Raw genomic sequence first — 114,850 nt, 5'->3', positions numbered from 1 at the left:
GCCGGGCAAGCCTTCCGTGGTCAGCGGTCCGCTGGAGATCAATGTTGTCACTCGGGAAGTGCGACTCAACAAAGAGCTTATCGAGCTGACCCGAAAGGAGTTCGACCTGTTGTACTATCTGGCCAGTCGGCCCAGTGCCGTCATCTCGCGGCGGCAGCTGATGGCCGAGATATGGGGTGACCCGATTGGCGAATCGGCGGGGACGAGGATCAGTCGCACCATCGACACGCACGTGAGTACCCTCCGAGCCAAACTGGGATCCAATGATTGGATCCGCACCGTGCGCGGAGTTGGCTTCCGCTTCGATACGAAACAAACTTCACAACGCGAAGTGGTGTGAGTAATTTGGGGAAGACGGTGTCGCATTAGCACTGCCGCGTCGGGACCGGGCGGGCGAATGTTCCAGCTGCCGTAGTTATTGGCGATATCATGGGGGTAGATGCTCAATTGGATTCGTCCCGTGTCGCGGTCGAAGCGATACCAGACGTCCGGATCCGTTCGGTATCAGTGTCGACGTTGTATTGAGAGTCCTAATCCGCGCGAAGTGGTCCACGTGCCGGCAATGGCGACGACTACCACTCTTCGATTCGTCGTGTTTGTATTTTGATTGTGCCGAACACGTGGATCCGGGGTAGACATGTGAAATATTTTGGAGTTGCCTTTGTGAAGATTTGGCAATATATTTGTTGAATTGATCGACACTTGGGGGTATGAATTAAATGATATCATCGATTCTGTTTTTCTGCTATTTTCCTGCTTGTGTCGACCTCTGTTCGTTCGTCGTATCCGACAGTCTTCGTCCGTACTGCTGTTCATCATCTTGGTCGGTGTTCTAGGCGCTCCGCCACGGGCACCGGATCCGATCCGTTCGGGGAAACACGACAAGAAAGGACTCGACACGATGGCCTTATCAGCCTCACACGTTCACGACGCTCTTGAACTCGATCTGGAGACGCTGCGCACCCTCAGTATCGACGAGCGTATCGACAGCATCGAGGATTTCCTCTGTCATGAGTTGGTTCGGGCCCTGGACATGCCCCCCGATTATCGTTGCGACCCTCGTAGACCGTTGCATGCCCAGGGGGTGGGTTCCATGACCGCACTGCGACTGAAAAAGCTACTCGAGTCGGTTCTGGGTATCGAGATCGAAACCGTAAAGATCCTGTGCGCACAGAGTTTGGCCGAGCTGGCAGCGCTGTGCGCGTTGCGGATCGAGGACCCCACACTCTCCGGCAAGGGCTGTCTTCCAGACGGTGAGTCGATCCCACCGTTTTTCGGTGTCCAGCGATGAGCGGCCCTAGACTGAGGGACGGTCAGCTGGATCTGTGGTTATTTCGACAGCCGTGGACCGAACAGTCCGAAGCTCGGTCGAATCTCGCCGAACTCGACGAGTACGAACGGGAGCGGGCCGCACCGTTCTATCGGACGTATGACCGGCTGTTGCACTTGGCAGCTCATATCGGCCTGCGCCGCCCTCTGGGGGCCTATCCGGAGGTCGCGCCTCGAGGAGGTGCGCTTCACCAGGGAAACCTCTCCGGATCGCGGTGTACCCCATGGGCGTCCGGTTGTCGTCGGCGTTCCGGTGCGCTATTCGTTGTCACATACCAGTGGCCTCGCACTCTTCAAAGTGCCAACGGAGCCGGTCGGAGTGGACGTGGAGATGGTGCCGTCCCTGGAGAGCGGGGATTTGTGCACTTCCGCGTCGCACCCTGCCGAACAAGCGGAGTTGGAGGCCCTGACGGAACCGCAGCGCCGATTGCCGTTCGGGCGTGTGTGGACGCGTTAGGGGCATATCTCAAAGGGATCGGTACTGGAATCGGCCGTGATCCGCCAGCCGAGTACCTCGGTGAGAACACCGATGACACGGTGTCCGCCGGGTTGAGAGGATGGACCGTGCGCAACTTTGACTGCGGTTCCAAACACGTCAATCACGTTGCCGCGGCCGCGGTGGGGGATCGGACGACATGGCCCACCACCATTCGCCGGCTGCCCGCCGACCGTCTGTAATCCGAATATACGAGCGACTTCGTCGTCGCTGGTGCTCGTCTCGGACCGGAGCTCAAATGACGCCTGGAGAGTGGTGGTTGTCGGTCTGAGGCACTACCCCGCGAACACCGCGGTGTGGTCACCGGTCGATTGAATTGCCGAATACAATTCTTTGTCAAACTTGTTGTTGTGGGGTTCGGTTGGTGGGCATACTTGAACTTGTCCTCGTGAACTGTGTCTTTCGGAACATGCTGGCGGACACTTCTCATCCCTTCAGGAGATTTCCATGTCGGGTGGCACCATCAATCTCGCTGTCATAATCGGTAGCGTACGAAAAGGCCGTTTCGGTCCGACCGTCGCAAACTGGTTCTTCGACCAGGCCCAACGCCACGGGAGTGTGCTTCCCGAACTTGTCGAGCTTGCGGACTACCCCTTGCCATTGACCATGCCCGCTTCGGACAACTTGGACGAGACGACGGAAGGCTGCGGCAGCGGCTGCAGGCCAAAATCGCTGCCGCTGATGCCTACGCGGTCGTTACCCCTGCGTACAGCCACACCACTTCCCCGGGCCGAGTAACGCCGTCGATTGGTTCCTCGACGAGTGGAAGGCAAAGCCGGTCGGACTGATCTCAAACGGGGGTGGGGATGCGGTCTGCGCGACCGAATACTTGCGGCAGATTTATGCCTGGGTTCATGCGATGACGGTTCGGGAGTGATCAGATTTCACAACCAGTGAGACGAATTCGGGAAAGGAGATGTATCTTCGGGTACGGAGGGCAGTGCGGGAGCGGCCAAGGTGCTGCTTGATCAACTCGTGTGGTGAGGAAAGGCGCTGATCCAGGTCCGGACCGATATTTCCTGTATGGCTTGAATGTGGGATGTACCGTGTTGGGCGACATACGGCAGGAGGCTCGTGTCCCCCGAAGGCGATGATGCCGTAGGTCGCCGTTTTCCGAGGGTTTTCAGGTATTTCCTGCTTGGTCGCCCCGAAGTTGATTTGAAAACCGACTTGCAGAGATTTGACAAAATTTCCCGCGCTGATAGTTAACACCGATCTTTTGGTGTGCGACACTGTTGTCGGTTTCGCGCTTTCGTGTCGCAGGGCGGAATTCGGGGATTAAGGTTATTGCGAAGTTTCAGGTAAAACTCGTCTTTTTGTGGAGCACGTTTTGGAGGGGTTGAAGATGAATCAACTGGTCCAGGTTGCCGGGATTATCGATGGCGACGAGGCGGAGCTGCTGTGTGCTGAGGGGGTCGATTGGTTGGGGTTCCCACTGCGGCTGCCCTCGGGTACGGACGACATCTCCGAGGAAGGCGCTAAGAAGATCATTTCCGCTCTCGGTCCCCCGCATGCCGGGGTACTGATCAGCTATCTGACCGACGCGGAGGAAGTCGGCGAGTTCTGCACCCAGCTGGGAGTGACCGCCGTGCAGCTGCACGGCGATGTGGCCGACGACCAGTTGCGCAAGCTGAAATCCGCTCGCCCGGATCTGTACGTCCTCAAGAGCTTGGTGGTGCGCGAGGACAACGCCGAGGAGCTGTTGGCGCTGGTGGACGCGGTGGCGGACTCGGTGGACATGTTCATCACCGATACCTACAACCCGGCCACCGGGGGGAAGGGCGCGACCGGATTGACGCACGATTGGGAGGTCAGTGCCGAACTGGTTCGCCGTTCCCCGAAGCCACTGATGATGGCCGGCGGACTGAATCCGGACAACGTGGCCGAGGCGATTCGGCAGGTGCGGCCTGCCGCGGTGGACGCTCACACCGGCCTGGAAGGACCGGACGGTCGTAAGGATGTGGCCAAGGTCCGCAAGTTCGTGTCCGAATCCCGCCTCGCTTTCGCTCAACTCGGCTGACACCGGAAGCGGCCGGTCGGCCATGTGATCGTTCGTGCTCACATTACCCACCAGGAGTGTCACATCATGACGAGCATCGACAATGTCCATCCGCTGCCACAGACCAATCAGCTGCGGGCGATGCACACTGTCATCCGCGACAAGCACGCCTCCCGAGCCGACTTCGTCTTTTACTCGCGCAGAATAATCCGCCTCCTGTTGGAGGCGAGTATGGATTTACTGCCCTTCGACAAACACGAGGTCACCACCTCCGTTGGCGAGACCTACCACGGATTGAAGTTCAGTTCGAAACTCTGTGCGGTGCCGGTGATCCGGGCCGGAGAGAGCATGGAAGCCGAACTGCGGGAGATACACCCGAGCATCCGCATCGGCAAGATCCTCGTCCAACGGGACAAGGAGACCAAGCTTGCGCACCTGTATTACTCTCACCTCCCGGACGACATCGCCGAGCGGCAAGTGCTGCTGCTGGAACCGATGCTGGCCACGGGCGGTTCGGCACTCGCGACGATCGAAGTTCTGCTTGACGCCGGCGTGCCGGAGGAAAACATCGTTTTCGTCAACTTCCTCGCTTCCCCGTCCGGTATCGACACCGTCTGCCGGGCTCACCCGAAGCTGAAGATCGTCACTTCCTCGATCGAGGAGCGCCTGAACGGGAATTCCTTCATGATTCCCGGAATCGGTGACTTCGGGGATCGTTATTTCGGGACCACCGACTCGGGGGAGCGGGAAGGCGCTCGGGCAGGACGTTGAGAGAGCGAAAACAGTCGTACACCGAAATCGTTTACCAGCAAGTTAGGGGAACATGTTGGAAACCGTACAGTTCAACGCCCGAAGACAGGACACTCTGCTGGGATCCTGCTTACCCGAGCTGTTGAAGCAGCAGGCGGCCGTGCAGCCCGAAGCCGTGGCGGTCGCGGACAACAGTCAGCACCTGAGCTATCGGGAGCTCACCGAGGCCAGCACGCGGCTGGCCGCTCATCTGAATCACCTGGGGGTGACGACAGAGACCCGCGTCGGCTTGTACGTCGAACCGTCGCTGGAACTGATGACGGGGGCGTGGGGCGTGCTGTTCGCAGGAGGTGCTTACCTACCGCTCTCTCCGGAGTACCCCGAAGACCGGCTGCGCTACATGATCGAGGACAGCGGTACGAAGGTCATTGTTACCCAGGGGCATCTCGTCGAGCGCCTGGTGGAACTGGCGCCGCAGGGCACGAAGATCGTCACGTTGGACGACGCGGCGGAGTGCGTTTCCACGCCGGACCAGGTGCCGAGATCCGACAACTTGGCGTATGTCATCTACACCTCCGGTAGTACCGGCAGGCCGAAGGGCGTGATGATCGAGCATCGCAGTCTCGCGTCCCAGCTACGGTGGATGTTCTCACGTGGCTACTTGGGCAAGCACACCACGGTGCTGCAGAAGACACCGATGAGTTTCGACGCGGCGCAGTGGGAGATTCTGGCTCCGGCCTGCGGTGGTCGGGTCGTCATGGGGGCGCCCGGAATCTACCGGGATCCCGAACTGCTCAACGAGACGATCATCGAGCACGAGATCACCACGTTGCAGTGCGTCCCCACCTTGCTCCAAGCACTGTTGGAGACCGAGGAGTTCCGCAAATGCATCTCGCTGCGATGGGTCTTCTCCGGCGGGGAGGCGCTGTCGAAGCAGCTGGCGCGACAGCTCGGCGACGAGTTGCCGTCGGTATCGCTGGTCAACCTTTACGGGCCGACCGAGTGCACGATCAACGCGACCGCGTACTCGGTCGACCCCGCCACGGTCGATGAGGGTGCGGGGACGGTCTCGATCGGCACGCCGGTCGACAACACCCAGTGCTTCATCCTGGACGAGGAAATGGCCCCGGTACCTATCGGTGAGACCGGTGAGCTCTACATCGGCGGGAAGCAGCTGGCGCGCGGTTACCTGCATCAGCCGGAGATGACCGAACAACGTTTCGTCCCGTCCCCGTTCGTGCCGATGGAGCGACTGTACAAAACGGGTGACCTGGCGTACTGGAACTCCGACGGCACGATCCAGTTCTCCGGGCGGGTCGACAACCAGGTCAAGCTGCGCGGCTACCGAGTGGAGCTGGACGAGATCGCACTGGGGATCGAGGAACACACCTGGGTTCGACGAGCCGCCGCCATCTGTACCGAGGACCCCAGGACTGGCTTTCAGGACCTGGTGGGCTGCGTTCAGCTGAACGCCAAGGAAGCGGCTCTGATGGATCAGGGCAACCACGGCTCCCACCATCAGTCCAAGGCCAACAAGCTCCAGGTCAAGGCGCAACTGTCCAACCCGGGCCTTCCCGAACCGAACGAGCTGGTCGGACTGACCACTGTGGACCTTCTTAACGAGCAACCCACGACGAGGCAGCAGCGGGAGGTTTTCGCTCGCAAGACCTACCGTTTTTACGAGGGCGGCGACGTCAACGCGGCGGACATCCACGAGCTGTTGCGATCGCGGTCGGTCAGTGACTTTTCCAGGAACCTGGAGGAGTTGACCTTCGCCGAGCTGGGGGAGCTGCTGCGTTGGTTCGGTCAGTTTCACAGTGACGAACGGTTGCTGCCGAAGTACGCTTACGCCTCTCCGGGGGCACTCTACGCGACACGGATGTATCTGGAGATCTCCGGGGTCGCGGGCCTGGAGCCAGGTGTGTACTACTACCACCCGGCCGAGCATCGGCTGGTTCGGTTCGGCGGGGCTACGGACTCCCATGAAGTGCGCCTGAAGATTCACTTCCTGGGCAAGCAGCAGGCCGTCGAGCCGGTGTACAAGAACAACATCCGGGAAGTGCTGGAGTTCGAGACCGGCCACATGGTCGGAGTGTTCGAGGAGGTGCTACCCGAGTACGGGCTGGCCATTCGCCCACTGGAGTACCGGGAACCCGGTAAGGAAGAGCTGGGCGCTGCTGCGGAGGACCATTATCTGGGCACGTTCGAGATTCGACCGAACGACGGTGTGGCCCAGCCGGAGGCCACCGAGATCTACGTGCAGGCCCACCCCGGACGGATAGCCGACCTACCGGCCGGCCAGTACCGGTACGGGTCCGGTGAACTGGAACTCATCTCCGATGAGCTAGTGCTGGGCAAGCACGTGATAGCGATCAATCAGCAGGTCTACGCGCGGGCGAGCTTCGCGATTACGGCCGTCAGCCGTGCCGGCGAAAAGTGGCTGGAGTACATCAGCCTGGGGAGTAAACTGCACCACTTGCAGCGCAACGACCTGTCACTGGGGTTCATGTCCTCGGGATACAGCTCGAAGACAGGCTTTCCGTTGCCATCCGCGCAGCGCATGGATGACATCCTCACCTCGTGCGACATCGCCCCCGGTCCCTCGTACTTCTTCCTGGGTGGGCGGGTCAGTCAGGAACAGATCCGCAGCGAGGGCATGTACGAGGACATGGTCCACATGAGGGGACCCGCGGAGATCATCAAGGACGATCTGGCTCATTTCCTGCCCGACTACATGATTCCGAACCGGATCGTGCTGCTCGACGAGATGCCGTTGACCGCGAACGGCAAGGTCGACTGCAAGACCCTGGCGGCTTCCGACGAGTTGAAGCCCGCGGAAACTCCCGGCGGTTACGTGGCTCCCGAGACGTCCACCGAACGATGGTTGGCCGCGGAGTGGGGCAAGGTACTGAAGTACGAGGACGTGTCGATGGCGGATGATTTCTTCGTCTGCCGGGGCAACTCGCTGATCGCCGTCACACTCGTCAACAAGATCAATCGGGAATTCGGAACGCGGCTGCCGTTCCAGATCGTGTTCGAGTACCCGAAGCTCGCCGACCTGGCGGCCAGAATCGACGACGATTCCCCACAGGAGTCCTCGCGGCTGGTGCCGCTGCACCACGGGGGCGATGCCAATCCCGTGTTCTGCTGGCCGGGTCTGGGTGGGTATCCGATGAACCTCCGCCTCCTCGCCCGTGAGGCGGGAATGGCGGGACCGTTCTACGGGATGCAGGCCCACGGCATCAATGCCGGGGAGGAGCCGTACCACACCATCCGTGAGATGGCCGCCGCCGATGTGGCCGAGATCCGGCGCGCGCGGCCCGAGGGTCCCTACACCCTGTGGGGATACTCCTTCGGTGCCAGGGTGGCATTCGAGGCAGCCTGGCAGCTGGAGAGCTCCGGTGAGCGGGTGGAGAACCTGCTGCTGATCTGCCCCGGGAATCCGAAGGTCCGTGAGATCGACGGAGAGCGTCACGGGCGTACCGCATCCTACGACAATCCGGCGTACGTGACGATCCTTTTCTCCGTCTTCGCGGGAGCCATCAGTGGCTTCGAACTCGATAGGTGTCTCGAAGCGACTCACGACGAGGAGAGCTTCGTAACGTTCGTCCACAAGTTGTATCCGGCGCTGGAGAAGCAATTGATCAGAAGGATCACTCGGATCGTGGGCGAGACGTATGAGTTCGAGTACAGCTTCCGCGAACTGACCGAGCGACAGCTCGACGCGCCGGTCACCCTCTTCAAGGCATCGGGGGACGACTACTCGTTCATCGAGGGCAGTTCCGGGTACTCCGCCGCTCCACCCACGGTGGTCGAACTTGAGAGCGATCACTACGGCGTGCTGAAGGAGCGGGGTGTCCACGAGCTCGTCTCGGCGATCCGTTTCGGCCTCAGCACGGAACGGAGCTGAACCCCGCACCTCGACGGGGCACCGAGATCCCCGCGGGCGGACCGGCCGTTCCGTTGCCGGTCCGCCCCATCCCGGAGAGAAGACGAAGGAGTTTTCCATGCCACACGTCACCATCAAGCACTTCCCACGGAACTTCACGTACCAAGAGCAGCAGCGGTTGGCCGCGGAGATCACCGCGCTAGTCCTGGAGAACTTCGACACCCACGAAGACGCCGTATCGATCGCGCTGGAGCCGGTGGAAAAGCCCGAGTGGCACGAGAAGGTCGTCGTCCCCGAAGTCACGGAGCGCGCGGAACTGTTGATCAAAGCGCCGAACTACCGGAAGCAGTGAGGTGAACCATGCCCGCGTACAACAGTGTGCCGTTGCTTGTCAGCGAAGAAGTCTCCGATGCCCTCGCTTCCGGAGCTCCGGTCGTGGCGCTGGAGTCAAACGTCATCACACACGGCTTGCCCTACCCGGACAACGCGGCTACCGCCCGGAAAGTGGAGCAGGCCGTCCGGTCCGGGGGAGCCACACCCGCGACGATCTGTATCGAGGACGGTGCCATCCGGGTCGGTATGACCGAGTCGGACATCGAGCGTTTCGCCGTCACGCCGGGGATCCCGAAAGTGAGCAGTCGAGACATGTCGGTGGTGCTGGCCCAGGGCCAGGGGCACAGAGGGGCTACCACTGTTGCCTCCTCGGTGGTGGCCGCGGATTTGGCGGGCATACCGTTCTTCTCCTCGGCAGGCATCGGCGGAGTGCATCGGGGAGCCCAGGAGACGATGGACATCTCCTCGGACCTGATCCAGTTCACCCGCTCCCGGGTCGCCGTGGTCTGCGCCGGGGCGAAGATGATCCTGGATCTCGGTCTGACGATGGAACACTTGGAGACGCACTGTGTGCCGGTGGTTTCCTACCGCTCGGACGATTTTCCAGCCTTCTACTGCGTCACTTCGGGATTTGCCAGTCCGCACCGGATGGACGACGAGCGGCTCTTGGCCAGGGCCGTCGAGAACCACTGGGCACTCGGGAACCATTCCTCGTTCCTGATCACCACCCCCGTCCCGGAACGGGAAGCCATCGACAGCGGTGAGGTCGACCGGACGATTCGGGAGGCCACGGCCGCGGCCGAGAAGGACGGGGTAAGTGGCCAAGCGATCACGAAGTACCTGATGCGGGCCGTTGATGCGGCGACCGGGGGACGTTCGGCGCGGGCGAACACGGCAGTGCTCGTCTCCTGTGCCGAGGCGGCGGGACGCTTGGCCGCGGCTCATGCGGGGGAGGTTGTCCGATGATCTGTCGGTGCGAGTTCAGTGGTCCGTCTCGTTCGGGGCGGTGTCACCGAGGCTGGTGAGGAGTTTGCGCAGCAGTTCGGTGAGGTCTCCCTGCTCACGCGGATCGAGTCCGGCGAGTGCTCGTGTCTCGTGCTCGACGTGGTCGCCCACTGCCGCGTCCACAACTCGGTAACCGTGTTCGGTGAGTGTGATCAGTACGCTGCGCCGGTTACCGGGGTCGGTTTCGCGGGTCACCAGTTCCTTGGCCGCCAGCCGGTCGATGCGGTTGGTGATGGCTCCGGAGGTGACCATGGAGGCTTCGACGAGGGCGCTCGCGGTCAGCTGGTACGGGTAGCCGGAGCGGCGGAGCGTGGCCAGGATGTCGAATTCCCAGGATTGCAGGTCGTGAGCGGCGTAGTTCTCGCGCAGTGTGCGCTCGAGCAGTTGGGAAGCTCGCTTGATGCGTCCCACCACGCCCATCGGCGCGGGGTCGATGTCCGGTCGTTCGGTACTCCACTGCTCGAGCAGTCGGTCCACGCTGTCTCTCACTGCTCTCCTTAATGTTGAAGTGTTTGACCCATACTAGCAGGCGAGTTACTCTATTGAACGTTGATTAGTTTAACATTGAGGTGAAATGATGACCCGGATCTCTGCAGCCGGAAGTTCCGCCGCGGGCGGATCCCCGGCACGAACCTGGAGTCTGACCGGTCTCGCCGCGCTGGCACCGGCGACGTGGGGCACCACTTACCTGGTGACCACCGAGTTCCTACCGCCGGACCGCCCGATACTTTCCGGTGCGATCCGGGCGCTGCCCGCTGGGCTGATCGTGCTCGCGATGACCCGGACACTGCCGCGGGGAAGCTGGTGGTGGCGTGCGACTTTGTTGGGCACCCTCAACATCGGAGCCTTCTTCGCGCTGTTGTTCGTCGCCGCTTACCGGTTGCCCGGGGGTGTCGCGGCCACCCTCAGCGCGGTGCAACCGTTGTTGGTGGCGGGGTTGGCGTTCGGGTTGCTCGGGGAGCGACCGACGCGTTGGCGGCTGAGCTGGGGAGTGGCCGGAGTGGTCGGGGTGGCCATGATGGTGCTTCAGGGCAAGCTCAGCTTCGATCCGATCGGGATCGTGGCAGGACTCGCCGGTGCCGGGGCGATGTCGGCCGGGGTTGTGCTGACCAAGCGGTGGGGCCGGCCCGAGGGGGTGAGCCTGTTGACCTTCACCGGCTGGCAGTTGACCGCGGGTGGTCTCCTGCTCGCGCCGCTGGCTCTGGCTTTCGAGGGGGTACCCCCACCGCTTGATCTCTCCGCGCTCGCCGGATACCTCTGGCTTGGCGGTGTCGGCACCCTGCTGGCCTACATGCTGTGGTTTCAGGGGGTGGCTCGGCTGCCTGTCGCGGCTGTGTCGTTCCTCGGGCTGCTCTCCCCGGCTGTGGCCACCATCCTGGGGTGGTTGGTCCTGAACGAGACCCTGACCGCCGTCCAGACCATCGGTTTCGTGCTCGCCCTGCTATCGATCGCGGCAGCACAGCTCAGTCCCCCCACCTTCGGCAAGTCGCGCCGATCGGAAACGCCGTCCCCGTCGGGGAAACCGGCACCGAAAGCCGCCGTGGCTGAGGAGTCCGACAACTCCCGACGCGCGCAGGCAGCGACAGCCCAGCGGTAATGACAGTCACCCGTAACGAGACGAAACCACTTTTGAGAAAGGAAAAACGTTGAGTCGAACCCTGTTGCTCACCGGAGCCACTGGCACTGTGTCCAGTGCCCTGCTGGAGACCCTGCGGCAATCCGATCTCGAACCACGGGCGCTGGTCCGTGACGAGGAGAAGGCCGAGCGGTTCGAGGCGCGGGGCGTACGGGCCGTAGTCGGCGACCTCGACGACGCCCGATCGCTGCCCTCGGCCTTCGAAGGCGTCCAGGATCTGTGGCTGCTGACCCCGAACAGCCCCCGGGCACCCGAGAACAACATGAACGCCGTCTGGGCCGCGCGTCGAGCGGGTGTGGAACGGGTGGTGCGCCTGTCGGCGGTCGGTGCGGCCCATGACGCGCCGAGCCGCAGCGGCCGGTTGCACGCACTGTCCGATCGCGAGACCGAACGATCCGGCATGTACTGGACGATCCTGCGCCCCCACTGGTTCATGCAGAACCTGCTCAACGAGGCAGGCGACATCGCGGCCGAGGGAGCGTTCTCACTCAACATGGGCCGGGGACGACTGGGGATGATCGACGTACGCGACATCGCCGAGTTCGCCGCGCGGGTGCTCACCACGGAACCGGACCGTCATCACGGCAAGACCTACACCCCGACCGGACCGCGCTCGCTCTCCTTCACGGAGGTGGCCGAACAACTCGGTCGCACGCTCGGACGAGAGATCCGCTACGTGCCGACGAGCGACGAGGTCGAGCGCAAGACCCTGCTCGACCTCGGCGTACCGGAATGGATGACCGAGATGCTCATTGAGTACGGGCAGGCCTATGCGTCCGGGTGGGGTGACTTCACGACGAACGATTTCCAGCACGTAGTGGGTCACCCACCCCGCGACTTCGCCGACTTCGCACACGATTACGCCGAGTCCTTCGTAGCAGCGCACCGATAACCGTGACGGAAACGATCCTCGTCGATCCCCTGGCTGTCGAAGCCCCGTGATAGCAAGCACGAACATGCTGGGGCAGGTCGGAGACAGCGTCGAACACCCGAAATAGTGGGAGGCGTGTCCAGTGTCCGGCCTGGCTCCGGCCGTGCCGTGTCCGGTTTGTCGGAGCAGCGGTACACCCGCTCGCTCCTCTGACGTGGTGCGATCTTTTATCTTACAAACCGATTAGTTGGTATATTAAGCTGCGCTTACGTCTGTTCGGTGCCGGCTCCAGAACACGACTGTCGCTCGTCCGGATCGGGAGCTGGCCCATTGTTGCCGAGGTCTGCGCGGCATTCCCGGGTTTGCTCCGGGAAGCGTTGTTGTTTCCGTGCTACGGAGAATTGGTGCTCAGCTGTAAGCCGGGGTGTTTTCCTCATTGGTCGAGGTGGTCAATACCGCCCATGCCGAGTTTGATCCCTGCCATCGGTCCCGTTCGTGAATCGGGGCGAGCTCGCGCGAACCGGCTCCGAAATAGACACGTGCTTCGGGGCGAGACACCACACTGATCGTTTCGTTGCCACACCGTTCGCATCACCCGCCGGCGTTCGGCTCGCCGACCGAATAGCATCTCGTCCATGGTCGTGGACAAATCCGTCGCACTGTTCGTGCTCGCCGCTCTCTGCGAGAGCGGTGGTGCCTGGTCGGTGTGGCGGTGATCATGTACGCCCCACCCGGGTACTGAGTCGGTGCGCATGCCCGGAGTCCCCGAACAAGGGCTCCGAGTTGTCGCGTTTCTTCCGGTCTTCGGAGGGTTGCATGCGCGAGGCAGCCACGGTACTGGAGCACTGGTACGCTCCACCGCTTCGCGTGATTCCCGTGGCCGGGTATTGGCGACCCCGTCATCACGGCGGTTTCCCTGCCGGACCCGCTCAAGCACGTCCGGATCGAGCGCATGCTCGCCCTGGTGCTGCTGGACAACTATCGACGGTTGCTGCGGGAGAACGAGTACGCCGCCTCCCGTGATAACGCGCGACTGCGTGCCGAGCGCGGAAAGCGGGACAGGCACCTCACCCGACAGAGGTGGGCGTGCTACGAGTTCCGGGGGCGACAGCGGTGAATTCGTCCGAGGACACGGCGACGCTCCGGCCCTTTCCGCGGCGCCACCGGGAAGACCCCTGCGACGACACATCGACATCCACGGAAACGGAGATCTCCATCATGAGCGAATGGACCACTCGTGCCGAGACCGCCGACGACATCGCCGCCATTCGCGAGGTCAATCTCGCCGCCTTTCCCACCACGGCGGAGGCCGACCTGGTGGACGAGCTGCGTGCCGACCGGCAGGCGTGGATCGACGGCCTCTCTCGGATCACTGTGGATGAGCACGGCAGCGTCATCGGGCACGCACTCCTGACGCGGTGCCACATCGACGAGCAGCCTGCGCTCGCGCTGGCGCCGTGTGCGGTGCTGCCCGCTCGGCAACGCCGCGGAGTCGGTTCCGCGGCCATCCGAGCCGTACTGGAAGCAGCCCGCGCCATGGGTGAGAACACGGTGCTCGTCCTCGGCCACGCCGACTACTATCCCCGCTTCGGTTTCGTCCCGGCCGCACGTCTGGCCATCCACCCGCCCTTCGAGGTGTCCGAGGAGGAGATGATGGCTCTCACCCTCGGATCGCGGCGAACGGCACCCACGGGCACGATCCGGTATCCGGCCGCCTTCGGTATCTGAACTCGCGGTGAAGTGCTCCGAAGCCACGATCCTCCCGGAACACCTCTCGAACAGCATGCGGTTTCCACCGGGTGAGGTGACTTCCCACTCGGGATCGCCCGGTGCAACGGCGCTGCGGGCTCCTCCTCGTGTCGTTGCACCGGACTATCCCGGCAACTACCACCCCCGATGTCGGGGCCTCCTCGAATTAGCCCGCGGGAGGTTCCGCCGAGCGACGGTGGAAGAGACCCCGGTCGAGGGAGTTCGGTCAGGTGGTGGGTTCCGCGTCGAGGTCACGGGTCAGCAGTTCCACCAGTTCGTCGAGTACCGCTTCGGCCTCGTCGCCCTCGGCCGCCAGCTCGACCTCGTCACCGTGCTCGGCCCCGAGGGTCATGAGTCCCAGTACGCTCGCGGCATCCACCGCCCTTCCCGGAGTGCCGTCGATGACCTTGGCGATGGTCACCGGCAGCGGTTGCGCGGCCGCGTTCGTCGCCAACAGTCCCGCGGGACGGGCGTGCAATCCGACCTTCGACACGATCGTCACGCGACGCTGGTGCATTCCTGTGCTCCTCTCCCGGTGATACCCGGTTGTACGGTCGGCTCCGACGAACGGTGAACCGACGTTCTAGCTCGGTCCGTTTCACCGCCGGTTTCAGGCGGCCACGGCTCCTTCGGTCTCGGGGAGCCGTTCCGTCTCGGCGGTCCCGCGTCCGACGAACGACTTGGCGGCGAGCACGACAGCGGCGGCCACCAGCACTCCCGCCGAGATCGCGAGCAAGTACAGCAACGGACTTCCGACCAGCGGCAGCACGAACAGTCCACCGTGCGGGGCACGCAGCGTCACCCCGAACAGCATGGACAGCGCGCCCGCGCTCGCCGAGCCGAGGATCATCGACGGGATAACCCGGAACGGGTCCGAAGCGGCGAACGGAATCGCCCCTTCGGTGATGAACGAGGCTCCCAGCAGCCAGGCGGGACGTGAGCTCTCCCGCTCACCGGGGGAGAACGACTTGGCGTGAACGGTCGCGGCCAACGCCATCGCCAACGGTGGCACCATCCCCGCGGCCATTACCGCTGCCATGATCTCCAGCGCCGTCTCGCTGCCGGTGGTCAGTCCTCCGACCGCGAAGGTGTAGGCGACCTTGTTGACGGGGCCGCCGAGGTCGAAAGCGATCATTCCGCCGAGTACCGCGCCCAGCAGCATCGCGTTCGTGCCGCTGAGCCCGTTGAGCCAGTCCGTGAGAGCGGTCATCGCGGCGGCGATGGGTTTGCCCAGCACCACGAACATCAGGGTGCCAACCACCATCGAGCCGAACAGGGGTATCACGACCACCGGCATGATGCCCGCGACGGCCGAGGGAACTCTGAGCCGGCGCAAGCCGAGGACGACCCCGCCCGCCAGCAGTCCCGCGATCAAACCGCCGAGGAACCCCGCTCCGACCGCGACGGCCGCTGCGCCGCCCACGAAACCGGGGACCAGGGCGGGGCGTTCGGCCATCGCGAACGCGATGAAACCGGCGAGCACCGGGACGAGGAACTCGAAAGCGGCCGTACCGATCTGGTTCGCCAACGCGGCCCAGCTGGTCAGACTCGCCGGATCGAACCGCTCGGTGACATCCGGTGCTTCGGTGATCTGGTACCCGCCCAGCGCGAAGCTCAGCGCTATCAACAGTCCACCGGCGGCGACGAACGGGATCACGTAGCTGACACCCGTCATCAACCACTGGCGAAGCCGTACGGTCGCCGAGGCGTTCGCGGTGACCTTTGTGCTCGGTTCCGAGCTCGGACCCTCCGAGCCGGAGCCGACGCGCATAGGCTCGGCTGCCGCCGCGCGTTCCAACAGGGCAGCGGCGCTGTCGACGGCCTGCTTCACACTCGCCTCGACGACGGGTTTGCCCGCGAACCTGTCACGGTCGCTTACCCCGACATCGGCGGCCAGAATCACGGCGTCGGCCGCGGCTATGTCCTGTTCGGACAACGGATCGGAGCCGGCCGCCCCCTGCGTCTCGACACTGAGCTCGTCGCCCCGCTCACGAGCGGCCTGCTCCAACGCCTCGGCAGCCATGTAGGTGTGCGCTATTCCGGTGGGACACGCGGTCACGGCGACGAACTTCAAGGTTTGACCTCCTCACGTACGTAGGAAGCGACCACGGCCGGATCGTTCGCGTCGAGCAGGGTTCGCTTGAACTCTTCCCGCATCAGTCGGCGCGCCAGCGAGGCCAGCACCGCCATGTGGTCCGAATCCCCGCCTTCCGGGGCCGCAATCAGAAAAATCAAACTCGCCGGACCGTCCTCGGCACCGAAGTCGATCCCCGCTGTGCTGCGGCCGAACGCCAGGCTCGGAACGGTCACGGCGGCCGAGCGGCAGTGCGGGATACCGATGCCGCCCCGCATGCCGGTGGCCATCTGTTGTTCGCGGTTCTCGACATCGTCGAGGAACCGTTCGATGTCGGTGACACGTTCGGCGTTGACCAGTCGGTTGGCCAATGAGCGGACCGCGGCGCGCCGATCCGCGTCGGGCAGGTCCAAATCGACCAGTTCGGTGGTGATCAGTTCACTGCTCATTCTTCGACTCCGTTACGGCGACATGGGGTCGAGCCGACCTGATTCGTCGACTTCGGTGATCCGCACCTGTTCGAGCCGCAGCTCTTTCGGCGTGGGCATCCGGCTGCCCGGCAGTTCCACGGCCGCCGAGCCGTAGGCCACGGCGGAGCGCAAGGCTTCCGGTCCGTCTCCGCCCGCCAGCAGGTAACCGGCCAGTGCGGCATCGCCCGCACCGACCGTGCTGCGCACCCTTCGAGCGCTGCTCGTGCCGAACCAGGCCGTTTCGTTTCCCACGAGCAGCGCGCCGTGCTCACCAAGGGTGACCAGTACGGAACCGGTGCCCTCGGAGCGAACCGCTCGTGCGGTGGCGGCCACTTCGGAGAGGTCTCCGGGCCGGTGGCCCGCGAGTTCGGTCAGTTCCGCCAAGTTGGGTGCGAGCAGATCCGGGCCTGCCATGCACGCTTCGGCCAACGCGGCCCCCGAGGAGTCCACCGCGACCTTCGCGCCGGCCGCGCGGGCGGTGCGCACAAGACCGGCGTAGTAGTCGTCGGGGCAACCGTGCGGCAGGCTCCCGCTCGCCACCACCCAGCGCGCCCGCGTGGCCACCTCACCCAACCGGCTGCGTAAGGCTTCCAGCTCGCCGGTGGTCAACGCGTTTCCGGGTTCGTTGATCTTGGTGGTGGTTCCGTCTGCCTCGACCAGGGTGAGGTTGCTGCGGGTGGCCGCCTCCACGGGAACCTCGACGACGGAGACGGCCTCCGGTGCGAGCAGCTCGGCGAGACTGCTTCCCTCGACTCCTCCGGTCGGCAGTACCGCCACGGCGCTGTGCTCGGCCGCGGTCAACACGCGGGCGACGTTGACCCCTTTGCCGCCGGGATCCACGTGTACTCCACCGGCGCGGTGCACTTCCCCCCGGTCGAGACGATCGAGCAGTACGCTGCGATCCAGACTGGGGTTCGGGGTGACGGTGACGATCATGTCAGTACCACGTCCGTTCCGCGTTCGCGCAGCTCCGACACGGTCGTCTCCGGCAAACCACTGTTGGTGATCAGCACGTCGAGATCGGCTATCTCGGCGAAACGGCTGAAGTGGTCACGTCCGTACTTGGTGTTGTCGGCCAACAGGACTCGCTCGCGGCAGGACCGCACCATCGCCGATTTCACCGCGCTCTCCGCGGTGTCTGGGGTGGTGCAGCCCCGTTCGGCGGAGAAACCGTTCGTGCCGAGCAGGCCGACGTCGACGGTCAGACCGGCCAGCACGCTCAGTGCCCAGGACTCGACGGCCGCCAGCGTGGTGCCTCGCACCCGACCGCCGAGCAGATGCAGGTCGAGGTTGCCACGGTTGGCCAACTGATTGGCCACGGGAAGGGAGTTGGTGACCACTGTCAGCTCGCGGTCGGTGGGAAGCAGGCCCGCGACTCGACTCGTCGTGGTTCCCGCGTCCAACAGCAGTGTCCCCCTCTCCGGCACCAGGTCCAGTGCGGCGCGTGCCACTCGGTCTTTTTCCGCGGCGGCTGTTTGGTCACGCTGCGAGACACCCGGTTCGAAGTCGAGCCGTTCCTGCGGGATCGCCCCGCCGTAGACGCGGCGCAGCAGTCCCTGGCGTTCCAGGGTGCCGAGGTCACGCCGAATGGTCTCCGGTGCCACCTCGAGCTCTCTGGACGCCTCCGCGACATCGATTCGACCGTCGCGGCGTGCCCGCTGCACCAGCACCTGCCGACGCTCCGCCCCGTACATGCCCGTTGTCCTCCGATCCGATTTTTGTTCCTGACTGATTCTGCCCGTTGTTGTTGTGTTGTCAAGGTCACATTCGTTGCTGGATCGATTGGCCGCGGCTGTCCGGGGCCGCTGTCCAGGGGCGGTAAAGGTGAAGTCTTGATTCGGGAGCGCTCCCGAAAAGCGTTGCGCCGCGCTCGGTCGAGGAATCAGAGGAGTTGCCCGAATTGGGACGGGGTCGGTCCGCTCCCGCGGCTCCGTGCATGTGCCGGGAGGTCCCGCCGGTGCAGTCGCCGCGGGGGGGGGCGGATCGACGAGAGATCGCTATGCGCCGCAGCAGTCGCATCCAGGGGCGCAGCAGTCCTGGTCCGCCCCGGCGGCAAAGGCGGTGGCCAACCCGCCCTGGGTGCAGCATCCGTCTCCGCGCCACGCCTCGCGGCCCTCCTTGACCGCCATCACCGCGATGACCAGAGCCGCCACCGGGTCGGCCCAGAACCAACCGAAGAAGGCGTTGAGCAGTAGTCCCACCAGCAGCACAGCGGACAAGTAGGAACACAACAGGGTCTGCTTGGAGTCGGCGACCGCGCTGGCCGAACCCAGCAGGCGACCGGTACGTCGTTGGGTCAGTGACAGGGCCGGCATGACCATCAGCGAGAGCGCGGCCAGTCCGATGCCCACCGGAGATGCCGCCGGCTCGGTGTCTCCGACGAGCGTGCGGACCGCCGTGACGGTCACGTAGGCGGCCAGCGCGAAGAAGGAGACGGCGATGACGCGCAGTGCCCTGCGTTCACGGGCCTGCCGTGCTGACGCCTCGCGCGCGGAGAACTGCCACGCCACGGCGGCCGCCGAGGCTACTTCGATCACGGAGTCCAGTCCGAAGCCGAGCAGTGCGGCAGAGGAGGCGGCTATCCCGCTGGCGACGGCCACCACGGCCTCGATCACGTTGTAGGAGATGGTGGCCAGCACCAACAACCGAAGTCTGCGGGTCAGCGCCGAACGGCGTGACGGCTCCGGTTCGCCGGGCACGTCCGAGTCCTGTGCCGGGGGTAGTGGTCCGTGCTCGGTGGACCGCTCTCCGGGTGCCGATCCTTCCGGTGAGTGGGTATTCCCGCGTGGTGTTTCCGAGGAGGGGCCGGATTGGTTCATGGCGTGCTCACCGCTCTCCTCGTATCGGTTCCCGTGGATTCGAGCGGAGCTTGACGATCCTCCGCCGTGCAGGAGTCGCTCGGTTCGACGGCCAGTACCACTCTGACGAGGTGCCGCAGCGCTTCGGCCAGGTGCTCGTCGGCGAGTTCGTAGCGCACCTGACGTCCCTGGTAGGTGGCCACCACCAGTCCGCAGCCCCGTAGGCAGGCGAGGTGGTTGGACACCTTGGACCGGCTCAGCTCGAGGTGTTCGGCCAGCAGGCCGGGGTAGTGGGTTCCCGCCAGCAGTGCCGTCAGGACGCGGCAACGGGTCGGATCGGCCAATGCCCTGCCCAGGCGGGTCATTGCTTCCTCGTTGGTTTCACAGGTCAGCATTGATGCAACAATACAGCTTATATTGAACCGTTTCCAGTGTGGAGCCGTAACGCGAGGGAGGGGAAGAACGACTTCCGGGCACGGTGTTCGACCCCACATGTGTCCCCAGGAGCTGAACAGGGAAGATGGAATCCGAGATGACGCTTACCGACCAGCTTCCCCCGACACCCGACACCGATCCGGACGCCCTGCTCGACGGGTTCACCAGCTGGACCACCGAACAGGGATTCGAGCTCTATCCCGCCCAGGAAGAGGCGCTGATGGAGGTCGTGTCCGGATCCAACGTGATCGTCAGCACCCCGACGGGTTCGGGGAAGAGCCTGATCGCGGTCGGTGCGCACTTCACCGCCCTGGCGAACAAACAGCGCAGTTTCTACACCGCGCCGATCAAGGCGCTGGTCTCGGAGAAGTTCTTCTCGTTGGTGGACCAGTTCGGCGCCGACAACGTCGGGATGCTGACCGGCGACAGCAGCGTCAATCCGGACGCGCCGATCATCTGCTGCACCGCCGAGATCCTGGCCAACATCGCGCTGCGCGACGGCGAACGCGCCGAGGTCGGCCAGGTGGTCATGGACGAGTTCCACTTCTACGCCGAACCCCAGCGGGGCTGGGCGTGGCAGGTGCCGATGCTGGAGCTGCCGCAGGCCCAGTTCGTGCTGATGTCGGCGACCCTCGGCGACGTCACCGGTTTCAAGAAGGATCTCACGCGCCGTACCGGTCGTGAGACCTCGGTGGTCAGTTCCGCCGAACGTCCGGTGCCGCTGACCTTCCGGTACGCGATGACCCCGCTGCACGAGACCATCGAGGAGCTCCTCAACGGGAGGCAGGCCCCGATCTACGTGGTCTACTTCAATCAGGCCTCCGCGGTGGAGCAGGCGCAGGCGTTGGTCAGCATGAACGTGGCCAGCCGTGCCGAACGCGACGCCATAGCCGAAAAACTCGGCGACTTCCGGTTCACTGCGGGGTTCGGCAAGACTCTGTCCAGGTTGATCCGGCACGGCATCGGCGTGCACCACGCGGGTATGTTGCCGCGCTACCGTCGTCTGGTCGAACAGCTCGCACAGGCGGGGCTGCTCAAGGTCATCTGCGGCACCGACACGCTCGGAGTGGGGATCAACGTGCCCATCCGCACCGTGCTGCTGACCGGGTTGACCAAGTTCGACGGCAGCCGCACCCGTCACCTCAAGGCCAGGGAGTTCCACCAGGTCGCGGGCAGGGCGGGCCGCGCGGGTTACGACACCGACGGTTACGTGGTGGTACAGGCCCCCGAACACGTCATCGAGAACGAACGCGCCCTGGCCAAGGCCGGCGACGATCCCAAGAAGCGCCGCAAGGTCGTCAAGAAGAAGGCACCCGAGGGATTCGTCTCCTGGGGGCAGAAGACCTTCGACAAACTGGTCGAGGCCGAGCCGGAACCGTTGACGTCGAGCTTCAACGTCACCCACGCCATGCTGCTCAACGTGATCAGCCGCCCCGGCGATACCTACGCGGCGATGCGCGAGTTGCTCACCGACAACCACGAGGACCGTCCTGCCCAGCGTAAGCACATGTTGCGGGCCATCTCCATCTACCGGGCACTCGTGGCCGCCGGGGTGGTCGAACAGTTGGACGAGCCGGACGAGCAGGGCAGGCTGGTCCGGGTCACCATGGATCTGCAGTTCGACTTCGCGCTCAACCAGCCGCTGTCGCCGTTCGCGTTGGCCGCCATCGAACTGCTCGATCCGGCCTCGCCCAGCTACGCGGTCGACGTGCTGTCGGTCATCGAGGCCACTCTGGACGATCCGCGTCAGGTGCTGGGCGCGCAGCAGGCCAAGGAACGCGGTGAGGCCATCGCGCGGATGAAGGCCGAAGGCATCGAGTACGAGCAGCGCATGGAGGTGATCGAGGACATCACTCATCCGCAGCCGTTGGCCGAGATGCTCGAGGCCGCTTACGAGACCTATCGGCAGGGGCATCCCTGGGTTTCCGAGCACGAGCTCTCCCCCAAGTCCGTGGCCAGGGACATGTACGAGCGGGCGATGAATTTCGTGGAGTTCGTCAACCACTACGGATTGGCACGTTCGGAAGGGCTGGTACTGCGCTACCTCGCGGACGTCTACAAGGCGCTGCGGCACACCGTGCCCGACGACGCCAAGAGTGAGGAGCTCGGCGACATCATCGAGTGGCTCGGCGAGCTGGTGCGTCAGGTGGACTCCAGCCTGCTCGACGAGTGGGAACGGCTGCGCAATCCGGGTGAGGACGACTCCGGTGCCGAGCCCGTCGATCAGGGGCCCGCCAAGCTCACCGACAACAAACGTGCCTTCCGGGTACAGGTCCGCAACGCCATGTTCCGGCGCGTGGAGCTGGCGGCGCGGGAGCGGTTCGACGAACTCGGCGAGCTGGACGGGGAGGAAGGCTGGACGGCCGAGGATTGGCAGGCCGCGCTGGACGAGTACTTCGCCGAACACGACGAGCTCGGTACCGACGCCGACGCTCGCGGTCCGAGCCTGTTCATGGTCACCGAGGAGTCCCAGCGGTGGTTGGTGCGCCAGGTCTTCAGTGATCCGGAGGGCAACAACGACTGGGGGATCAGCGCCGAGATCGACCTGCCAGCCTCCGACGAGGCGGGGGTCGCGGTGGTCCGGGTCACCGACGTGGGCCGGTTCGACCAGTACTGATCGAGTTCCGGGGCGGGTGCGCCCCGGTTCGCCCGTTCCCCCTCGCGGCTCTGTAGGGCTGATTCACCCAATTAGGTTGTGCGCAATTTAGTTTTGCGCTACCTTTCAGGTGGGTGGTCGCGGCTCGCCGCCTCACCCGTGCCAACCGATCAATGACCAGGAAAGTGATGATGACGGCGTTGTACACGGCAGAGGCCACCGCAAGCGGCGAAGGGCGGGACGGGCGTACCCGTTCCGCGGACGGTGTGCTCGACCTCGGGTTGTCCGTGCCCAAAGAACTCGGCGGTCCGGGTGGAGAGGAAACCAACCCGGAACAGCTCTTCGCGGCCGGATACGCGGCCTGCTTCCACAGTGCGCTGCGGGTGGTAGCCCGCCGTGCCGAGGTGAGCGTGGACGACTCCACCGTCACCGCGCGAGTCGGAATGGGACCGGACGGCAACGGTGGATACGGGCTGAGTCTCTCGTTGCGTGTCGGGCTTCCCGGGCTCGATCGGCAGCGGGCGCTCGAACTCGCCGAAGCGGCCGACCGGGTCTGCCCGTACTCCAACGCGGTGCGCGGCAACGTCGACATCGAGCTCGAAGTCGAGTGACCACTTCGGTGCGCGAAGCCGGTCTCGGTGTGAGTGAGATCGCTGTTTCGGATCCGCTCGTCCGCCCGGCTTCCCAACCGGTGAGGTATCAGCACGTTCCGGACGAGGAAATCCGGCTGTGACCGGGAGTTTCGCGGTGTCGAACAGCCGAGGGTGGCGCTCGCTACTTCCACGACGTTGGCTGATCGTGCACCCGAGCCCCCGATAGACTGCCCGCATGGGTCACGGACTCCGCGACGTTCCCACTCCGACCGCAAGACTGGATCAGAACTCGGCCGCCACTGTCGCCGAGACGCTGCAGGCGCTGGCCACACCGTCACGCCTGCTGATTCTGAGCGAGTTGCGGCAGGGGGCGCGGTCGGTGAATCAGCTGGCGGAAGCGGTGGGAATGGGGCAGTCCGCGGTGTCGCACCAGCTGCGTGTGCTGCGATCCCTCTGGTTGGTCAAGGGTGACCGTGCAGGCAGGGCGGTGGTGTACTCGCTCTACGACTCGCACGTGGCGCAGTTCTTCGACGAGGCGGTCAATCGGGTCGAACACCTGCACCCCGCCTCGCTGGAACGCTAGGTTTCCCTCGAAACTCGGGCCGGTATGAGTCGAGTCGCCGCCGAAACGGCGACGACTCGACGGGGACCGGCGTATCCCGTTCAACTCAGTCCGACCACCTCGCCGCGGTCGTCGATGTCGATCCGTGCCGCGGCGGGGCGGGAACTCAACCCCGGCATGGTGCGGATGTCACCACAGATGGGGTAGACGAATCCGGCACCCACCGAAGCCCGGATCTCACGCACCGGCAGCGTCCATCCCGTGGGAGCCCCCAACAGGCTCGGATCGGAACTCAGCGACAGGTGCGTCTTGGCGATGCACACCGGCAACGAATCGAACCCGTTGGCCGTGTAACTGCGCAACGCCCGTTCCGCCGCGGGGGTGTACGAAACCCCCTCGGCGCCGTAGACCCTGGTGGCGACCGTCTCGATCTTGGTGCGCAGATCCGCGGAGTCCGGGTAGAGCAGTTCGAACCGGCTGGGCTCCTCGGCGGCCTCACTGACCGCCTCGGCCAGTTCCACCGCCCCTTTGCCGCCGTCGGTGAAATGGGTGCTGATGGCCACGCGAGCCCCCGCGTTCTCGGCCACCTCACGGATCGCCTGATGCTCACTGGGGTGGTCGGTGGGAAACGCGTTCACGGCCACCACAGGGGACACCCCGTGCATGCGCAGGTTGTCGATCTGCTTGCGGAGGTTCTCGGCCCCCGCCAGCACGTCCTCCGGATTCTCGTCGAGCATCTCCTTCGGAAGGTCCTTGCCCGCCACCACGCGGAACCGCCCGGAGTGCGCCTTCAGCGCCCGAACGGTGGCCACCAGCACCGCCGCGTCCGGGCGCAGTCCGGATGCCCGGCACTTGATGTTGAAGAACCGTTCGGCTCCCATGTCGGCACCGAAACCGGCCTCGGTGACCACGTAGTCGGCGCACCTGCTGGCGATGCGATCGGCCACGATCGAGGAGTTGCCGTGCGCGATGTTGCCGAACGGACCCGCGTGCACCAGTACCGGTGTGTTCTCGACGGTTTGCATCAGGTTGGGCTTGATCGCCTCCCGCATGATCACCGTCATCGCACCGGCGGCACCCAGTTGCTCTGCCGTGACCGGCTCCCCCTGATGGGTGTAGCCCACGACGATGCGTCCCAACCGTTCACGCATGTCGTGCAGCGAGTTGGACAGCGCCAGCACCGCCATCACCTCGCTGGCCGCGGTGATGTCGAAACCCGTCTGGTGCGGAGTGCCGTCCGCACTGCCGCCCAGGCCGGTTACCACGTTGCGCAACTCCCGGTCATTGATGTCGACCACTCGGCGCCAGGTGACCCGGTGGGGATCCAGGCCGAGTTCGTTGCCCTTGTGGATGTGGTTGTCCACCATCGCCGCCAGCATGTTGTTGGCTGCCGTGACGGCGTGCATATCGCCGGTCAGGTGCAGGTTCAGTGCCTCCATGGGCACCACCTGGCTGTATCCACCCCCCGCCGCGCCGCCCTTGATGCCGAACGTCGGCCCCATGGAGGGTTGGCGGATCGCGATCGCCGATCGCTTTCCCAGGTGGTGCAGTGCCTGGCCGAGCCCGACCGTGGTGGTGGTCTTGCCCTCGCCGAGCGGAGTCGGTGTGATGGCCGACACCAGGACGTACTTGGCCCGGTTCTGTTCACCGAGCTCGTCGAGGGCACTCAGGGAGACCTTGGCGACGTCCCTGCCGTAGGGCTCCAGCAGGTGGGGAGCCAGCCCCAGATCCGCGGCGACCTCCTCCAACGGTTTACGTGGCGAGGACCGCGAGATGTCCAGATCGGACGGCATGTTCATGCGGGCACCTCCTGCAGCCGGTCGGCCGTCTCGACGGCCCATTGCCGGGTCTTGCTGATCTCGTTGAAGGTGAACAGGTGCCAACCCGCGATGTTGTAGTCCGGATCCACGAGATAGGGCGACAACTCGTCGAACACGTTCTCCGGGGTGTAACGGGTCAGCAGTTTGGTCACCACGCCGTGCTGTTTCCGCAGGAAACGCATGGACTGACCCAGCCCGATCTTCATCGAGATCCGCAGTAGCTTACTCGGGTCGATCGATCCCGGCGCGCCGATGTAGACCGGCAGTTCGACGCCCCTGGCTCGCATGCTCTTGACCCACGAGGCGATCGTGTTCGGGTCGTAGCAGATCTGCGATACTATGTAGTCGGCGTAACGTGCCTTCTCGTCGGTGGCCTGGATGGTCATGCGATCCGGGATGAAGGCGTGCTGCTCCGGATATCCGGTGATCCCGAGCCGGTACGGCCTGGTGCCGAGCTCCTCCATGCTCCGCAGTAACGACAGGGCGTCGGTGAACCTGCCCGCCGGACGTTCGGCGTCCCCGGCGATCACGAACACCTCGGTGAGACCGAGGTCGCTCACCCGGGCGAGCAGATCGCTCAGATGAGCCGAGTCCCGGACCATTCGCGCCGCCAGGTGGGGGACCACGTGCATGCCCTCGCGGTGTAGCCGTGCCGCGGTGTCCAGAGTGGCTTCGGTCCCTTTGGCGGGTGAGGACGTCACGGTAACCGTGGTCCCGGCGGGCAGTTCCCGCACCTGCTCGACGACCCCCCGCAGCGGCAGAACCTCGTAACGGGCGTTGCGGAGGTAACGCTGTAGCTGTTGTTGCGCGTTCGTGGTCATTTCGACACCGCCGCTTCTTCCTGCCGTTCGAACTGCTTGGGGATCTGCTTCTTCGGGTCGAGGAATGGCTTTTCCACCACCTCCGCCTCCTGCGGGCCGTGCTGGGTCTCCACCACGAGGGGTGTTCCCACCTCGTGGTAGCTGATCGGCACCATCGCGTAACCGATGTTGCGGTCCAGCCTCGGCGAGTGGCAGGCAGAGGTGACGTCCCCGATACGCAGTCCGTTGGGATCCCGGACCGGGAAGGTGTCGATCATCGAGCCGTCGTTGAAGCTGCCCACTTCGGGGCCACCCATGGCCACACCCACCAGCTTGCGGGTGATCCCCTCGTTGTAGATCCGGGTCAGGGCGGATTTACCGATGAAGTCGGCTTCCTGGTTGAGATCGACCATCCAGGTCGCCTCGAATCCGTAACCGACCTCGAACGGATTCGTGTCGTAGGTGATGTCGCAACCCCAGGAAAGGATGCCCGCCTCGATCCGCCGGATGTGGCAGGGACCGATCACCCGCATGTCGTAGGGACGGCCAGCCTCCCAGATCTTCTCCCAGAGCCGCACACCGTCCTGGCTGGCGTTGTGCAGGTAGATCTCGTAGCCGAGCTCGGCGGTGTATCCGGTACGCGAGACGATCACGTCCATGCCGTCCAGCTGCCGGTCCACGGCGTAGTAGTACGGGATCTCCTGAATGGATTCCCCGAACAGGTCCACCATGACGTCGCGGGACTTCGGCCCCTGCACCTGGACCGGCCCCACGTCGGGTTCCCGGATCTGGACGTTCATCCCCAGGCTGTAGGCGAGCCCCTTTGCCCACAGCAGCACGTCGCTGTCGGCCAGCGACAGCCAGAAGTGGTTCTCCCCGAGGCGCAGCAGCACGGGATCGTTGATGATGCCGCCGTCCTCCGCGGTGATGAACACGTACTTGCACTGCCCGACCCGGCACTTGTTCAGATCACGGGGGACCAGCATGTTGGTGAACTCGAAGGCGTCCGGACCGGTGATCTCCACCTGACGCTCGACACCGACGTCCCACAACGTCACGCCGTTGAGCAGGTGCCAGTACTCGGCTACCGGGTCACCGTAGTGCCTGGCGTGGTAGGTGTGGTTGTACACGCTGTACATCCCCACCCCGTGCCTGCGCGAAGCATAGAAGAAGGGGGACTTGCGGAGACGGGGGTACTGCAGGATCGCAGGGGTCGGGTTGATGCTCATGGGGGACTCCTATGGGGTTGATGGGGCGATTTCGCCGGACCGTCCACCGCGTCGCGGTCAACGGCCCGGTTGTCGGGGGGATGGAGATCGATGCGCCCTCAGCAGCGCATTCGTTTCATCTCGGGATCGAACACCGGATCGGACATCACCGTGGCGGGATGCCGTTCTCCGAAGTAGGCCACCTCGAGGGATGTGCCCGCTTCGGACAGTTCCGAGGGCAACCACGCGTAGGCGAGACTGAGGCCGAGGCTGTGGCCGTAGCCCGTACTCGTGGTGAAACCGCGGGCTCGCCGGTCCTGGGAACCGACGAAGACCGGCTCGGAACCCATCACTACCGTGCCGTCGTCGATCGACAGGCAGCACAACTTTCGTCGTACCGGGGACTCGCGGTGGCGGAGCAGCGCGTCACGACCGATGAACTGACCCTTGTCCGGCTTCACCGCGAAGGCCAGCCCCGCCTCGTCGGGGGTGTGCACGCTCCACATGTCACCGCCCCAGGCCCGGTATCCTTTTTCCAGCCGCATGTTGCTGAAAGCACCCCTGCCGCCTGCGATGACGCCGTACTCGGCGCCCGCGTCGGCCAGTAGTTCCCAGAGTCGTAGCCCGAAGTCGGCCGTGGTGTAGAGCTCCCACCCGAGTTCACCGACGTAGGACAGGCGTAGCGCCGTCACCGGAACCTCCCGGACGAACAACCGCTTGGCCCGGAAGAATCGGAACTGCTCATGCGAGACGTCGCTCTCGGTCAGCGACTGCAGCACCGCACGTGCGTACGGCCCCCATAGGCCGATGCAGCACGTGCCGCCGGTGATGTCACGTACCGTGGTCGACTCGTCGGCGTGGTCGAGCATCCACGCGATGTCCCGCTGGCCGTTGCAGCCGACCTGGAAGGTGTTCTCCGAAAGCCGCGCCACGGTGACGTCCGAGCGGATACCACCTCTGTGGTCGAGCATCAGCGTGTAGGTCACGTATCCGGGAGCACGGTCCAGTTGATTGGTCGTCAACCGCTGTAGCAGCTCCAGCGCGCCGGGGCCGCTGACCTCCGCCCGACACAGCGAGGTCATGTCGTACATGGCGACCCGTTCCCGGGTGACCTGGTGCTCGGCCGCGATGATCGGGGACCAGTAACGGCGGGCCCACTGGCCGGGAGTTGCCGGCTCGCGGTCGGCCACCAGGGGCGCGTTGGACTCGAACCAGTGCGGTCGTTCCCATCCGCTGGCCTCCAGGAACACCGCCCCGAGTTCCTGTTGGCGCGGGTAGAACGGACTGGTGCGCAGCGGCCTGGGGTGTTCGGGGGGCTGCTGGGGGTGGATGATGTCGTAGACCTCGCGGAAGGTCTGCGCGCTGCGCTCGGACACGTAGCTTTCGCTGTGCGCGAAGTTCTCGAACCGCCGTACGTCCGCCGAGCGCAGGTCGATGCTGGGCTCTCCCTCGGTCATCCACTCGGCCACCGCCAGTCCCACGCCGGCGGAGTGCGTGATCCACACCGCCTCGGCCACCCAGAAGTTGTCCACCTCTCGGGTCGGCCCCAGGACCGGAGCACCGTCGGCGGTGAACAGGAAGATCCCGTTCATGCCCTCGGCGACCTCGCTACGCCGCAACGCGGGGATCAGTTCGCGCGCTTCCGCGAACGGCTTGGCGAAGTCGTCGGGTGTGAACGGGTGAACCGAGGACATGCCCTTCCAACCGCCGCCCTCCGGTGGTGCCTCGACGCCGTCCCCCGCGGCCTCGGTCGGGGCCAGCTCCTCGCAGGCCACGGGGATAACCCGGTGCTGGTAGGAACCGATTCCGTAGCGGTCGTGGATCTGCCGGAAGTACAGCGAGCTGTCCTGCTGGCGCAGGATCGGTTGTTCGACCTCCTCGGCACCGGCGACCAGGCCTTCGACCGGCTCGGTGACCGCGTACTGGTGTGCGACCGGCTGTACCGGGATGGACACGCCCGCCATCTCGCCGATGCGCGGCCCCCAGATGCCCGCGCAGCACAGCACCCGCTCGGCCTCGACCGTTCCCCGGTCCGTGTGTACCGCGTTCACCCTGCCGGCGGCCGTGTCGAAACCGGTGACCGCGGTGTACTCGAGGAACCGGACGCCGAGACGCTGTGCCTCCCGCGCCATGGACTCGGCGGCACGCACCGGTTTGGCGATTCCGTCGGTGGGCACGTGGAATCCGCCGTAAATCCGGCTCGGATCCACCTGCGGAATCCGCTCGTGGACCTCCCCCGGGGTGAGCAGCGTGCCGTCCACCCCCCAGGCGGTGGCGAGCCCGTGTTTGCGGTGGAGCTCGTCCCACCTGGCCTGTGAGGTGGCCACCTCGATGCCTCCTACCTGGTGGAAGCAGGGACGGCCGTCCACGCTCGCCGCGGTGAACCGCTCCACCGTGTAGCGCGCGAGCTGGGTCATCGTCTGCGATCCGCTGGTCTGGAAGACGAGTCCCGGTGCGTGCGAGGAGGAGCCGCCGGTGGCGAAGAGTGGCCCCTGCTCGACCACGAGTACGTCCGTCACCCCGCGCTGGGCGAGGTGGTAGGCGGTACTGCAACCGACGATTCCAGCGCCGATTATCACGATGCGTGCACTCGAATCGAGCACCGAAGCCATGGCCGCCCCCTGCCGAATATCGGGAACCGGTGTTGCGTCTAGAACAACTATCTGCGTCACTCGCAACAGTGCGCCCGATGCTCTATGTGCGTCAAGACACACCTTCGGGCGACAAATGAGTGATTTGCCGGCTCAAGATCGCGGAGTTGCGCTGGGGAATCCGTGATTTCTCCCGCGCGGGTCGAGGAAGTCGCTACAGCACTTGGCGAATCGAGCTCTCGAAGTGGTCGACATGGTCGACCGCGACGCGGTCGGCCCGATCAGCATCGGCGTCGATGACGGCTTTCAGTAACTCGGTGTGTTCAGTGACATGGCTCGTGACGTCACTCAATCGATCGAAGAAAAGTCCCCAGATGCGCAGTGCGAGGTTGTAGTACTGCCCGAGAGTGCTTTCCAGGTAGCCGTTGTGTGTACAGCGGTACAGCGTGCGGTGGACCCGAGCGTCCACGTCCATCACCGACCCCGGCTCCTCGGGGACGCGCTCGACGAGTTCCACTAGTTCCGCGAGCTCGCCCCGCTCCGCCTCGGTGGCCCGTTCGGCCGCCCTCCTGGCCGCGTGCCCCTCCAGTCTGCGACGCACGTCGGCGATCAGGGCGTGGTCGGTGATGTTGACCTCGGTGACGAAGGTGCCTCTGCGGGGGTAGATCGCCACCAGGGACTCGGCGGCGAGGCGCTTCACGGCCTCCCGGAAGGGGGTGCGTCCGAGGTTCAGCTCGCGGGTCAGTGCTTCCTCTCGCACGGGAGACCCAGGGGCCAGCCGCAGCGACAGGATCTCCTCCCGCAGGATCAGGTAGGCACGTTCGGCCTGTGAGGGGCGCTCCTGGGGGAGCCGCTGTGGCGAACTGTCACCCGATGGGGAATTGACCGCTTCCGACACGACTCGTAGCCTACCTCACAGACTGACATTTCAGTTGTTGTTCACTCATATGTAACGATGATCGTCATCGGTCCCCCAGCGCTCTTCGTCCGGTTCGGCCGTGGACTTCTTCGGTAGCCGATCCGATCCACCGACCTCGCCGGTAACCAGCAAACTGCCAGCAAGGAGCCACCGTTGGTCGCTGACGGCAACACCCCAGCTCCTCCGGAGCGGCTGTGGCGCAATCCGGAGCCGAAACGCAACTACGACGTGGTGATCGTCGGGGCCGGTGGGCACGGACTGGCCACCGCCTACTACCTGGCGCGCAACCACGGCATCACCGACATCGCCGTTGTCGAGCGCGGGTGGCTCGCGGGCGGCAACATGGCTCGAAACACCACGATCATCCGTTCGAACTACCTGCTCGACGCGAGCGCGGCCCTCTACGACCACGCGTTGCGGCTCTGGGAGGAACTCCACGAGGAGCTCGACTACGAGTTCCACCTTAGCCAGCGCGGCGTGCTCAATCTCGCCCACACCGAGCAGGAGGTCCGAGACGCGCGCAGGAGAGCGTTCGCCAACGAACTCAACGGGGTGGACGCCGAGTGGCTCACCCCCGACGAGATCTCCGAAATCTGCCCCATCCTCGACACATCGAATCCGCGCTATCCGGTGCTCGGCGCCACGTACCAGCGCAGGGCGGGGATAGCCAAGCACGACCTGGTCGCGTGGGGACTGGCACGAAAGTGCGACGAGATGGGAGTGGACTTCATCCAGAACCGCGAGGTCACCGGCTTCGTCACCGACGGGGACCGGGTGATCGGGGTACGAACCGACAGCGGTGACATCGGAGCCGGTCGGGTGGGACTGGCCGCGGCGGGAAGGACGACGCTGCTCACCGACACCCTCGGTGTCCGACTGCCGTTGCAGAGCCACCCGTTGCAGGCCATGGCCACCGAGATCCTCGAACCCGTGCATCCCTGCGTGGTCATGTCCAACCACGTGCACGTCTACACCAGCCAGGCCCACAAGGGCGAGCTCGTGCTCGGCGCCGGCATAGACACCCACAACGGCTACGCGCAGCGAGGCTCGGTGCACGTGATCGAGAACCAGCTGGCGGCGGCCGTGGAACTGTTCCCCGTGTTCGCCAGAGCGCATCTGCTGCGTACCTGGGCGGGCACCGTGGATGTGACGCCGGACGCCTCGCCGATCATCGGCCCCACGCCCTACGAGAACCTCTTCGTCAACTGTGGTTGGGGTACGGGAGGTTTCAAGGCGACCCCGGGGGCGGGCTGGGTGTTCGCTCACACCATCGCCACTGGGAAGCCCCATCCGCTCAACGAGCCCTACGGCATGGAGCGGTTCACCAGCGGAGCCCTCATCGACGAACACGGCGCGGCAGCCGTGGCCCACTGAAGCGGGGTGCACTTCGAATGCGCTGCTCATCAGCAGGTCCAACGAGGCGAGGCACCGAGCCCCGTGCCGGTACCCCGGTCACCCGAGCGAGTTATGTCGCGGATTCCCGGTCCGTTGCGCGACGAGATCCCAGGAGGTCGTAGATGCTACTCGTCCGATGCCCGTGGTGCGGTGACCGCGACGAGGCCGAGTTCCGCTATGGCGGCCAGGCCGATGTCGACTACCCGGCCGATCCCGATCAGCTCGACGACGCCGCCTGGGGCGAGTACCTGTTCGTGCGCGCGAACCCAGCGGGCTCGTTCGAGGAGCGCTGGGTGCACACGGCGGGCTGTCGCCGTTGGTTCTCGGCCGTTCGCGACACCACGACCAACGAGATGAGGCCGGACATTCCACGACGTCGCGAAAGTCGGTAACACCATGACGACTCCGTCGAACCCCAACCGTGTGAACGCCTCGGTCCGTACGGGGCGTATCGACCGCACCCGCACGTTGAACGCCACCGTGGACGGACATCCGGTCAGCGGTAGACCCGGAGACACGTTGGCCTCGGCCATGCTCGCCCACGGTGACATCGAGGTGGGCCCTTCGATCCAGCTGGGACGTCCGAGGGGGGTGTTCAGCGCCGACTGCACCGAACCCAACGCGCTGATCCAGCTGCTCGACGGCGACTGTCCGGAACCCATGTTGCCCGCCACCGAGGTCGAACTCCGGGAAGGGCTGCGTGCCGAGACACTTTCCGGGGTCGGGTGGTTGAGCCGACAGCGGGACACCGCCGGTTACGACAAGAAGTTCGTGCACACCGACGTCGTCGTAGTGGGAGCCGGTCCCTCCGGGATAGCGGCGAGCCTGACAGCCGCGCGAGGTGGTGCTCGGGTGATCCTCGTCGACCAGCACCGCGAGCTCGGTGGCATGCTGCTGGACGGCCAGGCCGACATCGCCGGGCATCCGGCCACCGAATGGATCGGGCGCGCCGCGCGTGAGCTCGCGGAGAACGAACAGGTCCGGGTGTTGACCCGCTCCTCGGCCCTCGGGCACTACGACCACAACTACCTGCTCGTAGCCGAGAGCCGTACGGACCACATGGCCGTTCCGCCTCCGTCGATGAGTCGGCAGCGTCTTTGGCACGTCAGGGCGAAGCAGGTGGTGCTCGCCACCGGGGCACACGAACGTCCCCTGGTGTTCGCCGACAACGACCGCCCCGGCGTGATGCTGGCCTCGGCGGTCCGATCCTATCTCAACCGCCACGCCGTGCTGCCGGGGCGGGAAGCCGTCGTCTTCACCACTTCGGACAGCGCGTACAGCACCGCGCTCGACCTGCTCGGCGCGGGAGCCCGCGTTCCGGCCATCGTGGACACCCGGCCCGAACCGTCCGCACGGTTGATCGAACAGGTCCGAGCCGCCGGCGCTCACGTGGTGACCTCGGCAGCGGTGGTCGCCACCACCGGTCAGCACCGCATATCCGGTGTGCGGGTGCGTGGGCTCGACACCGACGGTTCCCTCACGGGTTGGAGCGACGAGTTCTCCTGCGACCTGTTGGCGGTCAGCGGTGGCTGGAACCCGGCGGTTCAGCTGTTCGCACAGAGCGGGGGAGCGGTGCGTTGGGATCCCGTGGTGGCCGGGTTCGTGCCGCGGACGGCCGGTGGGCGTTCCGCGAAAGTGGTGGGGTCGGCACGGGGCACCTACGATCTCGCGGGATGTCTCGCGCAGGGATTCGCGGCGGGGGCGGAGGCCGCCACGCTCAGCGGGTTCCGCACCGCCCCACCGCCGGTTCCGCAGGTCGAGGGCGATCGACAGGGCAGCAGGCCACGGCCGGTATGGCTGGTTCCCGACGAGTCGCGTCCTGCCGAGCGTTGCACCGAACACTTCGTGGACCTGCAACGGGACGCCACAGTGGCCGATATGTACCGCGCCACCGAGACCGGGATGCGTTCGGTGCAGCACGTCAAGCGTTACACCACCATCTCGACCGGGCTGGACCAGGGGAAGGGCTCCGGTGTCAACGCGGTCGGGGTTCTGGCGGAGATTCTGGCGGCGAACTCCCCCGGCGAGGTGGGAACCACCACTTTCCGCCCGCCCTACACGCCGGTACCGCTCGCGCTGTTCGCTGGACGTACCCGGGGCGAGCTCTACGACCCGGTACGCACCACACCGATGCACCGCCTGCACGTCGAGGCGGGGGCGGTGTTCGAGGACGTGGGCCAGTGGAAACGTGCCCGCTACTACCCGCGCGACGACGAGGACATGCACGCGGCCGTGCTGCGTGAGTGCGCGGCGGCCCGCACCGGAGTCGCCGTCCAGGACGTCAGCACGCTCGGACGTATCGAGATCGTGGGCCCGGACGCGCCGGTGTTCCTCGACCGGATCTACACCAACGGGTTCGCGAAGCTGGCGGTCGGCAAGGCCCGGTACGGGATGATGTGCGGTGCGGACGGGATGGTGCTCGACGACGGCGTCTCGATGCGATTGGCCGAGGACCGCTACCTGATGAGCACCACCACCGGTGGCGCGGCGAAGGTGCTGGACTGGCTCGAGGAGTGGTTGCAGACCGAGTGGCCCGAACTGGACGTCTACTGCACCTCGGTCACCGAGCAGTGGGCGGCCGTCGCGGTGGTCGGCCCGGACTCCCGCACGGCGGTGGGGCGACTCGCCCCGGACCTCGACGTCTCGGCCGAGTCCTTCGGGTTCATGCGGTTCCACGAGACGGTGCTCACCGGGGGGATCCCCGCCAGGATCTCCCGGGTCTCGTTCTCGGGGGAACTCGCCTTCGAGGTCAACGTCTCCCGCTGGTACGGACAGGCGTTGTGGGAAGCCACCATGACGGCAGGCTCCGATCTGGGCATCACCCCCTACGGCACCGAGACGATGCACGTGCTGCGCGCCGAGAAGGGGTTCGTGATCGTCGGGCAGGACACCGACGGAACGGTCACTCCGGTGGACCTGGGAATGGATTGGGCGATCTCCAAGCAGAAGGACTTCATCGGCAAGCGTTCGCTGAGCCGTCCGGACCTGGTCCGCGAGGACCGCAAACAGCTGGTCGGGCTGTTGCCCACCGACACCACGACACTGTTGCCGGAGGGGTCCCACCTGGTCGAGCCCGACGTGTCGAGGCAGCCTCCCGTGCCGATGCTCGGACACGTCACCTCGAGCTATCACAGTGCCGCTCTCGAACGAACCTTCGCGCTCGGTCTGATCAGCCGGGGACAACAACGCCTCGGAGACGTGGTGTGCGTTCCGGTCGACGGCCGTGACGTCGAGGTGGAGATCACCAGCCCCGTGTTCTACGACCCGGAAGGAGTCCGACGTGACGGGCCCGCACAAGGTTGAAACCGACACCGCTGCGGCCGACACCGCTGCGGCCGACACCGCTGCGGCCGATGCCGCCACGGCTCGGCGGCACAGTCCGCTGGAACACCGTGCCGCCGAGTTCGAACGTCGTAGCGCATCCGGGGCTCGCGGAGTCCGGTTGCGCGAGGAACCGTTTCTCACGCAGCTCGACCTCCGGACCTCCCCGGGGAGTTCGTCAGCCGTCTCGGTGGCCGAGGCATTGAGGCTTCCACTGCCCGCGGCCAACAGGGCCACCGGCGACGAGCACGAGGCCGTGCTGTGGTTGGGGCCGGACGAGTCGCTGATCGTGGCGCCGGACGGACGTGCCGAAAGTCTGCTGCGCACCGTCCGGAACGCTCAACAGGGTGGTTCCGGCTCCGTGGTGGATGTCTCGGCCAATCGCACCACACTGCGTCTTTCCGGGCCGATGGCTCGCGAAGTGCTGGAGAAACTGTGCTCACTCGATCTGCATCCACGTGCGTTCGGGCCCGCTGACTGTGCACAGACCCTGCTGGGTCGGGTCGTGGTGGTGCTGTGGCAGCTGGACCACGAACCCGGCTACCGCATCATGGTGCGCTGTTCCTTCGCCGAGTACCTCGCGGACCTGCTGTTGGACGCCATGGCCGAGTTCCTCGACGATTGAGGGCAGTGACCGGGAGTGTTCGCGTTCCGTCGGTTTCGTCGACTCTGATAGCTCTCGGTAATCGTCTTGACACTTCGCGCTCTTCCCGGCTGTTACCGTCTGCGATACTGTAAGCGTGACGCGGGGCTCGTTCCGGGGCGGAAGCGGGCCCGGCCCCATGGTGGTGTCGCAGCCGGTGAACTCGCCGGTGCCGCCGGGTTCGTCACAATGGCGAGCGCTTTGTTGCGTATAACGGAACCGTGCCCGGTTTGTCGGGCGACTGCCGGGAAGTCGGGCGGTGGACCGACGAGACGGTTGGTTCCGGCAATTGTCCCCGGACGGATACGGTTGAGTCGTGAGTGAATCAGCGGACACACGAGGCAGAGGATCGGGGGCCTTGGTTCAGTCGGTGGACCGTGCCGTGACGATCCTGGAACTCGTGGCACGCAACGGCGAGGTTGGCATAACCGAGATCGCCGGAGAACTGGGCGTGCACAAGTCCACCGCGTCGAGGCTGGTCAGTGTACTGGAAACACGCGGCCTGGTGGAACAGCTCAAGGACAGGGGCAAATACGTCATCGGATTCGGAGTGGTCCGCCTCGCCGGTGCCGCCACCGAACGGATGGACCTGCCACGCCTCGGCGCACCGTACTGTGACTCGCTCGCCGCCGAACTGGGCGAGACCGTCAACATCGCCATCCGGGATCACGACGTGGCGATCAATATCAGCCAGGCGCGCGGCACCGCCTCCGTCACCGCGCACAACTGGGTGGGACAGCGGACACCGCTGCATGCCACTTCGAGCGGCAAGGTGCTGTTCGCGCACGCCCCCACCGAGGATCGGGAGGATCTACTCGGTGAGGAACTACAGCGCTACACGGCGCGAACCATCACCGAATCCGAGGAGCTCCGCAAGGAGTTCCAGGCCATCGAACGCGACGGTTACGCGACCAGCTACGAGGAACTCGAACTGGGGCTGAACGCGGCGGCGGTCGCCGTGTACAACCACAACGGCGGTGTCATCGCCGCGCTGAGTGCTTCCGGCCCGTCCTACCGATTCTCCCGCAGAAGAATGCGTGAACTCGTCGACGCGATGACGGTGGCTTCCAAGGAGCTCTCGGCCCAACTCGGGTATCTCGAAACCTGATCGTTCCGCACCGGGACGATCCGATCCGTGTGGCGGCCGCGCCTCGCCTCCGACACTTCTTTCCGGAACCGCTGTGGTTCGGCAGGTGCCGCCTCGGGCTCAAGCGGTGTACTTGGCGGACGTTGCTCGTAGCGGCACTACTGCCACCGGGCGTTTCGCGTGACGGTTCACCCCGATGATCGTGGAGCCGGAGCCGTTTCGGGCGAGGTTTCCGTCGGCCCCGCGGCCCACGATCAGCAGCGCTGCGTCCTTACTGGTTCGCGTGAGCACCGGAATCGGCTGGCCGCCCCGCACACTCCGGCTGACTCGTACTTCCGGATACTTCTCGGCCCAACCGTCCGACCGTTCGGCCAGCCAGTGCTCCAACGCCCGGCGCAGGTGTTCCCCGTCGCGAGGTGCCAGCGGTGTTCGCGAGGTGGCTCCGTAGTCGGACTCGTGCCAGGACCTCACGAGTTCGAGCCGCGGCTCCTCGCGTAGCGCTGCCGCCTCGAAGGCGTACTGCAGCAGGGGGGCGTCGTCCCCGTCTTCGTGGAGCCCCACCACCACGGGGCCGTTCCACGGTCCGCTCGTGCCGTTGGTCAGCACCACGGGACAGCGCGCGCGTCCGGCAACGGCGGCGCCGACCGAGCCGAGTGGATTTCCGCCGAGTCCGCCGAGCACCAGTTCGTGAGCGTTGCGGGACTCACGGATCAGACCCTCCACCGGATCGCCCAGCGACACACTGGTCACCACGCACACTTCCGGTCGCAGCGTCCGGCAGCGCGCTGCCACTTCCTCGACCGTGCGGGCCGCGTAGTACTGGAGTGCTTCGTCCTCGTTGATCACCACCAGACACAGCGCGGAATCGGTGCGGACACTTTCCTCGGATGCCCACAGCGCCGCTTGCAGCGCGGTTGTCGATCCGTCGACGCCTACCACGATGTGTTGTTGATCCGGTGGCAACATCTTCTCGCTCCGCTCGGGAAGAACCGGTCTCTCCCGCGAGGGAGAGGAACGTTCACCGGTAACCCTGTTGTGGCCCGCCCAAGCGCGACTAGGGTCGAATGTCACCGGAACAGCCGGCACGACGGCCCGCCTACTGCTCCCGTGGGTACCGGTGTTGGCCCAGCTCCTCCCCGGGAATCACCGTGGTGTTCCGCTCGGAGCTCTCCGGCTCGACGCCGCCACCCCTGTACTCCGCACGAATCTCGGCGGCTTCTCGCGACATCTCGTGCTCGTCGAGCACGTCGGCCAGTCGACGTGCGAAGAGTGGCCGCTGTTCGTTCTCCTCGGGATGGCTCGCCTCGATCATGTGTCTGGCGAACAGCACTCGAATGCTCGTGCGGTCCTGCTCCTCGTCCATTCCCGAGATCTCCGGTGGCGCCGTCTCACCGTCCGCTGTGAAAGCACGGCGCGCGAAGTTGGTGCCGCTCACAGCGGTGTCCGAGGTGAAGAAACCGGTTGCGGGCACCCACTGTGCCGACGCCGCACCGTGCCGTGTGGCTTCCTCTGGACTGTGGGCCAGTGCCGACAGCTGGGACAGTGTGTCGACCAACCCCACCGCCTCCTCCAGCCGTTGCCTGGACACGTCCTCCTGCGCGAGCCACCACACCACCGCGTTCGCTGTGTCCTTGAGCGCGTCGTTGGTCAGGTACTCGCGATAACCGCGTTCCCCGTCGCGCCTGCGTTGCCGTATCTCCTCGTCCTTGGCCGCATCACCGAGCGCGCGCAGCCGCTGTTCGTCGGTCTCCCGCATCGTCAGCGACACGTCCTGTGCCCACGCCCGCAGATGCCCGGCCGGGTCCTGCCGCATCACCCCCAGCGCGTCCCGCAACCGATGAGTGGTGATCCCGTGATCCAGCGCCCCGGTCTCCGCGGTCACCGCGCAGGCACGTCGATAGACCGCGTCCACCGCGATGGCCTGCTGTCGCTCCGGAGAGGGACCCGCTGCGCCGGGAGCCGGGATCCAGTGCACCGTGGCCGAGAACAGCAGTCGGTACTCCGGATGCTGCGTGGGCACCCACAGGCCCTCGACCTGGTGCGAAGGATGAGTGGAGGGGGCCTGTTCGGGTGGTTGTTGCTGTCGCTGTTCCTCCTGCTGCCGCATCTCCTCACGGATACGTTGTTCCTCGCGCCGCCGGCTGATCCGTCTGCCCAGCGGTTGTGGTGCCGCCGCCAACGCCAACACCAACGGCAGCCAAAGCCACGCCGGCCATCCCGCGGTCAGCCCCAGCACCAACGGGACGATCGCGGCCACCACACCGAGCGCGCCGAGCAGTGCCTTTTCCTCACCGGTCATGACCGAGCCCCCTCGACGAGGTCGACTGCGCCGATACGGCCGCGCGAGCTCCGGCGCCGCCGATGACCGGCGTCGTGACGCTGCCGTGGAGTCCACTACTCGGGCAGTGACGCGGCGGTCGGTGCCGACCGGGTGACCGGATCGCGCGGTCACGTCCCGTGCCTACCGGTTGGACCTGGCATCGGGGTACCGCCGTAGATCGAGTTCGCTCGAATGGAGCATACGCGTGGTGGGGTCGTTCCCGACGCCTCCTACGGCAGGCGCCCCCGAGGGTCGGCGGAGCCGTGACCACGACGGCTCGCCGCGTGCCGGGGGCGCCGCTCCGAGTGTTTCCCGGATCAGTCGCCCCACACCTCACGGGCGGTTTCGACGATCAGCCGCAGTTTGGCCACCTGCTGTTCGTAGTCCAGCGCGTTGCCCTCCTGGGTGGAGGCGAATCCGCACTGCGGGGAGAGGCAGAGCTGGTCGATGTCGATGTATTCGGTGGCTTCTTCGATACGCCGTTTCAGCGCGTCCTTGGACTCCAGCTCGCCGCGTTTGGTGGTTACCAGCCCGAGCACGACCACCTTGTTCTCGGGAACGAATCGCAGTGGGGCGAACCCTCCGGACCGTTCGTCGTCGAACTCCAGGAAGAAACCGTCCACGTCGAGCTCGTTGAACACCGCCTCCGCGACGAACTCGTAGCCGCCCTCGGCCACCCATGAGGAGCGGAAGTTGCCCCGGCACATGTGCGTGGTCACCGCCATGTCGGCCGGACGCGCGGCGAGGGCCGCGTTCATCTGTTTGATGTTGCGCAGGTGCTGGTGCTCGGCGTCGTCGCCGCGCTCGGCCAGCTGAGCGCGTTGGGCCGGATCGTTGAGGTAGGCCAGGCTGGTGTCGTCGAGCTGGAGGTACTTGCACCCCCTGGCTCCCATGGCCCGGATCTGCTCGGCGTAGGCGGCCGAGAGATCGTCCCAGAACCGCTCGATGTCCGGATACACTTCCGGACTGATCGCCGCGGGGCCGCCCCGGTAGTGGACCATGCTCGGCGAGGGCATCGTCAGCTTGGGGGTGGCCGTGCTGACCTGACTGGCCAGATAGGCGAAGTCCTCGCCGAAGATCGGTTCCCCGAGCCGGATCCTCCCGTCGATCCGGGTGGCCGAGGGGGCGAACTCTATATCGCCCGCTTCGTTGTGGAACCGCACGGACATCGTGGAGTCACTGGCGCTGATGCCGTCCAGCTTGTAGATGAAGTCCATGTGCCACGTGGAGCGACGGAACTCACCGTCGGTGGCGGTGGAAAGACCGATGTCCTCCTGCATGGCCACCACCTCGCGTACCGCGCGGTCCTCGGTCTCGCGCAGCGCCTCGGCGGACAGCTCGCCCGCCGCGAACTTCTCGCGTGCCGAGTGCAGATACGAGGGGCGCAGCAGGCTGCCCACGTGGTCGGCCCGGTAGGGCGGGAAAGAACGTTGTGCCATGACCGCGACAGTAGGGCACCTTTTGTGAAACTTGTTGGTTGCGAAAAAAGAAGAAGTCGCTGAGCAGCTGTTACGTGCTCGACGAAGGTTTCGGCCCCGGAGTTCCCGTGATTTTGTTTCCGTTGAACGGAAAACCCGGTTTCGTGGCGGAGTGATCCGCATCATCCTCGCGAGGATGTTCGATTCCGGAGAGCACGACGAGCCTCCGAGGAAGCCCCGATGGGTTGACTCCCGGGCGGCGGTCCCCAAGAGTCCGTGAGGGCGACGGTCTCGTCGTACCGGAACCGAGTACCGGGAGCGTGGTATGCGACCGACCAAGGACGGAGCCGTCGGGCGCGACGACCGTTCCGTCACCGGGAAGCTGTTCACGTTGCTCTCCGCCTTCGGCTCAGGCAGAGCGGAGTTGACGCTCAGCGAGATCGCGCACCGATCCGGACTGGCCATGACCACGGTGCACCGGTTGGTAGGTGAGCTCACCGAACGGGGAGTTCTGGAACGCGGTTCCGATCGCCGCTATCGGGTCGGGCTCGCGTTGTTCGAGATCGCCGCGCTGGCCCCACGAGGGCCCGGACTGCGCGAGGTGGCGCTGCCCTACATGGAGGATCTCTACGAGGTCACCAGGGAGAACGTGCAGCTGGGTGTTCGTGCCGAGGACGAGGTCGTGTTCGTGGAACGGCTTGCCGGACGCGCCTCGGTGGGAGTGCGGACCAGAATCGGTGGCAGGTTTCCGATGCCGCCGACCGGTGTGGGGCTGGTGCTGCTCGCGCACGCTCCGCCCGAGGTCCGCCAACGAGTGCTGGAAACGCCGTTGCGGCGGTTCACCCCCCACACGCTGACCGACCCGGAACGGGTGCGAAGGGCGCTGGCAGACGTTCGCAGGGACGGGTTCGCGCTCAGCGACCGGCAGGTGACCTCCGATGCCCTCTCGGTAGCGGCTCCCGTTTTCGACGGTTCCGGGGAGGTGGTAGCGGCACTTTCAGTGGTGCTGCGGTTCGGCAGCGTCCGGCCGAGCTCGCTGGCCCCGGCCGTGCGGATGGCGGCTCGCGGAATCTCTCGTGCGCTGACCTCCTCGGCGGATTCCGGTGAGGCCACGCTGTCGGGCTGAACGGTTTTCTCGGACCGATGTGGTGGTTGCCGCCGTCGCGCGCCGGATGTTCGATCCCGGCCGGGAGCCGGGTCAGCCGAACACGGTGCAGGTGCTCGATGCCGTGGCGAGCAGCTTGCCCGCCGAGTCCCGGATCTCGCCCTCCGCGAACGCCACCTGCCGTCCCGGTTTGGTCACCCTGCCGAGGGCATGCAGCTCGCCGGTGTCGAGCCGGATGGCTCGCAGGTAGTTCACCTTGATCTCGGCCGAGCTGTAGCCCGTGCCGGCGGGAAGCGTGCTGTGCACGGCACAGCCGGTCACCGAGTCGAGCAGGGTGCAGGCCAGTCCGCCGTGCACCATGCCGATCGGGTTGTATGCCGACTCGTCCGGAACGCAGCTGAATTCCACCTCGCCCTCAGCCACACTGCTGATCCGCATGTCACCGAACAGCGCGCTGATCGGCGGGGGCGGCAGCTCACCGCGGTGCATCGCCGACAGGTAGTCCAGTCCGGACATCCCGGTGGCCGCCCTGGCGCCCGTGGTGGGGTCGTACCAGGTAACGGTCTTGCTGCGTGGCTCGCCCCAGTCGTAGCCAGCTTCGCTCCCATCGTTCATGGCCGACAACGCTACCTTCGGTTCCGGGCCGCCGAACCGGCTCGTGGCTGTGGGAATCAGCACTTCGACGGGCTTCGCCGTTCCGATCGGCGACAACTCAACTCCCGCGACGCGGGAAACGCCGGTTCGGGAGCTCAGCTCGTCGCTTCGGAGTGCTGGTTCTTGAGCGTGAGGTAGTGCTCGGCGTTGGCCGTGATGAGCTCTCGCTCCTCCTCGGTGGTCTCACGTCGCACCTTGCCCGGCACGCCCGCCACCAGCGAGTTCGGCCGGATCTCGGTGCCCTCCAGGATCACTGTGCCCGCCGCGATGATGCTGCCGGAGCCGATACGCGCCCCGTTGAGCACGGTCGCGCTCATGCCCACCAGCACGTTGTTCTCGACGGTGCAGCCGTGCAGCACGGCGCGATGACCGACCGAGACGTACTCGCCGATCTCCACCGGGATTCCGGGATCCGCGTGTGCCACGCAGCCGTCCTGGATATTGCTCCCGCGACCGATCGAGATGCTGTCGCAGTCGGCGCGCACGACCGAGGCGTACCAGATGCTCGCCTCCGCTGCGAGGGTGACCGCACCGGCCAACGTGGCGGTCGGAGCCACCCAGGCCCCGTCCCGCACGGTCGGGCTCGTCCCGTTCAGCTCGATCGAGTGCATGGATCCTCCGTGGCCGACGCCGATGTTTCCGCGCCAACCTACACACCGGTAGCTTGCGGCGGTACCGCCCGTGGTCGAGTCGCCGAGGAGAGCCGATCCGGAATCGTCGCGGTGTTGCGCCGGCTCCGGCCGGGAGCGGATTCCGAACGTTCTCGGATTCGCTGTGCGGGGGGGGGGATTCGCTGTTCAGACACCCGCCGTGCCCGCGTAGTCGGGTTCCGGGAACGGGTTGGTCAACAGGCGATGCGGGCCACGGCGGAGTGCCGCGCTGACTCGGTCGTCCCGCAGGGTGTGGTCCGCTCCGGGGCCTTCCCGGAGCAGTAGTTCGCCGGGTCCGGGGAAAGCGCCGCACGTGGGACAGTGGCCGGTGTCCTCCAGGTCGGTGTCGCAGTCGGCGTGGCTGAAGATGCGGCGGGAACCGTGTGGGGAGAGCCAGCGTTCACCCCACTGGGCGAGGGAGAATATCGCGGGCCACAGTTCCACCCCCTGCTCGGTGAGTAGGTAGTGCACCCCGTTCGAATGCTCCCGCCGTTCGAGTGCTCCCGTCGTGGTGAGTGTTTTCAGCCGATCGGCCAGCACGGCACGCGGAATGTCCAGATGTGCCTGGAAGTCCTTGAACTGCCTCACCCCGTAGAAGCAGTCCCGAAGCACGAGAAGTGTCCAACGTTCCCCGAGTGCTTCCAGTGCGTGTGCCAGTGAGCAGTCCTGTCCCGCGTAGCCACGTCCCAACCCCACGCGGCCATCCTAACAATTCATCCTCCGAATGTTTGAGTTCGCTCATTGAATCACCACTGCTAGTGTGGGCACCGAGCAGTTCAGTCACCGAACTCGGGGAGTAGTAGTGACGACCGAATCCGTGGCGGACCAAGCCGCGGCAGCGCGGGTGACGCTGACGTTGTCGTGTGTGGCCACCCAGCTTGTTCTCGTCAACTTCACCGCACCGGTCTCGACAGTGGGGATTATCGGTGTGGACCTCGACTCCGGAGCCTCGGGCCGGACCTGGATCCTGGGCAGCATAAGTCTCGGTCTGGCTGCGTTCCTGTTGGTTTCCGGAAGCCTGGCCGACGATTTCGGGCGTAAGCGGGTCTTTGTGCTCGGCGGTGCGTTGCTGGGGCTCTCCAGCGTGGCGTGCGCCCTCGCGCCCACCACAGTGATGTTCGTGCTCGGCCGCATCGTGCAGGGTGGTGCCAGCGCTGCCCTGCTTGCCTCGGGACTAGGACTGTTGGGGCACGTCTTCGACCCCGGTCCGGAGCAGGCGCGAGCCACGGGGTTGGGGAGCGATGGTGGGTGCCGGTATCGCCGTGGGGCCGGTGTTCTCGGCACTGTTGATGAAGGTCGCCGCCTGGCCCGCTGCCTACTGGGTCATCGCGATTCTCGCCGCCTTGCTGACACTCTGGGCGGCGCTGAGTCTCGAGGAATCCAGCAGCGAACATCCACGCGGGCTCGACATCGCCGGAGTGGTCACCTTCTGCGGCGGTCTCGTTCTCTTGGTGGCGGCCCTCATCGAGAGTCGGCAGGGTTGGGCCCAGCCGAAGATATTGGCGTTCCTCACGCTCGGGCTGGTACTGCTGATCGCCTTCGTGCTGGTGGAACGAACGGTAGCGGAGCCGATGCTGGAACTGAAATTATTGCGGCGTCTCGCGTTCCTCGCCGCCACGGTGGGAGCGGTGATGATCGGTGTCGCGGTGATCGGGTTCATGACCTACGTACCCGCGGCGGCACAGCGGGTGCTCGGTCTGGGATCACTCGCGGGCGCGAGCATCCTCGGAGTCTGGTCCGGCCTCTCCTTCGTGGTGGCACCGCAGGCCCGTCGGTTGATCGGAGTACTCGGTGCCCGGCATCAGGTCGCGGGTGGACTGGCCCTGTGCGGTCTCGGTGAGCTTGCCCTGGTCGGGATCACCGAGTGGTCTTCGTGGTGGTGGTTGCTCCCGGGGCTGGCGCTGGCCGGTTTCGGCAGTGGATTCGCCAACGCCGCCCTGGCTGGGCTGGCCGTGCGGAGTGTGCCGACCCACCGGGTGGCGATGGGATCAGGAGTCAACAACACCGCCCGCTACGTCGGCTCGTCGCTGGGGATCGCGCTGATCGCCGCGGTGCTCTCGCTGGCTCCGGGCGGGCAGGAACCGGGCCGGGACTTCGCCATCGGAATGACCTATGCGACCCTCGTCTCAGCCGTGCTTTCCCTGTTCGGGGCCGTTGTCGTGCTCCTGTGCCGCGAACGTGACTACACGGGAGCCCACCTCCCGGCCAATCGCGGAACCGTTCGGTGAATCCGCCTGAACGAGCACGTGTCTCGGACGAACGGTGTCCGACCGCTCGGCGGGCTCCCGTCGATCCCGCCGAGCGGTTCCGGTTCCGATCAGCCGTACATCCGCTGTCCGGCATCGTGGTACTTCTCGCGGATCTCCTTTCCGCGAGCAACGTCCCGGGCCCCGTACGACTCGCAGCGCAGCGGCCACTCCGGGGGCGTCTCGGAGCCCTTGGCCACCCACGCGGCCTGCCTGGCGGCGCCGAGTGCGACGTATTCGGCAGGCTCCGGCACCTGCACGTCCACTCCGAACAGCATCGGTGCGATCGCGCGTACCGCGGCCGACTCCGCCGCACCCCCGATCAGCAACACCCGCCGCACGGTCACCCCCACGTTGCGCAGCGCGTCGATTCCGTCCGCGAGTCCGCAGAGCATTCCCTCCACGGCCGCGCGTGCCATGTTCTCCGGGGTCAGATTGCCGGTACGCATCCCGGTCAACGTGCCCGTGGCGTCGGGCAGGTTGGGGGTGCGCTCGCCGTCCAGATAGGGCAGCAGTGTCAGCCCCGCCGCACCGGGTTCGGCCCGCAGCGCGAGTTCGTCCAGCCCGGCGAGATCGGTGCCCAGTGTGTTCGCCGTCGAGTCGAGTACCCGGGCCGCGTTCAGCGTCGCGATCAGCGGGAGGTAACGACCGGTCGCGTCGCAGAAACCGGCCACAGTCCCGGTCGGGTCGCCGCACGGCTGTTCGGTCACCGCGAAGGCGGTTCCCGAGGTTCCGACGGAGACGACCACATCGCCGGGTTCGATGCCGAGCCCGAGCGCCGCGGCCATGTTGTCGCCGGTACCCGGTCCGAGCGTCGCCCCGTGCAGCTCTTCGAGCTCGGTGACTTCTCCGGCGGGTTCGCCCGGTGAGAGCACTTCGGGTAGCCGCGGGGCGCGGTCGGACAAAACCTCCCGGCACAGTTCCGGCAGCCATTCGCCTGAGGCGGGGGAGAAGTAGCCGGTGCCCGAGGCATCCCCGCGATCGGTGACGGCACGAGCGGGACTGCCGGACAACCGCCAGGTCAGCCAGTCGTGCGGCAGCAGCACCCGGTCCAACCGCGCCGCGTTCGCGGGCTCGTTCTCGGCGAGCCAGGCGAGTTTGGTGAGCGTGAAACTGGCGACCGGGACCAGCCCGGTGCGTTCGGCCAGTGCCGCCGCTCCGTGCCGCTCCGTCAGCCGCTGCGCCTGCGGAGCAGAGCGGGTGTCGTTCCACAGCAGTGCGTCCCGCAGCACCGTCCCCGCGGAGTCGAGCGCGACCATGCCGTGTTGCTGTCCGGCCACCGCCACGGCTTCGACGGGACCTGGGGCAGCACCGACCGCCTGCCGCACTGCCTCGCCGCACGCCCGCCACCACACCTCCGGATCGATCTCGGAGTGCGGTGGGTGGGAGGCCCTGCCCTCTGCGACGACGCTGCCGTCCTCGGCGTCGACGACCAGCGCCTTCGTGGACTGGGTGGAGGAATCCATCCCCAGAACGAACACGACGACTCCTTTCGCGGTGACCAGGAGAGCACCTCACGGGCGCGCTCGGATCTCGTTCTCGTACGTGACGACACGTGTCGAGCGCGTGTGCTCGCGACACACACGCTCGACACGAGTGGTGCCTGCCCTCAGGGGCAGTTGCCCCGCGGCGGCGGGACTCGCGGAGTCAGCTCAGCCCCATCAGGTGTTCCAGCGCGAGCTGATCCAGCCGCTCGTAGTGCATGGCGCGGTTCCCCGCCTCCTCCGGGTCGAACCCTTCCGAGCTGCTCAGCAGTTCCTCGGGCTTCTCGCCGGAGGCGAGCGTGGGACGAGCGAGTTCGTCCACGCGGGACGCCTGCAGCGCATCCCGTACTCGCGGGTCGGCGCGGAAGGCCGCCGACCTCTCCCGGAGGATCAGGTAGTTGCGCATACAACCGGCCGCCGAGACCCACACACCCTCGTCGTCCTCGGTGCGCGAGGGTTTGAAGTCGAAGTGCCTCGGCCCCTGGTAGCCCGCGTTCTCCAGCAGGTCGACCGTGAAGAAAGCGCTTTTGAGGTCGCCCGCGCCGAACCGGAGGTCCTGGTCGAACTTGGCGCCGTGCTGTCCGTTGAGATCCAGGTGGAACAGTTTGCCCGCCCACAGCGCCTGGGCTATACCGTGCACGTAGTTGAGCCCGGCCATCTGCTCATGACCCACCTCCGGATTCACGCCGACCATGTCGGGATGTTCGAGCTGCTCGATGAACGAGAGCACGTGCCCCACTGTTGGCAGCAGGATGTCGCCACGCGGTTCGTTGGGTTTGGGCTCCAGCGCCAACCGCAGGTCGTAACCGCGGTCCCGAACGAACTCGCAGACCGTGTCGATGCCCTCCTTGTAGCGGGCGAAGGCCGCCCGGGCGTCGATTCCGGCGTCGGTCTCGGCGCCTTCCCTGCCACCCCAGGCGACGAAGGTCTGCGCACCGAGTTCGGCGGCGAGTTCGACGTTGCGCAGCATCTTGCGCAGCGCGAACCGTCGTATGTCCCTGTCGTTGGCAGTCAGGGCACCGTCCTTGAAGACCGGGTGTCCGAACAGGTTGGTGGTGATCATCGGCACGGTCATGCCGGTCTCGTCCAACGCCTCGCGGAATCGCGAGATCACCCGTTGCCGCTCGGACTCGTCCGCTCCGAACGGGATCAGATCGTCGTCGTGGAACGTGACTCCCCATGCCCCCAACTCGGCAAGGCGGTGTACCGCCCGCACCGGGTCGAGCTCCGGCCGAGTGGGAGCGCCGAACGGATCGGCACCCTGGAAACCGACCGTCCACAGGCCGAACGAGAACTTGTCGGCTGCGGTGGGCGAGTAGTCGTTCACTTGTTGCTCCTTTCACGAGAACGGCATTGCCGTCCACTGGGGACGGGCGGGGAGCCGGTTGCCACCGGCTCCCCGAGGTGGTCACCGAACCTTGACGACGAACTCCGTCGACTCGGTGTGACCGCGATAGCGCACGGTCGCGGTGACCGTGGCGACTCCGGAATCACGGGTGCGAATCACCCCGTGCGGCTCCACCGACACGACCCCCGGTCGGTTGCTGCGGTAGTGCACCCGCATTCCGGGAGGCAGGGGTTTGTCGCGCTCGTCCGCGACATGTCCGACGAGCGTGCCGTTGTCGAACGAGACCGTGGTGCGCGGCCGGACCACGGTGTCGCGATCGAAGATCTTGCGCACCGTGATCCCGCGTTCGGCGTCACCGGCAGCTCGTGGTGTGGTGCTCACAGCGGCGGGAACCGGCCGCAGCTTGCCGTGCACCGTCACCCGTTCGCTGTCGGCGGCTCCCGAGCGGGAACTCGAGTGCGCCAGCCGGAACTCGTAGCCCTCGGCGCCGAGCTCGTAGCGGTTCCGCTGTTGGTCGAACAGCGCCAGGTCGCGCACCGGGATCGTGAACTCCACGCGCTTGCTCTCGTGCGGCCGGAGCGAGACCTTCTCGAAGCCGGCGAGCCGTTCGTCCGGACGTTCGACCCGGTCCGCCTTCGACGAGGCGGCGTAGAGCTGGACCACGTCGGAGCCCGCGACCTCTCCGGTGTTGGTGACCCGCGCACTCGCCCGGATCTTACCGTTGGCGTTGACGTGATCACGTTGGATCCGCAGGTCACCGTATTCGAACTCGGTGTAGCCGAGTCCGTGGCCGAACGGATAGGCGGCCCGACCGTCGAAGTACATGTAGGTCCGGCCGGGTTGCGAGTCGGTCGGCCTGATTCCGTAGTCGCCGATCGACGGCAGCTGGGAATCGTTCCGGTACCAGGTGAAGGGCAGGTGCCCGCTGGGGTTGGTCTCGCCGAGCAGCACGTCGGCCAGTGCCTCGCCCTTGCGCTGTCCGTTGTAGGAGCTCCACAGCATCGCCGACACGTCGGAGGCGAAGCTGCTCACGTCGACAGCCCCGATGGTCTCCATGTAGACCACCGTGTTCGGGTTTTTCGCCGCTACCTCGTTGATCAGCTTCGTCTGTGGTTGCGGCAGTCGCAGCGTCTCCCGGTCCTCGTCCTCCTTGGCGGTGCTCTCGTCCGTGCCGCCGTAGACGACCACCGCGTCGAAGTCGGCGGAGGCGCGCACCGAGTTCCGGTTCAGCTGGTGCTCGGTACCGGGCTTCGTGCCGGGGAGGTAGTCCACGACCGCGTCGGGGTTGATCTTCTCGACGGCCCGCTTGAGCCCCTCGTAGCCGTTGACGCCGTTGGCACGGCCGGACGGCCCCTGGTCGCTGGAGTAGCCACCCAGATACATCTGCTCCGGGTTGGCGTGGTCACCGATGACCGCCAGCCGGTACTGCCCCGACTCCGGTATCCGCAGCGGCAGCAACTTGCCACCGTCCTCGGCGGGCTGGTTGCGCAGCATCACTATCGATTCGGAAGCCGCCTCGCTGGCGAGATTCAGCCGTTGCGGTGTCTGGGTCACCGCGTCGTTCGACTCCGCGTTCTCCCAGCTGTCCTTGGGAACGCGTTCCCGGGCGCGCTGGACCCAGGGCACCTGGTCGGGGTCGTCGAACTCACCGAGCCGGATTCGCACCGTGAACATCCGGATCAGCGAGGCGTCCATGAAGTTCTCGGTGTAGACGCCGTTGTGGGTCTCGATCTTCTTCTGGGCCGCCTCGGGCAGCGTGTTACCGAAGTTGTGTTCGTCGTGGTAGCCCTGGTTGCAGTTGAGGTCCACCCCGGCCGCGTTGGCGTAGGCGTTGCGCTCGATGTGGTCGAGCGGTTCCTCCTCGCCCTCCGGTTTCCAGTTGTGGCCGTGCTGGATCTCGTAGACCGAGTCGCAGTCGGAGGTGAAGAACCCGTCGAACCCGAAGGTCTTTCTGGCCAGCGTGTCCAGCAGACCGACGTCGGCCGAGGCGGGCACCCCGTTGACCCTGTTGTAAGCGGTCATGATCGAACCGGGCGAGCTCTGGCGGATCACTTCCTTGAACGGAGCCGTGTAGTACTCGCGCAGCGTCCGCTCGTCCATGTTCGACGTGCCGGTGAGTCGGTTGAACTCGCTGTTGTTCGCCGCGAAGTGCTTGATCGTGGTGCTGGTCTTGAGGTAGCCGTCACCGGAGGGCAGCAGGTTGCCCTGTTTGTCCTTGCCCTCCATGCCGTTGACGTATTGCGAGGCCATGGCCGCGGTCAGGCCCGGATCCTCGCTGAAGGTCTCGTCGTTGCGGCCCCACCTCGGATCCCGACTCAGGTTGATGGTGGGGGAGTAGAAGTTGAGGTCGAGACTGTTGTCCCGTACCACTTCGCGTGCCTCGCTGGATGTGGCCTGCGCGACCCGGTACATCAGGTCGGGGTTCCAGGTGGACCCCATGGCCAGGCTCACCGGGTACGAAGTGGTGTTGGTCAGTATCTCGGGGTTGCCCTCCTCGTTGTACTGCTCCCGTGCGACGCCGTGCGCCGCTTCGTTCCACCAGCCGTAGGAGCGCACCCCGAGTCGGGGGATGGCGGGTGCCTGGCTACTGATCAGCTGTGACGCCTTCTCGGACGGCGTCATCCGGGAGACCAGGTCGGCGGCACGTTCCCGGGCCGAGTAGCTCTGATCCAGGTACACGGGGTTGTCCTCGGTGCTCTCCTGGGCCAGCGCGGGTGCGGTGGACAGCGCACAACTCACGCACAGGCCGAGGGTCACCAGGAGACGTGTCGGTCGTCGTCTCATCCAGCTCTCCGTCAACTCGGTGCCAAATGTCGTTCGGTTCCGACAGCGGGAGCGGATCCGGCCGTTCGCCGCTGCCGGGGATCATTCGATGTGACGTGTTGAATATTATTTGTAAGAGGTAAAAACAAAATGAGCGTCATGTCAACCCCCACACCCGTTGGCGCCGCGCAACGGTGCAACGTTGACTGGCGAACGTTGACTGGCGAGGGAAGCAATGAGCCGCGAAGCGAGGACCACGTGACCGCATCGACCGCGCAGGGCCGCGATCCGGCGAGCCTGCGACGTCACAATCTCCGGGCGCTGCTGCGTCATCTGCATCTGCGGGGCCCCACCAGCCGGGTCGGACTCGGCGAAGTAACCGGACTCACCCGCAGCGCCATCGCGGACCTGGTGGGGGAGCTGACCGAACGCGGGTTGGTACTGGAAAGCGGTTCGAGCCAGCAGCAGCCGGGCAGAACCGGGCGGGGACGTCCCCCGCTGATCGTCTCGCCGCGCGACGAACGCGCCTACGTGCTCGCCATAGCCGTCGACGTGGACACCGTACGAATCGGCAGAGTGGGGCTGGGAGGCAACGTTCTCGAGGAGATGACCGCCCAGCACGAACACGTGCCCGGCGACCCCACACCGGGGCTGGAGCAGCTCGCGAGACTGGTCCGGGAGCTCGTGACGACCACTGAGGCCCCGCCCATCGCGGTGGGGGTGGCGGTGCCCGGCCTGGTACGGGACGAGGACGGGGTGGTCACCCGCGCCCCCAACCTCGGTTGGCACGAACTGGCGCTCGGACAGCGACTGCGCGAGCTGGCGGAGATCACGGCTCCGGTGGTGGTCGGCAACGAGGCACGGCTGGCCGCCCTGGCCGAACACCGTCGCGGTGCGGGCAGGGATCGAAGCGACCTGGTGTACGTGTCGGCGGGTGTCGGTGTGGGCGCCGGGATCGTGGCACACGACCAGCTGCTCACCGGCAACACCGGGTACGCGGGCGAGATCGGACATATGATCACGAGTCCCGGCGGCAGAACCTGCCACTGCGGTGCCCGGGGATGCTGGGAAACCGAGATCGGGGCCGACGCCCTGCTGCGACGGATCGGTGTCGTGGAGCCCTCCGACAGACAGTCCGAACTGGAGCGGCTGTTCGAGCGCGCCGAACAGGGGGAAGCCGAAGCGCTCGACGCGTTCCGACAGCTCTGTGCGCCGGTCGCGATCGGTCTGGCCAACATGATCAACATATTCGATCCGGGACTGGTACTGCTCGGTGGGCTGCTGCGGCCTCTGCTGAGGTATGCCGAGGGCGAACTGCGCTACAGCCTCGAACGCATCAGGGGACTTCCCGAGCTGCCGGTGGAACTCGGCAGCGCTCGGCTGGGGGAGCAGGGTCACCTGCTCGGCGCCGCAGAAGCCGCGGTGAGCAGCTTCCTGACGTCCTTCGAATAACTCCCGAGCGTTCCCGCCCGGCGGAGTGGGCAACCCGTCCCCGACCGGAGACGAAGGGTCGCGCTCGGCCCTGTAGCCGCCGTCCCGCCACATCGAATCGCCCTCGTGCCGCTTCGTCCCGCCGGGAGCGCGGCCGGTAGTGGCCGTGTGCGCCCGGTTCCGGTGGTGCCTACCCGCGTCGACGCCATCGGAACCGGGCGCATTCCACAACGGGATCGCGCTCCCGTGCGTGCGGCGAGCGTCCCGCCACGCACGAGGAGCTCCCCACTGTGGTTTCCCTGCTACGTGCCCAGTTCCACGCTCGCGCCCTCACGGCGGAACACCGGCACCGTCTCCAGTGGTGCCTCGACCGTGATCGTGCTGCCGCCGTCGAACGTCCGACCGTCCCAGGCGCCGACCCACCGGTCGCCGCGGGGCAGCCGCACCGAACGCTCCCGTGCGCCGTACTCGGTCACCGGGGCCACCAGCACGTCCGGCCCCAGCAGGAACTGGTCCTCGACATCCCACGCCCGCTCGTCCTCGGGATAGTCGACGAACAACGGGCGCATGGGCGGCAGCCCGCGTTCGTGCGCCACACGCATCTGCTCCATCAGGTACGGCCGGAGCCGCTCCCGAAGGAACAGCATCTCGCGGATCGACTCGTAGGCCTGTTCGCCGAAGGACCACACCTCGTTGGGGCCACCGGTCATCTCCGGACCCAGCGGCATCCGCGGATCACGGTTTCCGTGCAGCCGGAACAGCGGACAGAACACCCCGTACTGGAACCACCGCACCACCAGCTCCCGGAAGTACTCCGAATCGGGATCGCCACCGTGGAATCCGCCGATGTCCGTGGTCCACCAGGGAATCCCGGACAAGGCGACGTTCAGTCCGGCACGCACCTGAGCCCGCAGCGACTCGAAGGTGGCGTCGATGTCACCGGACCACAGCGCCGCCCCGTAGCGTTGGCTGCCCGCCCACGCGGAACGACACAGTGACACGATCTCGGTCTCGCCCTCGTCCCGCATCCCGTCGTGGAATCCCTGGGCGTGCCGTAGGGGATACAGGTTGAACACTTCCCGGCCGGGTCCCTCCGCGAACCGCAGGTTCTCCGGAGTGCCGGGGCGGATCTCCGGTTCGCAGGCGTCCAACCACCAAACCCGCACTCCCAGGTCGTAGTAGTGCTCCCGCGCCCGGTCCCAGACGAACCGTCGGGCCCGGGGATTCGTGGCGTCGTAGAAGGCCACGGGCATCTCGACGTCGAACCCCTTGTCCCGCCATGGTGCGTGGTACGGCACTCCGGCCTCGGTCTCGACCAGCAACCCCTCCTGCCGCATTCGCTCGAAGTTCTCGCTGAGCGGGTTGACCGAGGGCCAGATCGAGACCATCAGGCGCACTCCGGCCTCGTCGAGCTCGCGCAGCATGGCTGCCGGGTCCGGGTACTCCGCCGGGTCGAACTTCCATTCGCCGAGGTGGGTCCAGTGGAAGAAGTCCGAGACGATCACCGAAAGTGGCAGTTCGCGACGCCGGTACTCCCGGACCACCTCCAGCAGCTCCTCCTGGGAGCGATACCGCAGTTTGCTCTGCCAGAACCCCGCGGCCCACTCCGGCAGCATCGGGGGGCGGCCCGTGGCCTCGGTGTAGTTCCCCAGCAGCTCGGCGGGCGTACGACCAGTGGTGACCCAGTAGTCCAGCTGCCTGGTGCTGTCGGCCACCCACCTGGTCCCGTTGTGCGCGAACTCGACCCTGCCGACCGCCGGGTTGTTCCACAGCAAGCCGTACCCCCTGCTGGAGAGCAGGAAGGGAATGGAGACCTCGGCGTTGCGCTGCACCAGATCCAGCACGGTCCCTTTCTGGTCGAGCAGTCCGTGCGTGTGCTGCCCCAGTCCGTAGATCCGTTCCCCGTCGTAGGCCCGAAAACACTGCTCCATGCGCCTGCTGTTGCCCGAACTGGAGCCGTACAGTCGCGGTCCGGGCCACCAGAAGTGCGCGGGTTGCTCGGCCAGCAGTTCCGTGCCGTCGCCCGTGTCGACGAAACGCAGCATTCCCGCCGTGTCGATCTCGGCCGCCAGCGCACCGTTGGTGATCCGGGCGAGGGAGTCCTCGACGGTGATCTCGGGAACCTCGCCGGACTCGGGACGTTCGACGAGTGCCCCGGGCAGATCGTCGACCAGCGGAGCGAATCCGGCTCGCACCCGCAGGCTGTCCCGTCCCCACGGTTCGATCCGAACGGTCTCCTGGCCGTGGTTCCATTCCAATGCCCCGTTGCTCTCGTGGGCACCTCGCATGATTCCGCCTTCCTGTAGCCGGGTCGATCGCGCCCCTACCCGGGCCGGGGCCGGGTAGGGCTCGGTGGTGTCGCAGAGCTCCGGGAGCCGGTCGTCCGGGGCGCGGAACGATCCGCTTCCGCGAACCTCGATATGTCATTCCTTCACGCCGCCCCCGGTGATCCCCGCCGCGACGTAGCGTTGTGCCGTCAGCAGCAGCACGGCGGCGGGAATCGACGCGAGTACGGCGGTGGCCATGACGCCGTTCCAGTTCGTCGTCTGGTTCCCCACGAAGCGATAGATCCCCACCGTGATCGGTTGAATGGTGTTGCCGGTGGTGAAGCTGACGGCGAACAGGAAATCGGCCCAGGCGAACAGGAAACTGAACAGCCCTGCCGTGATCACCGCGTTGCGGCACACCGGAAGCACGACGGACCCGAAAGTGCGCCACTGGCCGCAACCGTCCACCCGGGCCGCCTCGATCAGTTCGCCGGGCACCCCGCTCATGAAGGTGCGCAGTATCAGCACCGCGAACGGGACGGTCAGCGTCGAATCGGCCAGGATCATGCCGGGATAGCTGTCCAGCAGCCCGACCCCACTGAAGATCGGATACAGCGAGTTGGCCATCACGATTCCGGGCACCATCTGCACCAGGAGCACGACCAGCACCAGCGCGAGCGTGCCGCGCAGCCGGAACCGTGCGAGGGCGTAGGCGGCCGGCGCGCTCACAACCAGCGTGAACACCACGGTTCCCAACGCGATCACCAGGCTGGTCACCAGATGCGAACCCTGCGTGCGGAGGGCCTCGGCGTAACCGCTCCAGGTCGGGTCGAACGGGAACCAGGCGGGAGGTGTCCGTAGCAACGCGTCGCTGCTCTGCAGCGAAACGTTGACCATCCAGTAGACCGGCGCGAGGAACACGAGCACCAGTACGATTCCGACAGCGGTGTTCAGGACCCGTCGCGTGGTGGTCATCCTCGCTCTCCCTGTGAACTGAACGTGTTCCGGATGGAACGCAGGTACAACAACGCGAACACCAGCGCGATCACGATGAGCAGGTTGCCCACCGCCGCTCCCTGCCCGAAGTCGAACTCCTCGAACGAGAGGGCGAACGACCAGGTGGTCAGCGTTTCGCTCGCGTTGGCGGGGCCACCACCCGTGAGGATCATGATCATGTCGAACACCTTGAGGGTGTAGATCAGACCCAGCATCAGTACGATGGCGATCACCGGGCGCAACAGCGGAAGGGTGATCATTCGGAACCGTTGCCACGGCCCCGCCCCGTCCAGGGCCGCCGCCTCGTACAGTGAAGCGGGCACAGCCTGCAGTCCGCTGTGCAGGATGACCAGGTTGAACGGCACACCGACCCAGATGTTGGCTATGATCGCCGAGGTCAGTGCGTACTGGGTGCTGGACAGCCAGGGAATCGGATCCGAGATCAGGTGCAACCCCAGCAGCAGCTGGTTGAGCACCCCGAAGCCCTCGTCGTAGATCCAGCGGAACACCGCGCCGGAAACCACCAGCGGCAACAACCACGGCAGCAGCATCAAACCGCGCAACGTTCCGCTGAGCGGGAAACGCCGCTGGAAGAACACCGCCAGCCCCAGTCCGATCACGAACTGGAACAACAACGATCCCGCGGTGAACAGAGCCGTGTTCAACACCGCTTTACCGAAGATCGGATCGGTGACCAGCGCGATGTAGTTCTCCAGCCCCACGAACGGGGAACCGCCCTCGTAGAACGAGGCGACGGTCCACTGCTGGAAGCTCATCGTCAGGTTCCGCAGTACCGGATAGCAGAAGAACAGCAGGAGAAACAGCATCATCGGCAGGACGAAGGTCCACTTGACCAGACCTTCGCGATTGCCGCCCGTTTTTCGGCGGTTGGGTAGCGGTCTGCTGGTTTCGCTCGTCGTTCGCGTATTCGTCGTCATGGCAACCATCCACTCGAAACCGTCGACGTCAGTCCGCGTTCGCCGCGATGCGTGCCGCCCGTTCCAATGCTTTTCGTGGGCTGGTCGATCCCGCGATCGTGGCCTGGATCGCGTCGGCCAATCCCTGTGAGACCTCGCGGTAGCGTGGCCCCAGCTCGGCGGTACGGGCCCGGCCGGTGGCCACCTCCTCGACGAACGGCTTCATGACGGGACGATCCTCGGCGTACTGCTCGGCCACCGTCGTTCGTGCCGGCACGTAGGCGTGGTCGCTCGTCCAATCCAGCATGTTGTCCCGTTCGAGCATGCAGCCCAGCACCCGCGCGGCGTTCCGCTGCCGCTTCGGTGTGGTCTCCGGGATCGCGCCGACCTCACCGCCCAGCGGTACCTTCGGAGCGATGTCCGGACTCGGTGTCGGGATCGTGACGATGCCGTAGTCCACTCCGGAATCGTCCAAGGAGGACAGCGACCAGGAACCGTTGATCATCATAGCGGCGTTTCCGCTGGCGAAGCGGTCGATGACGTCGTTCTGGTTCCAGTTGACGACCGATCTCGACGCCAGGCCGTCCTCGACCAAACCGGACCAGAATCGCAGCGCCTCGACGCCCCGTCGCGAGTCCAGGGAGTCGAGTTCGCCTCCGTTGCTCCACAGGAAGGGTTCGAACTGCCAGGACCCCTCCTCGGAGGCGATCGCCGAGAACGCGATTCCGTGAGTCGACCCCTCGGTCAACTCCCTGGCCGCGCCGCGCATCTCCTGCCAGGTTTCCGGTGGTTCCAGCCCGGCCCGTTCGAACATGGTGCGGTTGTAGAACAGCGCGAGGCCGTTCACACCGGGTGCCAGGCCGTAGAGCTTGCCTTGATAACTACCGGCCTCGACGATTCCGGGATAGAACCCCTCGCCGCTGAGCCCGTACTGGCCCAGCTCGGTGAGCGCTCCCGTTTTGGCCACGGTCTTCAGATCGGGGTTGTCCACGAACAACAGGTCGGGGAGGGAATGGGCCGTGGCGTCCCGGAGGACCTTGGGCATCAGTTGGTCCACCGGGACGTTCTGCCTGCGGATGCGCAGCCCGAACCGTTCGGCGCACCGGTCCAGTACCGATCGGAACTGCCTGCTGGCCTCGGAGCTGGTGTAGTGGTCGAGCTCGACCACCACGTCGGCGGGACGGGAGCCAACTCCCCCCGTGCAGCCCGCCGTGACCAGCAGCAGTGCCAGACCGATGGTGATCACCCTGGCTCTCGAACGGGGCGCCCCAGGGCCGCGTGGCCCGGGTTCGCCCGATCCCTCCGCCGCCTTCCCGTTTTCCGCCGTACGGTCGAGTCCGCTTCGTCCGAAGCGAGGTTGTCGAAGCGATTCGATTATGCTTGCCGATAATCGCACCGTTGCCACCTTCTTCCGGTCCCGTGGCGTTCCTGTCGGTCGCGAGGTGTGGGGGGGGGGCGTCGCCTCGTTCGCCCGGGTGAGCCCGCGAGGCCCCTGGGGCGAGCCCGCGTTCCCGCGTGATCCGCCGTCCCCGGCACGTTCTCCTCGCTGCTGGGGCGGAAGCTCAACGACGCTTACGTCGTAGCGGGATTCAGGCGTCCGTGCGCTCTGCCGGGGCATATGCGACGAGCGGTGAACAATCCGTGCCGCACCGTTGCCCGTGTTCTCCGGAACGGAGCGCTCTCCGCTGGTGACGGAGGACGTGGTGCTCATCGGTGTGCCGGCTTGCCGGGCGAGATCGGCGATCGTTGGCATAAGTTGTTCTCATCCGCACCGAGCGAACTTCCGCTTTTCGAAGCGCTTCGATAGCACAGTAGACAGTGATCGGTATCACGTCAATGGAGAATCGTGTCGAACGGTGCCAGAGGTCGACCGCTCGCTTCTCCGGGCACCGCGTCGCGCTCCGAGCGGGCTCTGCGGCTACCGGGCCATCGCGGATTGGCCTGTGAACCGCGAAAAAGGACGCTGGGGGAGTTGAGCAGGTGAACGCCGGACGCGGGCGAGATGGCCGTACCGGAAAGACCGTTCCCGGCTCACGTCCTCTTCGGGCCGGAAGGTCCGGTCAGGCCGCTGTCTCCGAGGAACTCGACTTCGACGTGAGCTGGGTGACTACCGCCAGCGTCCCCATGACCGCCACGGTGGCCAGTCCGACGGCGAGCGAAGGGATCGTGTGGCCGAGTGCCAGCCCGATTACACCGACGACGAGCAGGGCCACCGCTGCCACGTAACGGGCGCGGGCCACCGAACCGCTCCGCGAACGAAGGAACAGGATGTTACCCGCCAGATAGACCAGTGGACCTCCCACAGTGGTCAGCACCACCGCCGGATCGGTCTCGGCATGGCTGATGCGCAGCTCGATCGAGACGGCAACGACTATCGCCCCCGCCACCATCAGCGCGTGGGCGTAGGCGAACGCCGAACGCAGCGCGCTGGTGCTCGCGTCGCCCCTGCTCGCCTGTGTGTCCTGCCCGGCCAGTGCGAAGTAAGCCCACCACAACACGAACAACCCGACGAAACCGAGCAGGGTCGCCACGATCGCGCGGACGGTGATCGGCTCGAGTTCGGAGAGCGTGAATCCCATGATCAGGATGGATTCGCCGAGCGCGATGATGAAGACTCCACGGTTGCGTTCGGCGAGGTGCTCGGGGTCGGTGGGCCAGGTGTGCATCGGCGCGGTTCCCAGACCGGGGAAGCGGAACTCGAATCGTGGGGCAGCCACGTCCACGACCAGTGCGACCAGCCAGACGATCAGCCGTGCGGTGGGGTCGAGAAACGCGCCGACGAGCCAGAGCACGCCGGCCGAGGTGCTCCAGGCGAGCAGGTTCGTGTAGTTCTTGCCGAGTACGTGCCCACGCAGCGCCACGGCCATGAACGCCGCCCGTCCCACCTGGGCGCCCACGTAACAAAGGGCGAACAACAGGCCGTCCTCGGCGAAGGCGTGTGGCAACCCGAGCGACATGCCCAGTGCGGCGAGCATCAGCAGCCCGTTGAGGACCCGCACGAGTCCGCTGCTCGGATCCAGCCAGTTCATCGCCCAGGCCGAGTAGTTCCAGGCCCACCACACGGCCCCGAAGAGCAGGGCCACTTGCAGCACTCCCAACCAGCTGAGGTGGGACAGCAGCGTGTGCGAGACCTGCACGATCGCGAAGACGTAGACCAGGTCGAAGAAGAGCTCGATCGGCGCGACCTCCGAGCGCCGCACCCCCTCCTGTCGCATCAGACGTGGTTGTGGTTGCGCTGCTCGCGGGGGATTGGGCTCCTGCTGGCTCACTGGGTCCTTCCCGAAGTCGGTCCGCTCGTGCCGACGGGAATTCTAGAGTGCTCCCGTCACGGTTCCGGACACCTGCGGACTCCGCCGTGTCTCCGTGGTCCTCGCGGTCTCCGATTCCCGTGCATCGCTCACCGTCGCGCCGAGAAACCGGTGGTGCCACCCTGCCGGTTGAGTTCGGTGATGGTCGTTACCGGCTTGCCCGTCTGTGATTTCGCGATGAAGCGACCGACTCCGGGCAGTCGGGCCAGTCCGAGCGCGATGCGGCGCAGTGTCAGTTGCGTGCTGGTGTGCGGCAGGAACCAGCGCACCCCGCTGCGTGCGGTCCGTTGCTTCTCCTCGACCACCGGTCGCCACAGCTGTTCGTACTCCTCGAGCCCGTCCTCGACCGACGCGGCACGCCGCAGCCGGTCGGCGAGAACGTACGCACCGGCCAGCCCCAGTGACGCGCCCTGGCCCGCCAGCAGCGACACGGCATAGCAGGCATCACCGACCAGCACCACGCGACCGCTGTGCCAGCGGTGCGTCTCGATCTGCGCCACCTGGTCGTAGTACACGTCCTCGGCCGCTGGGCACCGGCGCAGCACATCGGGAACCAGCCAGCCAAGCGAGCTGTAGTGGTCGAGCAGGGCGGCGCGGGGATCGGCGGGCAGTGTCGGTTCGTTCGTCCGGTGAACCGCGAACACCGCCACCTTTTCGTCGCGCAGCCCGTACAGGCCGATCTGGCGGTCGACGCTGTCGGTGAGGAAGTACCGATCGCCCAGCCTCGCGTGGATCTCGGGGTCGTGGAAGGTGAACGCGGCGGTGTGGAAACCGAGATATCGCAGGTGGTTCCGCTCCTCGCCGAACACCAGCGTTCGTACCGTGGAATGCACCCCGTCCGCGCCGACGAGCAGGTCCGCGTCCAGTTCTCGACCGTCGGTCAGCGTGACGCGCACCCCGTCGGATCGGTTGGCGATGTGGGCGGGACCGGTCGAGAACCGCTGATCCACCTCGGCAGGCAGGTTTTCCCGCAGTGCGCGTTCCAGGTCGGGCCGCAGGATGTTCACCATGCGACTGCTCAACGCCTCGGTGAACCGCTCGAAGTCGACCCGGGCGCGGGTCCGGCCGTTCCGGTCGACGAAACACGCCTCCGGGACCCGATAGGCCAGTTCGTGCAGTCGCGGCAACAACCCCATCGTCTCGGCGGCGTCGTAGCCCGGACCGAAGAAGTCGATCATGTAGCCCTGGGTGCGTGGAGCGGGTGAGCGCTCCAGCAGCACCACTTCCCAGCCCCGTTCGCACAACTCTCGTGCCAGCGTCAGCCCGGCGATGCCCGCTCCGCAGATGATCGCCTTCACTGTTGATCTCCCCTGTCGGTGGTGGCGTCGTCGGCGGTTTCGTGGTGTCGTCGATCGCCCTCGCTGTGGTGTTCGGTGATGAGCAGCCTGCGCAGCACGGGTCGGACGGTTCCGGGGGTAAGTGCGGGGTTCAGGGCGCGGTGCATCACCAGGCCGTCGAGGCTCGCGACCACTACCGCGGCGGTGGTTTCGGCGTCGGTGATTCCGTGTGCGGTGAACCGGTCGGTCAGTGCCGTGCGAAGTTCGGTGAGCACGGCGGCGATCCGCTCGTGTAATTCGGGCTCGCGGGTAGCGGCGAGGTAGGCCTCCACGAACAGCACGGATTCCGGATCGTTTCCGCCGTAGGAGTCCAGCGCGGCCAACAGGGTCGTCAGCGCCTCGTCCGCGCTACTCACCTGTTCGAGGGCGGTCTTCAGCCACGCGGTTGCTTCACGCATCGTCGCGACGGCCGTTTCCGTCAGCAGCGCGTTCACCGAGTCGAAGTGGTAGTGCACTATTCCGGCGGTCACTCCGGCCCGTTCGGCCACCGAGCGAGTGCTCACCCCGTTCCAACCGCGTTCGGTGATCAGCCCCGCCGCCGCGCGCAACAACCGTCCGCGCGCTTCGCGACCTCGGTCCTTCGCCGATTCGGCCATGCTGTCATCTACCTCGCTTGATCAGTTGGGCGATCGTCTTGGGCGAATGACCAAGTTTGACCGTACATCTCGGCGTGCCGCCCGGTCGAGGGGTGTCCGGTGTTCGGCGTGCGGCTCCACCGAAAAGATTTTGTCCGACATCTACCGGCCGGTATAGGTTGTCCCGCGTGGAAAAACGCCGGAAAGGTGAACATGGCACGCGGAGCGAGGGGAGTACTTCGGGGGTGAAATGCACTTCGACGAAAACGACATGGTGACTTCGGTTTCCCTCGATGTCGATGCCGACACGATCACCGAAGCACTGGAAAGATCTTGTTCGATCGCCGAAATGTTGGGTTGCTCGACGCTTCGTACGGAATCGAGGGGAATCGAGGAGGGCGGGCCGGGTTACAGCTCCGTCGTTACTTCGGTGACGTCCCGTGATTGGCGGTCCTCGATCGGCGATTCGTTCCTCGCCGCTGCTTGTCCGGCTCTCGAGAAGTTCAGGTTCTCGGAAGACCGGTACAGGATTATCGGGGGCGAGGAAGACGACGAGGGTGAATCCTTCGCCGATCTGGTGGCTCCACCTCGGTTTTTCCCGAAACTGGGGGTGTGCGTGTCGTCGATATCCGGTTTCACCGCGAAGCACGCACGTGAGGGTTACCCGGAAGCGGATTATCCGTTCCGGAGACGTGAGACCTACGATTCGGTGCGGGTGCATTCGGTGTTCGCGGATGCCGCAGACCAGCCGGACGAGGTAGTGGTTCGCCTCCAGCTGTGGCTCGCGACCGCGGATCTGACCACCGCCGTCGGGTTGATACGACAGCCGCTGTACGAATGGGACGGGAACGCGGTCGAACTACTACCGGCCGGTGCTCGTGCGGAGGACGGTTATCACGCGGCACTGCTGGGCACCGGCGCGAGTGACGCGAGTGCGACTCAAGAAGAGCTGGTGCTGTCCGCGGGACGGGATACGGCCCGCTTCTTCGGGATTCCGGAGGACAGCGCGATCGTCGAACAGTGGTCTCGCGAATCGATCGGAGTGGTGCGGAGTCCGCAAGGTGCGGCGGCACCGAAGGGTGTCCGCCGGTTCGAGGGAATCTACGTGCGGCTCGGTGCCGACCCGCTCGGAATCGTCGACAACGAGACCTCACGTTTCGAGACGGATGACGATCCCGAAGAGGATGACCAGCCGGACGACAACTTTACCGATGAGCAGCTATCCGAATTTGTCGAAGTGTTCAGTGGCTTGCAGGGGGTCCTGGGGCAGGTCTGGCTCCTAGTCAACGCCGAGGTGCGTTGTTCCCAGGGCGCTGTTGCCGAGGATGCGCTTCGGATCCTGCTGGACGACATCCGGTCCAGTGTTTCCGAGGGAAAGACGTGGGCGATTCCTGAGGAGACGAGTGAGAGCGATACCGGTAAGCACCGAGCCCAGGTGTCGATGCACACCTTCGAGCGGGATCACCATCGAGTACTGGATGGACTGATGAACACACTCGACGGTGGGGTATGGCGCAGCTCGACCCGCCCCTGGGGAACGGATACGAATGAGGAAACAGTGATTCGCTGGAGCCCGTTCGGAGCCGCGGGCGAAGGGGAGATAACCGAGTTGACCGTGCGTGCGGTGTACGGGCCACCGAAGTGGCTGTGGGAACAGTGCTCTGAGGGGCTATGAGCTTCGGATGCTCCGTGCCCACCTGGCCGGTCGCCGGAGTACCACCCAGGTGGTCGAATGGGCCGGACACAGCGTCAACGTGCCTCTCCGGATCTACGTCGAGGTGCTGACCGGGCAGCGGAGAAGCGGCACGAAACCGGATTCAGAAGCTCCTGGAAGCACCGGGCGATACATAAGGCGAAAACCGCCGTGTATGTGTCGTGAATATCCGCACAGCCCCGCACCGAGCCGGGAACAACCGCAGAATTCGCGCTCGGCCGCTCGCACACGAGCGGCCGAGCGCGAAGGCGTCAGGGAGCTGTCAGAACAGGCGCAGGATGGTGATGCGCAGGGTCTCGTCGTGGAGTGCGAACACGATCAGGATGGCGCCGTTGTCAGCGGTGGTGCTCCATCGGTCCGTCTTCTTGTCGTATCTGCTGTCGTCCCGAGGGTTTTCCGCGATCTGCTCCATGCGCTTGTCGACGGCTTTGCGCTGTTTGGTTGGCAGCGCCCGATACGCTTCTCGGGGAACATCGCTCCATTGGATGAAGTGACGAGCCATCAGTTCTCCTCCGGAGTCGTGTTCGCCTCGACTTTTTCCCGTTTGCCATCGGAGGTCTCCCGCCACAGCTCGCCGTTGTCGTCGGTGCGCCACAGGTTGCCGTGTGCGTCCTGACGCCATTCGAGGCCGGTTTCGTCGACTCGGATCAGACCGGAGAAGTCACCGCGGTCGGCGCGAGCTTTGATCGCTTCTTCTTCCTCGGTGGGTGGGTATTCGGCGAGGATGGCCGTGCCCCACCAGTCGTCGAGCACGGTGTCGATGTGACCGGTGTTGTAGTCCTCGGCGACTTTTCGCAGCGCTTCCTGGAAGTCGCGGTCGAACTCGGCACGTCGTTGCGGGTCGGTGCGGTTCAGGGCCTCGCGGATGCACCGGGCTTCACGTGGGAAGGGGGGAGCCAAGCCTTTCTCCTTTCGTGGGGTTTCAGCGAGGAGCAGGGGGACGAGCAGGAGTCGTCGAGTTCAGGTGGTCTGTTCGGCCAGCAGGATCCTGGTGCAGTCCTGGCAGGTGGGCGACTGCACCCAGTCGAGTTCACTGGGTTGGGCCATGGGGCACGGGACGTTGCACACCGACGTGTCGGGGGTGCGCCCGTCCCACGGCTTGCCCCGAAAGGCGTGGCGGGTCCAGCGATAACCGGTTCTGTCCGGAATCGGCAGCCAGTAGTGACGCGTTTGTGTCGTCGTCATGAGGGTCGCTCCGTGGGCTTCCAGCTGTGGGTGGGCGTGGGCAAGTGCAGATAGGTGTCGAAGCACTAGGAGTGAAACTGCTGGGTGGGGCGCATCGGGGTGTCGGAGTTCGGGGGAACCGCGCGGGAGCCGTGTCCGCCGAGCGTGTCGACCGGCCCGCCCTCTTCGGGAGGCTGCGTCAACATCGCGTGTTGGAGTCATCTCCCTCGGGTGTGAACCAATAGACCGTGTGCCTGTCCTCCGAGGGGTCCATGTCGAGCATGTCGTGCTCCATCTCCTCCAACACCGAGCGGGCCGGTCCCCGGCAGATGTGCGCCATTGCCGCTTTCATCACTTCCAGCATCGGCACCGTGCGGGGGCCTCCCAATTCCAACCCGGGGTTCTCATGGTGAGAAGATCACGCTCGTGTGGAACTCGCTCAATGTTCCTGAACCGGTGTGGAAACGCGACGACCTGCGGAAAGCGTGCCGCGATCGTGATGTCGGAGAGCTTTTCCGCGTGTTGCAACGTTCGGCCGGAGCTACGCAGTCTCAGCTTTCCAGTGCCACTGACATCCTTCAAGGACGTGTCAGTGAGATCGTGAATGGCTCACGTCGAATTACCGCCTTCGACGTCTACGAACGCATCGCCGATGGGCTGAATATGCCTGACGAGGTGCGAGTTCTGTTCGGGTTGGCACCAGTACGCCCTTCGGGAGTGGATCACTTGGGAACAGCTGGCCAAGCGGAACTGCTGGCGACGTTTCCATCACAGTCCAGTGCCGTCTCGGATATTCAGCGGGCGGCTGCCACCGCGAGCATGATAGAGATTGTGGCGGTGCGCGGGCTGGGCATTGTCGCGATGAATGATTCCCTGCTTCGGTCAGTCGTCAGTCGTGGTTGCCCCACAGTGAGTGCTGTGTTGCTTGACCCGAATGGTGAGGCAGCGCAACGTCGTGCCAGAGAGGTCGGCGAGAGCTGGGGAGTGTTCAAATCAGGTATAGAGCTCAGCGTCGCGCGTCTCGAAGAGCTGAGCGCGCACACTGATGTGCGAGTGTATTTCTACGACATGCTCCCGACTTGGCGAGTGCTGACTCTGGACGATGTTCAGTTCGTGTCCGCCTTCGGCGAGAACCACGAAGGACACACTTCACGCATGTACAAGATTGCGGAAAGTTCGCACGGCGCGTTACACCGAGGTTTTCGCAGATTCACCCGTGAGCTGCGCAACCAGGCCGTTCGGATCGTGTAGGGAGTCACCGTGGCAGTAGAGGCCGAGCTGAAAGCGCATGTCCGCCATCCGGATGCGGTACGCGAGCGATTGGCCTCGCGCGCTGCGGAACAGGTGCAGACCTACCGGGATCGGTACTTCGACCAGCCGACCGGAGAACTAACCGCCCAAGACTACGAGGTGCGGCTGCGGACCGTGGCGGATGAAGGCTCCGCGAAAACCGTGTTGACCTTCAAGGAACCCGCCGTGCACACCAGCGGCTCCAAACCCGAGTACGAGACCGAGGTTGCCGATGGGGTTGCTGTAGCAGCGCTGTTGAGCGGTCTCGGACTGATCGAACGAATCGCGTTCAGCAAGCATTGCCGCAACTACCGGTTCACCGAAAGCGGCTACGAGCTGCTCGCGACTCTGGTGCACGTTCCCGAGCTGGAGGGAACTTTCCTCGAAGTCGAAACCCAGGTCGGCCGGACGGAGGAGGTCCCGGCCGGACTGGCGGTGGTGCGCACGGTGCTGAACTCGTTGGGCATCGTTGAGAACGATCTCACCACTGAGCAGTACACCGAGGCGGTGGCGGCACAACGGTTCCGGGCGGCCAACATCGATTCGTCCTGATCGAGCTCGCCGCATCCGGGCCCGGGGCGTAGGTTGCACAGCACTTACCACGACGCAGCCGAACTACCGGAAAATCGCGTCACACGCAGGAACCGTGATCGGCCGCTGTTCGCGTCATCCCAGCGCAGCGGCCGTTTTCGGCTGGTAGGAAGGGTGCCCCCGGTCCGACTCGAACGGACACTACACGGATTTTGAGTCCGCCGCCTCTGCCTATTGGGCTACGGGGGCCGCTGCTGCATACAGCATACGGCAGGGGTGATCATCGCTCGACAGTGGGGTGTGCGCCCTCCTCGTGTCCCGAGGTCGGGGCTCCGTCCTCCGGTGCGGCCCGGCCGGACCAAGCTGCTCCGCCCGGCGGAATCCCCTCACCTCACCCGCCTGACATGCCCCACGCGAGATCCCGTTCGTGCGGCCCCTGCCGCTGTGGTGGGGGTGCGCAGGACGATAAGCTGCAGTCTCCGATGCGACCGCATCGGCGGACCCGAGACTCATCCAGGAGGATCCGGTGACCACGCCGGCTGCCGAGGAGCCGAACGCGGCGAGTGCGACGAACGCTACTCAGCACCGTGTGCTCGTGGCCGAGGACGAGGCGCTGATCAGGCTCGATCTGGTGGAGATGCTTCGCGAGGAGGGATATCAGGTCGTCGGTGAGGCCGGTGACGGCGAGGAGGCGGTGCGCCTCGCCGAGGAGCTGCGCCCCGATCTGGTGATCCTGGATGTCAAGATGCCGAAGATGGACGGCATCGAGGCCGCTTCCTCCATCGCGGGCGAGCGTATCGCCCCCGTGGTGATCCTCACCGCCTTCAGTCAGCGCGACCTCGTGGAGCGGGCCAAGGACGCCGGGGCCATGGCCTACCTGGTGAAACCCTTCGCCAAGCGGGACTTGGTTCCCGCCATCGAGCTCGCGGTCTCCAGGTTCACCGAGGTGCAGGCTCTGGAGGCCGAGGCCGCCAGCCTCTCCGAGCGGCTGGAGTCGCGAAAGACGATCGAGCGGGCCAAGGGACTGCTGATGAGCAACCACGACATGTCCGAGCCCGAGTCGTTCCGCTGGTTGCAGCGAACCGCCATGGACCGGCGCACCACGATGAAGGCGGTGGCCCAGGCCGTGCTCGACAGCATGGACACGGGGGAATGACCACCGGCGGGTACCGCGCCCGCTCGAACCACCGGATCCGTCGCGGCGCCGCCTGACGTCTTCCGGGGCCAGGCGGCTCGACCGCGGAGCACAGGCCCCAGTTCGGGGCGCTGCGTCCGTTCCGGCTCCCCTTCAGTTCGCGGGCGGTTTGTCGCGCAGTACGCAGGTCAACCGCGCCGAGCAGGTGCGCTTGCCGCGCTCGTCGGTGATGACGATCTCGAACGTGGCCGTGGCACCACCCCGGTGCAGCGGCGTCGCCACCCCCGTCACCGTTCCCTCGGTCGCGGCCCGGTGGTGCGTGCACGACAGTTCCAGGCCCACCGCGATCCGATCCGCTCCCGCGTGCAGTGCCGCCGCGACGGAGCCGAGCTGCTCGGCCAGTACCGCGTTGGCGCCACCGTGCAGCAGCCCGTAGGGCTGCCGGTTTCCGGCCACCGGCATGGTTCCGACCACACGATCGGGGGCGTACTCGGTCACCGCTATGCCCATCCGGCTCCCCAGCTGTTCCTCGGGCGGAACCGTCGACATCGCCTCCAGCGCCTCCGCGCCGTTCAGCGACGTGATATCGGTGTTCTCGGTCACTGTTCACACTCCTGCCCTGCACGCGACCACTGTCGGGGGGTAAGCCTAGACTCGCATGCCGTGATGGCATCCGAGCACCGACGCCTGCTGCTGATCGACGGCCATTCCATGGCCTACCGAGCGTTCTACGCACTGCCCAAGGAGAACTTCCAGACGGGCACCGGACAGCACACAAACGCGGTCTACGGCTTCACCTCGATGCTGATCAACCTGCTACGGGACGAGCAGCCCACACATCTCGGGGTGGCCTTCGACGTGTCGCGGCAAACCTTCCGGTCCGAGACCTTTCCCGATTACAAGGCCAACCGCGGTTCGACTCCCGAAGAGTTCCGCGGCCAGGTGAGCCTGATCCAAGAAGTGCTCGGTGCGCTGAACATACCGGTTCTGAGTAGGGAGAACTACGAGGCCGACGACGTTATCGCGACCCTGACCGGACAGGCTGTGGGCTCCGGCTTCGGGGTCAGCATCTGTACCGGGGACCGGGACGTGCTGCAGCTGGTCAGCCGGGACGTGACCGTGCTCTACCCCAGCAAGGGCGTCTCCGAGATGACCCGTTTCACGCCCGAGGCGGTCGAGGAGAAGTACGGGCTCACCCCGGTGCAGTACCCCGATTTCGCGGCGCTGCGCGGCGATCCGTCCGACAACCTACCCAAGATCGACGGGGTGGGTGAGAAGACGGTCACCAAGTGGATACAGCAGTTCGGCTCGCTTTCCGGCCTCGTGGACAGGGCCGACGAGGTCAAGGGCAAGGCAGGGGAGAAGCTGAGGGACAACATCGCCCAAGTGCTGCTCAACCGGCAGCTGACCCAGCTGGTCGACGACGTCACGCTCGATTCCGGGCCCGAGGACCTGCGGATGGGGCAGTGGGACCGGGACGCGGTGCACCGGGTGTTCGACGATCTGGAGTTCCGGGTACTGCGTGACCGACTGTTCGCCACCCTGTCGACCGAGGAGCCGGAGGTCGTGGAGGGATTCGAGGTGTCCGGCGGGATCGTCGAACCAGGTGCGCTGCGCACCTGGCTGGACCGTCACGCACGGGACGGTTCACGCGTGGGGCTGGCCTGTTCCGGGAGTTCGTCCCGGAACGGCGGTGATCTCACCGGAATCGCGGTGGCCAACGCTTCCGGGCAGGGAGTCTACGTCGACGTCACCGCGTTGACCTCGGACGACGATGCGGCGTTCGCGGAGTGGTTGGCCGATTCGACTGTTTCCAAGGCCGCGCACGACGCGAAGGGGGCGCTGCACGCGATCCGCGAGCGTGGCTGGTCGCTCGGTGGGCTCACCAGCGACACGGCACTGGCCGCCTACCTGGTTCGTCCGGGGCAGCGTTCCTTCGATCTTCCCGACCTCGTGGTGCGCTACCTGCAGCGCGATCTCACCGTCGACCAGGGCGACGGCAGCGGTCAGCTCTCGCTGCTGGAGGACGAACAGCAGGTCAGGGAGAACGCCGCCGCCGCGGAACTGACCCGGGCGAAGGCGGTGCTGGAACTGGCCGACGCGCTGGACCAGCAGCTGCGTGCGATCGAGAACCGCGGGCTGCTCACCGATCTGGAACTGCCGCTGCTGCTGGTGCTGGCCGACCTGGAGAGCGCCGGGATCGCGGTCGACCAGGATCGGCTCGCCGAACTGGGGTCCAGGTTCTCCGCGCGAGTCAAGCAGGCGGCCGAGGACGCTTACGCCGTGATCGGCAAGGAGATCAATCTCGGTTCGCCGAAACAGCTCCAGACCGTGTTGTTCGACGAGCTGGGCATGCCCAAGACCAAGCGCACCAAGACCGGTTACACCACCGACGCGGAGGCGTTGCAGGGGCTCTACGACAAAACCGAGCACCCCTTCCTGCGGCACCTGCTGGAGCACCGGGACGCCACCAAGCTCAAGACCACGGTGGAAGGGCTGGACAAGGCGGTGGCTTCCGACGGCCGGATCCACACCACGTTGAACCAGATGATCGCCTCCACCGGACGATTGTCCTCGACCGAGCCCAACCTGCAGAACATCCCGATCCGCACCGAGGAGGGCCGCCGCATCCGCGAGGTGTTCGTGGTGGGGAGTAACTACGAGACCCTGCTGACCGCGGACTACAGCCAGATCGAGATGCGGATCATGGCCCACCTCTCCGGTGACGAAGGGCTGATCGAGGCATTCCGCACCGGCGAGGATCTGCACAACTACGTCGCGGCGCAGGCTTTCGGGGTTCCCATCGACGAGGTGGATCAGGAGCTGCGCAGGCGGGTCAAGGCCATGTCCTACGGCCTTGCCTACGGCCTCTCCGCCTACGGACTGGCCCAGCAGCTGCAGATCTCCAACGAGGAGTCCAAACAGCAGATGGAGGCCTACTTCGCCCGCTTCGGGCGCGTACGTGACTATCTGCACGAGATCCTCGAGCGTGCGCGCAAGGACGGCTACACCGCCACGATCCTGGGACGGCGCCGGTATCTTCCGGACCTGACCAGCGACAATCGGCAACGTCGCGAGATGGCCGAGCGCATGGCCCTCAACGCTCCCATCCAGGGCAGCGCGGCCGACATCATCAAGGTGGCGATGCTGGGAGTGCACCGCGCGTTGGCGGAGGAGGGGCTGGCCTCCCGCATGTTGCTGCAGGTGCACGACGAACTGATCATCGAGGTGGCCGAGGGCGAGACCGAGGCGGTGCGGCGTGTGGTCCGGGAACAGATGACCTCGGCCGCCGAACTCGACGTTCCGCTGGAGGTCTCGGTCGGTACCGGTGTCTCCTGGGACTCGGCCGCTCACTGATCGAAGTTTTTTGGGCGGGCAGGCGTGGGCCTTTCCGAGACCTTCAGGATCCGGGGAGACCTTCGCCTGTCGACAGCCCGACGGGGCTCGTCGACAACACGACAGGAAAGCATCGGCAGGGACTGTGCGCTCACTCGGTGCCACTTCGGCACCAACGGTGGCGGAACCGCCTTCCGTGTCGGGGCGGGCGGTTCCCCTACCGCTCCGGGCGCGGCTGGCACACACTTAACCGTGTCGGCCTGCTGCTTCGGCGATCAACGGCTGCCGTTAGGCTGCCCTGGATTCATTGCTGCGTCGGCGGTACCGGCTCCGTCGGGGGTTCCGCCTGCTCACTCGTTCAGGGGAAACAAATCGCCGGGGAGCCGACGTAGTTGGACGACACGAGAAACCGCGGTGTCGACGCGTGGTGTTGGGGGAGTGTGCCTGGCGTCGGCGAAGGAGGATCATGATCAACGTCGACAGACTGGACCACCTGGTACTTACCGTGGCCGATGTCGATCGTGCGCTGGACTTCTACGAGAACATTCTCGGCATGGAGCCCGTGAAGTTCCAGGGGGAACGGCGCGCGGTGCGTTTCGGGCAGCAGACCATCAAACTGCACGCCGCCAGTGAACTGGTGGAGCCCACAGCCACCCACCCGGTTCCCGGGTCGGCGAATCTGTGCCTGCTCACCGGCGATGCGCTCGGTGACGTCCAGGAGCACCTGCGAGCCAACGACGTGCGGATCGAGGCCGGTCCCGTGGTCCGCACCGGAACCAACGGCCCCATCACCTCGTTGTACCTGCGCGATCCGGACGGGAACCTCATCGAGGTCGCCCGTTACGACGATCCCTCACAGCACTCCGAACGGGCGAGCACCGGTCACGCCGTGGTCAGTGCTGAGTCACAGGGCGAGTTCCGGACGCAGCCGTTTCGCGGTCCACACCCGCTGGCGTGCCGCTGCCGCCGTGCTCAGCAGTAGCCCTCCGACCAGGTAACTGCCCAGTACCAGGGCCGCGTGTGCCGCGTTCTCCGGGGAACCGCCGTAGAGCAGCTGTCGCAGGCCGTCCACGACGTAGCTCAGCGGCAGTAGGTGGTGCAGTGGGTGCAGCAGTGCCGGTGTCGTCTGCCACGGGAAGGTTCCCCCGGCACTGACCAGCTGCAGTACCAGGAACACCAGTGCCAGGAACTTGCCGCGTGGCCCGAAGGCCGCGTTCAGCGAGTGCACCACGGCGGTGAACGCCAACGAGGTCAGCACCAGCAACGCGAGGGTGGCCACCGGCCTGGCCGGCTCTATCCCGACCCCGAACCGCACGACCCCGTACAGCAGCACGGCCTGCACGGTTCCCACGAGCGCCGCGGGGAGCCAGCCACCGAGCGCGACGCGCCACGGGGCGACCCCGCCGGCCAGCGCCCGGTTGGACAGTGGCCGCAGCAGCAGGAACAGCACGAACCCGCCGATCCACAACGCCAGGCCCATGAAGTACGGCGCGAGCCCGGCGCCGTAGCTGCCCGCACTGGTCTGCGCCCGTTCGCTCACCTCGACCGGGTCTCCGATGGTTTCGGCCGTGGCCTCCCGTGCTCCGCTGTCCGGGTTCGGGATCTCGTCCACTCCGCTCGCCAACCTGTCGGCCAGTTCGTTCGAACCCGTCGCCAGTTCCGTGGCACCGTTGGCGAGCCTGCTCGTTCCCGCCGCCAGCTCGTCGGCGCCCCCGGCCAGCTTCTCGGTTCCGGCGACCGCCAGCCGCTGGTTGGCCACGAATTCGCCCAGCCCTCGATCGAGCTCGCTCGCGCCGTCGGTGACACGCTGTGAGCCCGCGTCGAGCTTCTCGACGCCGTTGGCCAGTTCCGGGGCGCTGTCGGCCAGGCGGCGGGCTCCGTGCGCCACCCGCTCGGCACCGTCGGCGAGTTCGTTCACGCGGGAAACCTGTTGCCGCACCCGGCTGTTGGTCTCGTCGAGTGGCTGGTTCAGTTCGTCCAGCGTGCCGGTGATCCGCTCGATCTCCCGTTCGTCGAGGCCCAGCGCCCGCAGGCGGTCCGCGATCCGCTCATTGGCCCCGTCCAGCTTGTCGACGAGGTGTTGCGAGATGCCGCCGAGTCGTTCGGCCGTGGCGGCCAGTTCCGCGTTGCCCGCCGCGACCCGTTCGGCGCCCTCGGCGAGTTCCCTACTCTTGGCGGGAAGATCCGCAGTCTTCTCGCGCAGTTCGTCCACCCCGTCGGCGAGTCGTTGACTGCCCGCGGAGACCCGGCCCGCGCCCTCGGCCAGCCTCGTGGCCCCGTCGGTCAACTTCCGCTGCGAGGTGAGCAGCTCGTGGGTACCCGTCGACAGTTTTTCGGCTCCCTGGTGGGCCTCCTCAATCCCGGCGTCGAGGTCGCCCGCTCCGCTCGCCAGTTCTCCCGCGCCGTCGGCCGCCCGTGCCGTTCGGTCGTGCACCGTGCTCAGCCCCAGCAGCAGTTGGCGCGCAGCGTCGCTGCCCGCTTCGGAGCCCACGGACTGCTGGACCCGGGTGGCCACCCGGTCGGCGATGGTGCCCACCAGATAGTTGTTCGCGTCGTTGGTCACCAACCTCAGCCGAGCCCGCCTCGGATCGAAATCGCTCGGGGACCGCAGCGCACGCGAGAAGTCCTCCGGAATCACCAGCGCGAACGTGTAGCGCCCTTCCGAGACTCCGGTGGTGGCCCGCTGCGCCTCGACCCGGTGCCAGTCGAAGTCTCCGGAGTCGACGAGGCGGTCGTAGACCTTCTCTCCGGCGTTGAGTCTACTTCCGTCGTACGTTTCGGCTCCTTCGTCGTCGACCACGACGGCGGCGGGAACGGAGGAGAGGCGTTCGTAGGGGTCGAGATTGGCGTAGATGTACATCGCGCCGTACAGCAGCGGCACGAGGGTGACCGCGAGCAGGGCGAGTTTGGGTAGTTTGCCGGAGGTCAGTCGACGGAGCTCGATTCGTGCCAGCCGGACCATGGTCATGCTGATCTCCTCAGAACGAGCCGGACTCGACGTTCGACGCTGAATCGGTGGAGGGGGCGGAATCGGCGGACGGGTCGGTTCGCCCCGACGAGGTGGGACAGTCGTGGTGCGTGCCGATACGCGCCGGGGTGTGGTTGAGCTCGGTGGCGGTGTGCGGTGAGCACAGCGCGACGACGGCATACCCCTGGGAGGCGGCCTCCCGCGCGGCGCTGTACCAGCGGATCGCCTCGTCGCCGTGTCGGTCCGGGCAGTCGAGTACGAGTGCTTCGACGCCACGAGCCTCGCGAGCGAGGTCCAGCAGCAGCCGCGTACGGCAGTGCGGGGGGACTCGTTCGAACCGGAGACCGGCCTGCTGCCGCAGTCCGCGTTCCGCGAGCCAGTCGCGTACCGCCCGTCCGCCGAAGCGCCGTCCGGCGATCCCGAGACCTTCGGCGACCACCTCGCGGAGCTCCACACTGCCCTCCGGCTCGGTGACACCGGGCGCGTCGACCACGGCCACGGTTTCACGCAGTTCGGCGGGTGCTCGACGCCCGTTCCGGAGCACCGTTCCCGCGTCGGGGCGGAGCCTGCCCGCGAGCAGCAGGGCCAGTGCGGTGCGCCCGGATCTCGGCGGGCCGGATACCAGCAGCAGTTCTCCCGACGACGCCCGCAGGGAGGTCGGTTCGAGCAGTGTCCCGTGTGGCCCGGTTACTCCGGCGTTCGCTGCGACGATCTCCACGACTCGGCGTGCCTTTCGCGTCAGCGACCGGCACCCGTCGCCGCGGCTCTCAGCGAAGCGCGGTTGCCGGTCTGATCTCCCAAAGTGTCCACAGCGGGCGGTAGCCCCTGCGGTGCCAGAACACCGGGGACAACGGGTTCGCCGGGTTGTAGTAGAGATAGCTGCCCACCGCACCCGCGGCGGCGAAGTCGTCGTGCACCAGCGACATCAGTTCTCGCCCGATGCCGGTGCCCCGTTCCTCCTCGCGCACCGAGAGGCAGTTGACGTAACCCCAGAGCCCGTTGCCGATCCGGTGTCCACTGTGGTGGTTGTCGGCGTCGACCCAGCCGCACTCGGCCAGTCCGACCGGGGTTCCGTCCCGTTCGGCCAACCAGACCGGGTCGCCGGATGCGGCGCCGTCCGCGCGGCGAATCCCGCGCGGCCCGCTCTTCGTGCGCAGTCGGACCGACACGGCGTCGCGCTTGAGTCCGGCCGCGCCGGAGCGCGGAACTGAGGCACCGACGAGGGTGGCGTATTCGAGTTCGGCCATCGCCAGCTCCAAGACACTGTCCACGTCGGCGGGCCCCGCCCGGCGCATTTTTACGGTACCAGACAGTTTCGTATTCGTATCTACCGTGGTCGCGGGCGTTCGTATCGCGAGGCACGACAACGGGGCGAAGCCGTGATCCAGCAGGGCGCGAGTCGCCGCCACATCCCTACTGGGCCAGGTGACCAGGCAGGAGGAATCGCGCTCCGGCGCCCCCAGCTCGCCGAGCTGCCGTCGCAGCGCGTGCAGTAGCGCGTCCATGCCCTCTCCAGGGGCCTCCCCCAGCAGCGGGAACAGCTCGTAGGTCTCGGCGGTCGACCACAGACTCGCCAGCGATCCCGGGGGTTGGCTGGTGTGTGCCGTGAGCCCGGCCACCGGCTCGCCGCCGCGCAACCGAGCCATCACCGGTTCACCGCCGCGCGGTAACGGGTAGGCCTCCGGCAGTGCCGGATCCAACCGGCCAAACCTCGCCTGCTGAATTTCCAGTAGTTCCTGAGCGCTGGTCACGGCCCTGCTGCGCTTTCCTCGTGGGATTCCGGTAGTGGTGCTGCCATGGTCCGGTGGGTGAACCGCCGGTGCGAGGGGAGACGTCGGCCCGGGTTATGCCACGAGCTCGCACCGGAAGATCGCGGTTCCGGGCAGGGTTCTGCCGCGCAACGGACTCCACTGCCCCCAGGTCTCGGTGAGATCGTCGGGCCACTCCGGTTCCACGAGACCGCGGAGCCGGAACCCCGCATCGTCGAGCTGGGTGACGTAGTCGCCCAGGGTCCGGTGGTGCTCGACATAGGTGGCTTTGCCGGTGCCGTTTATCTCCACGTAGGGGCTTCGATCGAAGTAGGAGCCCACGGCGGTCAATCCCTCGGGGCCGGGGTCGTCCGGAAACACCCAGCGGATCGGGTGGGTTACCGCGAACACCCACCATCCCCCCGGGCGCAGCGTGCGCGCCACCTCACGCATGACGGCTCCCGAGTCCGCCACGAACGGGACACCACCGAACGCCGAGCAGGCGATGTCGAACGAGTCGGACGCGAAGGGCAGCATGTCGGCACTGGCCTGCACCACCGGGACGTGGACCCCGCTGCGCTCGTTGCCCGCGAGGGCGTGCCCCAGCATGCCGCCGGAGATGTCGAGCCCCACCGGCCGTGCTCCCCGGGTGGCCAACCAGCGGGAGCAGGACGCTGCCCCGCAGCCGACCTCCAGTACGTGGGAGCCGTCGACGTCGCCGAGCAGGCGCGCCTCGCGTTCCCTGAGTCGTTCCGGGCACCACACGAACTCGGTGTCACCCAAAAACGAACCGTGTTCGGTCTGGTAGTCGTCCGCGTCGGCGTCCCACCACATTCTGCTCGCCGAACGGGACTCCGTGGCTCCGGCCGCGCGGTTGGCCACCCCGACCGTCCCGAGCATCCTCTCGGCGTTGCTGTGCTGGGACTCCGTCGTCTGTCCTGTCGGACCGGGTGCGGGATTGGTCACCCTCGCCTCCCTGGGAATCGTGTGGTGTGCGTGTGTACCGATGCCGATCGCTTTCGGAAACCGCCGGGCGATTTGCCCCACGATCGCCGAGACGGGTACGCTATCGCTCGCACCAGGGGTCTGTCTCCGTCAGGGCCCGTGTCACCGCACGGCGCCGGAGCAGTCCGTTTTCGCGTGGTACGTCCGCCTTCGGGATTCGTTCCGAAAGTGGTCATTCTCGGAAAACACCGCGCGGGAAGCCACCGCACGTGCTGCTTCCCGCCGGAAGCTGCGGCTTCCGGACGGAAGTGGAACGTCGGTGTGGTCAGCGGCGGTTCCCGTCGTCCGTGGGGGTGCCTCGGCGGTAGCAGGGGGTGGTCCGTGCGGAGCCGATCCGGGTGCATGAGAACCTAGAGACCCGAGAACCGACCTACCCGTACCGGAGCAACCCACCTGATGTCCACCGACACCACCACCGTCCCGACTGCAGCCGCCACCAAGCCGCAGGTCGCAGTAAACGACGTCGGGACGGAGGAGGACTTCCTCGCCGCCGTCGACCAGACCATCAAGTACTTCAACGATGGCGACATCGTCGAAGGCACTATCGTCAAGGTCGACAAGGACGAGGTCCTGCTCGACATCGGCTACAAGACCGAGGGAGTCATCCCCTCCCGGGAACTCTCCATCAAGCACGATGTCGATCCCGCCGAGGTCGTGGCCGTCGGCGACTTTGTCGAGGCTCTTGTCCTCCAGAAGGAGGACAAGGAAGGCCGTCTGATCCTGTCCAAGAAGCGCGCGCAGTACGAACGTGCCTGGGGCACCATCGAGGACCTCAAGGAGAAGGACGAGCCCGTGCGCGGCTCCGTCATCGAGGTCGTCAAGGGTGGTCTCATCCTCGACATCGGCCTGCGTGGTTTCCTCCCCGCCTCGTTGGTGGAGATGCGGCGTGTCCGCGACCTGCAGCCCTATGTGGGTCGGGAGCTCGAGGCCAAGATCATCGAGCTGGACAAGAACCGCAACAACGTCGTGCTGTCCCGCCGTGCCTGGCTGGAGCAGACCCAGTCGGCCGTGCGCAGCGAGTTCCTCAACCAGCTGCAGAACGGCCAGGTCCGCAAGGGCGTCGTTTCCTCCATCGTCAACTTCGGTGCGTTCGTCGATCTGGGTGGGGTCGACGGACTGGTTCACGTCTCGGAGCTCTCCTGGAAGCACATCGATCACCCCAGTGAGGTGGTCGAGGTCGGCCAGGAGGTCACCGTCGAGGTGCTCGACGTGGACATGGACCGGGAGCGGGTCTCGCTGTCGCTGAAGGCGACACAGGAGGACCCCTGGCGTCAGTTCGCCCGTACGCACGCGATCGGTCAGATCGTGCCGGGCAAGGTCACCAAGCTCGTGCCGTTCGGTGCTTTCGTCCGCGTCGACGAGGGCATCGAGGGGCTGGTCCACATCTCCGAACTGGCCGAGCGCCACGTGGACATTCCCGAGCAGGTCGCGCAGGTCGGTGACGAGGTCATGGTCAAGGTCATCGACATCGATCTGGAGCGCAGGCGCATCTCGCTGTCGCTGAAGCAGGCCAACGAGGGCTTCACGCCGGACTCGGACTTCGATCCGACCCAGTACGGCATGGCCGCCGAGTACGACAACGACGGCAACTACATCTACCCCGAGGGCTTCGATCCGGAGACCCAGGAGTGGCAGGAAGGCTACGAGACTCAGCGCGAGGAGTGGGAGCGGCAGTACGCCGAGGCCCTCGAGCGCTACGAGGCTCACATGCGCCAGGTCGCCAAGGCAGCCGAGGCCGACGCCGCCGCGGCTGCCGCCGGTGGCGAGGAGGAGCAGCCGCAGGAAGGCAACTACACCTCCGCCGCCGCTCCCGCCGAGGAGGAAGAGCAGGAGCCGAGTGCGATGGCCAGCGACGCTCAGCTGGCCGCCCTCCGCGAGAAGCTCTCCGGTGGCGCGTGACGGCTAGTCCGGCGGTGAATGGCTGAAACCGTCAACGACGGCCCCGTCCCTGTTGCGAACAGGGGCGGGGCCGTTTTTCGTCCTCCTCCGGTTGGCTCGCGCACGCCGTGCGGCGGACCGCTTCGGCAGGGCGTGCACCGCCTGGCAGGATGAGGCCGATGCTGCGCGTTGGTCTCACCGGAGGAATCGGTTCGGGCAAGTCGACGGTCGCCGACCGGTTGGCCGAACACGGCGCTCGCGTCATCGACGCGGATCGGATCTCCAGGGAAGTGGTGGCAGTCGGAACCGACGGGTTGGCCGAGATAACCGCCCGATTCGGCCCCCAGGTGCTGAATGAGGACGGCGCGCTGGATCGTGCCGCCATGGCGCGCCTCGTCTTCGCCGACGAGTCGGCAAGGAGCGACCTCAACGGCATCGTTCACCCCAGAGTCGCCGCACGTACCGCCGAGTTGATGGCCGAAGCCGGCACCGACGCCATCGTGGTCCATGACGTCCCGCTACTCGTGGAGAACGGTTACGAGGCCGATTACCACCTGGTGATCGTCGTCGACGCCCCGGTGGAGCAGCGAGTGCGGCGGCTCGTCGAGCGCGGGCTGCCCGAGGAGGACGCCAGGGCACGTATCGGGGCGCAGGCGAGTGAGGCGCAGCGTAGGGACGCCGCCGACATCTGGCTGGACAACGTTGCGGGGTTGGACCGGATCCGGTCGAGCGTGGACGAGCTCTGGCAGGAGCGGCTCGTGCCCTTCGAGGCCAACATCCGCTCCCACAGCCCGCGACCGCTCACCGGGCCCCGAGTCGTCGACCCGGATCCGGAATGGCCGCGGCGTGCGAGCAGACTGTTGGGGAGAATCTCCAAGGCCGCCGGTGATTCCGCGTTGCGCGTGGATCACATCGGTTCGACCTCGGTACCCGGCCTGCCCGCCAATGACGTGATCGACCTGCAGCTCACCGTGCGGAGTCTCGCCGAGGCGGAAGCGCTCGCCGAGCCGTTGGCCGAAGCGGGGATGCCCGTATTGCCCGACGCCGAGCCGGACGAGGCGCATCACCTTCAGCCCGCGCCGGAGCAGTGGCGCAACCGCACGCACGTCTCCGCCGACCCGGGGCTGCGAGCGAAGCTGTACCTGCGGGTCGCGGGTGCGACCAACTGGCGGTTCGCCCTGCTGCTTCCTGCCTGGCTCCGCGCTGACCAAGGGGCTCGTCGGGAGTACGCCTCGCTCAAACGCGACCTCGCGGCACGCTTCGGCTCCGACCCCGATACCCGTCGCTACGTCGAGGCGAAGCGGCCCTGGTTCGAGCAGGCCTTGCCCCGGGCGGAGCGGTGGGCCTCCGAGGCCGGATGGCAGCCACCGCCGTTGTGAGTGCTCCGCGGCCCTCCGACGAGCGTGCCGAGGGGCGGCAGTGTCCGTCCCGTGAGCTCGATCGGTTCCGAAGCGCCCGCCCGAGCGCTGTTTTCGGCTACCAGGCGGTGAACACGCCGCGGTAGGCCAACCACTGTTCGACATCCCGGTGCAGGCGGATCTCCTCGTAGATTCGGTGCACCGTACACACCGCCAGGTCGGCTTCCTCCAACGTGAGCATCCCGTCGCTGACCGCGGCGGCGAACTTCTCGGAGTTGACGATTCGTGAGGGGCCGTGCTCGGGCACCTCCAGTCCCAGCAGCAGATCCGTCGTGATCCAGGAACGCGCGTCCCGTTCGATCCGGGCCGCTGTCAGCAGGCTGCCGTCCGGCCGGGCGTGTCTGCTGCGGGGCCGATAGCGCGTCAGGCGCAGCCCGAGGTCGGGCAGTAACCAGGTCACCTCGCTGCCGTGCACGGGGTCGTCGGGTGTGCCGCATTCCAGGCACAACCCCCACCGCTCGAGACGGCAGTCGTCAAGCTGCTGGGTGATCCCGGAGCCCAGGTGTCGTTGCCCACTGGCGACATCGACGACTTCAACGTGTTGAGGAGTGATCACCGAACCCACGAACTCGACCATAGCCGCACGGAAACTGTGAAATGATCAACAATATGAATCCGTTACATAACCTTTGAGTGTTGTAGAAGTCACGTTCGGATCTTGTTCGACGGATTACGAAGTTCGGCGGTTGTTCCGGGGGCGGTCATGTGTTGCCGCCCCCGGGTTCGGTCAACCGGTGTGCCGCCAACTCAGCTCGATACCGAGGGTGCGCAACCACGCGGGCAGGTCGTACTTGTGCCGGGCCAACCCGTCCACCACCCGGTGGGTGGTGTCCATCGCGCGTCGCGCGGTTTCGTCGTCCAACAGCTCCGCCCGCAGCGCGGTGACGAACTCCTCGCTGTCCAGCACCCGCGCGTCCTGCCGTTGCCTGACGGCGACGTCCAGATACAGGTCGAGAGCGCGCCAGCGGTGCTCGCCCGGCTCTATTCGCACTACGTCGACGTAGAAGTCCTGGTCCCGGACACATCCGGGTCGACGGCGGAAGTCGCTGATCCGCAGGCCCAGCTCGGGCAGTAGCCACGACTCGAGATAATCCAGACTGGGGTGGTCGATCATGGGACGAGCCATGTAGAGCCCGCACGGTTCCACCCGGTACTCGTCGACAGGCCTCACCTGTTGCTTGGCGTCGGTGTTCGTCCGATCGGTCAGATCGAAAATCTCCACCTTCGGGGGGTGGATCGGAAGCCCGAGCTCCGCGGCGATCTCCCGTTGCGTCGTCACGGTGCCACTCTACGAGGTGGTGGGGCGTGTTGTCCGCATCCGAGTGCGATCCGCAGTCGGCGGCGTGATGTCGTACCGGGCCCGTAAGCTGGGAGAGTGGCATTCGCGACTGAGTACCCCGTGCTGGCGCACTCCGAGTTCCGCCCGGTCGGTGAGATCCCGCGCAAGGACGGACGGTTCCGCGTCGTCAGTGATTACGAGCCCGCCGGTGACCAGCCGGAGGCCATCGATCAGCTCGAACGTCGGATCAACTCGGGTGAGACCGACGTGGTGCTGCTGGGAGCCACCGGTACCGGCAAGTCCGCCACCACCGCGTGGCTGATCGAACGGATCCAGCGCCCCACCCTGGTCATGGAGCCGAACAAGACGCTGGCCGCCCAGATGGCCAACGAACTGCGCGGGTTCTTCCCGGAGAACGCCGTGGAGTACTTCGTCAGCTACTACGACTACTACCAGCCGGAAGCCTACGTACCGCAGACCGACACCTTCATCGAGAAGGACTCTTCGGTCAACGAGGACGTCGAACGGTTGCGGCACTCGGCCACCTCCAACCTGCTCAGCAGAAGGGACTGCGTGGTGGTCTCCTCCGTGTCGTGCATCTACGGTCTCGGTACGCCGCAGTCGTACCTGGATCGTTCGATCGCTCTGGAAGTCGGCGGGGAGATCGACCGCGACGTGCTGCTGCGCGCCCTTGTGGACGTGCAGTACCAGCGCAACGACCTCGCTTTCCAGCGCGGCACCTTCCGCGTACGGGGGGACACCGTCGAGGTCATCCCGGCCTACGAGGAACTCGCGGTGCGGGTGGAGTTCTTCGGCGACGAGATCGACAGGCTCTATTACCTGCATCCGCTGACCGGCGACGTCGTGCACGAGGTGAACGACCTGCGGATCTTCCCCGCCACGCACTACGTGGCGGGCCCGGAGCGGATGGAACAGGCCATTCGCGGCATCGAGGAGGAGCTGACCGAACAGCTCGGCAAACTCGAACGGCAGAACAAGTTACTGGAGGCGCAACGACTGCGGATGCGCACCCAGTACGACATCGAGATGATGCGCCAGGTCGGATTCTGTTCCGGTATCGAGAACTACTCACGGCACATCGACGGCCGGGAGGCCGGTTCGGCCCCGGCCACGCTGCTCGACTACTTCCCTGAGGATTTTCTGCTGGTCATCGACGAGTCCCACGTGACGGTGCCGCAGATCGGTGGGATGTTCGAGGGTGATGCCTCGCGCAAACGCACCCTGGTCGACCACGGCTTCCGGTTGCCCAGCGCACTGGACAACCGGCCACTCAAGTGGGAGGAGTTCGCCGACCGCATCGGTCAGTCGGTGTATCTGTCGGCGACCCCGGGAAGCTATGAGATGCAGCGGTCCGGAGGGGAGTTCACCGAGCAGGTCATCCGGCCCACCGGGCTGGTGGATCCCGAGGTGGTCGTCAAACCGACCGAGGGGCAGATCGACGATCTGGTCGCCGAGGTGCGGCAGCGTGCCGACCGGGACGAACGGGTACTGGTCACCACACTGACCAAGAAGATGGCCGAGGACCTCACGGACTATCTGCTCGAACTGGGCATCCGGGTGAGGTACCTGCACTCGGAGGTGGACACACTGCGCCGGGTGGAGCTGCTGCGCCAGCTCCGGCTCGGTGAGTACGACGTGCTGGTCGGCATCAACCTGCTGCGTGAGGGGCTCGACCTGCCCGAGGTCTCGCTGGTCTCGATCCTGGACGCGGACAAGGAGGGATTCCTGCGGTCCGAGACCAGCCTGGTGCAGACCATCGGCCGTGCCGCCCGCAACGTCTCCGGACAGGTGCACATGTACGCCGACGAGGTGACCGACTCGATGCGCCGGGCCATCGACGAGACCAACCGCAGGCGGGCCAAGCAGATCGCCTACAACACCGAGCACGGCATCGATCCGCAACCGTTGCGCAAACAGGTTGCCGACATTCTCGATCGGGTGTACTCGGAGTCGGAGGACACCGAAGAGACCGTTCCGGAGGGCGGGTCCGGTCGCAACGCCCCGCGCGGCAAGAAGCCCAGTGGGGAGGCTTCGGCCACCACCAGCTCGGGAGTGCTCAAAGATCGCGATGCCAAGTCGATGCCGCGTGCGGAGCTGGCCGACCTGGTGCAGCAGCTCAACGACCAGATGATGAACGCGGCCAGGGAGTTGCAGTTCGAGCTCGCCGCGCGCTTGCGAGACGAGATCAACGATCTCAAGAAGGAGCTCCGGGCCATGGACGAGGCCGGGGTGAGCTGAACCTCGTGGGGGACGGGAGACAACCTGTTCACTCGTCCTCGTAGTGGGGTCCGTGGCTCAGGTGAAGGCGCTGTACCCGGTGATCGACTTGCCCACGATCAGCGTGTTCATCTCCCGGCTGCCCTCGAAGGAGTAGACGGCCTCCGCATCGGCGAAGAGCTTTGCCACCTCGTAGTCCAGCACGATGCCGTTACCGCCGAACAGTTCGCGTGCCCACGCCACGCACTCACGCATCCTGGTGGTGGTGAAGCTCTTGGCCAGCGCGGCGTGGTCGGGTCCCGCCGTGCCGTCCGCCGTCTTTTGGGCGAGTCGGGTGACCATCCCGAACATGGCCGTGATGTTGCCCAGCATCTTGACCAGCAGGTCCTGGATGAGCTGGAACCCTCCGATGGGTTTGCCGAACTGCTCGCGAGTGACCGCGTACTCCCGTGCCAGTTCGTAGGCTCGGGCGGCGACGCCGAGTGCCTGCCAGGCCACGTTTCCCCGCGTCCTGGCCAGCACCTTCGCGGTGTCGCGGAAGTTCTCGATGTTCCGCAGCCGGTTGTCCTCCGGCACGAGCACGTTGTCCAGCGAGAGGTCCGCGTTCTGTACCGAGCGCAGTGCGATCTTGCCCTCGATCCTGCTCGCGTGAAAGCCCGGCATGTCTTTTTCCACCACGAAGCCCTTGACGTTGCCGTCGGCCTCGTCGCGTGCCCAGACGACGATCAGATCGGCGAACGTGCCGTTGCCGATCCAGCGCTTCGCTCCGTTGAGTACCCACTCGTCGCCCTCGCGGCGGGCGGTGGTGCGCATTCCCTCGGCCACGTCGGAACCTCCCTCGGGCTCGGTCAGCCCGAAAGCTCCGATCTTGTTCCAGGCGACCATGTCCGGCAGCCAGCGATCCCGCTGGCGCTGGTCACCACCGTCGTAAATGCTGCCCATCGCCAGCCCGGTGTGCACTCCGGAGGCCACTGCCAGCGAGGGGTCCACCTTGTTCAACTCGACGCTGAGGAACCCGTTGAACAGTGCTCGGCGAGCGACCCCGTCGCCGTACTCCGGGAACTGAAAACCGGCGATGCCGAGTTTCGCGAAGGTCTCGAAAGCCTCGAACGGAAACTCCGCACGGTCCCAGGCCTCGTTGGCCAGTGGCTTGATCTCCCGCCGCAGGGCTTCGCGGATCCGGGTGAGCTCGCTGCGCTCCTCGTCGGTGAGCAGTTCCTCAAATCCGAAGAAGTCGGAATCGGTGTTGGCGGTTGTTGCCATGGTGATCACCCGTCTCCTACTGGGATCGTTCCACGGGGGTGTGATCGCGAGCGGTTCCACCTGCCGGAAGTCTCGTGCGGCCGGGGGAGAGGCGGCCGTTCGGAGTCGGCGTTCCGCCCGGAGAAGCGGAGATTCGCCGCGACGGCGAGGAAACAACGCGGGTGGAATATCCCCATCGCGGCCGAGGCTACTCCGGAAAGGGGAATGGGGCGTTCGGAAAACACACGACGGATATACGCGTGTCGGTACTTCGCGGGAATGCCACGATTGGTTCGAGCGGCTGAGCGAGCACCGGTCCGGAACGAACCGGTGCTCGCCACACGACGGCCGGGCCGCAGTACGAGCGTTGTTCGAACAGCGAGGTGTTTGTCCGTGCCGAAGTCACCGTTGCCCGAACAGGTCACGGAGTTGCTGTCCGCGCCGAATCCCTCGGTGATAACCACGGTGCGTGCCGACGGGCAGCCGGTGTCGGTGGCCACCTGGTACCTGCTGGAGAACGGTCGGATCCTGGTCAACATGGACGAGGGGAGGAAGCGGTTGCGGTACATGCGGGCCGAACCGCGGGTGTCGCTGACTGTGCTCGCCACCGACGACTGGTACACCCACGTGAGTCTGCAGGGACGTGTCACCGAACTACTGGACGATCCGAGTCTTTCCGACATAGACCGGCTCGCTCGGCACTACACCGGAGCTCCTTACCACGTGCGCGACCGTGACCGTGTCAGTGCCTGGATCGATGTGGACCGCTGGCACGGTTGGGGCGCGGCCGAGAACCGGGACGTGCCGCACCACTGAGTGGCTCTCCGCGAACGGTTCGCCCCCCGATGGTCGGACACCGCCGGGGCGATTCGATCCGGGGAGTTCCTCGATCAGTCGGTGATGTCGGCCCGGTGGAATCGCACCAGCGTGGCGGTGATGAACACCGCCGCGTAAGCGGTCGCGGAGAGTGTGCCGTTCGCCATGTCGGTCCAGTCGATGCCGGTGTCCAGCAGGTCGGTCCACGCTGTCGCGTGGTGACTCGGAAGCAGGATACGGAACTGCTCCAGCCTCGGAATCTCGTCCAGGATCTGCGAGATCACCGAGACACCCACCGCCGCGCCCACCGCCGCCAGCGGGTTGTCGGCCATCACGCTGAACAGCAGTGCCAGGCTGGCCACCCAGGTCAGGTGGATCGCCAGATAGCCGCAGATCGCCAGCAGAACCAGCACGTTCCACGGGAAGTGGAGTACTCCCTCGTGCGGGGTACGCAATACACCCGCGCCGTACCAGATAGTGCCCGTGGCCAGCGCCGCGCCGGTCAGCACGAGCAGACTCAGGCAGGACAGCACTCCCGCCACCAGTGCTTTCTGCCGTAGCAGTCTGTGTCTGGGTATGGGGATGGTGACCAGGTAACGCAGACTCGCCCAGGACGACTCACCCGCGATGGCATCCCCGAAGAACAGTGCCACGAGCAGCACCAGCAACAGATGGGTACACAGCAACAGGGTGAAGACGGTGAAGTTCGCCCCGTTGCTCGTGGCCAGATCACCGAAATCGGCAGGGGGTTGCGGAGTTGTCTCGTCGTTTCCGAGAGCGAAGGTTCCCACCAACAACAGCGGTAGTACCGCCAGACAGCACAGCACCAGCTTGGTCCTGCCACGCGCCAGCTGCCTGCGAAGCTCCACACGCAGTGGCAGGGTGCGGTTGGCGCGGTATCCCGGTGCGCTGCCGTCGGGCCCTCCCGGGAGGTGACTCGCCGGTTCCACGGCACGTTCGGCCGAGCGGTCCCGCTCGTGCTGCATCAGTGGTCCTCTCCGACCAGTTCCAGAAACGCGTCCTCGAGTTTGCGGTGGGGCCCCACGCGCTTTATGGAGACATCGGAGGCGACCAACACGTTCACGGCAGTGGCCGTGGAGTGTCCGGCCAGTTCGGCGTAGACCACATCGGCGCCGACCCGTACGCTGCCGATTCCCTCCAGACAGCGGAGTGTACGCGCGGCGAGTTCGGGTTGATCGACATGGAAGGCGATCATCGAGTCACCAGCGGTGATCTCGTCGACCGTTCCGCCCGCCACCCGATGCCCGTCGTGCATCACGATGACGTGGGTGCAGGTCTGTTCGACCTCGCTGAGCAGATGACTCGACATCAGGACGGTGCGGCCGGTCCTGGCGTACTCCCGGATGACCTCCCGCATTCGTTGCGTGTACGCGGGGTCCAGGGCGTTCATCGGTTCGTCGAGCACGAGCAGGTCGGGTAGCCCCAGCATGGCTTGTGCCAGGGCGACTCGTTGTCGCATTCCCGGTCCGTAGGTACGTACCTTGTGATCGGCCGCGGCGCCCAGTCCGGCGATCCGAGCCACTTCGTCCAGCCCGGCTTGTTCCATGGGCCTGCCGGTGGCCCGCCAGTAGCTGCGCAGGTTCTCCATACCGGTCAGGTGCGGCAACAGTCCCGGGGATTCCACGAGTCCGCCCACTCGCGACAGTACGGGCGCACTCGGGGTCACCGAGTGTCCGAACAAATGGATCCGGCCCGCGTCGGCCCGAGTCATACCGAGCACCATGCGGAGCAGGGTCGTTTTGCCCGCACCGTTCGGACCGAGCAGTCCAACCACCTGCCCGGCCTCGACTCGCAGTGACAGGTCGTTCACCGCGTCAGGATGGCGGGGGTAGGACTTGCTCACTCCTTCGATCGAAATCGGCACGCCGGTCAACTCCGGTTTCGGTGGTTTCCGACGCGCACGTTCGAACCTGATCGCCAGTATCCCAGCCACGAGCAGCAGCAGCACGAACGCCGCGATACCGATCAGGGCACCCACAGGCGTCGACGCTTCATCGACTCGGGAGGCGGGCACGGCTGGAAGCGAGACACTTCCCGCGCCCGCCGGGGAGATCAGGTGCACCGCCGTGTCCCGGGGACCGGTGTAGGCGGCGTCGGTGGTGCTTATTCGCAGTGCCAGCCGATGGCCGGGCTGCAGGGTGTGCATCGTGGCGGGCAGGGCGACGTCCACCCGAACCGCTCTACCGTTGTCGGGCAGCCCCGTTATTCGCAGGGGGGAACTGCCGTCGCCGACCGGCGTCCGGGAGCCGTTCGGTCCGATGTCGACCAGCTTGCCGAACAGCACCGCCTCGCCGTTGCCGGGTTGTTCCGGAGTCGAAGCCACCGCGAGTCGCGTCTGCGGTACCCCCGTGATCAGGGTGGCTCGTTCCACTCGTGCGGTCTCGAAAACCGCCACCCTCGCCGGGGCGGCGTCGCCGCGGGCGGCCGAGGCGCCGTCGTTTCCGGCTGCCGTTTCCACCTCGTTCCCGGGAGTAGAAGTAATCGAGAGCCCGTTCGTGCCCGCACCGTTGCCGGGTGGATTGATCACCCTGGAGGGGCCGCCCTCCAGGGGGAGCTCGGTGCGGGTCACCTCGTTCGAGGCCAGACCTGGGTACTCCGCCGCCCGCCAGGTCGTCGCGGGTCGACGTTCCGAGGCGAGACGATCGACCAACTGGTACCGGAAACCCGTTTCCGGGTGAGGTGGACGCGGTTCGTCGGAATCGTGCAAATAGTACGAGAACCAGTCGCCGACCTTCTCCCAGACGCGCGGGGGCAGCGAAGCGTTGCCGTCACCGTGCAGCCACATCATGCTGACGGTTCCCCCCGCGGCACTGATCTGCCGCGCGTTCGCGTCGGCCTGTGCCAATCCGAAGAGTTCGCCGCGCTGACGTTGCACCAGCAGGGTGGGAATGTCGATGTTGCCGGTCACGCTGCTCGGCGAGGCCGCGGCCAGCAGTTCGAGCGTGCTCGATTCGGCTCGTCCGGTTCGGGCCAGTTCGGTGTAGGCACGGCATACCCTTGCGGTGAGGTTGCCGCACGTCAGGGGGGTGCTCGTGTTGTCCGTCTCGCCGCTCTCCTCGGGCGGCGGTGGTGTGGTCGACGAGGCTTCGGGGCTCCGCGGGCTCCGCGGGTTCCGCTGTTCCGGCTGTGGGCGTGTGGCCATCCCGAACAAGGAGTTCGCCCATGCCCGCCGGAACACTCCGGAACCCGCGTCGCTGCCGTGCGCGGCGGTGGTGGTCGGTATCGCCTCGCTCGAGGCGGCATTGGGCAGCATCGCGGTACGCAGGTCGTTGTAGGTGTTCAGCGGGGCGATCGCGTCGACTCGGGGATCGTTGCCCGCCAGCAGCATGCTCAGTGCTCCGCCGTAGGAGATCCCGCCTACCCCGACGAGGGGATCCTCCTCGTCCTGGGTCGCCACCTCGGGCTGCCGGGCCAGCCAGTCCAGGATCCGACGTGCGTCGGTCACCTCGTAGCTCGGTGAGTTCAGCGCGATCCTGCCGGTGCTCTGCCCGAAACCGCGGGCCGAGTAGGTCAGCACGGTGAATCCGCGTGCGGCCAGTCGTCGGGCGGGACCGGCCAGTTCGCTCTTGTCGCCCTCGAAGCCGTGGGCCAGTACCACCGATGGCGCAGGGGTGCGTTCGGGGACGAACAGCCTGAGGTCGAGTTGTATCCGATGCTGCCGCTCGGGTCCGTCCAGCACGTCGATACTCGCGTCCCGTGTGTCGACACTGGGAACACGGTCGACCGAATCCTGTTCGGAGGACCACATCGCTGTGGCTGCCACGATCAGAGCCACCAGCACGATCGGCAGCAACGCGAAGTTCGGGACATACCGGCGGGACTGGAACACGCGGGTGACTTTAGGGCAACGAGTCGCGTCACGGGGTCCCGTGGATCCGATACGACCGAAGAAGCTATGAATCGGATATCGGGATGAAATCGCATCGCGATGGGAATATTCCACAGCCCTCGTAGGGGAGTGGCGCGAGCCGCGTCCGTGGCTCGATCTCTCCTCGCCGAACCGGACCCGTTGTTTTCGATTCGGCGGACTCCCGTGATTTCGACCGTGCTCCGAGGGCTTCCATCGGTCGGAAGCGGGCCCACCCGAAGACATCACTGCCCGTGGAGTCCTCATTTAACCACGCGAGAGTGAGCTTGGCTACAGTTCGACCCGCGTGTTGCCCGTGTTTTCCGGGGTCATGGCGTTCTCGGTGGATGGATGTCGGTGCCTACCCCCGATGGCGGTCGACGCCGAACGTGGGTGACAATTCACGAGGTTTGGAGGGGAGTATTCCTGTCGCGGCGGTGTCGTCATCACGGATCGAACTCCGGCATGTCCGGTGTTCTTTCCCGGTGCCGCCGGCCGGCTCAGCCGGTGGGAGAGACCTCCGGTCCCCGGCATAAGCCCTGTACCGGAGGTGATTGATGTACGTCGGGACGCATGTGCTCGCGGAAGCGGCACAGCGGAGTCAACAGGAAACGCTGGGTGTTTCCTGGTGGGTCTGGCTGGCCACCCTGGCCGGTCTGGTCGGGCTGCTGCTGTTGGATCTCGTGATCGTGGACCGCAAGCCGCACGAGGTCAAGGCCGGTGAAGCCGCTCGCTGGGTGGTTTTCTACGTCGCCTGTGCTCTCCTGTTCGGTCTCGGGGTGTGGTGGTTCGGTGGCCACGACTTCGCGATCCAGTACTTCACGGGTTACGTGGTGGAGTACTCGCTGAGCGTGGACAACCTGTTCATCTTCATGGTGATCATGTCCAGTTTCGCGGTTCCCTCGATCCACCAGCACCGGGTGCTGCTGATCGGTATCGTCCTCGCGCTGGTCTTTCGCGGGTTGTTCATCGCCATTGGTGCCCAGTTGATCTCCCGTTTCGTGTGGGTGTTCTTCGTCTTCGGCGCTTTCCTGCTCTGGACCGCGATCAGCATGCTCCGTAACAACGAGGAGAACGAGGATCCGGAGAACGCGGTCGTGCGATGGGTTCGCAAGGCCTATCCGGTAACAGAGCAGTTTCACGGCACCAGGATGTCGGTCAGGATCGACGGCAAGCGGTGGTTGACACCGATGTTCATCGTGATCGTGGCCATCGGCAGCGCCGACGTCATGTTCGCGGTGGATTCGATTCCGGCCATCTTCGGAATCACCCAGGAGGCGTTCCTGGTGTTCACCGCCAACGCCTTCGCGTTGATGGGGTTGCGGCAGCTGTACTTCCTGCTCGGGGACCTCGTCGACAGGTTGGTCTATCTCTCCATCGGGCTGTCCGTGATTCTGGCCTTCATCGGGTTCAAGCTGATCGTGCACGCCCTGCACGCTTACGGATTGGTGCCCGAGTGGTTCGAGATCGGAAACTTCCTGTCGCTCGGTGTGATCGTTCTCGTGTTGCTGGTCACCGCTGTGGCCAGCCTGCTCAAGTCGCGTCGACAGCAGCGTGAAGCCGAGAACGCGGAGCTCGGCTGAAACAGCCGCGTCCGCTGAGGCCCCGCGGTGGACCGGACAGGTTGCTCGCGAGCACTCCTCGCGTGCGAGGTGTCCGGCCCGCTGTTGGGCGGCCGTCGTGCGATGTTTCCGCTTGCCCGTGGCGGGAGCTCACGGGTGGGTCCGCTGTTCGGCGAGGCTTCGAGTGCCTCGCCGAACCACCCGCTCAACGAGCCCCCACTAGTTCAACAGGGTGTAGCCGAGCTCCTTGCAGACCCTTCCCAGGGGCAGGTCCAGGCCGGGGTGTTCGAGCGGCAGCAGTAGGTCGGGACCTTCCGGCAGTACCGTTGCCGCCGGTGGATCCCACAGACAGACCGAGGGCTCACCGGCGTCCATCGACGATCGGTACCAGAGACCGTCCAGTTCCGGATAGGCCGCGCGGATGCACCGCGCCCAGGACTGGGTGCGTTCCTTCGTGCCGTTGCTGATCGCCTGGGAGGCGCCGGCTCTGGTCGGCCAGAGTCCGGAGAGGTCGAGTAGTCGGACGGTCCGACGTGGTCGGAATATCACCAGCTGCGGCGCACGCGTTTTGCGGTCCACTGTGGATGTTGCCTGGAACACCTCGGCGATGCAGGTCTGTACCGCCAGTGAGAAGTACAGTACGCCGTGTTCCCTGGTGACAGTGGGGCCGCCTTGCGGCTTCGGTGGATGCGGATCGAAGCGGGCGTGCGGAAGTGGGCCCGCGTAGCGGAAACTGTTCCAGTGCTGCGGGTGATTACCTCCCGAGGCGAAGATCCGCACGAGCCGGGTCCCGGCGGGGAGCGCGACGACGTCCTCGGTTCGGCGAAGAAGCGCCTGCAGCACAGCTGGGGCGGGCGGCTGTGGGAGCCGAGCCATTGGTGGTCCTGTGTCCGTCGTCGACTAAGCGGGCGTTCCGATGACCGAAGCGAGTTCGGCGACTCGCTGCGGATTACCGTATGCCATCAGCCAGTCACGCGGACTCACAGGGCGGTCTCCCAGCTCCAGGTCCTGCTGCGGCGTGGTCATGAAGTTCGCCAGTACCAGCGCCGGTTGGTCACCGGGCATGGCGGTCAGTACGGTTTCCAGACCGGGCAGTACGTCGTCCTCGGTGAACTGCCAGGCCGGCAGGCGCCAGCCACCGCGGTCCTTCCATCCGATCAGTCGGCGGGAGGCCACTCGGTGTCTGATGCGGCTGCTGTCCACGCCCACGAGCTCGGCGGCTTGACCCACCGACAGTGCGGTGTCGCGCAGTACGGTCTGTTCCGCCACCGCGCGCGCACGGGGGTCGGTTTCCCGCTCGGCGAGCGGCGACAGATCCAGACCCGTTTCGGTCAGTGTCGCGCGTTCGGATTCGTCGAAGTGCGCGCTGGGATCCGCCTGGGGCGGCGTGAGTCTTTTGGCCGCGTCCTCGACGAGCACGAGGAATTCATGCGCGGTGACCTTCAGACCGGCTCTGGCGAGCACGGTCTCCAGCGCGACTGTCATGGTGCCAGCTTACCCCCTGGTGGCGGGTTTGTGTGCGCCAACGTGCGGGTTGTCAGTAGAATCACATTAAGTGACAAGAATATTGCTTTGCGTAATCAAAGTTCGGAAAAGGGTGCGAAAAGTGGACGACTTTCCACCGCTGCGGGCTTCGAGTCGTCCACTTTCAACAAGGCGTCACGCCCGGGAATGTGTTAGGGGCCGTTCCGGCGCCCTACCCGGTCCGGAAAAGCGGGAGCCGGTGTCGCCCGTGTGTCGCCGTCCGCTCAGGTCGTTCACCCGAGGATTCGGGGCCACGCTCGCTTCGACGTGACGGTTCCGCCGCTTCCGGGATGTGGTTACGGCAGGGTATCCAAATGGTTGCCGACGGTCGTGGAGAAAGTGGTTCCGTTGCTGACGTCCCAGTTGATCGACCAGGTCATTACTCCGCTGATCGAGGGGTGCGATTGGCCTGGGACGAACCGTCCGCAGTCGCTCGTCGTCGCCAGGCAGTCCAGCGCGTCGGTGACCACGGAGGGCTGCACGTAGCCACTGCCCGCGGCTGACGGTGCGGCGGGCAGCCCCAGGGCGATCTGGTCGGCGCTGAGTTTGTCCAGCAGAATGCACGCCTGGGCGGTGATGAAGTCCACCGAACCCTGGCTGTACACCTGTTGGTCGCATCCCAGCATCGAGCCCGAGTTGTAGTACTGGGTGTGCACCGTGGTGATGATGTCGCTCAGGTTGTCGATCAGTTGCATGTACGAGCCGCCCGGCTGTACATACAGTGTTTGCGGCGCCATGGTCAGAATGAAGTCCGAACCGAAGTGATTTCGGAGCTGGCGCGCGGCGCTGGTCATCCCGGCCGTGTCGAAGCTGTGTTCCAGATCGATGTCGAGACCGTCCAGGCCGTAGTTCTCGATAATCGTGGTCATCGAGTCGACAAAGTTGGTCACGCGCTGTTCGGTGCTCAGATCGACCGAACCCTTGGCGCCACCGATGGACATCACGAAATCCGTGCCCTGGCTCTGCTTTTCGGCGATGTCCGCCTTGAGCTGCGCGTCGGAGTAACCGCCCAGCGCACCCGAGAGTTGGGAATCGACGCTGAATTTCACGGCACCGGGGCGGGTTGCGTCCGACTGGGCGAATGCGAGCGCCACCAGATCGTAGCTGTCCGGAATGTCGCTTACGCGTAATGGTTCGGCGTTGTTGACGAAATTCTGCCAATAGCCGGTGAGCTGGTGCTCGGGCAGCGCGGCGCTCTCGGTCGCGGCGCTCGGCTGGTCGGTCTTTCCTGCGTGGTGGGGCGTTGCCACGGCCGGGACCGCTGTCATCGTCAACGGGATGGCCGCGGCGACGAGGGCGGCGGTGATGCGGCGAATGTGCATCGAAACCTCCGGAGTCACTGGTTGAATCACCGAAGTTGGACTAGACCAATGGATCTCGTCAAGACTCGGTCTGTTTTTCGCCGTGTTCCGGAGGTGGGTTGACGTAAACCGTCGTAATCAGTCTACTGGACGTACCGACTGGTCGGTCTTGTGGAGGTGTTCATGTCCGGTACCTACGATCAACGTCCCTGGCTGGAGTGTTATGCCGCGGACGAGCCCGCGGACATCACCCCACCGTACGAAGACATGCTGGCCGTGCTGACGGACACCCGTTCGCGGTTTCCCGATCGCGTGGCGCTTACCTACTTCGGTACCGAGATCACTTATCGTGAGCTGGACGAGCTCGCCAACGGGGTGGCCGAATACCTCGCTGAGCAGGGGATCGACGGGGGCGACCGCGTCGCGGTGTACCTGCAGAACGTTCCGCAGTTCGCGATCGCCGTGCTCGCGGGATGGAAGTTGGGCGGCATCGTCGTCCCGCTCAATCCGATGTACCGCTCGCACGAACTGAGCACCATTCTGGCGGATGCCCAACCCGAGGCGGTGATCTCCTCCGAGAACGGTTGGCACGACGTGCTGGGTGAGGTCGCCGCCGCCACCGGGGTGGCGGTGACGCTGACAACCAGCGAGCTGGATTTGGCCGCCGAACACGAGGGGACTCCGTTGCGGGGGTTGGAGCGGCGGCGGCCCACGGACACCGCGGATCTCGTGGCGACGGCGACCGAACGCCGGACGGCCACTCCTCCGAACGTACGACTCTATCCGGACGACATCGCACTGCTGACCTACACGTCCGGAACGAGTGGCGCCCCCAAAGGGGCGACGAACACCCACCGCAACATCAGTTTCAACGCCCAGGCGTTCACCCAGCGCACAGGTAGCCACGACGGCAGCGGCATGATCGCGTTGGCTCCGCTGTTCCATATAACCGGCCTCGTGTGCCAGCTCGGCGCCGTGCTGGCCCTGGGAGGACGACTCGACCTCGTGTACCGGTTCGAGCCGTCGGCGGTACTGGCGGCGCTGCGCCGGTGGCGTCCGCGATACATGATCGGCCCGGCCACTGCCTACATCGCGTTGATGAACCACCCCGAATCCACCGCCGACCATTTTCGCTCGTTCGAACAGGTGTACGCGGGTGGGGCGCCGCTTCCGGCCGCGATGGTCGAACGGTTCCGCTCCGATTTCGGGCTCTACATCCGCAACGGCTACGGGCTCACCGAGACCACGGCCACGGCGACCTCCGTGCCGCCGCACCTGGAGGCTCCGGTCGACGAGGAGACCGGCACGATCAGCGTCGGTATTCCCACGTTCAACTGCGTGCTGCGCGTGGTGGACGACGACGGGGTGGACCTGCCCGTGAGGGCGGTCGGCGAGATCGTCGTGGAGGGGCCGATGGTCGTGCCCTCCTACTGGAACCAGCCGGAACAGACCGAGGAATCGATCCCCGAGGGCAGGCTGCACACCGGGGACGTCGGCTTCATGGACGAGCAGGGCTGGTTCTACGTCGTCGACCGGAAAAAGGACATGATCAACGCCTCCGGTTTCAAGGTTTGGCCCCGCGAGGTGGAGGACGTCCTCTACTCGCACTCCGCCGTTCGGGAGGCGGCGGTGGTGGGCGTTCCGGACGAGTACCGGGGTGAGACGGTCAAGGCCTACGTCAGCCTGGTGCCCGGTGTGAGCACCACCGGGGAGGAGCTCGCCGACCACTGCCGACAGCGGTTGGCGGCATACAAGTATCCACGCGAGGTGGAGTTGGTGGCGGAGTTGCCGAAGACGACCACCGGCAAGATCCTTCGGCGGCGTCTTCGGGACGAAGCGCGCGGTTGAGCGACAACTACTAGGAGAGGAAAAGTATGAGCAAGCGGTTCGACGGTCGGGTGGCGATCGTCACCGGTGCGAGCAGGGGAATCGGTTTCGGTATCGCACAGCGCCTGGTGTCCGAGGGCGCCCGGGTGTGCATCACGGCGCGCAAACCCGATGCCCTGCAGGAGGCCGTCGAGGCACTCGGCGGTGCGGAACACGCGATCGCGGTGGCGGGCAAGGCCGACGACAGCGAGCACCAGGCCGACGCGGTCGACCGCACCCTGCGCACTTTCGGCCGTGTCGACATGCTGGTCAACAACACCGGGATCAACCCCGCTTACGGCTCGTTGATCGAGCTCGATCACGGAATCGCGCGCAAGACCTTCGAGGTCAACGTCCTGGCTTCGCTGGCCTGGACCCAGTTGGTCCACCGGGAGTGGATGTCGGCCAACGGCGGTGCGGTACTCAACGTCACCTCGCTGGCCGGGTCGAATCCGGCCCCCGGTATCGGTTACTACGGAGCGACCAAGGCGATGCTGAGCCACCTGACGCGTGAGCTGGCCGTCGAGCTCGGTCCGGACGTGCGTGTCAACGCGGTTGCCCCGGCGGTGGTCAAGACGCAGTTCGCCACCGCGCTGTACCAGGACAACGAGGCAGAGGTCGCCGAACAGTACCCGATGCGGAGGCTGGGGGTGCCCTCCGATGTTTCCGGAGCCGCCGCCTACCTGCTTTCCGACGAGGCGTCCTGGGTGACGGGCCAGATCCTGACCCTGGACGGCGGAGTATCGCTCACCGGCGGGATGTGAACACTTTTGGCCGCTACGAGTGGATGGAGCTCGCGGTACCTACGGGGAGCGGGGTCCCGCGTCGCGGGTCCTCACCCGGTACGGGGTTCCGAACCGACAGTGCGGAGGGCCGAACCAACGGCGCGGGCGTCCGAAGCGACAGTCAGTTTCGTAACGACGGGGACAGGAGGTCGGCATGCGGCTGGCCGGTTCCGTGGCCGTGATCACCGGCGCGGGCAACGGTATAGGCGCCTCGATGGCTCGGGAGTTCGCTTCACGGGGTGCGAGCGTGGTTGTCAACGACATCGACGGGGCGGCGGCACGGAAAGTGGCCGAGGAGGTCGGCGGTACGGCCGTGGTCGGTGACGCGTCCGGTGAGGCCGGGGTGCGCGAACTCGTGGACACCGCGTTGGAGCGTTACGGCGGCATCGACCTGTTCTGTGCCAACGCCGGGGTCGCCACCGCGGGTGGTCCGGAAGCCCCCGAGGAGGACTGGGACAGGGCGTGGCAGATCAATGTCATGTCGCACGTGCGCGCGGCGCGGGCTGTGCTGCCGCACTGGTTGGAGGCGGGCGGCGGTCACTTCCTGGCGACGGTCTCGGCCGCCGGCCTGCTCACCATGCTCGGAGCCGCGCCTTACTCGGTGACCAAGCACGCTTCACTGGGATTCGCCGAATGGTTGTCGGCGACCTACGCCGATCGAGGTGTCACGGTGCAGGCACTCTGCCCGCAGGGTGTGCGGACCGGAATGCTCGCCGAAAGCGGCGAGACGGGGCGGCGGCTGCTCGACGCCGATGCCGTCGAGCCCACGAAGGTCGCCGAGATCGTCGCGGATTCGCTGGGTGGGGAGTTCCTGGTCCTGCCGCATCCCGAGGTGGCCGGACACTACGTCCAGCGTGCGACGGATCCGGATCGCTGGTTGGCCGGGATGCGCTCGCTGCGCGGGAAGATCGAACGGTCCGACTGAGGTTGGCCGCTCCGGCCCGGGAGCCGCGGCAGGCCCGGAACGGGCCCGACAGCGTAGTTGTGGTCCACGGCCGTTCGGTGACCACGGTTGCGGGACGGGACTCGGGTCGGTGCGCCCTCCTCGTCTGCGGGCCCTTCGACGGACGCGTACGGGGACCGACCGGTCGGTACCCTGTTGGGTACCCAGTGGCAGTAGTCAGGGAGGAAGCGATGGCACCGAGCTCGTTCACCGAGGAAGGCGGGGATACCGTCGACCGGACGCGACACAGTGGGCAGGAGCCGGTGCCACAGCGGCTGCTGAGTGCGGCCACGCGCCTGTTCGCCGAGCAGGGTTTCGAGACGACCTCGGTACAGCAGATCGTAAATGCGGCCGGAGTCACCAAGGGAGCCATGTACCACTACTTCGGCTCCAAGGACGACCTGCTCTACGAGATCTACGCGCGAGTGCTGCGCGTGCAGATGGTCCGGATGGAACAGGCGGCGGACAGTTCGGACTCCGTCGAGCGGCGACTCCGTGCGGTGGCCGCGGACGTCGTGGTGACCACGGTCGCCTACCTGGAGGACACCGTGATCTTCTTCCGTTCCATGCACCTGCTGCATGCCGACAAACAGGCCGAGGTACGCGCCGAACGTCGGCGCTACCACGAACGAGTGAGGCAATTGATCGAGGAGGGGCAACGTGCCGGGGTCTTCCGCGCGGATCGTTCCCCCGAGCTCGTGGTCGACTTCTTCTTCGGCGCTGTGCATCACCTCGGCAGCTGGTACCGCAGGGACGGGCCGATGAGTGGGGAGCAGGTGGGTGATCAGTTCGCGGACCTGCTGTTGGACGCGTTGCGTGCCTGAGGGTCGGGTGGAGTGCCGTGCGGGCTGTTCTTCCCGTGGGAGGCCACTGCGCATGCGGCGTACCGACCGGTCGGGACGGGCGGTGACTCGGCACGGAGTTACAGCCGGACGGAGCCGGGGTCCGGAACAAGGCCCGAGCGAGCAAACAAGTTCTGTCACGAACTCCCCGAGTTCGGATCGCTCCCGCGGCCGCCGCGGTCGCGGGAAAAATGTTGGAGGTGACCAGTGCAGGCACTCAGAGTTTCGGAACTGGGCGAGCCGCGGGACGTGCTCGAACTCGTCGAGTCCCCGTTACCGCAACCCGGTCCGAATCAGGTTCTGGTTCGGGTGGCGGCCGCTCCGGTGAACTTCCCCGACGCGTTGATGTGTCGGGGCCAGTACCAGGTCAAGCCGGAAACGCCCTTCACTCCCGGTGTGGAGCTCTGCGGTGAGATCGTCGAGCTCGGCTCGGGAGTCGGCGGTTTCGACACCGGTGAACGGGTCATCGGAGCCGGTGCCGTACCCACCGGGGGATTCGCGGAGTACGCCCTCATGGACGCCGCGCGTACCTTCCCCGCACCGGCAGCGCTGTCCGACGCCGAGGCCGCTTCGCTGTTCATCGGGTATCAGACCGGCTGGTTCGGGCTGCACCGGCGGGGCGCCCTGCGGGAGGGCGAGACGCTACTCGTCCACGCGGCCTCCGGCGGAGTGGGGAGCGCCGCGGTGCAGCTCGGCAAGGCAGCCGGGGCCACCGTGATCGGTGTCGTCGGTGGTCCGGAAAAGGCCGAGGTGGCCCGCGAACTCGGTGCCGATGTGGTGATCGACCGGCGCAGTGAGGACTTCGTGGAGGTGGTCAAGGAGACGACCGGCGGTCGAGGGGCCGACGTGATCTACGATCCGGTCGGAGGGGAGACCTACGAGCGGTCCACCAAGTGCGTCGCCTTCGAGGGACGAATCCTGATCATCGGTTTCGCGAGCGGGAAGATCCCGACTCCCGGGCTGAACCACGCTTTGATCAAGAACTATTCGATCGTCGGGCTGCACTGGGGACTCTACAATGAGCGCGACCCGGCGGCCGTCCGCGAGGCCCACGACGACCTGAGCCGAATGGCCGACGAGGGCAGGCTGGCCCCGCTGGTCAGCCAACGGGTCGGGTTGGCGGAACTGGCCGAGGCCACGCAACGGGTGGCCGACGGTCACACCGTGGGACGGGTGGTTTACGCCAACTCGTGAGCGCACCGCTCGAAACGGTTCCCGACCCCACCGCGTGGTGGGGAGCCGTTTCGCCCGCGCTCTGCTGCGGCATGCTCGTTCACGGGAGCGGCCCTGCGTTCACGGGACCGGCCCTGCGTTCACGGGACCGGCCCTGCCGAAAGCGCTCCGTCCGCGGGCAACCGGTTCGGCCCGCGGACCACACCGCGACGAAACATCGCGCCGCTTCGGAGTCCTCCGCCACGGTCGGGCACTCCTCCGCACCGGTCGAGTGCCCGGCCGTGGCGGCGTTGGAACCGACCCGTCAGAACATCACTCGTGAGAGCACCTCGGCGACACAAGCCGGTTTGTCCGCCCCGTCGATCTCCACCGTGGTGTGCAGTGTCAGCTGCGACGCTTCGCCCGCCTCGGACACCTCGGCGAGGCGGGAGCTCGCACGTACGCGGCTGTTCACCGTCACGGGACTCGGGAAGCGCACCTTGTTCAGCCCGTAGTTGATGACCATGCTCGCGCCTCGCACACCGTAGATCTCGGCGTTGAGTGCGCTGACCATGCTCAGTGTGAGAAAACCGTGCGCGATCGTGGTGCCGAACGGCCCTGCCGCGGCCCGCTCGGGATCGACGTGGATCCACTGGTGATCGCCGGTCGCCTCCGCGAACCGGTCGATCATGTCCTGGGTGACCGTCCACCAACTGCTGCTGCCCAGATCGGTGCCGCTGGCGGCGTGCAGTTCCTCGGCGCTGCTGAACACGGTCATGATGCTGCCTCCTGATCGTTCTGCGTTGTCGTTCTCGTCGTGTGGGACGTGGCGCGTGCCCTCGGGTTCCAGCAGTCGAATCCCGTCCCGGTGAAACCCGTCCGGGGGCGGCTTCGGGGATTTCCCGGTGTCACCGGTACTGCTTGAGTTCCCGGCGGGCCAGTGAACGGCGGTGCACCTCGTCGGGACCGTCGACCAGGTGCAGCGTCCTGGCGTGCGCGTACAGATTGGCCAGTGGGGTGTCCTGGCTGACCCCCGCGCCGCCGTGCGCCTGAATGGCACGATCGATCACTGTGGTGGCCATCTCCGGCACCGCCACCTTGATCGCCTGGATCTCGGTGTGCGCACCGCGGTTACCGACCGTGTCCATCAGCCAGGCCGTTTTCAGCACCAGCAGGCGAACCGATTCGATCCGTACCCGTGCCTCGGCGATCCAGTGCTGCACCACACCTTGATCGGCCAGCGGGCGTCCGAACGCCTCCCGGTGCGTGACACGACGGCACATCAGTTCCAGTGCCCGCTCGGCCATACCGATCGCCCGCATGCAGTGGTGGATCCGGCCGGGCCCCAGCCGGGCCTGCGCGATGGCGAATCCCTCGCCCTCGCCGGAGATGATGTTCGCGGCGGGGACCCGGACCTCGTCGAAGTCGATCTCGGCGTGGCCTCCGTGATCACCGTCGGTGTAACCGAACACGTGCATACCACGGCGGATCGTCACGCCGGGTGTGTCCACCGGGACCAGGACCATGCTCTGTTGCCGGTGCTGCTCGGCGTCCGGGTCGGTCTTGCCCATGACGATCAGCACCCGGCAGTTCGGATTCATCGCTCCGGAGGACCACCACTTGCGTCCCGTGATGACGTACTCGTCGCCCTCCCGGCGAATCCGGGTGGCGATGTTGTTCGCGTCCGAGGAGGCGACGTCCGGTTCGGTCATGCAGAACGCCGAGCGGATCTCGCCACGCAGCAACGGTTCCAACCACTGCTCTCGCTGGCGCTGGTCACCGAACATGGTGAGTACTTCCATGTTTCCCGTGTCGGGGGCCGCGCAGTTCATCGCGGGGGGTGCCAGGTGCGGGCTGCGTCCGGTGATCTCGGCGAGCGGTGCGTACTGCAGATTCGTCAGCCCCGCGCCGTGATCGCCGGGCAGAAACAGGTTCCACAGTCCGCGCCGACGCGCCTCCCGCTTGAGATCCTCGACCACCGGTGGCACCGACCAGGGATCGGCCGTGTCGCTCACCTGCCGCTCGAATTCCTCCTCAGCGGGATGGACGTGGGTGTCCATGAAGGAATTGATCTCCGAGCGCAGGTTCTCGGTGCGCTCATCAAAAGTGAAATCCATTCATTTCTCCGAAATGTTGGTCAATCCTTGCTCGATCAACGGCTCGACCAGCGCGCCGACGTGCTCGAATCCCTCGCCGACGGTCTGACGCTGCGTGAAGCGGTAGTGGATTCCCTCCAGGATCACCGCGATCTTGAAAAAGCCGAAAGCCACGTACCAGTCCAGTTCGGAGGTGTCGACACTGCTGAGTTCGGCGTAGTGCCGCAACATCTCGCGCGCGGAGGGGAAACCGAACTCCGGGCCCACCCCCTTGGCGATGGGATTGTCCGCGATGCCGTTGAAACCCTCCCAGTACACGACCAGCAGCCCGAGGTCGGTGAGTGGATCACCGAGCGTGGCCATCTCCCAGTCGAGCACCGCCCGGATGGCGCAGTTCTCGTCGATCAGCACGTTGTCCAGCCGGTAGTCGCCGTGCACGATCGCCGCTCGTCCACCCGTGGGGACGCGTGCGGCCAGCCGGTCCCGCAGCTCGGTGACCCCGCGCAGCTCCCGCTGTTGCGAAGCCTCCAGTTGCTTGCTCCAGCGGCGAACCTGGCGCTGCAGGAAACCCTCGGGCTTGCCGAAGTCGCCGAGGCCGACCGACTCCGGATCCACCGCGTGCAGCCGTGCCAGGACCTCGACCAGGTGCATCGCCAGGTCACGGCGCTGCTCGGAACTCAGCGCGCGGGTCTGCTCCTCACTGCGACACGCCTGGCCCGACACCAGGTCCATGATGAAGAACGGCGCACCGATGACCTGTTCGTCCTCGCAGAGCAGATACGTAGCGGGGACCGGCACGTCGGTTCCGGCCAGTGCGCTCATCACGCGGTATTCGCGGCTCATGTCGTGTGCGGTGGCCAGCACGTGACCGAGCGGGGGTCGCCGTAGTACCCAGTTGTTCTTGCCGTCGCCGATCGCGTAGGTGAGATTGGACCTGCCACCCTGGATCAACTCGCCGTGCAGCTCGCCGTCGATCAAGCCGGGGTGCTCGCGTTCCAGGTAGGAACGGAGTGCGCCGAGGTCCAGTCCCGGAGGTTGGGACGCTGTGGTCTCGTCGGACATGCTTACTCCTGCCGCTCGGGTGCGTCGAGGCCTGGGATGAGTTCGGTGAGACGGGTCCGGGTGCGTTGCGCGTCCTGGTGCAGGATCGTGTGCATGCCGAGTTCCTCGGCGGTGGCGACGTTGGCTCGCACGTCGTCGATGAACAGGGTGTGTTCCGGTTTCGTGTCCAGTCGACGTAGTGCCAGGTGATAGATCCGGGGGTCCGGTTTGCGCAGGCCGACCTCGCCGGAGACGATCGTTTGATCGAACATTGGCCCCAGCCGTTGCCACGGGTAGCTGTTGCCCCAGCTGTTGGACAGCAACCCGGTCCGGGCTCTTGAGGCGCGAAGTGTCGTGACCAGCCGCATCATCTCCTCGTCCGGCTCCATGAACGAGAACAGCCTGGAAAGCAGCCCCTCGGCCACCACCCGTCGCTCGTCCGCGCGAACCAGTCGCTCGGCGAGCATCCCGTCGAACTCCGTGAGGGAGAGCTCGCCGGTCTCGAGGAGGTGGATCGGGCTGTCGTCCGGGGCGTCGCGGCCGACCCAATCCCGCAGGACTGCGGAAAAACTCTCGGGTCGGATACCCTCGGCACGTGCCCAGGACTCGACGGCCGTTCGGCCCGGTGTGGTGAGTACGCCCCCGTAGTCGAACACCACGGTGGTTATGGCGGGTTGGGTCCGCATGGTGCGGAGCATACCGACTAGCCGGTATGCTGGCTAGGGTTCGGGCCTTCGCTCGTTTCACCCGGATGTGCGGCCCCCGCTGCGGAGCGTCACCTCGTCGGCTCTTCCGGTAAGCCGACTCGCCCGCGAACGGGCGAAAAACGAAGACCCCTCGTTCAGCGGATCACGTGAACCGAGTGTAGCGATACTGCGCCAAAGGTGTGACTCCGCTCGGCCGGTTACTGCTGTGTTTCGGTGAAATTTCGCAGTCAATTGAATTACGACTCGTATCTATTTTTTCGTCTCGTTTTGCCGAGGGTTGTTCGCCGTTATTGACGAAAAGCCCTACTGGTCGGTAGATATTTTGGTTGCCGCGCGGCATTCCATGTGGAATCCACGTTTCGACAATCGTTTAAGAGGTGAGACAAATGGCATCTTCCATTCGTTCGGGCGGAACGCGCTTATTGGCGGCGGCTGCTTTCGCCATCGCCCCCGTGATCGCTCTGGCCCAGCCCGCGGCCGCGGCGAGTTTCTCGCACAACTTCGAGTGCTCGGGCGATTCTCCGCTCGGTGAGCAGCAGTTCAGCTACCAGCAGGACTCGGAGGTGACCGCCCCGGCGAGTGTCGCCCCCGGTGAGCAGTTCGACATCGTCATCGACCCGGCCGTCAACACCGTGCCCTCCGAGGTGAACGGTTTCGGCGTGGAGCAGATCGACGGCTTGGACCTCAAGCTGCCGGTACCCGAGAACACAACGCACGTCTCGACCTCGCAGAGCGGTGGCTCCAACCTCGGCACTCCGGCGCCCACGATCGACGTGAGCAACGGAATCGCCACGTTGCACGTGTCCGGCCCGATCTCCGGCGGGGCGGAGTTCGAACTGCCCACCGTGACCGCCACGCTGCAGGCGGGGAGCTCCGGTCCGATCGAGACCCACCTCTACGGCACCGCCTACGATGATCCGGGCCTGACGTTCAACGCGCAGGTTTCCACGATTATCGGAAGTGTCGATGTTCCGACGAGCTGCTACCCCTCGCCCAATCCCGTGCTGACCACCACCAGCGTCAGCTGAACCCAAAAAAACTGGAGGGCTTTCCGTGGAAAGCCCTCCAGTTTTTGTTCCGTCAATGTCACGCAGATGTCAGGCGGCGTCTTCCTTCAGCATGTCGGAACATTTCTCACCGATCGCCATCGTGGTGATATTCGGATTCACCGCCACGAGGAACGGCATCGCCGAGGAATCGGCCACCCGCAGACCGTGAACACCCTTCACGCGCAGCCTGGCGTCCAGCGGCGCGTTGTCGCCGTTACCCATCGGAACCGAGGCAGCCGGGTGGTACACAGTGTTGTGCGTGGCACGCAAATAATCGGCGATCTCGTCGTCGGAGACCACATCCGGTCCGGGATGCAGTTCTGCTCCCGCCCACTCGCGCATCGCGGGCTGTCCCACGATCTCGCGTGCCAGTTTGATGCCGTGGGTCATCACCCTGATGTCGTGCGGGTCGGTGAAGTAGCGCGGATCCACGGCGGGTTTGTCCCGGAAGTCCCTGCTGCGCAGACGCACCGTTCCCACCGAACGGCTCCGTGTGACGTTCGGGGTCAGACAGAACCCGTTCTCCGTGCTCGGATATCCCTGCCGCACGGTGTGCATGTCGAACGGCACCGAACCGAAGTGGAACATCAGATCGGGGCGATCGAGGCCGGCCTCGGTGGTCGTGAAGATACCGATCTCCCACCACTGGGTGGAGTCCTGCACCATCGGCTCGGCCGCGTCCCAGCCGATCACCCCCTCGGGGTGGTCCTGCAGATTCGACCCCACACCTGGGGAGTCGACCAGCACGTCCACTCCGACCGAACGAAGGTGCTCGGCAGGACCGATACCGGACAGCATCAGCAGCTTCGGAGTGTCGATGGCGCCCGAGCTGAGCACCACCTCCCGCCGCGCGGTGACCCGGTCGGTCCGGATGCCGTCGGCCGCCAGACATTCCACTCCCGTGGCCCGGTTCCCGTCGAAGACCACCCGTTTGACCCTGGCGTCGGTGCGTACGTGCAGGTTCGGACGGTTGCCCATGATCGGATGCAGGTACGACACCGAGGAAGAAGCCCTGGTGCCGTCCTCGTGGGCGTTGATCTGGAACCAGTTGGCACCGTGGGTGACCGTCCGGCCGGAATTGAACTCCGTGATCGGGATGCCGGTCTGTTCACAGGCACGCAGTAGCGCACTGCCGCAGGGGTCGTTCGGTGGAACGTTGCGCAGTCGGACCGGCCCTTGGTGACCGTGGTGTTCACCGGGCGACTCGTTGTTCTCCAGCCTGCGGTAAAGCGGGAAAACGTCTGCCGCGCTCCAGCCCGTGGCCCCCATCGACTCCCACTCGTCGAGGTCCTCCGCCGGGGCCCAGAAGGCGATGCAGGAGTTGTGCGAGGAACAACCGCCGAGCACCTTCGCCCGCGCGTGCCGCATGAAGGAGTTGCCGCTTTCCTGCGGCTCGATCGGGTAGTCCCAGTCGAACCCGGACTCCAACAGCGACATCCACTGCTTCAGTTCCAGGACCTCACGTTTGTCCTGGTCGGTGGGACCGGCCTCCAGCAGGCACACCGTGATGTCCGGGTCCTCCGACAGTCGTGCGGCGAGCGCGGCTCCTCCGCTGCCGCCACCCACGACGACGTAGTCGAAAGCGGTCGCCTCATCACTCATCGTTGCTCTCCTGTTCTGTGCACGACACCGCGATACACCCGGGCCCGTCGAAGCCGCGGGGGACGCTCGGGAGCTCACCGGCTCGTCCCCACCGCAGGCGAACGGATCGCCGCGGGTGGAGCCGGGGTGGTTGGTTCCGGGGCGTCGGTGGTTCGGGAGGGGGTTCGGAGTCGAGACGGCGCAACGGGCCGCTCCCCTCGGCGGTCGTGTCGACCACCGACGCCCCGAGGATCGGGGAACTCACTCGTTCGGCTGCTGCTGTCCCGCGAACCAGTACTGCGGTCCCGGACGGAGGTTCTGGTAGACGTGCTTGGCCTCCTGGTACTCCCGGAGACCGCCGCCGCCCAGCTCACGTCCGATACCGGACTGCTTGAAGCCGCCCCACTCGGCCTGGGGCAGGTAGGGGTGGAAGTCGTTGATCCACACGGTGCCGTGCCGCAGCCGCCCGGCCACCCGCTGCGCCTTGCTCACATCGGAGGTGAACACCGCACCGGCCAGGCCGTAGTGCGTGTCGTTGGCGATGCGCACGGCCTCGGCCTCGTCGTGGAAACGTTCCACGGTCAGCACCGGTCCGAAGGACTCCTCGGAGACGGCGGCAGAGCCCTGCCGCACCTCGTCGAGCACGGTGGGCAGGTAGAAGTAGCCCGCCTGCAGCTCGGCGGCCTCCGGACGGCTCCCGCCGGTACGCAGCACCGCTCCTTCCTCGACCGAGCGAGCCACGTAGTCCTCGACCTTGGCACGGTGTTCGGCCGAGATCAGTGGTCCGGACTCGGCGGTCTCGTCGAAGGGGCCGCCGAGTTCGATGCGCTCGGCGCGCCGGACGATCTCGTCGACCAGTGCGTCGTGGATCTCGTCCTGCACGATCAGTCGGGCGCCCGCCGAGCAGACCTGGCCGGAGTGCAGGAAGATCGCGGTCAGCGCGTAGTCCACCGCGGTTTCGAAGTCCGCGTCGGCGAACACGACGTTCGGGTTCTTCCCGCCCAGTTCCAGGGCGACCCGTTTCACGGTCGCGGCGGCCGAGGCGGCGATGTTCCGACCGGTGTGCAGTCCACCCGTGAACGAGACCAGGTCGACGTCGGGGTGTTCCGCGAGCGGAGCTCCGGTCTCGGCGCCGTTGCCGAGAACCAGGTTGCCCACTCCCGCGGGCATGCCCGCTTCCCGGAGTGCGCGCATCAGCAGCATCGCGGTGCTCGGAGTCAGTTCACTGGGCTTGAGCACGAAGGTGTTGCCCGCCGCGAGCGCGGGGGCGACCTTCCAGGCCACCTGCAGCAGCGGGAAGTTCCACGGCGTTATCAGGCCGCACACACCGACCGGTTCGTAGTCGACCCTGCTGATGGCATCGGTGGAACCGGTGTTGACGACGTGGCCCGCGTCGGTTCCGGCGATCTTGCCGTAGTAGCGGAAGCACGCGGCGATGTCGTCCATGTCGTAGCCGCTCTCGACCAACCGCTTACCGGTGTCCAGCGACTCCGCGCGTGCGAATTCCGCACGGTCGCGTACCAGGATCTCACTCACCCTCAGCAGCAGGTCGCCGCGTTCCCAGGGCGAGGTGGCGGGCCACGTTCCCTCGTCGAAAGCGGCCCTGGCCGCCGCTATGGCGCGTTCGGCGTCCGTGCGGTCGCCCTCGGAGACCGTGATCACCGGAGAACCGTCGGCGGGGCAGCGGATCTCCCGGGTGTTCCCGGCCGAGGCCGCCTGCCACACACCGTCGATGAGCAGGGTGCCGGAAGCGGTCGGATCCCCGGTTCGCGTGGTGATCGACTCGTTCGGCGGGGCGTGGGTCTGCGACATAGTGAGTTTCCCGTCGAGGCTGCTTGCTTGCTTTCCGGGCGGTGCGCCGCCCGACCGTTCGGCCGTGCCCGGCAACACTCGGTGGATCACCGCGGCGAGGGGGAGCGTCCCTCGGATCTCGTCCTGTCCGGGCGGCGAGTGTCCCGTCGCCGTGTGGTTGTCCGGTGCGGCCACTGCTTTCGTCGTCGTGCGCCGGGGTGGTGTGTACCCGGGACGAGCCCGTACGACACGCACCGCGGCTGCCGGTGCCGAACTCTAGCAGTTTTTATGTACAGATGTACACATAGTTGCTCGCGTGGTCCCCATTTCGATCGCCATTGAGGCGTTGACCGGCGAAGAAGTGATTGTCGTGAGGTGGGTCGCATCGCCTTCCGGTGGTTTCGTGGCAGGGTGTTGTTCGTCCCGAGGGCGGAACCACCGAAGGTGTTCCGGCGAGCACGAGATGTAGGCGAACCGGCGGAAGGCACACGACAGGCGATGACCACGACGGACTCCGAGTCGCTTCACGCGACGGTCGACGAGCGACGAGGCCGGAACGGCGGTTCGCGCAAGGACCCCGGGCGACGGGAACGGATCGCTCGGGCCGCGATCAGCGTTGTCGCCGAGCGTGGCATCGAGAAGATCACCCACCGTGCGGTGGCCGCGGCGGCCGGGGTTCCGCTCGGTTCCACCACCTACCACTTCGCCACGCTGGACGACCTGCTCGCCGTGGCGCTGCGGCAGGCGGCCCAGGACAACGTCGCCGAACTGCGGGAGTGGGCGGACGGGATGGACTCCGGCGTCGATCTGCCCGCCGTGTTGACCGATCTGGTGTTGCGCTATCTCGGCCCCGAGCGGGAACGTACCGTGGTGGAGCACGAACTCTACGTGGCCGCGTTGCACCGTCCCGCCCTGCGGGCCGCCAGCACCGAGTGGGACGGGGCGTTGCGGGACCTTTTCACCGCTTACACCGACGAGGTCTCGGGCAAAATGCTCGCGGCGGTGTTCTGTGGCCTGCTGTGGCAGGGGATCGTTCGTGAACCGTTGCCCGAGCGCGACGAGATCGAGACGATCTTTCGGCGTGCGGTCGGCGATACCGCCCACGGCTGAGCCGGTTTTCTCGTATTGTCCGGTCCGACACCGGACGGTTACCCGCTTTTTCGTCCCTACCGTTGATCGCCGCACCGGTTGGTGTGGACAATGTGTGGCAGCGATCCGTTTCAAGCCCGTGTGCACAGTGCGATGTGAACCGTACGTAGTTCAGTCGAGTGGTGGACATCGCCGGGCGCATTTCGGGTGTAGAACGGAAATTGCCGCGTCGGGGGCGTGGCTCGCTCCAACCACATGCAACCACTGAGTGATCAGGGATGGGGTGAGACCGTGGGGCACAATGACAGCCGTGAGCTAGTGCCGCTCGAGTCGGATTTCGACGTCGTGTGGCGCGGATTCCGGCGTTCGCAGGTGCAGTTCTACATTCAGCAGACCGAGGCCGAGGTCCGGATGCTGACCGAGGATCGCGATTCCGCTCTCAGCCAGGTATCCGACCTCAACACCCAGCTCGAACAGGCACGTGCCGAGATCGATTCGTTACGCAGGCAGCTGGACGATGTCTGCCGGACTCCCGTCGAGGAGAAGGCCCTGGCGGATCGATTGCGTCGTATGGTCCAGCTGGCCAACGACGAGGCCGCCGAGATCATTTCCTCGGCCCGAGCGACCGCCGAGCACGAGTGGTCGCGTTCGGAGCAGGCCGCTTCCGAGCTGCGTGCCAGGTACGAGCGGTTGGTCGCCGAGGCGGACGAATGGCGGCAGCAGGCGCAGGACCAACGGCAGCAGGCGCTGGAACAGACCAGCCGTGAGATCGAGCGAATGGCTGAGGAGGCCGAGCAACACCGTCGTAGGTTGGATCGGGAGGCCGAGCAGCGACGCAACGAGATCGAGCATGACTTCGAGATCTCGATGGCGGCACGTCGCCAGGAAGCCATGCGTGAACTGGCCGAGCGTGACTCCGCCAGCAGGCAGGAGGCCGAGCGGCGGATCAGCGAGGCCGCGGCCGAGGCGGAACGACGCACCAAGCGCGCCAACGAGCAGGTCGAGGCGATGCGGGCACTGCGCCGCAACATGGCCGAGCAGGTCAGGGCGGGCCAGCATCTGCTCAACGAGGCGGAGCCGTTCCTGGCTGCCTCGGTGACCGGAACCGAGTCCGAGCAGGCCGATGCCTACGTGCGGGACACCCCCCGAGGCGAGGACTCGGACGAGATGCGGGACGAGCCGGTCGAACTGCCCAGGCAGCGGGCGGTCGAGCAGGCCGACGCCTCCGAGGACGAGGGCGTGTTGTCGGCCGCATCCGGTGGGCAGCGTGAGGCGAGCTGAGACGTTCGCTCCTCCGGGGAGTACCGGGTGACTTCGGCGGCTCGTCCCGATTCGTCGGGTGTGAACCTCACGAGCAGCCCGAGTCGGAGTGCGCGGTGCCCGCTTTCGGTGTGTTCCGAGAACGGGCACCGGGCACCCGTACTCATCCTCGTGAGAGACAGCACGGAACGGACGTCGCCGTGTCGGTCCTGCCGGATCGGGCGAGTGCTCGTGCTGCCGGTGTGGTGGAAAAATCCGGAGCCGTGAGCCCCGCGCTCGGGGGTCAGAGCCGTTCCGGTGGACGGGGTGTGGCGTGTGCCGCCAGCTCGGCCCATCCCGCTCCGGCCTCGGCCCACGTTCCGGAGGTACGCAGTACCGCGATGCCCGAGGTCTTGAGCTCGATGCTCGTGCCGGTCAGCAGTTCGACCAGCTCCTCCAGGCCGGGATTGTGTGCTATCAGCAGGGCGCCCCGGTCCTCCGCTGCGAGATCGTGCACCACCTCGAGCAGAGCGGCGGTGTCCGCCCCGTACAACCTCGGGTCGTACTCGATCCTCGGGGAACCGGGCAGCTCCGGAAGCAGCAGTTCCCCGGTCTGACGTGCCCGTGTCGCCGTGGAACAGCGCACGAGGTCGGCACCGGCCCCGTGCTCGCGCAGCCATTCACCCGCGAGTGGAGCTTCGTGTCGCCCACGTGCGGCCAACGGCCGATCGTGGTCCGCTCCGGTGACCGTTCGGTCCGACTTCGCGTGCCGAACCACCACGAGTGCGCGTGATCGGTCTCGCATCGCCCCTCCTCGACAGGGATCTGTCACGAGTCGGTGTCGTCCGTGCTCAGCTCAACGCACTCGGGTCGGCCGGGACATCCACTCCGTGTTCGCGTAGCACGTCCAGGGAGACGACCTCGAGGGCGCGTTCGTGTGTGGCGGCCAGTACCACGGGAGGTGCCACTCCCGCCTGGTAGCCCTCGAGCCAGCGTGAGGCACAGACGCACCAGCGGTCCCCGGCCTGCAGACCGGGGAAACCGAACTGGGGCAGCGGGGCCGTGAGGTCGTTGCCCGACTCGCGTTGCTGCTCCAGGAACTCATTGGTGACCACCGCGCACACCGAGTGGTTTCCGGTGTCCTCCGGGCCCGAGGCACAGCAGCCGTCGCGATGGAAACCGGTAAGCGGATCGGTGCCGCATTCTTCGAGAGGCTCGCCGAGGACGTTGCGCTCGTTGCTCATACCCCCAGCATGGCAGCCGCTGCGACACGGATCACCGCCTGCTTCGACGGTCGCGGCGGAAGGTATAGGGTCGATGTGGTGTGGTTCGGACCTCTGTTGCCGTGATTCTGCGGGGCTGGCTCCGACATTTCGGGGCGATATCAACACGTAATGTTACTTTCCGGTCCTGTGGGCACTACCCATTAGGGCAATCTAGGTAGTCGTGTACGTGTTTTCCGGTGGTTACGTGCACACTCAGTGCTGGGAGTCTGGGGACTCGTGAATACCCCCGGCCAACACAACCCCGAAGAAGAACCCCGTGAACCGGTCGGCTCTTCCGAGTCGGCAGACGCCACCGAGCGTCGAGCGAACCCGGAGCGGCCCTCGAACGCACCGGGTGCTTCCAATGGTTGGCAGCGTGCCGCGCGCGGGAGCGAACAGTTCGCGCGTGACACCGCCTACCGGCTGCGACCCGTCGCGCGTCGAACCACGGATCGGATCGTCCGGTGGTTGCGGCAAGTGCTGGCCGCACTGGCGACGCTGACCCAACGTGCGGTGCGCTGGGCCGCTCCTTACGCGCGGCGCGCGCACGCGTGGCTGATTTCCGCCATCGAGGGTTTGCGAAGCCGAATCGATCCAGTCGCGCGGCGCGTGTGGCAGCGGCTCTCGCCGGTGATCGAACCGGTCCGACAGCGGCTGGCGCCCACGGCACGCCGGATCCGCGACGAGCTTCACCCTCACGTCGCCAAGCTGCGCGCGAGGCTGCCGGAGAGCTCGGGGCGCCACCGCGCACAGCTGCGCAGTCGTTCGGTGCAGCTGACCGCGGCCGTGGCGGCGTTCGGTGTGCTGGCGATCCTCGTCGGCACGACGGGACCCGACACCGGTGAGCGGACCACCCCGGCGGCTCACACGGTGGAGCTGCGCTCTTCCGGTCAGGCGCAATCCGACGAGACGCAGTCCGGCGAGACGCAGTCGGACCAGGGCGGAACCGAACAGGACTCCTCCTCGGGGCAGGACTCGGCTTCGGGGCAGGAGCAGGCCGAGAACCCCGACTCGGACAGCGCTCCCGAAGCCAAGAACTCCCCCTCGGAGTCCGCCGTCGACATTCCGCCGAACGCGCACGGTATCGACGTTTCCAATCACAACGGCCCCATCCAGTGGAACAAGGTGGCCGCCTCCGGTGAGCACTACGCCTTCGTGCTGGCAACCGATGGCGGGAACTTCACCAACCCGATGTTCGACCAGCAGTTCAACGGTGCCAAGAACGCCGGAATGCTCGCCGGTGCCTACCACTTCGGCAGGCCCACCGGCTCCGCTGTCGGACAGGCGGACCGGTTGCTGAACACGATGGGCTCGACCGACGACGGAAAGACCCTTCCGCCGGTGCTGGACCTGGAGGTCTCGCCCAACGGAGGCGGCTGCTACGGCAAGACGTCCGGCCAGCTGCACTCCTGGACCCAGAGCTTCCTCGACCGGGTGAAGTCCAAGACCGGCCAGGACGCCATCGTCTACGCCAGCCCGTCGTTCTGGAGCAGCTGCATGGCAGGCTCGCAGGCGTTCTCGGAAAACCCGCTGTGGCTGGCCTCCTACGGGGTCCCGCAGCCGAGCGTGTTCGGTGGCTGGGACGCCTACTCGTTCTGGCAGTACACCAACAAGGGCAGCGTCCCCGGTATCACCGGCCCGGTGGACAGGAACCTGTTCCAGGGCAGTGGTTCCGACCTGCTCGAACTCACCCAGTGAGTACGACCTCCGGTGGGCGACACCGTGCGGTCGACAACAGAACGATCGTGACAACGGCGCGATAGCGACAACAGGGGCGTCCACCCAGGTGGGCGCCCCTGTTTCGTGTTTCTCGGGCCGAGAAGCGGCTGTCGCCACCCGCCGCTCCCCAGGATGCGGTGGCTCGGCCTTGCGCAGCGGTTCCGAGTCACACCGCCCGGTGTGGCCAGGAGGGTGACCGGTCCGAGTTACTACCGGGTAAGCTTATGCGGAGCCGGAACCGAAACATGTTTCAGCCCGCTCGTTCTGCGATGTTCCGGGTGCGTGAGGTGAATCGTGCGAATTGCGCTGCTTTCCTATCGAAGCAAGCCGCACAGCGGCGGGCAGGGGATCTATGTTCGTCACCTCAGCAGTGGACTCGCCGAACTAGGACACGAGGTCGAGGTCCTGTCGGGACAGCCTTACCCGGAACTGGACGAGGGAGTGCGGCTGACCCGGGTACCCAGTCTCGATCTGTACCGGGAGTCCGATCCGTTCCGCACCCCGCACCCTCGGGAGCTGCGCGGCCCGCTCGACCTGGCCGAACTGGGGATCATGTGGTCGGCGGGCTTTCCCGAACCGCTGACGTTCAGCCTGCGTGCCGCACGAATACTGCGCTCCAGGGCGAGCGAGTTCGACGTCGTGCACGACAACCAGTCCCTCGGTTACGGCCTGCTCAACCTGCGCCGTTCCGGGATTCCGCTGGTGGCCACCGTGCACCATCCCATCACTCATGACCGGCGTGTCGAACTGGCAGCCGCCCGGGGGTGGCGCAAACTCGGGGTTCGACGCTGGTACGGCTTCCTTCGGATGCAGCGCCGGGTGGCTCGCCGGATGCCGCGAGTACTGACCGTCTCGGAGTCCTCGGCCGAGGACATCGTGCGCGACTTCGGCGTGGACCGGGCGAACCTGCGGGTCGTACCGCTCGGGGTGGATCCCGAGGTTTTCCACCCACCTCAACGACCCAGGGTTCCGGGGCGGATCGTGGCCATGGCCAGCGCGGACACCCCGATGAAGGGCATCGGAACGCTGCTGGAGGCGGTGGCGAAACTGCGCACCGAACGCGCCGTGGAACTGGTGCTGGTCGCCAAACCCACCAGGGGCGGGCCCACCGAACGGTTGATCGAGGAACTGGCCATCGGTGACGTGGTCCGCACGGTCAGCGGGCTCACCGACGAGCGGCTCGCCGAGCTGTTCGGCTCCGCCGAGATCGCCTGCGTTCCCTCGCTGTACGAGGGTTTCTCGTTGCCGACGGTGGAGGCCATGGCCTGCGGTACTCCGCTGGTCGCCAGCAGGGCGGGCGCGATTCCCGAAGTGGTGGGGCCCGACGGCACCACCGCCGAACTCGTACCTCCCGGGGACGCGGAAGCCCTCGCCGCCCGGTTGGGCACGTTGCTGGCCGATCCCACCCGCAGGGCAGCGCTGGGCGAGGCGGGCAGACAGCGGGTTCTCACCCGCTACAGCTGGTCGTCGGTGGCCGCCG

97 protein-coding genes, 1 tRNA gene and 2 pseudogenes (2 of these 100 running past the window's edge) are annotated in these 114,850 nt (G+C 66.0%); 45 read left to right on the top strand and 55 right to left on the bottom strand.

From position 1 onward, the window contains the following. From ACOQFL_RS05910 to ACOQFL_RS05870, 9 genes are all read left to right on the top strand, one after another. Nucleotides 1-340, top strand: partial view of a response regulator transcription factor gene (locus ACOQFL_RS05910; RefSeq protein WP_435543067.1) — the final stretch only. The gene continues 356 nt to the left of window position 1, outside the view; only the last 340 of its 696 coding nucleotides appear in the window; its start codon lies beyond the left edge, outside the window; it ends in the stop codon at nt 338-340. Between the two features lie 351 nt (nt 341-691). Further along, the gene (locus ACOQFL_RS05905; RefSeq protein ID WP_435543066.1) at nt 692-1,291 is read left to right on the top strand and encodes an acyl carrier protein; all 600 of its coding nucleotides are present in this window, start codon (nt 692-694) and stop codon (nt 1,289-1,291) included. 981 nt (nt 1,292-2,272) lie between these two features. Continuing rightward, nucleotides 2,273-2,563 (top strand): NADPH-dependent FMN reductase, encoded by a 291-nt coding sequence (locus tag ACOQFL_RS05900; protein ID WP_435543065.1) that lies wholly within the window; start codon nt 2,273-2,275, stop codon nt 2,561-2,563. 46 nt (nt 2,564-2,609) lie between these two features. After that, a complete protein-coding gene (locus ACOQFL_RS05895; RefSeq protein WP_435543361.1) occupies nt 2,610-2,702 on the top strand; it encodes a hypothetical protein in 93 nt (30 codons plus the stop codon). A 468-nt stretch (nt 2,703-3,170) separates the two neighbouring features. Further along, nucleotides 3,171-3,845 carry a phosphoribosylanthranilate isomerase gene (locus ACOQFL_RS05890; RefSeq protein ID WP_435543064.1) on the top strand — a complete coding sequence of 225 codons (675 nt, stop codon included), beginning with the start codon at nt 3,171-3,173 and terminating at the stop codon, nt 3,843-3,845. Nucleotides 3,846-3,911: 66 nt separating this feature from the next. Continuing rightward, complete coding sequence (gene upp, locus ACOQFL_RS05885; RefSeq protein ID WP_435543063.1) at nt 3,912-4,595, top strand: uracil phosphoribosyltransferase; 684 nt, start codon at nt 3,912-3,914, stop codon at nt 4,593-4,595. A gap of 52 nt (nt 4,596-4,647) precedes the next feature. Then, nucleotides 4,648-8,484 (top strand): amino acid adenylation domain-containing protein, encoded by a 3,837-nt coding sequence (locus tag ACOQFL_RS05880; RefSeq protein WP_435543062.1) that lies wholly within the window; start codon nt 4,648-4,650, stop codon nt 8,482-8,484. A gap of 97 nt (nt 8,485-8,581) precedes the next feature. Next, on the top strand, nt 8,582-8,815 hold the full coding sequence (locus tag ACOQFL_RS05875) for a tautomerase family protein (protein ID WP_435543061.1): 234 nt from the start codon (nt 8,582-8,584) through the stop codon (nt 8,813-8,815). Between the two features lie 8 nt (nt 8,816-8,823). After that, nucleotides 8,824-9,762 (top strand): pseudouridine-5'-phosphate glycosidase, encoded by a 939-nt coding sequence (locus ACOQFL_RS05870; RefSeq protein WP_435543060.1) that lies wholly within the window; start codon nt 8,824-8,826, stop codon nt 9,760-9,762. 15 nt (nt 9,763-9,777) lie between these two features. On the opposite strand, the gene ACOQFL_RS05865 is transcribed toward ACOQFL_RS05870, so the two are convergent. Further along, the gene (locus tag ACOQFL_RS05865) at nt 9,778-10,290 is read right to left on the bottom strand and encodes a MarR family winged helix-turn-helix transcriptional regulator (RefSeq protein WP_435543059.1); all 513 of its coding nucleotides are present in this window, start codon (nt 10,288-10,290) and stop codon (nt 9,778-9,780) included. A gap of 88 nt (nt 10,291-10,378) precedes the next feature. Between ACOQFL_RS05865 and ACOQFL_RS05860 the strand changes: the two genes are divergently transcribed. From ACOQFL_RS05860 to ACOQFL_RS05845, 4 genes are all read left to right on the top strand, one after another. Beyond that, the gene (locus ACOQFL_RS05860; protein ID WP_435543058.1) at nt 10,379-11,398 is read left to right on the top strand and encodes an EamA family transporter; all 1,020 of its coding nucleotides are present in this window, start codon (nt 10,379-10,381) and stop codon (nt 11,396-11,398) included. Between the two features lie 49 nt (nt 11,399-11,447). Beyond that, a complete protein-coding gene (locus tag ACOQFL_RS05855) occupies nt 11,448-12,329 on the top strand; it encodes an SDR family oxidoreductase (protein ID WP_435543057.1) in 882 nt (293 codons plus the stop codon). A gap of 931 nt (nt 12,330-13,260) precedes the next feature. Beyond that, the gene (locus ACOQFL_RS05850) at nt 13,261-13,425 is read left to right on the top strand and encodes a hypothetical protein (RefSeq protein WP_435543056.1); all 165 of its coding nucleotides are present in this window, start codon (nt 13,261-13,263) and stop codon (nt 13,423-13,425) included. 101 nt (nt 13,426-13,526) lie between these two features. Then, the gene (locus ACOQFL_RS05845) at nt 13,527-14,036 is read left to right on the top strand and encodes a GNAT family N-acetyltransferase (RefSeq protein ID WP_435543055.1); all 510 of its coding nucleotides are present in this window, start codon (nt 13,527-13,529) and stop codon (nt 14,034-14,036) included. Nucleotides 14,037-14,283: 247 nt separating this feature from the next. Here the strand turns inward: ACOQFL_RS05845 and ACOQFL_RS05840 are convergent, their stop codons facing one another. The 7 genes from ACOQFL_RS05840 to cmtR form a co-directional block, all read right to left on the bottom strand. Beyond that, nucleotides 14,284-14,574, bottom strand: coding sequence for an HPr family phosphocarrier protein (locus ACOQFL_RS05840; protein WP_435543054.1), 291 nt, complete (start codon nt 14,572-14,574; stop codon nt 14,284-14,286). 93 nt (nt 14,575-14,667) lie between these two features. Further along, nucleotides 14,668-16,131, bottom strand: coding sequence for a PTS fructose transporter subunit IIC (locus tag ACOQFL_RS05835; RefSeq protein ID WP_435543053.1), 1,464 nt, complete (start codon nt 16,129-16,131; stop codon nt 14,668-14,670). Then, nucleotides 16,128-16,580: a PTS sugar transporter subunit IIA gene (locus ACOQFL_RS05830; RefSeq protein WP_435543052.1), complete on the bottom strand. Its 453-nt coding sequence runs from the start codon at nt 16,578-16,580 to the stop codon at nt 16,128-16,130. The genes ACOQFL_RS05835 and ACOQFL_RS05830 overlap by 4 nt, the downstream gene beginning before the upstream one ends. A 12-nt stretch (nt 16,581-16,592) precedes the next feature. Next, on the bottom strand, nt 16,593-17,537 hold the full coding sequence (pfkB, locus tag ACOQFL_RS05825; RefSeq protein WP_435543051.1) for a 1-phosphofructokinase: 945 nt from the start codon (nt 17,535-17,537) through the stop codon (nt 16,593-16,595). Beyond that, a complete protein-coding gene (locus ACOQFL_RS05820; RefSeq protein ID WP_435543050.1) occupies nt 17,534-18,295 on the bottom strand; it encodes a DeoR/GlpR family DNA-binding transcription regulator in 762 nt (253 codons plus the stop codon). The genes pfkB and ACOQFL_RS05820 overlap by 4 nt, the downstream gene beginning before the upstream one ends. Before the next feature lie 303 nt (nt 18,296-18,598). Continuing rightward, a complete protein-coding gene (locus tag ACOQFL_RS05815; RefSeq protein ID WP_435543049.1) occupies nt 18,599-19,300 on the bottom strand; it encodes a cation efflux transmembrane domain-containing protein in 702 nt (233 codons plus the stop codon). Nucleotides 19,301-19,416: 116 nt separating this feature from the next. Further along, nucleotides 19,417-19,794, bottom strand: a complete 378-nt coding sequence (gene cmtR, locus ACOQFL_RS05810) for a Cd(II)/Pb(II)-sensing metalloregulatory transcriptional regulator CmtR (protein ID WP_435543048.1) — start codon at nt 19,792-19,794, stop codon at nt 19,417-19,419. A gap of 137 nt (nt 19,795-19,931) precedes the next feature. Here cmtR and ACOQFL_RS05805 point away from each other — a divergent pair, with 137 nt between their 5' ends. The 3 genes from ACOQFL_RS05805 to ACOQFL_RS05795 all read left to right on the top strand — a co-directional run bounded on the left by ACOQFL_RS05805 (nt 19,932) and on the right by ACOQFL_RS05795 (nt 23,606). Next, a complete protein-coding gene (locus ACOQFL_RS05805) occupies nt 19,932-22,451 on the top strand; it encodes a DEAD/DEAH box helicase (RefSeq protein ID WP_435543047.1) in 2,520 nt (839 codons plus the stop codon). 170 nt (nt 22,452-22,621) lie between these two features. Continuing rightward, complete coding sequence (locus ACOQFL_RS05800) at nt 22,622-23,041, top strand: organic hydroperoxide resistance protein (RefSeq protein ID WP_435543360.1); 420 nt, start codon at nt 22,622-22,624, stop codon at nt 23,039-23,041. Between the two features lie 217 nt (nt 23,042-23,258). After that, nucleotides 23,259-23,606 (top strand): ArsR/SmtB family transcription factor, encoded by a 348-nt coding sequence (locus ACOQFL_RS05795; protein ID WP_435543046.1) that lies wholly within the window; start codon nt 23,259-23,261, stop codon nt 23,604-23,606. 80 nt (nt 23,607-23,686) lie between these two features. Here ACOQFL_RS05795 and ACOQFL_RS05790 read toward each other — a convergent pair whose 3' ends face one another. The 5 genes from ACOQFL_RS05790 to ACOQFL_RS05770 all read right to left on the bottom strand — a co-directional run bounded on the left by ACOQFL_RS05790 (nt 23,687) and on the right by ACOQFL_RS05770 (nt 30,902). Continuing rightward, on the bottom strand, nt 23,687-25,384 hold the full coding sequence (locus ACOQFL_RS05790; protein WP_435543045.1) for a formate--tetrahydrofolate ligase: 1,698 nt from the start codon (nt 25,382-25,384) through the stop codon (nt 23,687-23,689). Next, nucleotides 25,381-26,226 (bottom strand): methylenetetrahydrofolate reductase, encoded by an 846-nt coding sequence (locus tag ACOQFL_RS05785; protein WP_435543044.1) that lies wholly within the window; start codon nt 26,224-26,226, stop codon nt 25,381-25,383. The genes ACOQFL_RS05790 and ACOQFL_RS05785 overlap by 4 nt, the downstream gene beginning before the upstream one ends. Further along, nucleotides 26,223-27,434: a glycine cleavage T C-terminal barrel domain-containing protein gene (locus tag ACOQFL_RS05780; protein WP_092627424.1), complete on the bottom strand. Its 1,212-nt coding sequence runs from the start codon at nt 27,432-27,434 to the stop codon at nt 26,223-26,225. The genes ACOQFL_RS05785 and ACOQFL_RS05780 overlap by 4 nt, the downstream gene beginning before the upstream one ends. A 98-nt stretch (nt 27,435-27,532) precedes the next feature. Further along, complete coding sequence (locus ACOQFL_RS05775; protein ID WP_435543043.1) at nt 27,533-30,025, bottom strand: GcvT family protein; 2,493 nt, start codon at nt 30,023-30,025, stop codon at nt 27,533-27,535. A 193-nt stretch (nt 30,026-30,218) separates the two neighbouring features. Continuing rightward, nucleotides 30,219-30,902 (bottom strand): GntR family transcriptional regulator, encoded by a 684-nt coding sequence (locus ACOQFL_RS05770; RefSeq protein WP_435543042.1) that lies wholly within the window; start codon nt 30,900-30,902, stop codon nt 30,219-30,221. A gap of 174 nt (nt 30,903-31,076) precedes the next feature. Between ACOQFL_RS05770 and ACOQFL_RS05765 the strand changes: the two genes are divergently transcribed. From ACOQFL_RS05765 to ACOQFL_RS05745, 5 genes are all read left to right on the top strand, one after another. After that, nucleotides 31,077-32,297, top strand: coding sequence for a sarcosine oxidase subunit beta family protein (locus ACOQFL_RS05765; protein WP_435543041.1), 1,221 nt, complete (start codon nt 31,077-31,079; stop codon nt 32,295-32,297). 143 nt (nt 32,298-32,440) lie between these two features. Continuing rightward, nucleotides 32,441-32,710, top strand: a complete 270-nt coding sequence (locus ACOQFL_RS05760; protein WP_435543040.1) for a sarcosine oxidase subunit delta — start codon at nt 32,441-32,443, stop codon at nt 32,708-32,710. Nucleotides 32,711-32,714: 4 nt separating this feature from the next. After that, the gene (locus ACOQFL_RS05755; RefSeq protein ID WP_435543039.1) at nt 32,715-35,621 is read left to right on the top strand and encodes a 2Fe-2S iron-sulfur cluster-binding protein; all 2,907 of its coding nucleotides are present in this window, start codon (nt 32,715-32,717) and stop codon (nt 35,619-35,621) included. Beyond that, nucleotides 35,599-36,264, top strand: a complete 666-nt coding sequence (locus ACOQFL_RS05750) for a sarcosine oxidase subunit gamma (protein WP_435543038.1) — start codon at nt 35,599-35,601, stop codon at nt 36,262-36,264. Before ACOQFL_RS05755 ends, ACOQFL_RS05750 begins: the two co-directional genes overlap by 23 nt. 376 nt (nt 36,265-36,640) lie before the next feature. Then, nucleotides 36,641-37,390 carry an IclR family transcriptional regulator gene (locus tag ACOQFL_RS05745; RefSeq protein ID WP_435543037.1) on the top strand — a complete coding sequence of 250 codons (750 nt, stop codon included), beginning with the start codon at nt 36,641-36,643 and terminating at the stop codon, nt 37,388-37,390. Nucleotides 37,391-37,489: 99 nt separating this feature from the next. Here ACOQFL_RS05745 and ACOQFL_RS05740 read toward each other — a convergent pair whose 3' ends face one another. The 3 genes from ACOQFL_RS05740 to ACOQFL_RS05730 all read right to left on the bottom strand — a co-directional run bounded on the left by ACOQFL_RS05740 (nt 37,490) and on the right by ACOQFL_RS05730 (nt 41,128). After that, on the bottom strand, nt 37,490-38,335 hold the full coding sequence (locus ACOQFL_RS05740) for a universal stress protein (protein WP_435543036.1): 846 nt from the start codon (nt 38,333-38,335) through the stop codon (nt 37,490-37,492). A gap of 130 nt (nt 38,336-38,465) precedes the next feature. Next, complete coding sequence (locus ACOQFL_RS05735; RefSeq protein WP_435543035.1) at nt 38,466-39,668, bottom strand: hypothetical protein; 1,203 nt, start codon at nt 39,666-39,668, stop codon at nt 38,466-38,468. A gap of 338 nt (nt 39,669-40,006) precedes the next feature. Continuing rightward, nucleotides 40,007-41,128, bottom strand: a complete 1,122-nt coding sequence (locus ACOQFL_RS05730; protein WP_435543034.1) for a 5-methyltetrahydropteroyltriglutamate--homocysteine S-methyltransferase — start codon at nt 41,126-41,128, stop codon at nt 40,007-40,009. Nucleotides 41,129-41,432: 304 nt separating this feature from the next. Between ACOQFL_RS05730 and ACOQFL_RS05725 the strand changes: the two genes are divergently transcribed. Next, on the top strand, nt 41,433-42,233 hold the full coding sequence (locus ACOQFL_RS05725) for an IclR family transcriptional regulator (protein ID WP_435543033.1): 801 nt from the start codon (nt 41,433-41,435) through the stop codon (nt 42,231-42,233). Between the two features lie 72 nt (nt 42,234-42,305). Here the strand turns inward: ACOQFL_RS05725 and ACOQFL_RS05720 are convergent, their stop codons facing one another. From ACOQFL_RS05720 to ACOQFL_RS05710, 3 genes are all read right to left on the bottom strand, one after another. Then, nucleotides 42,306-42,827 carry a PaaI family thioesterase gene (locus ACOQFL_RS05720; protein ID WP_435543032.1) on the bottom strand — a complete coding sequence of 174 codons (522 nt, stop codon included), beginning with the start codon at nt 42,825-42,827 and terminating at the stop codon, nt 42,306-42,308. Nucleotides 42,828-42,961: 134 nt separating this feature from the next. Further along, nucleotides 42,962-43,477, bottom strand: coding sequence for a gamma carbonic anhydrase family protein (locus tag ACOQFL_RS05715; protein WP_435543031.1), 516 nt, complete (start codon nt 43,475-43,477; stop codon nt 42,962-42,964). Nucleotides 43,478-43,663: 186 nt separating this feature from the next. Next, complete coding sequence (locus ACOQFL_RS05710) at nt 43,664-44,212, bottom strand: winged helix-turn-helix transcriptional regulator (RefSeq protein WP_435543030.1); 549 nt, start codon at nt 44,210-44,212, stop codon at nt 43,664-43,666. A 64-nt stretch (nt 44,213-44,276) separates the two neighbouring features. Between ACOQFL_RS05710 and ACOQFL_RS05705 the strand changes: the two are divergent. Continuing rightward, nucleotides 44,277-45,744 (top strand): annotated as a pseudogene (locus ACOQFL_RS05705) (MFS transporter). An 89-nt stretch (nt 45,745-45,833) separates the two neighbouring features. Here ACOQFL_RS05705 and xylB read toward each other — a convergent pair. The 3 genes from xylB to ACOQFL_RS05690 form a co-directional block, all read right to left on the bottom strand. Then, on the bottom strand, nt 45,834-47,228 hold the full coding sequence (xylB, locus tag ACOQFL_RS05700; RefSeq protein ID WP_435543359.1) for a xylulokinase: 1,395 nt from the start codon (nt 47,226-47,228) through the stop codon (nt 45,834-45,836). 181 nt (nt 47,229-47,409) lie between these two features. Then, nucleotides 47,410-48,573, bottom strand: a complete 1,164-nt coding sequence (gene xylA / locus ACOQFL_RS05695; protein WP_435543029.1) for a xylose isomerase — start codon at nt 48,571-48,573, stop codon at nt 47,410-47,412. Nucleotides 48,574-48,654: 81 nt separating this feature from the next. Beyond that, complete coding sequence (locus tag ACOQFL_RS05690; protein ID WP_435543028.1) at nt 48,655-51,378, bottom strand: glycoside hydrolase family 3 C-terminal domain-containing protein; 2,724 nt, start codon at nt 51,376-51,378, stop codon at nt 48,655-48,657. A 237-nt stretch (nt 51,379-51,615) separates the two neighbouring features. Between ACOQFL_RS05690 and ACOQFL_RS05685 the strand changes: the two genes are divergently transcribed. Beyond that, on the top strand, nt 51,616-52,809 hold the full coding sequence (locus ACOQFL_RS05685; protein WP_435543027.1) for an ROK family protein: 1,194 nt from the start codon (nt 51,616-51,618) through the stop codon (nt 52,807-52,809). Between the two features lie 281 nt (nt 52,810-53,090). Here the strand turns inward: ACOQFL_RS05685 and ACOQFL_RS05680 are convergent, their stop codons facing one another. From ACOQFL_RS05680 to ACOQFL_RS05650, 7 genes are all read right to left on the bottom strand, one after another. Then, entirely contained in the window at nt 53,091-55,076 is a 1,986-nt protein-coding gene (locus ACOQFL_RS05680) for a glycoside hydrolase family 31 protein (protein WP_435543026.1), read from the bottom strand. A gap of 135 nt (nt 55,077-55,211) precedes the next feature. Next, nucleotides 55,212-56,030 (bottom strand): carbohydrate ABC transporter permease, encoded by an 819-nt coding sequence (locus ACOQFL_RS05675; protein ID WP_435543025.1) that lies wholly within the window; start codon nt 56,028-56,030, stop codon nt 55,212-55,214. Beyond that, nucleotides 56,027-56,989 (bottom strand): carbohydrate ABC transporter permease, encoded by a 963-nt coding sequence (locus ACOQFL_RS05670; RefSeq protein ID WP_435543024.1) that lies wholly within the window; start codon nt 56,987-56,989, stop codon nt 56,027-56,029. Before ACOQFL_RS05670 ends, ACOQFL_RS05675 begins: the two co-directional genes overlap by 4 nt. A gap of 28 nt (nt 56,990-57,017) precedes the next feature. After that, on the bottom strand, nt 57,018-58,214 hold the full coding sequence (locus tag ACOQFL_RS05665; RefSeq protein ID WP_435543023.1) for a sugar ABC transporter substrate-binding protein: 1,197 nt from the start codon (nt 58,212-58,214) through the stop codon (nt 57,018-57,020). Nucleotides 58,215-59,028: 814 nt separating this feature from the next. After that, nucleotides 59,029-60,183, bottom strand: coding sequence for a low temperature requirement protein A (locus ACOQFL_RS05660; RefSeq protein ID WP_435543358.1), 1,155 nt, complete (start codon nt 60,181-60,183; stop codon nt 59,029-59,031). Nucleotides 60,184-60,365: 182 nt separating this feature from the next. Next, nucleotides 60,366-61,574 carry an FAD-dependent oxidoreductase gene (locus ACOQFL_RS05655; protein ID WP_435543022.1) on the bottom strand — a complete coding sequence of 403 codons (1,209 nt, stop codon included), beginning with the start codon at nt 61,572-61,574 and terminating at the stop codon, nt 60,366-60,368. Continuing rightward, a complete protein-coding gene (locus tag ACOQFL_RS05650; protein ID WP_435543021.1) occupies nt 61,571-62,209 on the bottom strand; it encodes a TetR/AcrR family transcriptional regulator in 639 nt (212 codons plus the stop codon). Before ACOQFL_RS05650 ends, ACOQFL_RS05655 begins: the two co-directional genes overlap by 4 nt. Nucleotides 62,210-62,438: 229 nt before the next feature. Here ACOQFL_RS05650 and ACOQFL_RS05645 point away from each other — a divergent pair, with 229 nt between their 5' ends. Beyond that, a complete protein-coding gene (locus tag ACOQFL_RS05645) occupies nt 62,439-63,863 on the top strand; it encodes a hypothetical protein (protein WP_435543020.1) in 1,425 nt (474 codons plus the stop codon). A 301-nt stretch (nt 63,864-64,164) separates the two neighbouring features. Here the strand turns inward: ACOQFL_RS05645 and ACOQFL_RS05640 are convergent, their stop codons facing one another. From ACOQFL_RS05640 to ACOQFL_RS05625, 4 genes are all read right to left on the bottom strand, one after another. Next, nucleotides 64,165-64,404: a hypothetical protein gene (locus ACOQFL_RS05640; RefSeq protein WP_130466958.1), complete on the bottom strand. Its 240-nt coding sequence runs from the start codon at nt 64,402-64,404 to the stop codon at nt 64,165-64,167. Then, a complete protein-coding gene (locus ACOQFL_RS05635) occupies nt 64,404-64,802 on the bottom strand; it encodes a DUF6247 family protein (protein ID WP_435543019.1) in 399 nt (132 codons plus the stop codon). The genes ACOQFL_RS05640 and ACOQFL_RS05635 overlap by 1 nt, the downstream gene beginning before the upstream one ends. Before the next feature lie 60 nt (nt 64,803-64,862). Beyond that, a complete protein-coding gene (locus ACOQFL_RS05630) occupies nt 64,863-65,087 on the bottom strand; it encodes a hypothetical protein (protein WP_435543018.1) in 225 nt (74 codons plus the stop codon). Between the two features lie 178 nt (nt 65,088-65,265). Beyond that, entirely contained in the window at nt 65,266-65,436 is a 171-nt protein-coding gene (locus ACOQFL_RS05625) for a hypothetical protein (RefSeq protein ID WP_435543017.1), read from the bottom strand. Between the two features lie 56 nt (nt 65,437-65,492). Between ACOQFL_RS05625 and ACOQFL_RS05620 the strand changes: the two genes are divergently transcribed. Both ACOQFL_RS05620 and ACOQFL_RS05615 read left to right on the top strand, forming a co-directional pair. Next, nucleotides 65,493-66,317 (top strand): helix-turn-helix domain-containing protein, encoded by an 825-nt coding sequence (locus ACOQFL_RS05620; protein ID WP_435543016.1) that lies wholly within the window; start codon nt 65,493-65,495, stop codon nt 66,315-66,317. A gap of 9 nt (nt 66,318-66,326) precedes the next feature. Beyond that, nucleotides 66,327-66,908 (top strand): class IV adenylate cyclase, encoded by a 582-nt coding sequence (locus ACOQFL_RS05615; protein WP_435543015.1) that lies wholly within the window; start codon nt 66,327-66,329, stop codon nt 66,906-66,908. Between the two features lie 154 nt (nt 66,909-67,062). Here the strand turns inward: ACOQFL_RS05615 and ACOQFL_RS05610 are convergent. Next, nucleotides 67,063-67,136: transfer RNA gene (locus ACOQFL_RS05610), tRNA-Leu, on the bottom strand. A 277-nt stretch (nt 67,137-67,413) separates the two neighbouring features. On the opposite strand from ACOQFL_RS05610, the gene ACOQFL_RS05605 reads away from it, so the two are divergent. After that, nucleotides 67,414-68,043, top strand: coding sequence for an ANTAR domain-containing response regulator (locus ACOQFL_RS05605; protein WP_435543014.1), 630 nt, complete (start codon nt 67,414-67,416; stop codon nt 68,041-68,043). Between the two features lie 132 nt (nt 68,044-68,175). Here ACOQFL_RS05605 and ACOQFL_RS05600 read toward each other — a convergent pair whose 3' ends face one another. Then, nucleotides 68,176-68,571: a PaaI family thioesterase gene (locus tag ACOQFL_RS05600; protein ID WP_435543357.1), complete on the bottom strand. Its 396-nt coding sequence runs from the start codon at nt 68,569-68,571 to the stop codon at nt 68,176-68,178. 117 nt (nt 68,572-68,688) lie between these two features. Between ACOQFL_RS05600 and polA the strand changes: the two genes are divergently transcribed. Beyond that, nucleotides 68,689-71,379: a DNA polymerase I gene (polA, locus tag ACOQFL_RS05595; RefSeq protein ID WP_435543013.1), complete on the top strand. Its 2,691-nt coding sequence runs from the start codon at nt 68,689-68,691 to the stop codon at nt 71,377-71,379. Nucleotides 71,380-71,824: 445 nt separating this feature from the next. Further along, nucleotides 71,825-72,211, top strand: a pseudogene (locus ACOQFL_RS05590) (VOC family protein); the annotation flags it as partial. A 51-nt stretch (nt 72,212-72,262) separates the two neighbouring features. On the opposite strand, the gene ACOQFL_RS05585 reads toward ACOQFL_RS05590, so the two are convergent. The 4 genes from ACOQFL_RS05585 to ACOQFL_RS05570 all read right to left on the bottom strand — a co-directional run bounded on the left by ACOQFL_RS05585 (nt 72,263) and on the right by ACOQFL_RS05570 (nt 77,040). Beyond that, the gene (locus ACOQFL_RS05585; RefSeq protein ID WP_435543012.1) at nt 72,263-74,326 is read right to left on the bottom strand and encodes a YhgE/Pip family protein; all 2,064 of its coding nucleotides are present in this window, start codon (nt 74,324-74,326) and stop codon (nt 72,263-72,265) included. Between the two features lie 10 nt (nt 74,327-74,336). Then, a complete protein-coding gene (locus tag ACOQFL_RS05580) occupies nt 74,337-75,044 on the bottom strand; it encodes a hypothetical protein (RefSeq protein ID WP_435543011.1) in 708 nt (235 codons plus the stop codon). Nucleotides 75,045-75,093: 49 nt separating this feature from the next. Then, nucleotides 75,094-76,077, bottom strand: coding sequence for a GNAT family N-acetyltransferase (locus ACOQFL_RS05575; protein WP_435543010.1), 984 nt, complete (start codon nt 76,075-76,077; stop codon nt 75,094-75,096). 93 nt (nt 76,078-76,170) lie between these two features. Then, complete coding sequence (locus ACOQFL_RS05570; RefSeq protein WP_435543009.1) at nt 76,171-77,040, bottom strand: class I SAM-dependent methyltransferase; 870 nt, start codon at nt 77,038-77,040, stop codon at nt 76,171-76,173. Nucleotides 77,041-77,475: 435 nt separating this feature from the next. Between ACOQFL_RS05570 and rpsA the strand changes: the two genes are divergently transcribed. Continuing rightward, nucleotides 77,476-78,978, top strand: coding sequence for a 30S ribosomal protein S1 (gene rpsA, locus ACOQFL_RS05565; protein ID WP_435543008.1), 1,503 nt, complete (start codon nt 77,476-77,478; stop codon nt 78,976-78,978). 158 nt (nt 78,979-79,136) lie between these two features. Further along, complete coding sequence (gene coaE, locus ACOQFL_RS05560) at nt 79,137-80,336, top strand: dephospho-CoA kinase (RefSeq protein ID WP_435543007.1); 1,200 nt, start codon at nt 79,137-79,139, stop codon at nt 80,334-80,336. 97 nt (nt 80,337-80,433) lie between these two features. Here coaE and ACOQFL_RS05555 read toward each other — a convergent pair whose 3' ends face one another. Together ACOQFL_RS05555 and ACOQFL_RS05550 are read right to left on the bottom strand one after the other, a co-directional pair. Then, nucleotides 80,434-80,952: a ribonuclease FAU-1 family protein gene (locus ACOQFL_RS05555; RefSeq protein ID WP_435543006.1), complete on the bottom strand. Its 519-nt coding sequence runs from the start codon at nt 80,950-80,952 to the stop codon at nt 80,434-80,436. Nucleotides 80,953-81,102: 150 nt separating this feature from the next. Beyond that, a complete protein-coding gene (locus tag ACOQFL_RS05550; RefSeq protein WP_435543005.1) occupies nt 81,103-81,654 on the bottom strand; it encodes a ribonuclease FAU-1 family protein in 552 nt (183 codons plus the stop codon). 96 nt (nt 81,655-81,750) lie between these two features. Between ACOQFL_RS05550 and uvrB the strand changes: the two genes are divergently transcribed. Beyond that, nucleotides 81,751-83,913 carry an excinuclease ABC subunit UvrB gene (gene uvrB, locus ACOQFL_RS05545; protein ID WP_435543004.1) on the top strand — a complete coding sequence of 721 codons (2,163 nt, stop codon included), beginning with the start codon at nt 81,751-81,753 and terminating at the stop codon, nt 83,911-83,913. A gap of 57 nt (nt 83,914-83,970) precedes the next feature. Here the strand turns inward: uvrB and ACOQFL_RS05540 are convergent, their stop codons facing one another. Continuing rightward, nucleotides 83,971-85,155, bottom strand: coding sequence for an acyl-CoA dehydrogenase family protein (locus ACOQFL_RS05540; RefSeq protein ID WP_435543003.1), 1,185 nt, complete (start codon nt 85,153-85,155; stop codon nt 83,971-83,973). A gap of 372 nt (nt 85,156-85,527) precedes the next feature. Between ACOQFL_RS05540 and ACOQFL_RS05535 the strand changes: the two genes are divergently transcribed. Next, nucleotides 85,528-85,950 carry a PPOX class F420-dependent oxidoreductase gene (locus ACOQFL_RS05535; RefSeq protein WP_435543002.1) on the top strand — a complete coding sequence of 141 codons (423 nt, stop codon included), beginning with the start codon at nt 85,528-85,530 and terminating at the stop codon, nt 85,948-85,950. Between the two features lie 74 nt (nt 85,951-86,024). Here ACOQFL_RS05535 and ACOQFL_RS05530 read toward each other — a convergent pair whose 3' ends face one another. Next, on the bottom strand, nt 86,025-86,936 hold the full coding sequence (locus tag ACOQFL_RS05530) for an ABC transporter permease subunit (protein ID WP_435543001.1): 912 nt from the start codon (nt 86,934-86,936) through the stop codon (nt 86,025-86,027). Next, on the bottom strand, nt 86,936-89,800 hold the full coding sequence (locus ACOQFL_RS05525) for an alpha/beta fold hydrolase (protein ID WP_435543000.1): 2,865 nt from the start codon (nt 89,798-89,800) through the stop codon (nt 86,936-86,938). The genes ACOQFL_RS05530 and ACOQFL_RS05525 overlap by 1 nt, the downstream gene beginning before the upstream one ends. A 575-nt stretch (nt 89,801-90,375) precedes the next feature. On the opposite strand from ACOQFL_RS05525, the gene ACOQFL_RS05520 reads away from it, so the two are divergent. Beyond that, the gene (locus tag ACOQFL_RS05520; protein WP_435542999.1) at nt 90,376-91,401 is read left to right on the top strand and encodes a TerC/Alx family metal homeostasis membrane protein; all 1,026 of its coding nucleotides are present in this window, start codon (nt 90,376-90,378) and stop codon (nt 91,399-91,401) included. A 198-nt stretch (nt 91,402-91,599) separates the two neighbouring features. Here the strand turns inward: ACOQFL_RS05520 and ACOQFL_RS05515 are convergent, their stop codons facing one another. The 3 genes from ACOQFL_RS05515 to ACOQFL_RS05505 form a co-directional block, all read right to left on the bottom strand. Continuing rightward, nucleotides 91,600-92,256: an RES family NAD+ phosphorylase gene (locus ACOQFL_RS05515; RefSeq protein WP_435542998.1), complete on the bottom strand. Its 657-nt coding sequence runs from the start codon at nt 92,254-92,256 to the stop codon at nt 91,600-91,602. A gap of 24 nt (nt 92,257-92,280) precedes the next feature. Then, complete coding sequence (locus ACOQFL_RS05510) at nt 92,281-92,865, bottom strand: DNA-binding protein (protein WP_435542997.1); 585 nt, start codon at nt 92,863-92,865, stop codon at nt 92,281-92,283. 335 nt (nt 92,866-93,200) lie between these two features. Further along, the gene (locus ACOQFL_RS05505; RefSeq protein ID WP_435542996.1) at nt 93,201-94,226 is read right to left on the bottom strand and encodes a chitinase; all 1,026 of its coding nucleotides are present in this window, start codon (nt 94,224-94,226) and stop codon (nt 93,201-93,203) included. Nucleotides 94,227-94,388: 162 nt separating this feature from the next. On the opposite strand from ACOQFL_RS05505, the gene ACOQFL_RS05500 reads away from it, so the two are divergent. The 5 genes from ACOQFL_RS05500 to ACOQFL_RS05480 all read left to right on the top strand — a co-directional run bounded on the left by ACOQFL_RS05500 (nt 94,389) and on the right by ACOQFL_RS05480 (nt 99,835). Next, a complete protein-coding gene (locus ACOQFL_RS05500; protein WP_435542995.1) occupies nt 94,389-96,053 on the top strand; it encodes a class I adenylate-forming enzyme family protein in 1,665 nt (554 codons plus the stop codon). Nucleotides 96,054-96,079: 26 nt separating this feature from the next. Continuing rightward, on the top strand, nt 96,080-96,835 hold the full coding sequence (locus ACOQFL_RS05495; protein ID WP_435542994.1) for an SDR family oxidoreductase: 756 nt from the start codon (nt 96,080-96,082) through the stop codon (nt 96,833-96,835). Nucleotides 96,836-97,010: 175 nt separating this feature from the next. After that, the gene (locus ACOQFL_RS05490; RefSeq protein ID WP_435542993.1) at nt 97,011-97,781 is read left to right on the top strand and encodes an SDR family oxidoreductase; all 771 of its coding nucleotides are present in this window, start codon (nt 97,011-97,013) and stop codon (nt 97,779-97,781) included. A 209-nt stretch (nt 97,782-97,990) separates the two neighbouring features. Then, entirely contained in the window at nt 97,991-98,623 is a 633-nt protein-coding gene (locus ACOQFL_RS05485) for a TetR/AcrR family transcriptional regulator (RefSeq protein ID WP_435542992.1), read from the top strand. Nucleotides 98,624-98,848: 225 nt separating this feature from the next. Then, nucleotides 98,849-99,835 carry an NADPH:quinone oxidoreductase family protein gene (locus ACOQFL_RS05480; RefSeq protein WP_435542991.1) on the top strand — a complete coding sequence of 329 codons (987 nt, stop codon included), beginning with the start codon at nt 98,849-98,851 and terminating at the stop codon, nt 99,833-99,835. Between the two features lie 283 nt (nt 99,836-100,118). On the opposite strand, the gene ACOQFL_RS05475 is transcribed toward ACOQFL_RS05480, so the two are convergent. The 4 genes from ACOQFL_RS05475 to ACOQFL_RS05460 all read right to left on the bottom strand — a co-directional run bounded on the left by ACOQFL_RS05475 (nt 100,119) and on the right by ACOQFL_RS05460 (nt 103,616). After that, a complete protein-coding gene (locus tag ACOQFL_RS05475; RefSeq protein ID WP_435542990.1) occupies nt 100,119-100,571 on the bottom strand; it encodes a MaoC family dehydratase in 453 nt (150 codons plus the stop codon). Nucleotides 100,572-100,701: 130 nt separating this feature from the next. After that, nucleotides 100,702-101,910, bottom strand: coding sequence for an acyl-CoA dehydrogenase family protein (locus ACOQFL_RS05470; protein ID WP_435542989.1), 1,209 nt, complete (start codon nt 101,908-101,910; stop codon nt 100,702-100,704). Next, nucleotides 101,911-102,951 carry a phosphotransferase family protein gene (locus tag ACOQFL_RS05465; RefSeq protein ID WP_435542988.1) on the bottom strand — a complete coding sequence of 347 codons (1,041 nt, stop codon included), beginning with the start codon at nt 102,949-102,951 and terminating at the stop codon, nt 101,911-101,913. A gap of 2 nt (nt 102,952-102,953) precedes the next feature. Beyond that, nucleotides 102,954-103,616 (bottom strand): HAD family hydrolase, encoded by a 663-nt coding sequence (locus ACOQFL_RS05460; RefSeq protein WP_435542987.1) that lies wholly within the window; start codon nt 103,614-103,616, stop codon nt 102,954-102,956. Nucleotides 103,617-104,023: 407 nt separating this feature from the next. On the opposite strand from ACOQFL_RS05460, the gene ACOQFL_RS05455 reads away from it, so the two are divergent. Beyond that, complete coding sequence (locus ACOQFL_RS05455) at nt 104,024-104,665, top strand: cyclase (RefSeq protein ID WP_435542986.1); 642 nt, start codon at nt 104,024-104,026, stop codon at nt 104,663-104,665. A 69-nt stretch (nt 104,666-104,734) separates the two neighbouring features. Here ACOQFL_RS05455 and ACOQFL_RS05450 read toward each other — a convergent pair whose 3' ends face one another. Beyond that, nucleotides 104,735-106,288, bottom strand: coding sequence for a GMC family oxidoreductase (locus tag ACOQFL_RS05450; protein ID WP_435542985.1), 1,554 nt, complete (start codon nt 106,286-106,288; stop codon nt 104,735-104,737). 240 nt (nt 106,289-106,528) lie between these two features. Next, complete coding sequence (locus tag ACOQFL_RS05445) at nt 106,529-108,079, bottom strand: aldehyde dehydrogenase family protein (protein ID WP_435542984.1); 1,551 nt, start codon at nt 108,077-108,079, stop codon at nt 106,529-106,531. Between the two features lie 477 nt (nt 108,080-108,556). On the opposite strand from ACOQFL_RS05445, the gene ACOQFL_RS05440 reads away from it, so the two are divergent. Then, nucleotides 108,557-109,168, top strand: coding sequence for a TetR/AcrR family transcriptional regulator (locus ACOQFL_RS05440; protein ID WP_092627598.1), 612 nt, complete (start codon nt 108,557-108,559; stop codon nt 109,166-109,168). A gap of 234 nt (nt 109,169-109,402) precedes the next feature. After that, nucleotides 109,403-110,428, top strand: coding sequence for a coiled-coil domain-containing protein (locus ACOQFL_RS05435; RefSeq protein WP_435542983.1), 1,026 nt, complete (start codon nt 109,403-109,405; stop codon nt 110,426-110,428). Nucleotides 110,429-110,690: 262 nt separating this feature from the next. Here the strand turns inward: ACOQFL_RS05435 and ACOQFL_RS05430 are convergent, their stop codons facing one another. After that, nucleotides 110,691-111,191 (bottom strand): SixA phosphatase family protein, encoded by a 501-nt coding sequence (locus ACOQFL_RS05430; RefSeq protein WP_435542982.1) that lies wholly within the window; start codon nt 111,189-111,191, stop codon nt 110,691-110,693. 46 nt (nt 111,192-111,237) lie between these two features. Further along, nucleotides 111,238-111,630, bottom strand: coding sequence for a DUF2237 family protein (locus ACOQFL_RS05425; protein WP_435542981.1), 393 nt, complete (start codon nt 111,628-111,630; stop codon nt 111,238-111,240). 258 nt (nt 111,631-111,888) lie between these two features. Here ACOQFL_RS05425 and ACOQFL_RS05420 point away from each other — a divergent pair, with 258 nt between their 5' ends. Both ACOQFL_RS05420 and ACOQFL_RS05415 read left to right on the top strand, forming a co-directional pair. Further along, nucleotides 111,889-113,349 (top strand): GH25 family lysozyme, encoded by a 1,461-nt coding sequence (locus ACOQFL_RS05420; protein ID WP_435542980.1) that lies wholly within the window; start codon nt 111,889-111,891, stop codon nt 113,347-113,349. 315 nt (nt 113,350-113,664) lie between these two features. Further along, nucleotides 113,665-114,850: the 5' portion of a glycosyltransferase family 4 protein gene (locus ACOQFL_RS05415; RefSeq protein WP_435542979.1), read on the top strand. It continues 53 nt past the right edge of the window; 1,186 of the gene's 1,239 nt are visible here — the first part of the coding sequence; it begins with the start codon at nt 113,665-113,667; the stop codon falls past the right edge of the window.

It is taken from the genome of Actinopolyspora sabaoui, assembly GCF_051225635.1.
Lineage (GTDB): Bacteria > Actinomycetota > Actinomycetes > Mycobacteriales > Pseudonocardiaceae > Actinopolyspora.
Note: the sequence above shows the minus strand (reverse complement) of the source record. Positions and strands in the feature narration are given on the sequence as shown.

Excerpts from the sequence above, each read along its gene's own strand:
- ACOQFL_RS05840 (WP_435543054.1), bottom strand. The coding sequence starts at position 14,574 with ATGCACCAGCGTCGCGTGACGATCGTGTCGAAGGTCGGATTGCACGCC.
- ACOQFL_RS05680 (WP_435543026.1), bottom strand. The coding sequence starts at position 55,076 with ATGCGAGGTGCCCACGAGAGCAACGGGGCATTGGAATGGAACCACGGC.
- ACOQFL_RS05500 (WP_435542995.1), top strand. The coding sequence starts at position 94,389 with ATGTCCGGTACCTACGATCAACGTCCCTGGCTGGAGTGTTATGCCGCG.
- ACOQFL_RS05830 (WP_435543052.1), bottom strand. The coding sequence starts at position 16,580 with ATGAGCAGTGAACTGATCACCACCGAACTGGTCGATTTGGACCTGCCC.
- ACOQFL_RS05785 (WP_435543044.1), bottom strand. The coding sequence starts at position 26,226 with ATGACCACGAACGCGCAACAACAGCTACAGCGTTACCTCCGCAACGCC.
- ACOQFL_RS05850 (WP_435543056.1), top strand. The coding sequence starts at position 13,261 with ATGCTCGCCCTGGTGCTGCTGGACAACTATCGACGGTTGCTGCGGGAG.
- ACOQFL_RS05490 (WP_435542993.1), top strand. The coding sequence starts at position 97,011 with ATGCGGCTGGCCGGTTCCGTGGCCGTGATCACCGGCGCGGGCAACGGT.
- ACOQFL_RS05675 (WP_435543025.1), bottom strand. The coding sequence starts at position 56,030 with ATGACCACCACGCGACGGGTCCTGAACACCGCTGTCGGAATCGTACTG.
- ACOQFL_RS05505 (WP_435542996.1), bottom strand. The coding sequence starts at position 94,226 with ATGCACATTCGCCGCATCACCGCCGCCCTCGTCGCCGCGGCCATCCCG.
- ACOQFL_RS05495 (WP_435542994.1), top strand. The coding sequence starts at position 96,080 with ATGAGCAAGCGGTTCGACGGTCGGGTGGCGATCGTCACCGGTGCGAGC.
- ACOQFL_RS05660 (WP_435543358.1), bottom strand. The coding sequence starts at position 60,183 with ATGCGACAGGAGGGGGTGCGGCGCTCGGAGGTCGCGCCGATCGAGCTC.
- ACOQFL_RS05755 (WP_435543039.1), top strand. The coding sequence starts at position 32,715 with ATGACGACTCCGTCGAACCCCAACCGTGTGAACGCCTCGGTCCGTACG.
- ACOQFL_RS05460 (WP_435542987.1), bottom strand. The coding sequence starts at position 103,616 with ATGCGGACCCAACCCGCCATAACCACCGTGGTGTTCGACTACGGGGGC.
- ACOQFL_RS05880 (WP_435543062.1), top strand. The coding sequence starts at position 4,648 with ATGTTGGAAACCGTACAGTTCAACGCCCGAAGACAGGACACTCTGCTG.
- ACOQFL_RS05540 (WP_435543003.1), bottom strand. The coding sequence starts at position 85,155 with ATGGCAACAACCGCCAACACCGATTCCGACTTCTTCGGATTTGAGGAA.
- ACOQFL_RS05435 (WP_435542983.1), top strand. The coding sequence starts at position 109,403 with ATGCAACCACTGAGTGATCAGGGATGGGGTGAGACCGTGGGGCACAAT.
- ACOQFL_RS05430 (WP_435542982.1), bottom strand. The coding sequence starts at position 111,191 with ATGCGAGACCGATCACGCGCACTCGTGGTGGTTCGGCACGCGAAGTCG.
- rpsA (WP_435543008.1), top strand. The coding sequence starts at position 77,476 with ATGTCCACCGACACCACCACCGTCCCGACTGCAGCCGCCACCAAGCCG.
- ACOQFL_RS05520 (WP_435542999.1), top strand. The coding sequence starts at position 90,376 with ATGTACGTCGGGACGCATGTGCTCGCGGAAGCGGCACAGCGGAGTCAA.
- ACOQFL_RS05725 (WP_435543033.1), top strand. The coding sequence starts at position 41,433 with ATGCGACCGACCAAGGACGGAGCCGTCGGGCGCGACGACCGTTCCGTC.
- cmtR (WP_435543048.1), bottom strand. The coding sequence starts at position 19,794 with ATGCTGACCTGTGAAACCAACGAGGAAGCAATGACCCGCCTGGGCAGG.
- ACOQFL_RS05445 (WP_435542984.1), bottom strand. The coding sequence starts at position 108,079 with ATGTCGCAGACCCACGCCCCGCCGAACGAGTCGATCACCACGCGAACC.
- ACOQFL_RS05690 (WP_435543028.1), bottom strand. The coding sequence starts at position 51,378 with ATGAGACGACGACCGACACGTCTCCTGGTGACCCTCGGCCTGTGCGTG.
- ACOQFL_RS05650 (WP_435543021.1), bottom strand. The coding sequence starts at position 62,209 with ATGGCCGAATCGGCGAAGGACCGAGGTCGCGAAGCGCGCGGACGGTTG.
- ACOQFL_RS05555 (WP_435543006.1), bottom strand. The coding sequence starts at position 80,952 with ATGGTCGAGTTCGTGGGTTCGGTGATCACTCCTCAACACGTTGAAGTC.
- ACOQFL_RS05845 (WP_435543055.1), top strand. The coding sequence starts at position 13,527 with ATGAGCGAATGGACCACTCGTGCCGAGACCGCCGACGACATCGCCGCC.
- ACOQFL_RS05475 (WP_435542990.1), bottom strand. The coding sequence starts at position 100,571 with ATGACCGTGTTCAGCAGCGCCGAGGAACTGCACGCCGCCAGCGGCACC.
- ACOQFL_RS05515 (WP_435542998.1), bottom strand. The coding sequence starts at position 92,256 with ATGGCTCGGCTCCCACAGCCGCCCGCCCCAGCTGTGCTGCAGGCGCTT.
- ACOQFL_RS05730 (WP_435543034.1), bottom strand. The coding sequence starts at position 41,128 with ATGGCACAACGTTCTTTCCCGCCCTACCGGGCCGACCACGTGGGCAGC.
- ACOQFL_RS05805 (WP_435543047.1), top strand. The coding sequence starts at position 19,932 with ATGACGCTTACCGACCAGCTTCCCCCGACACCCGACACCGATCCGGAC.
- polA (WP_435543013.1), top strand. The coding sequence starts at position 68,689 with ATGGCATCCGAGCACCGACGCCTGCTGCTGATCGACGGCCATTCCATG.
- ACOQFL_RS05870 (WP_435543060.1), top strand. The coding sequence starts at position 8,824 with ATGCCCGCGTACAACAGTGTGCCGTTGCTTGTCAGCGAAGAAGTCTCC.
- ACOQFL_RS05450 (WP_435542985.1), bottom strand. The coding sequence starts at position 106,288 with ATGAGTGATGAGGCGACCGCTTTCGACTACGTCGTCGTGGGTGGCGGC.
- ACOQFL_RS05510 (WP_435542997.1), bottom strand. The coding sequence starts at position 92,865 with ATGACAGTCGCGCTGGAGACCGTGCTCGCCAGAGCCGGTCTGAAGGTC.
- ACOQFL_RS05715 (WP_435543031.1), bottom strand. The coding sequence starts at position 43,477 with ATGCACTCGATCGAGCTGAACGGGACGAGCCCGACCGTGCGGGACGGG.
- ACOQFL_RS05775 (WP_435543043.1), bottom strand. The coding sequence starts at position 30,025 with ATGGCTTCGGTGCTCGATTCGAGTGCACGCATCGTGATAATCGGCGCT.
- ACOQFL_RS05735 (WP_435543035.1), bottom strand. The coding sequence starts at position 39,668 with ATGACCGGTGAGGAAAAGGCACTGCTCGGCGCGCTCGGTGTGGTGGCC.
- ACOQFL_RS05530 (WP_435543001.1), bottom strand. The coding sequence starts at position 86,936 with ATGCAGCACGAGCGGGACCGCTCGGCCGAACGTGCCGTGGAACCGGCG.
- ACOQFL_RS05645 (WP_435543020.1), top strand. The coding sequence starts at position 62,439 with ATGCACTTCGACGAAAACGACATGGTGACTTCGGTTTCCCTCGATGTC.
- ACOQFL_RS05485 (WP_435542992.1), top strand. The coding sequence starts at position 97,991 with ATGGCACCGAGCTCGTTCACCGAGGAAGGCGGGGATACCGTCGACCGG.
- ACOQFL_RS05425 (WP_435542981.1), bottom strand. The coding sequence starts at position 111,630 with ATGAGCAACGAGCGCAACGTCCTCGGCGAGCCTCTCGAAGAATGCGGC.
- ACOQFL_RS05790 (WP_435543045.1), bottom strand. The coding sequence starts at position 25,384 with ATGAACATGCCGTCCGATCTGGACATCTCGCGGTCCTCGCCACGTAAA.
- pfkB (WP_435543051.1), bottom strand. The coding sequence starts at position 17,537 with ATGATCGTCACCGTCACCCCGAACCCCAGTCTGGATCGCAGCGTACTG.
- ACOQFL_RS05600 (WP_435543357.1), bottom strand. The coding sequence starts at position 68,571 with ATGTCGACGGTTCCGCCCGAGGAACAGCTGGGGAGCCGGATGGGCATA.
- ACOQFL_RS05800 (WP_435543360.1), top strand. The coding sequence starts at position 22,622 with ATGACGGCGTTGTACACGGCAGAGGCCACCGCAAGCGGCGAAGGGCGG.
- ACOQFL_RS05890 (WP_435543064.1), top strand. The coding sequence starts at position 3,171 with ATGAATCAACTGGTCCAGGTTGCCGGGATTATCGATGGCGACGAGGCG.
- ACOQFL_RS05465 (WP_435542988.1), bottom strand. The coding sequence starts at position 102,951 with ATGTCCGACGAGACCACAGCGTCCCAACCTCCGGGACTGGACCTCGGC.
- coaE (WP_435543007.1), top strand. The coding sequence starts at position 79,137 with ATGCTGCGCGTTGGTCTCACCGGAGGAATCGGTTCGGGCAAGTCGACG.
- ACOQFL_RS05640 (WP_130466958.1), bottom strand. The coding sequence starts at position 64,404 with ATGGCTCGTCACTTCATCCAATGGAGCGATGTTCCCCGAGAAGCGTAT.
- ACOQFL_RS05630 (WP_435543018.1), bottom strand. The coding sequence starts at position 65,087 with ATGACGACGACACAAACGCGTCACTACTGGCTGCCGATTCCGGACAGA.
- ACOQFL_RS05720 (WP_435543032.1), bottom strand. The coding sequence starts at position 42,827 with ATGAACGATGGGAGCGAAGCTGGCTACGACTGGGGCGAGCCACGCAGC.
- ACOQFL_RS05875 (WP_435543061.1), top strand. The coding sequence starts at position 8,582 with ATGCCACACGTCACCATCAAGCACTTCCCACGGAACTTCACGTACCAA.
- ACOQFL_RS05760 (WP_435543040.1), top strand. The coding sequence starts at position 32,441 with ATGCTACTCGTCCGATGCCCGTGGTGCGGTGACCGCGACGAGGCCGAG.
- ACOQFL_RS05440 (WP_092627598.1), top strand. The coding sequence starts at position 108,557 with ATGACCACGACGGACTCCGAGTCGCTTCACGCGACGGTCGACGAGCGA.
- ACOQFL_RS05670 (WP_435543024.1), bottom strand. The coding sequence starts at position 56,989 with ATGACGACGAATACGCGAACGACGAGCGAAACCAGCAGACCGCTACCC.
- ACOQFL_RS05470 (WP_435542989.1), bottom strand. The coding sequence starts at position 101,910 with ATGGATTTCACTTTTGATGAGCGCACCGAGAACCTGCGCTCGGAGATC.
- xylB (WP_435543359.1), bottom strand. The coding sequence starts at position 47,228 with ATGGATTCCTCCACCCAGTCCACGAAGGCGCTGGTCGTCGACGCCGAG.
- ACOQFL_RS05455 (WP_435542986.1), top strand. The coding sequence starts at position 104,024 with ATGGCATCTTCCATTCGTTCGGGCGGAACGCGCTTATTGGCGGCGGCT.
- ACOQFL_RS05795 (WP_435543046.1), top strand. The coding sequence starts at position 23,259 with ATGGGTCACGGACTCCGCGACGTTCCCACTCCGACCGCAAGACTGGAT.
- ACOQFL_RS05820 (WP_435543050.1), bottom strand. The coding sequence starts at position 18,295 with ATGTACGGGGCGGAGCGTCGGCAGGTGCTGGTGCAGCGGGCACGCCGC.
- ACOQFL_RS05900 (WP_435543065.1), top strand. The coding sequence starts at position 2,273 with ATGTCGGGTGGCACCATCAATCTCGCTGTCATAATCGGTAGCGTACGA.
- ACOQFL_RS05780 (WP_092627424.1), bottom strand. The coding sequence starts at position 27,434 with ATGAGCATCAACCCGACCCCTGCGATCCTGCAGTACCCCCGTCTCCGC.
- ACOQFL_RS05585 (WP_435543012.1), bottom strand. The coding sequence starts at position 74,326 with ATGACCATGGTCCGGCTGGCACGAATCGAGCTCCGTCGACTGACCTCC.
- ACOQFL_RS05740 (WP_435543036.1), bottom strand. The coding sequence starts at position 38,335 with ATGTTGCCACCGGATCAACAACACATCGTGGTAGGCGTCGACGGATCG.
- ACOQFL_RS05860 (WP_435543058.1), top strand. The coding sequence starts at position 10,379 with ATGACCCGGATCTCTGCAGCCGGAAGTTCCGCCGCGGGCGGATCCCCG.
- upp (WP_435543063.1), top strand. The coding sequence starts at position 3,912 with ATGACGAGCATCGACAATGTCCATCCGCTGCCACAGACCAATCAGCTG.